Annotated in this window: 94 protein-coding genes (2 of these 94 running past the window's edge); 73 read left to right on the top strand and 21 right to left on the bottom strand. The window is 27.6% G+C overall.

Annotated elements, in window-relative coordinates:
* From AACH12_RS00720 to AACH12_RS00745, 6 genes are all read left to right on the top strand, one after another.
* Positions 1-1,622, top strand: partial view of an ABC transporter ATP-binding protein gene (locus AACH12_RS00720; RefSeq protein ID WP_338536175.1) — the 3' portion only. 154 nt of this gene lie to the left of the window's left edge; the window shows 1,622 of its 1,776 coding nt (coding positions 155-1,776); the start codon falls outside the window, past its left edge; it ends in the stop codon at positions 1,620-1,622.
* Between the two features lie 28 nt (positions 1,623-1,650).
* Positions 1,651-3,468 carry an ABC transporter ATP-binding protein gene (locus AACH12_RS00725; RefSeq protein WP_338536176.1) on the top strand — a complete coding sequence of 606 codons (1,818 nt, stop codon included), beginning with the start codon at positions 1,651-1,653 and terminating at the stop codon, positions 3,466-3,468.
* 344 nt (positions 3,469-3,812) lie between these two features.
* On the top strand, positions 3,813-4,232 hold the full coding sequence (locus AACH12_RS00730; protein WP_338536177.1) for a DUF4143 domain-containing protein: 420 nt from the start codon (positions 3,813-3,815) through the stop codon (positions 4,230-4,232).
* A 1,110-nt stretch (positions 4,233-5,342) separates the two neighbouring features.
* Positions 5,343-6,368 carry a LacI family DNA-binding transcriptional regulator gene (locus tag AACH12_RS00735; RefSeq protein ID WP_338536178.1) on the top strand — a complete coding sequence of 342 codons (1,026 nt, stop codon included), beginning with the start codon at positions 5,343-5,345 and terminating at the stop codon, positions 6,366-6,368.
* 60 nt (positions 6,369-6,428) lie between these two features.
* A complete protein-coding gene (gene malQ, locus AACH12_RS00740; RefSeq protein ID WP_338536179.1) occupies positions 6,429-7,928 on the top strand; it encodes a 4-alpha-glucanotransferase in 1,500 nt (499 codons plus the stop codon).
* Positions 7,918-10,266, top strand: coding sequence for a glycogen/starch/alpha-glucan phosphorylase (locus AACH12_RS00745; protein WP_338536180.1), 2,349 nt, complete (start codon positions 7,918-7,920; stop codon positions 10,264-10,266). Before malQ ends, AACH12_RS00745 begins: the two co-directional genes overlap by 11 nt.
* Before the next feature lie 85 nt (positions 10,267-10,351).
* Here AACH12_RS00745 and AACH12_RS00750 read toward each other — a convergent pair whose 3' ends face one another.
* From AACH12_RS00750 to AACH12_RS00765, 4 genes are all read right to left on the bottom strand, one after another.
* A complete protein-coding gene (locus tag AACH12_RS00750) occupies positions 10,352-11,116 on the bottom strand; it encodes a hypothetical protein (protein WP_338536181.1) in 765 nt (254 codons plus the stop codon).
* 229 nt (positions 11,117-11,345) lie between these two features.
* Entirely contained in the window at positions 11,346-12,044 is a 699-nt protein-coding gene (locus AACH12_RS00755) for a response regulator transcription factor (protein WP_338536182.1), read from the bottom strand.
* A complete protein-coding gene (locus AACH12_RS00760) occupies positions 12,037-13,257 on the bottom strand; it encodes a sensor histidine kinase (RefSeq protein ID WP_338536183.1) in 1,221 nt (406 codons plus the stop codon). The genes AACH12_RS00755 and AACH12_RS00760 overlap by 8 nt, the downstream gene beginning before the upstream one ends.
* Before the next feature lie 65 nt (positions 13,258-13,322).
* Positions 13,323-14,087: a hypothetical protein gene (locus AACH12_RS00765; RefSeq protein WP_338536184.1), complete on the bottom strand. Its 765-nt coding sequence runs from the start codon at positions 14,085-14,087 to the stop codon at positions 13,323-13,325.
* 225 nt (positions 14,088-14,312) lie between these two features.
* On the opposite strand from AACH12_RS00765, the gene AACH12_RS00770 reads away from it, so the two are divergent.
* The 23 genes from AACH12_RS00770 (at position 14,313) to AACH12_RS00880 (ending at position 44,187) form a co-directional block, all read left to right on the top strand.
* The gene (locus AACH12_RS00770) at positions 14,313-19,334 is read left to right on the top strand and encodes a diguanylate cyclase (RefSeq protein ID WP_338536185.1); all 5,022 of its coding nucleotides are present in this window, start codon (positions 14,313-14,315) and stop codon (positions 19,332-19,334) included.
* A 194-nt stretch (positions 19,335-19,528) separates the two neighbouring features.
* A complete protein-coding gene (locus tag AACH12_RS00775) occupies positions 19,529-20,836 on the top strand; it encodes an ATP-binding protein (protein ID WP_338536186.1) in 1,308 nt (435 codons plus the stop codon).
* 294 nt (positions 20,837-21,130) lie between these two features.
* A complete protein-coding gene (locus tag AACH12_RS00780; RefSeq protein WP_338536187.1) occupies positions 21,131-22,153 on the top strand; it encodes a tyrosine-type recombinase/integrase in 1,023 nt (340 codons plus the stop codon).
* Between the two features lie 108 nt (positions 22,154-22,261).
* Positions 22,262-24,031, top strand: a complete 1,770-nt coding sequence (locus AACH12_RS00785) for a hypothetical protein (protein WP_338536188.1) — start codon at positions 22,262-22,264, stop codon at positions 24,029-24,031.
* 810 nt (positions 24,032-24,841) lie between these two features.
* Entirely contained in the window at positions 24,842-25,627 is a 786-nt protein-coding gene (locus AACH12_RS00790; protein WP_338536189.1) for a DUF4393 domain-containing protein, read from the top strand.
* A gap of 295 nt (positions 25,628-25,922) precedes the next feature.
* The gene (locus tag AACH12_RS00795) at positions 25,923-26,153 is read left to right on the top strand and encodes a hypothetical protein (protein ID WP_338536190.1); all 231 of its coding nucleotides are present in this window, start codon (positions 25,923-25,925) and stop codon (positions 26,151-26,153) included.
* A 476-nt stretch (positions 26,154-26,629) separates the two neighbouring features.
* Positions 26,630-27,169, top strand: coding sequence for an STM3941 family protein (locus AACH12_RS00800; protein WP_338536191.1), 540 nt, complete (start codon positions 26,630-26,632; stop codon positions 27,167-27,169).
* Positions 27,170-27,358: 189 nt separating this feature from the next.
* Positions 27,359-28,144, top strand: coding sequence for an endonuclease/exonuclease/phosphatase family protein (locus AACH12_RS00805; RefSeq protein WP_338536192.1), 786 nt, complete (start codon positions 27,359-27,361; stop codon positions 28,142-28,144).
* Positions 28,145-28,304: 160 nt separating this feature from the next.
* Positions 28,305-29,255: a type 1 periplasmic-binding domain-containing protein gene (locus AACH12_RS00810; protein WP_338536193.1), complete on the top strand. Its 951-nt coding sequence runs from the start codon at positions 28,305-28,307 to the stop codon at positions 29,253-29,255.
* Positions 29,256-29,443: 188 nt separating this feature from the next.
* The gene (locus AACH12_RS00815) at positions 29,444-29,998 is read left to right on the top strand and encodes a GNAT family N-acetyltransferase (protein WP_338534865.1); all 555 of its coding nucleotides are present in this window, start codon (positions 29,444-29,446) and stop codon (positions 29,996-29,998) included.
* 722 nt (positions 29,999-30,720) lie between these two features.
* On the top strand, positions 30,721-32,187 hold the full coding sequence (ltrA, locus tag AACH12_RS00820; protein WP_338536194.1) for a group II intron reverse transcriptase/maturase: 1,467 nt from the start codon (positions 30,721-30,723) through the stop codon (positions 32,185-32,187).
* A 138-nt stretch (positions 32,188-32,325) separates the two neighbouring features.
* Complete coding sequence (locus AACH12_RS00825) at positions 32,326-33,891, top strand: HNH endonuclease family protein (RefSeq protein ID WP_338536195.1); 1,566 nt, start codon at positions 32,326-32,328, stop codon at positions 33,889-33,891.
* 218 nt (positions 33,892-34,109) lie between these two features.
* Positions 34,110-35,753, top strand: coding sequence for a restriction endonuclease (locus tag AACH12_RS00830; protein WP_338536196.1), 1,644 nt, complete (start codon positions 34,110-34,112; stop codon positions 35,751-35,753).
* Positions 35,754-35,921: 168 nt separating this feature from the next.
* Positions 35,922-36,695, top strand: coding sequence for a hypothetical protein (locus AACH12_RS00835; RefSeq protein WP_338534864.1), 774 nt, complete (start codon positions 35,922-35,924; stop codon positions 36,693-36,695).
* Between the two features lie 1,927 nt (positions 36,696-38,622).
* Entirely contained in the window at positions 38,623-39,060 is a 438-nt protein-coding gene (locus AACH12_RS00840; RefSeq protein ID WP_338536197.1) for a VOC family protein, read from the top strand.
* A 276-nt stretch (positions 39,061-39,336) separates the two neighbouring features.
* Positions 39,337-39,903, top strand: a complete 567-nt coding sequence (locus AACH12_RS00845; RefSeq protein ID WP_338534860.1) for an alpha/beta hydrolase family protein — start codon at positions 39,337-39,339, stop codon at positions 39,901-39,903.
* A 202-nt stretch (positions 39,904-40,105) separates the two neighbouring features.
* Complete coding sequence (locus AACH12_RS00850) at positions 40,106-40,855, top strand: hypothetical protein (protein ID WP_338536198.1); 750 nt, start codon at positions 40,106-40,108, stop codon at positions 40,853-40,855.
* Positions 40,856-41,056: 201 nt separating this feature from the next.
* Complete coding sequence (locus tag AACH12_RS00855) at positions 41,057-41,224, top strand: hypothetical protein (RefSeq protein WP_338536199.1); 168 nt, start codon at positions 41,057-41,059, stop codon at positions 41,222-41,224.
* Between the two features lie 63 nt (positions 41,225-41,287).
* On the top strand, positions 41,288-41,788 hold the full coding sequence (locus tag AACH12_RS00860) for a hypothetical protein (RefSeq protein ID WP_338536200.1): 501 nt from the start codon (positions 41,288-41,290) through the stop codon (positions 41,786-41,788).
* Between the two features lie 241 nt (positions 41,789-42,029).
* The gene (locus tag AACH12_RS00865) at positions 42,030-42,392 is read left to right on the top strand and encodes a hypothetical protein (protein WP_338536201.1); all 363 of its coding nucleotides are present in this window, start codon (positions 42,030-42,032) and stop codon (positions 42,390-42,392) included.
* A 301-nt stretch (positions 42,393-42,693) separates the two neighbouring features.
* Positions 42,694-43,401, top strand: coding sequence for a 5'-methylthioadenosine/adenosylhomocysteine nucleosidase (locus AACH12_RS00870; protein ID WP_338536202.1), 708 nt, complete (start codon positions 42,694-42,696; stop codon positions 43,399-43,401).
* A gap of 53 nt (positions 43,402-43,454) precedes the next feature.
* Positions 43,455-43,805, top strand: coding sequence for a MazG nucleotide pyrophosphohydrolase domain-containing protein (locus AACH12_RS00875; RefSeq protein ID WP_338536203.1), 351 nt, complete (start codon positions 43,455-43,457; stop codon positions 43,803-43,805).
* On the top strand, positions 43,780-44,187 hold the full coding sequence (locus AACH12_RS00880) for a P-loop NTPase family protein (protein ID WP_338536204.1): 408 nt from the start codon (positions 43,780-43,782) through the stop codon (positions 44,185-44,187). The genes AACH12_RS00875 and AACH12_RS00880 overlap by 26 nt, the downstream gene beginning before the upstream one ends.
* A 106-nt stretch (positions 44,188-44,293) precedes the next feature.
* Here the strand turns inward: AACH12_RS00880 and AACH12_RS00885 are convergent, their stop codons facing one another.
* On the bottom strand, positions 44,294-45,598 hold the full coding sequence (locus AACH12_RS00885; RefSeq protein ID WP_338534762.1) for an IS110 family RNA-guided transposase: 1,305 nt from the start codon (positions 45,596-45,598) through the stop codon (positions 44,294-44,296).
* A gap of 351 nt (positions 45,599-45,949) precedes the next feature.
* Between AACH12_RS00885 and AACH12_RS00890 the strand changes: the two genes are divergently transcribed.
* From AACH12_RS00890 to AACH12_RS00910, 5 genes are all read left to right on the top strand, one after another.
* Positions 45,950-46,792: an MBL fold metallo-hydrolase gene (locus tag AACH12_RS00890; RefSeq protein WP_338536205.1), complete on the top strand. Its 843-nt coding sequence runs from the start codon at positions 45,950-45,952 to the stop codon at positions 46,790-46,792.
* Positions 46,793-46,911: 119 nt separating this feature from the next.
* Positions 46,912-47,463, top strand: a complete 552-nt coding sequence (locus tag AACH12_RS00895; protein WP_338536206.1) for a GNAT family N-acetyltransferase — start codon at positions 46,912-46,914, stop codon at positions 47,461-47,463.
* A gap of 89 nt (positions 47,464-47,552) precedes the next feature.
* A complete protein-coding gene (locus AACH12_RS00900; RefSeq protein WP_338536207.1) occupies positions 47,553-49,286 on the top strand; it encodes an SWIM zinc finger family protein in 1,734 nt (577 codons plus the stop codon).
* A 15-nt stretch (positions 49,287-49,301) separates the two neighbouring features.
* On the top strand, positions 49,302-50,438 hold the full coding sequence (locus tag AACH12_RS00905) for a plasmid pRiA4b ORF-3 family protein (RefSeq protein WP_338536208.1): 1,137 nt from the start codon (positions 49,302-49,304) through the stop codon (positions 50,436-50,438).
* A gap of 241 nt (positions 50,439-50,679) precedes the next feature.
* Positions 50,680-51,099 (top strand): membrane dipeptidase, encoded by a 420-nt coding sequence (locus AACH12_RS00910; RefSeq protein WP_338537322.1) that lies wholly within the window; start codon positions 50,680-50,682, stop codon positions 51,097-51,099.
* Positions 51,100-51,283: 184 nt separating this feature from the next.
* Here AACH12_RS00910 and hgcB read toward each other — a convergent pair whose 3' ends face one another.
* Together hgcB and hgcA are read right to left on the bottom strand one after the other, a co-directional pair.
* Positions 51,284-51,571, bottom strand: a complete 288-nt coding sequence (hgcB, locus tag AACH12_RS00915; RefSeq protein WP_338536209.1) for a mercury methylation ferredoxin HgcB — start codon at positions 51,569-51,571, stop codon at positions 51,284-51,286.
* Positions 51,571-52,653, bottom strand: a complete 1,083-nt coding sequence (gene hgcA, locus AACH12_RS00920) for a mercury methylation corrinoid protein HgcA (RefSeq protein WP_338537323.1) — start codon at positions 52,651-52,653, stop codon at positions 51,571-51,573. Before hgcA ends, hgcB begins: the two co-directional genes overlap by 1 nt.
* Before the next feature lie 640 nt (positions 52,654-53,293).
* Between hgcA and AACH12_RS00925 the strand changes: the two genes are divergently transcribed.
* The 4 genes from AACH12_RS00925 to AACH12_RS00940 are packed head-to-tail and all read left to right on the top strand — an operon-like array spanning position 53,294 to position 58,924.
* Positions 53,294-53,707: a (deoxy)nucleoside triphosphate pyrophosphohydrolase gene (locus AACH12_RS00925; RefSeq protein WP_338536210.1), complete on the top strand. Its 414-nt coding sequence runs from the start codon at positions 53,294-53,296 to the stop codon at positions 53,705-53,707.
* Positions 53,698-56,634 (top strand): DEAD/DEAH box helicase, encoded by a 2,937-nt coding sequence (locus AACH12_RS00930; RefSeq protein ID WP_338536211.1) that lies wholly within the window; start codon positions 53,698-53,700, stop codon positions 56,632-56,634. The genes AACH12_RS00925 and AACH12_RS00930 overlap by 10 nt, the downstream gene beginning before the upstream one ends.
* A 52-nt stretch (positions 56,635-56,686) precedes the next feature.
* A complete protein-coding gene (locus AACH12_RS00935) occupies positions 56,687-57,016 on the top strand; it encodes a nucleotide pyrophosphohydrolase (protein WP_338536212.1) in 330 nt (109 codons plus the stop codon).
* Positions 57,017-58,924 carry a DUF2075 domain-containing protein gene (locus AACH12_RS00940; RefSeq protein WP_338536213.1) on the top strand — a complete coding sequence of 636 codons (1,908 nt, stop codon included), beginning with the start codon at positions 57,017-57,019 and terminating at the stop codon, positions 58,922-58,924.
* Between the two features lie 111 nt (positions 58,925-59,035).
* Here AACH12_RS00940 and AACH12_RS00945 read toward each other — a convergent pair whose 3' ends face one another.
* Positions 59,036-59,398: an HIT family protein gene (locus AACH12_RS00945; RefSeq protein ID WP_338536214.1), complete on the bottom strand. Its 363-nt coding sequence runs from the start codon at positions 59,396-59,398 to the stop codon at positions 59,036-59,038.
* Between the two features lie 46 nt (positions 59,399-59,444).
* Entirely contained in the window at positions 59,445-61,934 is a 2,490-nt protein-coding gene (locus AACH12_RS00950) for a DEAD/DEAH box helicase family protein (protein ID WP_338536215.1), read from the bottom strand.
* A gap of 90 nt (positions 61,935-62,024) precedes the next feature.
* Here AACH12_RS00950 and AACH12_RS00955 point away from each other — a divergent pair, with 90 nt between their 5' ends.
* The 5 genes from AACH12_RS00955 (at position 62,025) to AACH12_RS00975 (ending at position 65,343) form a co-directional block, all read left to right on the top strand.
* Positions 62,025-62,333, top strand: coding sequence for a nucleoside triphosphate pyrophosphohydrolase (locus AACH12_RS00955; protein WP_338536216.1), 309 nt, complete (start codon positions 62,025-62,027; stop codon positions 62,331-62,333).
* A gap of 45 nt (positions 62,334-62,378) precedes the next feature.
* Positions 62,379-62,924: a BMC domain-containing protein gene (locus tag AACH12_RS00960; protein WP_338536217.1), complete on the top strand. Its 546-nt coding sequence runs from the start codon at positions 62,379-62,381 to the stop codon at positions 62,922-62,924.
* A gap of 578 nt (positions 62,925-63,502) precedes the next feature.
* The gene (locus tag AACH12_RS00965; RefSeq protein ID WP_338536218.1) at positions 63,503-63,820 is read left to right on the top strand and encodes a PadR family transcriptional regulator; all 318 of its coding nucleotides are present in this window, start codon (positions 63,503-63,505) and stop codon (positions 63,818-63,820) included.
* Complete coding sequence (locus AACH12_RS00970; RefSeq protein ID WP_338536219.1) at positions 63,801-64,718, top strand: hypothetical protein; 918 nt, start codon at positions 63,801-63,803, stop codon at positions 64,716-64,718. The genes AACH12_RS00965 and AACH12_RS00970 overlap by 20 nt, the downstream gene beginning before the upstream one ends.
* A 4-nt stretch (positions 64,719-64,722) precedes the next feature.
* Positions 64,723-65,343: a hypothetical protein gene (locus AACH12_RS00975; protein WP_338536220.1), complete on the top strand. Its 621-nt coding sequence runs from the start codon at positions 64,723-64,725 to the stop codon at positions 65,341-65,343.
* 66 nt (positions 65,344-65,409) lie between these two features.
* Here AACH12_RS00975 and AACH12_RS00980 read toward each other — a convergent pair whose 3' ends face one another.
* Positions 65,410-65,631 carry a hypothetical protein gene (locus AACH12_RS00980; protein ID WP_338536221.1) on the bottom strand — a complete coding sequence of 74 codons (222 nt, stop codon included), beginning with the start codon at positions 65,629-65,631 and terminating at the stop codon, positions 65,410-65,412.
* Positions 65,632-65,654: 23 nt separating this feature from the next.
* Here AACH12_RS00980 and AACH12_RS00985 point away from each other — a divergent pair, with 23 nt between their 5' ends.
* The gene (locus AACH12_RS00985) at positions 65,655-66,584 is read left to right on the top strand and encodes a TRM11 family SAM-dependent methyltransferase (protein ID WP_338536222.1); all 930 of its coding nucleotides are present in this window, start codon (positions 65,655-65,657) and stop codon (positions 66,582-66,584) included.
* A 104-nt stretch (positions 66,585-66,688) separates the two neighbouring features.
* Here the strand turns inward: AACH12_RS00985 and AACH12_RS00990 are convergent, their stop codons facing one another.
* The 5 genes from AACH12_RS00990 to AACH12_RS01010 all read right to left on the bottom strand — a co-directional run bounded on the left by AACH12_RS00990 (position 66,689) and on the right by AACH12_RS01010 (position 72,124).
* Positions 66,689-67,966, bottom strand: a complete 1,278-nt coding sequence (locus AACH12_RS00990; RefSeq protein WP_338536223.1) for an alpha-amylase family glycosyl hydrolase — start codon at positions 67,964-67,966, stop codon at positions 66,689-66,691.
* A gap of 45 nt (positions 67,967-68,011) precedes the next feature.
* Positions 68,012-69,010 carry a LacI family DNA-binding transcriptional regulator gene (locus AACH12_RS00995; protein WP_338536224.1) on the bottom strand — a complete coding sequence of 333 codons (999 nt, stop codon included), beginning with the start codon at positions 69,008-69,010 and terminating at the stop codon, positions 68,012-68,014.
* Positions 69,011-69,035: 25 nt separating this feature from the next.
* On the bottom strand, positions 69,036-69,896 hold the full coding sequence (locus tag AACH12_RS01000; protein WP_338536225.1) for a sugar ABC transporter permease: 861 nt from the start codon (positions 69,894-69,896) through the stop codon (positions 69,036-69,038).
* Positions 69,896-70,816, bottom strand: coding sequence for a carbohydrate ABC transporter permease (locus tag AACH12_RS01005; RefSeq protein WP_338536226.1), 921 nt, complete (start codon positions 70,814-70,816; stop codon positions 69,896-69,898). The genes AACH12_RS01000 and AACH12_RS01005 overlap by 1 nt, the downstream gene beginning before the upstream one ends.
* Positions 70,817-70,891: 75 nt before the next feature.
* Positions 70,892-72,124 (bottom strand): maltose ABC transporter substrate-binding protein, encoded by a 1,233-nt coding sequence (locus tag AACH12_RS01010; RefSeq protein WP_338536227.1) that lies wholly within the window; start codon positions 72,122-72,124, stop codon positions 70,892-70,894.
* 144 nt (positions 72,125-72,268) lie between these two features.
* Here AACH12_RS01010 and AACH12_RS01015 point away from each other — a divergent pair, with 144 nt between their 5' ends.
* The gene (locus AACH12_RS01015) at positions 72,269-73,708 is read left to right on the top strand and encodes an alpha-amylase family glycosyl hydrolase (protein ID WP_338536228.1); all 1,440 of its coding nucleotides are present in this window, start codon (positions 72,269-72,271) and stop codon (positions 73,706-73,708) included.
* Positions 73,709-73,841: 133 nt separating this feature from the next.
* Here the strand turns inward: AACH12_RS01015 and AACH12_RS01020 are convergent, their stop codons facing one another.
* From AACH12_RS01020 to AACH12_RS01030, 3 genes are all read right to left on the bottom strand, one after another.
* Positions 73,842-74,753, bottom strand: coding sequence for a PucR family transcriptional regulator (locus AACH12_RS01020; RefSeq protein ID WP_338536229.1), 912 nt, complete (start codon positions 74,751-74,753; stop codon positions 73,842-73,844).
* A gap of 4 nt (positions 74,754-74,757) precedes the next feature.
* Positions 74,758-75,849, bottom strand: coding sequence for an ABC transporter ATP-binding protein (locus tag AACH12_RS01025; protein ID WP_338536230.1), 1,092 nt, complete (start codon positions 75,847-75,849; stop codon positions 74,758-74,760).
* A 95-nt stretch (positions 75,850-75,944) separates the two neighbouring features.
* On the bottom strand, positions 75,945-77,888 hold the full coding sequence (locus AACH12_RS01030; protein WP_338536231.1) for a sensor histidine kinase: 1,944 nt from the start codon (positions 77,886-77,888) through the stop codon (positions 75,945-75,947).
* 214 nt (positions 77,889-78,102) lie between these two features.
* Between AACH12_RS01030 and AACH12_RS01035 the strand changes: the two genes are divergently transcribed.
* The 6 genes from AACH12_RS01035 (at position 78,103) to AACH12_RS01060 (ending at position 84,301) form a co-directional block, all read left to right on the top strand.
* On the top strand, positions 78,103-78,786 hold the full coding sequence (locus AACH12_RS01035; protein ID WP_338536232.1) for an RluA family pseudouridine synthase: 684 nt from the start codon (positions 78,103-78,105) through the stop codon (positions 78,784-78,786).
* 228 nt (positions 78,787-79,014) lie between these two features.
* Positions 79,015-79,173, top strand: a complete 159-nt coding sequence (locus AACH12_RS01040) for a hypothetical protein (protein WP_338536233.1) — start codon at positions 79,015-79,017, stop codon at positions 79,171-79,173.
* A gap of 336 nt (positions 79,174-79,509) precedes the next feature.
* A complete protein-coding gene (arcA, locus tag AACH12_RS01045) occupies positions 79,510-80,739 on the top strand; it encodes an arginine deiminase (RefSeq protein ID WP_338536234.1) in 1,230 nt (409 codons plus the stop codon).
* A 68-nt stretch (positions 80,740-80,807) separates the two neighbouring features.
* A complete protein-coding gene (gene argF / locus AACH12_RS01050) occupies positions 80,808-81,800 on the top strand; it encodes an ornithine carbamoyltransferase (protein ID WP_338536235.1) in 993 nt (330 codons plus the stop codon).
* Positions 81,801-81,811: 11 nt separating this feature from the next.
* Entirely contained in the window at positions 81,812-82,747 is a 936-nt protein-coding gene (gene arcC, locus AACH12_RS01055; RefSeq protein WP_338536236.1) for a carbamate kinase, read from the top strand.
* Positions 82,748-82,885: 138 nt separating this feature from the next.
* Positions 82,886-84,301 carry a YfcC family protein gene (locus tag AACH12_RS01060; RefSeq protein WP_338536237.1) on the top strand — a complete coding sequence of 472 codons (1,416 nt, stop codon included), beginning with the start codon at positions 82,886-82,888 and terminating at the stop codon, positions 84,299-84,301.
* Between the two features lie 127 nt (positions 84,302-84,428).
* Here AACH12_RS01060 and AACH12_RS01065 read toward each other — a convergent pair whose 3' ends face one another.
* Both AACH12_RS01065 and AACH12_RS01070 read right to left on the bottom strand, forming a co-directional pair.
* Positions 84,429-85,097 carry a uracil-DNA glycosylase gene (locus AACH12_RS01065; RefSeq protein WP_422388909.1) on the bottom strand — a complete coding sequence of 223 codons (669 nt, stop codon included), beginning with the start codon at positions 85,095-85,097 and terminating at the stop codon, positions 84,429-84,431.
* 180 nt (positions 85,098-85,277) lie between these two features.
* Positions 85,278-85,826: an NADH peroxidase gene (locus AACH12_RS01070; protein WP_338536239.1), complete on the bottom strand. Its 549-nt coding sequence runs from the start codon at positions 85,824-85,826 to the stop codon at positions 85,278-85,280.
* A gap of 148 nt (positions 85,827-85,974) precedes the next feature.
* Here AACH12_RS01070 and AACH12_RS01075 point away from each other — a divergent pair, with 148 nt between their 5' ends.
* From AACH12_RS01075 to AACH12_RS01110, 8 genes are all read left to right on the top strand, one after another.
* Positions 85,975-86,838 carry a DegV family protein gene (locus tag AACH12_RS01075; RefSeq protein WP_338536240.1) on the top strand — a complete coding sequence of 288 codons (864 nt, stop codon included), beginning with the start codon at positions 85,975-85,977 and terminating at the stop codon, positions 86,836-86,838.
* A 195-nt stretch (positions 86,839-87,033) separates the two neighbouring features.
* A complete protein-coding gene (locus AACH12_RS01080) occupies positions 87,034-87,357 on the top strand; it encodes a hypothetical protein (RefSeq protein ID WP_338536241.1) in 324 nt (107 codons plus the stop codon).
* Between the two features lie 42 nt (positions 87,358-87,399).
* Positions 87,400-88,614: an HD-GYP domain-containing protein gene (locus AACH12_RS01085; RefSeq protein ID WP_338536242.1), complete on the top strand. Its 1,215-nt coding sequence runs from the start codon at positions 87,400-87,402 to the stop codon at positions 88,612-88,614.
* A gap of 344 nt (positions 88,615-88,958) precedes the next feature.
* The gene (gene tyrS / locus AACH12_RS01090) at positions 88,959-90,185 is read left to right on the top strand and encodes a tyrosine--tRNA ligase (RefSeq protein WP_338536243.1); all 1,227 of its coding nucleotides are present in this window, start codon (positions 88,959-88,961) and stop codon (positions 90,183-90,185) included.
* A complete protein-coding gene (locus AACH12_RS01095) occupies positions 90,185-90,610 on the top strand; it encodes an MOSC domain-containing protein (protein WP_338536244.1) in 426 nt (141 codons plus the stop codon). The genes tyrS and AACH12_RS01095 overlap by 1 nt, the downstream gene beginning before the upstream one ends.
* 86 nt (positions 90,611-90,696) lie before the next feature.
* Positions 90,697-91,479 carry an ABC transporter ATP-binding protein gene (locus AACH12_RS01100; protein WP_338536245.1) on the top strand — a complete coding sequence of 261 codons (783 nt, stop codon included), beginning with the start codon at positions 90,697-90,699 and terminating at the stop codon, positions 91,477-91,479.
* The gene (locus AACH12_RS01105) at positions 91,472-92,707 is read left to right on the top strand and encodes an ABC transporter permease (protein ID WP_338536246.1); all 1,236 of its coding nucleotides are present in this window, start codon (positions 91,472-91,474) and stop codon (positions 92,705-92,707) included. The genes AACH12_RS01100 and AACH12_RS01105 overlap by 8 nt, the downstream gene beginning before the upstream one ends.
* Positions 92,708-92,716: 9 nt before the next feature.
* Positions 92,717-93,529 carry a hypothetical protein gene (locus tag AACH12_RS01110; RefSeq protein ID WP_338536247.1) on the top strand — a complete coding sequence of 271 codons (813 nt, stop codon included), beginning with the start codon at positions 92,717-92,719 and terminating at the stop codon, positions 93,527-93,529.
* A 53-nt stretch (positions 93,530-93,582) separates the two neighbouring features.
* Here the strand turns inward: AACH12_RS01110 and AACH12_RS01115 are convergent, their stop codons facing one another.
* The gene (locus tag AACH12_RS01115; RefSeq protein WP_338536248.1) at positions 93,583-95,259 is read right to left on the bottom strand and encodes a hypothetical protein; all 1,677 of its coding nucleotides are present in this window, start codon (positions 95,257-95,259) and stop codon (positions 93,583-93,585) included.
* A gap of 249 nt (positions 95,260-95,508) precedes the next feature.
* On the opposite strand from AACH12_RS01115, the gene AACH12_RS01120 reads away from it, so the two are divergent.
* The 14 genes from AACH12_RS01120 to AACH12_RS01185 form a co-directional block, all read left to right on the top strand.
* Complete coding sequence (locus AACH12_RS01120; protein ID WP_338536249.1) at positions 95,509-97,089, top strand: methyl-accepting chemotaxis protein; 1,581 nt, start codon at positions 95,509-95,511, stop codon at positions 97,087-97,089.
* A 38-nt stretch (positions 97,090-97,127) separates the two neighbouring features.
* The gene (locus AACH12_RS01125) at positions 97,128-99,053 is read left to right on the top strand and encodes a sensor histidine kinase (protein ID WP_338536250.1); all 1,926 of its coding nucleotides are present in this window, start codon (positions 97,128-97,130) and stop codon (positions 99,051-99,053) included.
* Entirely contained in the window at positions 99,050-100,423 is a 1,374-nt protein-coding gene (glmU, locus tag AACH12_RS01130; RefSeq protein WP_338536251.1) for a bifunctional UDP-N-acetylglucosamine diphosphorylase/glucosamine-1-phosphate N-acetyltransferase GlmU, read from the top strand. Before AACH12_RS01125 ends, glmU begins: the two co-directional genes overlap by 4 nt.
* A 24-nt stretch (positions 100,424-100,447) precedes the next feature.
* Positions 100,448-101,398: a ribose-phosphate diphosphokinase gene (locus tag AACH12_RS01135; protein ID WP_338536252.1), complete on the top strand. Its 951-nt coding sequence runs from the start codon at positions 100,448-100,450 to the stop codon at positions 101,396-101,398.
* Between the two features lie 162 nt (positions 101,399-101,560).
* A complete protein-coding gene (locus AACH12_RS01140; protein ID WP_338536253.1) occupies positions 101,561-103,591 on the top strand; it encodes a HAMP domain-containing methyl-accepting chemotaxis protein in 2,031 nt (676 codons plus the stop codon).
* 219 nt (positions 103,592-103,810) lie between these two features.
* Complete coding sequence (locus tag AACH12_RS01145; protein ID WP_338536254.1) at positions 103,811-105,844, top strand: methyl-accepting chemotaxis protein; 2,034 nt, start codon at positions 103,811-103,813, stop codon at positions 105,842-105,844.
* A 202-nt stretch (positions 105,845-106,046) separates the two neighbouring features.
* Entirely contained in the window at positions 106,047-106,604 is a 558-nt protein-coding gene (gene pth / locus AACH12_RS01150) for an aminoacyl-tRNA hydrolase (RefSeq protein ID WP_338536255.1), read from the top strand.
* Between the two features lie 2 nt (positions 106,605-106,606).
* Positions 106,607-110,098 carry a transcription-repair coupling factor gene (gene mfd / locus AACH12_RS01155; RefSeq protein WP_338536256.1) on the top strand — a complete coding sequence of 1,164 codons (3,492 nt, stop codon included), beginning with the start codon at positions 106,607-106,609 and terminating at the stop codon, positions 110,096-110,098.
* A 34-nt stretch (positions 110,099-110,132) separates the two neighbouring features.
* Positions 110,133-111,143, top strand: coding sequence for a peptidylprolyl isomerase (locus AACH12_RS01160; protein ID WP_338536257.1), 1,011 nt, complete (start codon positions 110,133-110,135; stop codon positions 111,141-111,143).
* Between the two features lie 209 nt (positions 111,144-111,352).
* Entirely contained in the window at positions 111,353-112,960 is a 1,608-nt protein-coding gene (locus AACH12_RS01165) for a putative polysaccharide biosynthesis protein (RefSeq protein ID WP_338536258.1), read from the top strand.
* 1 nt (position 112,961) lies between these two features.
* On the top strand, positions 112,962-114,431 hold the full coding sequence (gene yabN, locus AACH12_RS01170) for a bifunctional methyltransferase/pyrophosphohydrolase YabN (RefSeq protein WP_338536259.1): 1,470 nt from the start codon (positions 112,962-112,964) through the stop codon (positions 114,429-114,431).
* Positions 114,432-114,507: 76 nt separating this feature from the next.
* Positions 114,508-114,807 carry an HU family DNA-binding protein gene (locus AACH12_RS01175; RefSeq protein WP_422388910.1) on the top strand — a complete coding sequence of 100 codons (300 nt, stop codon included), beginning with the start codon at positions 114,508-114,510 and terminating at the stop codon, positions 114,805-114,807.
* 122 nt (positions 114,808-114,929) lie between these two features.
* Positions 114,930-115,172 (top strand): RNA-binding S4 domain-containing protein, encoded by a 243-nt coding sequence (locus AACH12_RS01180; RefSeq protein ID WP_338536261.1) that lies wholly within the window; start codon positions 114,930-114,932, stop codon positions 115,170-115,172.
* A gap of 56 nt (positions 115,173-115,228) precedes the next feature.
* Positions 115,229-115,343 carry the beginning of an FtsB family cell division protein gene (locus AACH12_RS01185; protein WP_338536262.1) on the top strand. It continues 197 nt past the right edge of the window, so the window shows 115 of its 312 coding nt (coding positions 1-115); it begins with the start codon at positions 115,229-115,231; its stop codon lies beyond the right edge, outside the window.

Raw genomic sequence — 115,343 nt, forward strand, 5'->3', positions numbered from 1 at the left:
CTAAAAACGGTATTATAACCTCTTTTCTGAGGCAAATAATAAATAGAGAAAACTTTTTAGAATCACTTCTGATATCTAGTGTACTTATTGTTACATTAACTATTATCAGAGGTGTTTTTACTTTTTTGAGATCTATTCATTCAAATGTAGCTGCAGAAGGTATTGCAAAATCATTAAGAGATAAGTTATATGGTCATATTTCAAAATTAAATTATGAATATCATATTAAAGCTTCAACTGGTGACACAATTCAAAGGTGCACTTCTGATATAAATACGGTAAGACGGTTCTTGGCTTTACAGTCAACAGAATTATTTAACTCTATATTTATGTTTATACTAGTTGTAATATTAATGTTTAATATGAACGTAAAAATGACATTTATAGGTATTGTTTTAATGCCAATTATAGTTATTTATTCTTATTACTTTTCTAAAAAAGTTCATTTTTTATTTACAGAAGTAGATGAAAGTGAAGCTAATTTATCAACTGCATTAGAGGAGAATATAAGTGGCGTTAGAGTTGTTAGAGCCTTTGGTATGCAGGCCTATGAAATTGAAAAATTTGATTTGAAAAATAAGGACTTAAAGGAAAAAATTTTTAAATTAATAAATTATATAGGAAATTATTGGTCTATTTCTAGCTTAATAGCTTTAACGCAAAATGCTGTTGTTTTAATATTTGGTGCATTTATGGTTGTAGATGGTAAATTAACTTTAGGAACTTTAGTTGCCTTTACTTTACTAGTTAATCAAATGCTATTTCCAATAAGGCAAGTAGGAAGAATCTTAGGTGATATGTCAAAAGCAAAGGTTTCAATAGGTAGGATAGAAGAAATACTTGATGAAGAGGCCGAGAATTATGATGAGGGAATCACAGATCATGAATTTAAAGGTTATATAGAATTTAAGAATGTAAATTTTTCATATGATAAAAGACCAATACTAAAAAATATTTCTTTTACCATAAAGCCTAATGAAAAAATAGCTATACTTGGAACCACAGGTTCAGGAAAGTCAACTCTTATGTATCTTTTAACTAGACTTTATAGTAATTACACTGGCACAATAACCTTAGATGGTATAGATATTAAAAAATTTAATAAACACTATATTAGAAAGAATATAGGATTAATTTTGCAAGAACCTTTCTTATTTGCTAAAACGATTCAAGAAAATATTTCAGTAGCTAGACCAGATGCAGACTTTAAAGAAATAGAACTTGCAGCAGATATTTCAAGCGTACACTCTGGAATATTAGAATTTGATAAAGGCTATGAAACACTAGTTGGTGAAAAAGGTGTGTCGCTTTCAGGCGGACAAAAACAAAGAATTTCTATAGCTAGAAAAGTTCTAACTGATGCAAAAGTAATTATTTTTGATGATTCACTAAGTGCTGTTGATATTGAAACGGATATGAATATAAGAAATAACCTTAAAAATTTTAAAAAAGACGCTACTACTATTTTAATTTCACATAGAATTTCAACATTAAAAGAAGCTGATAAGATATTAGTTCTTGAAAATGGCGAAATTACTGCTATGGGAGATCATAATGATTTATTAAAAATTTCATCACTATATAAAAAAATAAACGACATACAGAAAAATCAATCAGCATAATATTTAAAGAAAAATAAAGGAGGTTTTTATGTCTAATAAAAGCTCTAATACAAAAAAATCAAAAAATACTTGGAAAAATATATTTAAATTTTTATCCCCATTTTATAAAAATTTTATATTTTTAATGTTATTAATGAGTTCAATGGCATTTATAGAAGCTAAATTTCCATTAATGACTCGAAGACTAATTGATGATTATATAGAAACAAAAGATTTATCTAATATAAATATGTATATATTAGGATACAGTGTACTTATATTTTTAAGTACAATAGTTACAAAACTATTTTTTATGGTAAGTGGGCGCCTTGAAGTTGAAACTTCCTACTTATTTAGGCATAAAGGATTTGAAAAACTTCAAAAGCTATCATTTTCTTACTATGATAAAACAGCATTAGGATGGATTATGTCGAGAATAACATCCGATGTAAATAGAATATCTGAAACTATATCATGGGGACTTTTGGATTTATTTTGGGGAGCTTTTATGATGATAATTATTACTTTTAATATGTTTAGAATAAATGTTAAATTATCACTATTAACTCTATCAGTAGTTCCACTGCTTGTTATATCAAGTTTATATTTTCAAAGAAAAATGATAAAAACTTCTAGAAATGTGAGAAAAATTAATTCACAAATTACAGCTGCATATAGTGAAGGCATTAATGGTGCAATAACTTCAAAAACGTTGGTTTTAGAAGAATACAATCTAAATGCATTTAAAATATTAACAAGAAATATGAAAAACAAATCTATAAATTCTGCCATGCTTTCAGCCATATATTTGCCTATAGTATTAACACTTTCAAGCCTAGGAATGGCATTTGCATTATATTACGGTGGATATAGTGTTTCTAAAAATATAATTTCAATAGGAACGATTGTACTTTTTATAAATTATTCAGTACTGTTTTTTGAACCTGTTAGAGAAATAGCTAGAGTATTTGCGGAATTACAAGTGGCTACGGCGTCCGCTGAAAGAATTTTAGAACTTATAAATGAACCGCTTGAAATAAAAGATACAAAAAACATAATAGATATTTATGGTGATAATTTTAATCCCAAAAAAGAAAATTGGGAAAAAATTAAAGGCGATATTGAATTTGAAAATGTTAGTTTTTATTATAATAAAGAAGAAAGCATACTAGAAAATTTTAATTTAAAAATTAAAAGCGGTCAAAAAATAGCTTTAGTTGGAGAAACTGGATCTGGAAAAAGCACAATAGTAAACTTAGCATGTAGGTTCTATGAACCAACTAAAGGAAAGGTACTAATTGATGATGTTGATTATAAGAAAAGAAGTCAACTTTGGCTTCATTCAAATATAGGTTATGTACTGCAAACACCACATCTATTTAGTGGAACAATTAGAGAAAATATAAGGTATGGTAATTTAAATGCTAGTGAAGATGAAATGATAAATGCAGCAAAACTAGCTAATGCATATAATTTTATTCAGAAATTAGAGAAAAAATGGGATACAGAAGTAGGAGAGGGTGGAAATCTACTCTCAACGGGTGAAAAACAACTTATATCGTTTGCTAGAGCGATAATAGCAAACCCTAAAATTTTCATTTTAGATGAAGCTACTTCATCAATAGATGCTGAAACTGAAGAGATTATACAAAATGCTATACAAAAAATACTAAAAGGAAGAACCAGCTTTATAGTTGCACATAGATTATCGACAATAAAAAATGCAGATAGAATATTAGTTCTTAAAAAAGGAAAAGTTATAGAAGATGGAACACACACAGAGCTAATGGACTACAAAGGTCATTATTATAATCTATATACTAATCAATTTATAGAAGAAAAGAGAAGTATAGTTTTATCAAGTTAGGTGAAGGTGTAAATGGGTGTACGACATTTTAAGATCCTATGGTATGACATGTTCCAATCATTCTAATACAAGGCGAAGAATCTAATAATTCAACTCTAAGATTATTTGCTGGTTCCTTTAAAAATATTAAGGTAGTAGCTACTGCGCCTGATTCATGGGAAGTAGATAAGACTAGTAACCTTGATAGTTAAAGAAGTTTCATACTTGGAATTCTTTTTTAGTGAAAGATAGCTATTCTAAAGAAATAAAAGTGTAAAATCCAACTTTGTTTTGTTTAAACAAAATAAAGTTGGATTAATAGAAAATATTTTGTTAATATAGAATACATATCTTCATCCTTGATAATGAATAAGGCGCTTAGATATGATATAAGAGGAAAGAGAATACTAACAAGGTCAGACAAATATTATTTAACTGATCTTGGTCTTGCAAAAATTAATAATACAGGCTTTAAAACCGAGATAGGTTCTTTAATCGAAAATGTAATCTATAATGAATTGATTCATAGGGGATATGAAGTTTATGTTGGGAAAACAGTAAAAAGTGAAATAGATTTTATTGTTATGGATGGTGATAAACGAAGCTATTATCAAGTTGCTTACTTATTAGCTGACCAAGAAGTTATAAAGCGTGAATTTGGTGCATTTGACAGCGTAGATGATAATTACCCTAAGTTTGTTCTGTCGATGGATAAATATGATTTTTCAAGAGATGGAATTATACACAAGAATATCATTGATTTTTTACTTGATAGTGATAAATAAATATAAGCAGTGCACGCCTGTCTAATCTTCGATTAGCCTAGCCTGGGGGCTTTTAGCCCTATATAAATGAATTTCTTAGCTTCTGTGAGTGAACTGTTCTCACGGAAGGTTAGAAAACATAATCCAGGGCCGTTAGGCATCGGATAAAAAAATGCAAATAACGTCTCTTTTAAGCCTTTGGCTTAAGAGTCGTTATAAATTAATGGTTTAATTTTATGAAAAAATATAAGCAGTGCACGACGCGCCTAATCTTCGATTAGCCTAGCCTGAGGGCTTTTAGCCCTATATAAGTAAATTTCTTAGCTTCTGTGAGTGAATTGTTCTCACGGAAGGTTAGAAAATACAATCCAGGGCCGTTAGGCATCGGATAAAAAAATGCAAATAACGTCTCTTTTAAGCCTTTGGCTTAAGAGTTGTTATAAATTAATGGTTTAATTTTATGAAAAAATATAAGCAGTGCACGCCCTGTCTAATCTTCGATTAGCCTAGTCGTGGGCTTTCAGCCCTATATAAAAAAATGCAAATAACGTCTCTTTTAAGCCTTTGGCTTAAGAGTTGTTATAAATTAATGGTTTAATTTTATGAAAAAATATAAGCAGTGCACGCCCTGTCTAATCTTCGATTAGCCTAGTCGTGGGCTTTCAGCCCTATATAAAAAAATGCAAATAACGTCTCTTTTAAGCCTTTGGCTTAAGAGTTGTTATAAATTAATGGTTTAATTTTATGAAAAAATATAAGCAGTGCACGCCCTGTCTAATCTTCGATTAGCCTAGTCGTGGGCTTTCAGCCCTATATAAAAAAATGCAAATAACGTCTCTTTTAAGCCTTTGGCTTAAGAGTTGTTATAAATTAATGGTTTAATTTTATGAAAAAATATAAGCAGTGCACGCCCTGTCTAATCTTCGATTAGCCTAGTCGTGGGCTTTCAGCCCTATATAAAAAAATGCAAATAACGTCTCTTTTAAGCCTTTGGCTTAAGAGTCGTTATTTGCATTTTTTTATGCACTGCTTTTTTTGTTCACGGATTTTGTAGACTTTGACAATTGTTTTGTGGTTTGGGCGTTGGTATAATGGTACCGTTACCGAAAACGTTTTCAAAGGCGGTGAATAATGAGTAGTATTAATATTAAAGATATTGCTAAGTTAGCTGGAGTAGGTGTTTCTACTGTTTCAAGGGTTATTAATAATCATCCTGATGTTAAGAAGGAAACTAGGGTGAAAATTCAGGATATTATTGAAAAGAACAATTATATTCCTAATAATAGTGCTAGAAATTTAAAAATGCTTGCTTCTAATAATATTGGCATTATTGTAAAGGGGTCCTTTAACCCGTTTTTCTCGAAGATTGTTGAAAGGATTGAGAGGTCTATTTCAAATGAAAATTATCTTTTAACTCTTCACTATAATTCTTCTTGTGAAAAGGATGATTCTGAAATTTTGATTGAGCAAATTAAAGAGAAGAGGTTAAACGGTGTTATTTATTTGGGTGGAAATTTTGATAATAAATCTAATAATTATTTAAAATTATTAAATATTCCACTTGTTATTGCATCAGCTAATATTTCTGATGATGTTGATAAAAGCGGATTTTCAAGTGTAGGTATTGATAATATCGATTCTGCATTTAAGGCAGTAGATTATTTATGTAAAATGGGTCATAAAAATATCGGTCTTCTTTCATCTGGTTTTTCTGATAGCAATAATAGGAATTTAAGAACCTTTGGCTATGAAAAAGCATTACTTAAGAATGGAATTAGTATCAATATTGATTATTATAGAGATGGTTATTATACATTTGAATCAGGCTATGAAATGGCAAAAGATTTGTTAAATAAAAATTCTGAGATTACAGCTATTTTTTCAACTTCAGATATTATTGCTGTGGGTGCTGCAAAATATATTTTATCAACAAATCGTCAGATACCTAATGATGTTTCCATTATTGGTTTTGATGGTCTAGAGTATGGAGAATTTTTTCATCCTTCTATTTCAACTGTTGCCCAGCCTATTGAAGAAATTGCAGATAATGCGGTTGAACTATTATTTAGGCAAATTAATGATATGGAAAGTTTAAATGAACATATAAAATTAAAAACTAATTTAATTATTAGAGATTCTATAGCTAGTGTTAACTAGTATTAAAATTGAAAGGAGAGTTATGCTAAAGTAATTTTATTTTTAGTATACAAAAATAATATGGATAAAAGAAGTAGTGGAATTTTACTACATATATCTTCACTTCCTAGTAATTATGGAATTGGAGCATTTGGAAAAGAGGCATATAAATTTGTAGATTTTTTAGTTGAGTCTGGTCAATCATTTTGGCAAATACTTCCCCTTGGAATAACTGGATTTGGAGATTCTCCATATCAATCAGTATCTGCTTTTGCGGGAAATTACTATTTTATTGATTTGGATAAATTAGTTGAAGAGGGCTTTATAAAGAAAGAAGATTTAATTGGACTTGATTTTAAAGATAGTGATGATTTTGTTAATTATGACAAAATATATGATACAAGGTTGCCACTTCTTAGAAAGGCATATAAAAATAAATTTTCGAAAGTAAAAAAAGATGTTTATAAGTTTGTTAAGTTGGAAAAAATATGGCTAGAAGATTTTGCCCTTTATATGGCACTTAAAACAAAATTTAATAGAAAAACATGGCAAGAATGGGATCTAGCCTATAGAGATAGAGATGAAGAAGCTCTTGAAGCATTTAAAATAGAGCATAAAGAAGAAGTTGAGTTTTGGTATTTTGTTCAGTATTTATTTTTTAAACAATGGGATGAATTAAAGAATTATGCCAATAGTAGTGGTGTTGAATTTATTGGAGATTTACCAATTTATGTTGCTGAAGATTCTAGTGATGTTTGGGCGTCTCCAGAACTTTATAAACTTAATAATATGAAAAAGCCAATATTTGTATCTGGATGTCCTCCAGATGATTTTGCTATAACTGGTCAACTTTGGGGCAATCCTATTTATGATTGGAAAGCTATGAAAAAAAATGGATACAAGTGGTGGATTGAGAGAATGGATGCATCTTCAAGATTATTTGATATTGTTAGAATTGATCATTTTAGAGGTTTTGAAGCATACTGGGAAATTCCGTCTGGTGATAAAACTGCTGAAAATGGTGAATGGGTTAAAGGTCCAGGAGTAGAACTTTTCGATGCTATAAAAAAAGCTCTTGGAAGCCTTAGGATTATAGCTGAAGATCTTGGTTATTTAACTAAAGAATTTCATGAATTTAAAGACGCAACAGGCTTTCCTGGTATGAATCTCCTTCAATTTGCTTTTGATGCTAGAGATGAGAATAACTATTTGCCTCATGCATATATTAAAAATTCAGTTGTATACACTGGAACGCATGATAATAATACAACTTTTGGTTGGTTTACTAATGATGCAAAAGATGAAGAAGTTGAGTATGCAAAGGAGTATTTAAGATTAACAGAGGAAGAAGGATATGCCTTTGGTTTTATAAGAGCTTGTTTTAGTTCAGTATCTAATTTAGCAATTATTCCTATGCAGGACTATTTAGAGCTTGATGAAAAAGCTAGATTTAATATTCCATCTACCATAGGAGGTAACTGGATATGGAGAATGAAAAAAGATGCTATAACTAAGAAACTTACTCAAAAGATTTATAAATTAACTAAAACTTATTGGAGGTTAAATAAAAATGTTAAATAAAAATGAAATTAAGGAGAGTATTTCTAATATTTTGTTACTAGATAAGGGCGTAACGATTAAAACTGCAACAGATAGTGAGCTATATTATGCACTTTCAAAATCAATGATGTTGCTTATATTAGAAAAATGGAAAAATCAAAAGACTGATGTGAAAAAAGTTTCTTATTTTAGTGCAGAATTTTTGATGGGAAGAGCCTTTAGTAATAATTTAATTAATTTTGGCATATATGATGAAGTAAAAGAGATTTTGGAAGAACTTAATTTAAATATTAATATTATAGAAGATGAAGAAATGGATGCAGGACTTGGAAATGGAGGTCTTGGAAGACTAGCTGCTTGTTTTTTAGATTCGGGTGCAACTTTAGATATTCCTCTAAATGGATATGGAATCAGATATGAATATGGACTTTTTAAACAGTATTTTGAAAATGGTTTTCAAATGGAAACTGCTGATGATTGGTTAAGGAATGAAGATCCTTGGTCTATAAGAAGAGAAAGCGAAAAAGTTGATGTTGTGTTTAATGATTTTACAGTTGAGGCAATTCCTTATGATATGCCGATTATTGGATATAATTCAAATACTATTAATACATTAAGACTTTGGAGTTCTAAGTCAAAAGAAAGTTTTGATTTTAAAGAATTTAATGATCAAAATTATCTTGATGCACAAAAAAATAAAATAATTGCTGAGGATATTTCGAGAGTTTTATATCCAAATGATACTAAAGAAGAAGGAAAATATTTAAGAATAAGACAACAATATTTTTTCTCATCTGCTTCGCTTCAAGATTTAGTAAGAAAGCATAAAGAAAATCATGGATCTTTAGATAATTTTTATGAATTTAATAAAATTCAGTTGAATGATACTCACCCGGCAGTATCTATTCCAGAGCTTATTAGAATATTAATTGATGAAGAAAATTACACTTTTGAAAAAGCTCTTGAAATTGCAAAGGAAACGTTCTCTTATACAAATCATACTATTTTAGCAGAAGCACTTGAAATGTGGCCTAAAGAATATTTTAAAAATATTTTACCTAGAATTTATGAAATCATTAAATTGATTGATGAAAGTTTAATGGAAGAATTAAAGTCGAAAGGATTAGAAAAATCAAAATGCAGTTTATATAGAATTGTTCATGGTGGAAAAATCAAAATGGCTTGGTTAAGTATATATGGATCAAAATATATAAATGGTGTTGCCAGGCTTCATACAAATTTACTTATGAGCACAGAACTTAAGCATTGGTATGAAATATATCCTGAAAAATTTCAAAATAAGACAAATGGAATTACTCAAAGAAGATGGCTATTAAAATCAAATCCAGAATTATCTAAGCTTATTACTGAACTACTTGGATCAGATGAATGGATTAAAAATCTTTCGAAATTAAAAGATTTAGAAAAATACGTAGATGATGATTCGGTAATTGAAAGATTTATGAATATTAAAAAAGAAAAGAAAAAACAGTTAGCAGACTTTATATTTAAAGAAGAAGGTATTAAAATAGATGAAGATTCACTTTTCGATGTTCAAATAAAAAGACTTCATGAATATAAAAGACAACTATTAAATGCATTTCATATTTTAGATTTATATTATAAGATTAAAGAAAATCCAAATATTCAGATTGAAAAAAGAACATTTATTTTTGGAGCAAAAGCTGCACCAGGCTACGATAGAGCAAAAGCTATTATAAAATTTATTAATGATATAGCTTCTTTAGTAAATAACGATAAAGACGTAAATGGAAAGATAAAAGTAGTCTTTGTTCACAATTATAGAGTTACTTATGGAGAATATTTATTCCCAGCTGCTGAACTTTCTGAACAAATTTCTACTGCTGGTAAAGAAGCTTCTGGAACAGGTAATATGAAATTTATGCTTAATGGTGCTCCTACAATAGGAACTTATGATGGAGCTAATATAGAAATCGTTGAAGAAGCTGGAGAAGATAATAATTTCATCTTTGGAGCTAAAGTTGAAGAATTAGATGAAATTATGGAATCGTATGACCCTAAAGAATATTATGAAAAAGTTGAGGGATTAAAAAAAGTTGTTGATACTTTGATTGATGGAACTTTTTCAGATGGCGGAAGTGGTGCTTTTGAAGAGCTATATGATGCGCTTTTACAAGGATACGATTGGCATAGAGCTGATAATTACTTTATATTAAAAGATTTTGAATCATATAGAGAAGCTCAGAAAAAAGTTGATAAGGCATATAAAAATAAAAAAGAATATGCTAAAAAAAGCTGGATGAATATAGCAAACGCAGGTAAATTTAGTAGTGATAGAACAATAAGAGAATATAGCAAAGATATTTGGGAAGTTTAACTAATAAAAAATCGTAGGCATATATGTGATATGCTTACGATTTTTTTTAGTTTTTAAAAGTTATTAATTTTAAAAAATATGCTTATTAAATAAGTTCTTTAGGGACAAAATTATTGATTTCTTCACGTTTATCTTCTTTATTTGCAATAAAATATTGTAAATTAATACTGCAAATATTAGTATATAAAATGCTGAAAAGGTATATAGATAAAGATAGTAATATAAGACCTATGTTAAAATGTGTTAATGAAAATTTAAAAATCCAGTATGGAACCATCAGTACAAAACTTATAGAAAGAAATGGAATAATTAGACTCATTTTTTCACCTTTTGTTTTTTCATAGCTAAGTTTAAGGGACTCAATAATCCCCTTATCTCTAGTAGCAACATAATAAGTTGATAAAAATAATGCTATAGAAATTATTATACCAGGTATGATTAATAAAATTAATCCTATAGTTGTTAATAAACTGCAAATAAGAGAAACTATTATAAATGGTATACATACCTTTAAAGAAGATGAGAATAAGGGTTTAATATTGTCTTTTGTTATAGTCTGCCCATCTAAAATTTTGACTGTTCCTTGAATTAACATAATTGATAATATAAAATACATTAGAACCGCAATGGACGTAATGATAATAACACTTAGCGAATGATTAGTTTGCGGAATATATTTATGTAATACTAACAAGCTATATAATTTATAAAGCTGGTTAAAATTACCAACAAAAAATAAAGAGTATATTCCTCCTAATAATAAAGCTAATACTGAAAAACTTAAATAGAAAAAACTATTTTTTTTAAGTATTTCCCATGAATTTTTGAAAATAAAACCAATACTTAACATTTTTTTGCTCCTTTAAAAATTATTTGTCTAATAAATAACAAGTTGTTTCAGTAAAATATTACCACAATTAATCAAAGAATACAAGAAAAAAATTACAGTTCTTGATTTAATTTAGAAAAAAGTATATTAAAAGTTAGTTGCAAAGTATTGCTATATATAAAAAGAAAAATACCGTGAAAAGAACTTTATATGAAAAATAAAGCGTAATTATATGGAACTTTTTTATTTATTAGTGGCGTTTGTTCATTCTGTATCCAGCGCCCCATACAGTTTCGATAAAAACTGGATTTGTAGGATCTTTTTCAATTTTTTTTCTTAATTTTTGAATATGAACTGCAACAGTTCCAATGTCACCGTAATTATCCATACCCCATATTTTTTCGAAAAGTTGATTTCTGCTAAATATTATATCAATATTTGTTGCCATAAAAAGTAATAGCTCGAATTCTTTTGTAGTTAATGTTATTTCTTTATTATCAACATAAACTCGGTGAGATTTAGTATGGATTAACATATTTGCAATAGCTATTTCATCAAGAACATGTTGTTTATCAGAAAGTCTTTTATATCTTTTCAAATGAGATTTAACCCTAGCTACCATTTCACTTGGACTAAATGGTTTGGTAATATAATCATCTGCGCCAAGTCCTAAAGCGCGAATTTTATCAATGTCTTCAGATCTAGCCGATATCATAATCATAGGAATATCAAATTTTTCTCTTATTTCTTTAAGAATTTCAAATCCATCAACACTAGGAAGCATTAAGTCGATAATAATTAAATCAAATGATTTCTGTTTTGCGAGTTCTAATCCTTTCATGCCATCTACTTCATGAGTAATATTCATACCTTCAATTTCAAGATAATCTATTTCTAGTCTAGCAATATTTACATCGTCTTCAATAATTAAAATTTGAGTTTTATTCAATAGATGCCTCCTTAATTAATGGTAATCTAATTATCATTGTTGTGCCTCTACCAAGCTCACTAATTAGCTCTATTGTTCCTTTATGATTAACTATAATTTCCTTGGTTATTGCAAGTCCAAGTCCACTACTGCCCGAATCCATTGTTCTTGCATTATCTCCTCGGTAGAATTGTTCAAATACTCTTTTAACTAATTCTTGATTCATGCCTGGTCCATTGTCTTTAATTTTTATAACAATTGATTTATCTTCTTTGGCAAGTATAAAATTTATTTCTAATTGATCTTTGTTATTATAGGTAATTGCATTATTTACTATATTACGAATTGCCCTTGTTAATTGTTTTGGATCAATTGTTAATATGATTTTTTTAGATAAGTCATCAGTTAATTTCATGATTACACCATTTTCTTCATTTTCAAGGAGTAATTCATTAAATATTTCTCTTATATAATCAGAAATTGAAATACTCTGCCAAGTGAAAGGCAATTTTTGTAGATCTAATTTTGAATATAGTAGTAAGTCATCAATTAATCTATTCATATACCTTGCATTTTGCTGTATCACTTTTATATATGCATCTTTTTTTTCCTCAGTATTAGCAACACCATCTAATATACCATCTACAAATCCATTAATTGATGTAATAGGAGTCTTTAAATCATGAGATATATTTGTAATAAGTAATTTTCTATTTTCTTCATATTTTTGTTTTTCTATTTCCGCTGATTCTAATTCTTTGCTCATATCATTAAATGCATTTATAAGTTCTCTAATTTCTGGCGCATGACCTTGTTTAATTTGAACGCCATAATTACCATTTGATACGTCATAAAATCCTTTTTTTAAATCTTCGATCGGTCTAAGAATTTGATTATAGATTCGTCTTGAAATACTAACGCTCACTATTTCTTTAACTATTATAAAAGCTAAAAATAAAAAAATATATGGATATGCCCTTTCAGAAATTAATCCGCCATTAGCAAGTATTATTATAATTAAACTTACTAAAACAAACATAGGTGAAATTAGAAAAAACCTATGATACCTAGCATATTTTTTTCTCATATGTAGATTTCTATTGCAATCACCAGTTTTGCATTCAAGTTTATCTACGTGTTTTTTCATATGCATAACAATAGAAAAATGAAATATTTCTTTAATTGATTTTAGTTTATTCATAAGCATTTTTATATTCTCTTTTATTTTTTTCATCTTATTCTCCTACCTTAATGTTTAAAGGGAAGCATATAAGCTTCCCTAACAAATCAATTGCTTAATTATAACATTTTTGCAGAAATACTAATAGTGATCTTCTTTTCCTTACCAGAATTTAATTTGGACTTAACTAATGCATTTACTTTAACAAGATCAGCTTGGTTATTTTCGTTTATTTCAACAATAAGATTTACTTTTTCAGGCATTACAGTCTTTGTATCTATTTGATCAAGACCACTAGTCTTTAAAAATTTAGTCATTTTTTCGTGGTGAGCCTCACAGCCATGTTCTTTCATCATAGCTAAATGTTCGTGTTTATAAGCTAAATGGTCTTTCATATGTGCTTGTAATTTTTCAGGTAAATCAGTAGTTTTTAGTTCAAGTGATAAAATTTTTCTATTATCTTCAGTTTCTTTAAAATTGATTTTGTCGAGTAGTTTTATCATCATCATTCCTCGATCGAACTTACTAATATACTTATTACTATGACCTTTCATTTCACTATAATTCATACCATGATTACACATTCCTTGTTTCATACCATGACTAAATATTCCGTGGTGCATTCCTTTGTGATGATTTTCATGATTAAGTTCAAAGCTACTATTTACGCTAGTCGAATTTTCAAATTCAACAAATTCATCTCCAAATTTAATTGTTGCTTTTTTATTATGTTTTCCTTTAGATACTTCTTTGTAAGCTTCTAATGTGGCAATAATATCTTCTGCAAATTTAACTTCAGCATCAATTGATACTTTAAAATCATCAGCACCTTTCATTTTTTTCACATTTTTCATTACTTCGTATAAAGCAGTTAATTTATTCATTTTATCCTCCTTGGATTACAATTGTTAAGGGATTCTTTTGTTTTCCCTGACTATGAATCAAGTATAGAACAAAGATGTAAAACTCAAATTAATTGAGTATTAACTGTTTATTAACTTTTGGGGTATAATTTCATATGATTGTTTTCAAGATTAAGTTTTTATTCATTTAAATATAATGATATAATTTAAGGAAGTTATTAAAGTATTTAAAAGGGAGATGATTACTTGAAGCTGAATGGTTATACAAATTTTGAACTAATATATGAGGGCAACTCTAATATATATATAGCAAATCGTGAGCAAGACCATCAACAGGTTATTATCAAATCTGTAGTGGATGAATTCCACTGTAAAACTGCAAATTGTAATCTGGCTTTTGAATACTCAATTTTAAAAGAATTAAATGATATAGATGGTGTTATTAAAGCGTATGGTTTTTTAAAGTCCAATGGACATCAGTATTTATTTTTAGAAGCTGTAGACAGTGTTTCTCTTGAACAATATTTAGATGAGAATACGCTTGAATATGATGAAAAGTTAGATATTCTTAAACAAATTCTTTTAATCATTGGTAAAATACATGAAAATGGAATTATTCATAAAGATATTAATCCGTCAAATATTATTGTTAGTAATACAGATAGAAAAGTTAGAATAATAGATTTTGGTATTGCTTCTCTTATAAAAAATGAGCATATTAGACATGAAGAAATTAAGAATATAGAAGGAACAATTGAATATTTGTCACCTGAACAAACAGGAAGAATTAATAGAGATGTTGACTATAGAACGGATTATTACTCTTTTGGGATTACAGCCTACAAAGTGTTAACAGGTATGCTACCATTTTATTCTTCGGATAAATTAGCTTTTATACATCTTCATTTAGCAAATAACTTAAAGGAACTTAATGAATCAATTGATATGCCAAAATATATGCTTGCAATTATAAAAAAACTTATAGCAAAAGATAAAGAAGATAGATATCAAAGTGTTTTTGGCATATTGTCCGACATTGAAACGTTTGAAATAAAACAAAATGATAAGAATACAGATACATTTGTGTTAGGACAAAATGATTATATTAGTCGATTAATAATACCTGATAAATTATATGGTAGAGAAAATGAATTAAGTGAAATAGGTAGCGGTTTAAGAAAATCAATTAAAGATCAAAGTGAGATTTGTTTAGTCACTGGAAAACCGGGAATCGGAAAATCTACTTTAGTATATGAAGTAATAAGAAATACTCTTGATTATAATTATTATTTGATTTCAGCCAAAGCAGATCAATATAAAACAGATGTTCCATATACGGTACTTATTAAAGCTTTTGAGAATTTTTTAGATCTTATTTTTACTGAATCTGAGGAAGAAATTCAATATTGGAAGGAAAAGTTTTTAAATGCTCTTGGGTCTAATGGACAATTAATAATTGATATGATACCAGCATTCGAACGTATTATTGGACCACAAGAACCAGTTGTAGAACTTGGATACAATGAAGAAAAAAATAGATTTAAAGAAACCTATTTTGAACTACTAAGAGTAGTAAGCAATAAAACTAAACCTATTGTGATATTTTTAGATAATTTACAGTGGTGTGATAGCAATACTTTAGAGCTAATAAAAGAAATAATTACTAATAAAATTATTTCGCATACTTATCTTATTGTTTCTTATAGAGATAATGAATTAAATGATAATCCTGAATTAGTTCGTTTTATAAATGAGATTAAATCATTAAAAAATATACGTAAAATTTTATTGGAGCCACTTAAAAAACACGCTATATTAGAACTTTTAGAAGGAATTCTTGGTAAAAATTTAGAGCATATTAATGAATTAGTTGAACTTATATTTTTAAAAACAAGAGGGAATCCATTTTTTATAAATGAGTTTATTAGAAATATATATTCAAATAACGATTTATATTTTGATCAAAAGTTAAAGAAATGGTCTTGGAATCTTAATAATATTGAAGCAATGTATGTTTCTGATAATGTTGTTGATCTAGTACTTAACCGTATAAGCACATATAATCCAATTACTCAAAATGCATTACAAGTAGCCGCTAGTTTAGGTAGCAGATTCTTATTTTCAGAACTTATAGAGTGTCTTGAAGTAAGTCATGAAAATCTTGTAAAAATATTATTATTTTTAATAAAAGAAGACCTTATAAGACCAGTAGATAATTCTTATAGGTTATTATTAGAATCACAATCTAAAGTTGATATAGCAATCGGATTTATTTTTATGCACGATAGACTACAACAAGCATCTTATAATCTTGTTGATAAAAGAGCACAAAAAAATAATCATTTTATAATTGCCAATACTCTTAAAAATTATTACAGAAATAGTTTAACAAATGAAAATAAGAGAAAGCTTATAAGTCATTATCTTAAATCAATAGATTTAATTCACGATAACTCAGATATAGTATTTGTTTTGAAATTAGCTTATGAAGTTGCGCTTATATATAGAAAAACTTCAGCTTATAAAAGTGCATATAATATTTTGCACCAATTCAGCATTTTTATCAAAAAACAGCAATGGATGAACGAATATACGATTGTTAAACTTTTTATGATGGAATACGCTTCAGTAGCTTATTTAGTAAATGAACATGAAATCGCTGACGCTACTATGAGTGAAGTTTTATCCCATACAAAGACTAATTTCGAAAAAGTTGAAGCATATATTCAAAAAGTATCTCAATATATCACGATTGGTAAAATGGAAGAATCAATTGTAGCAGGTATTAAAGGTTTAAAATTACTTGATGTTAAAGTACCGAAAAATGTATCAAAACTTATGATATTTGAAAAATATATAAAATTGAATTATAGGCTTAAAGGTTTATCTATTGATGACCTTTATAACAAGCCCGAAATAACTAATGAACATGTGAAATTAGAAATTAAACTATGGTCAAATATATTGCCAATATATTATATTATGGGTAGAACAAATACATTTGCATGGATTGGATTACATCTAGTCGATTTAACAGTAAAGTATGGAAACTTTGAAGAGTCACCTTTCATTTTTGCTTTATATGGTATGCTTTTGTGTTCTGTATTTGGTAAGTATGAAAAAGGTGCAGAGCTTGGAAAATTGGCTATGGATTTAAATGAAGTTTATCGTGATATTAAAAAAGAGTGTAGAATATATCACGGTTATGCTACATTTATTTTACCTTGGACAACACATCCTATAAAGTTAAATTCCTTATATAAAAAAGGCATTGAGATAGGCTATAATACTGGTGATTATATGTATATGTCTCATATTGCATTAAGCCTATATATTTGGGATCCAACAATTACTTTAGAAGAACTTTCTATTGAAAAAAATAAACAACGTGAGATTGTCAAAAAAGCAAAATATCAAGATCTTTTGGATGGACTAAGTATTATTTATGGTCAATGCATGAATTTTAGAGGTCTTACAGATGATAAATTTAGTTTAAATATAAATGGATTTGATGAAAAAAAATGTGTTGCTGGTATGTTTGAAAGAGAGTTTAAGACTGGGATTACAGTATACAATTTAAGAAAGGCAGAAATATATTATTTATATGGTGAATTCTCAAAAGCTAATGAATATATTCTTAAAACAGAAGCGGATATTCAAAGTATAATGGGTCTTCAATATACAGTACGATTCACTATGCTTAAAGCATTAATAAATGCGAAACTAGGTTTGAGTATTAAACCATATATGAAAAAAATGAAAATGTGGTCTGAGGTAAATGCTGATAACTATTTGCATTTATATACTATTATGGAAGGGCTACAATTAGATCAAAAGAATAATTTGAAAATGAGTTTAAACAAATATAACCAAGCTATAGAATTCGCTAAAGAAAATTTATGGTATAGGGATCAAGCCTTAGCTAATGAGCTTGCCTGCAATCTATTAATTAAAAATAATATGAATGTAGCAGCATTAGGGTATTTTAATGAATCCATTAGGCTATATAGTTACTGGGGTGCAAATGCAAAAATCAATGATATGAATGAAAAATATTCTAATCTTATTGAAATAAGAGAAAAAAATCGTACGAAAGACTTAGATAACAGATCCCTTTCAAAGACTACTGATAATAATCAGCTAGATATTATTAGTATATTAAAATCTTCTCACACAATTTCAAGCGAGATTAATTTTGAGGAATTGGTTAAAAATATACTTAAAATTACAATGGAGAATGCAGGAGCCGTAAAAACAATTTTTTTAACAGCTGAAGATAATGAGCTTACCATATTTGCTGAGGCTAATTTTAATCAAACAAAAGTGACATTTTATAAAGATCAAGAAATAAATCTTTCAAAAACGGTGCCTATGACATTGATTAATTATGCAAAAATAACTTTAGAAGCGATTATTATATTTAATGCAGCCGAAGATAATGATTTTATGAAAGATGAATATATTATTAAAAATAGGGTAAAATCAATTTTAGTATTGCCACTAGTTAGAAATAAAAAATTGGTAGCAATATTATATCTTGAAAATAATTTAGTAAAAGGTGCATTTAGTCAGGAAAGATTAGATGTATTAAAGTTACTATCTACTGAAATGGTTATATCCATTGAAAATGCAAAACTGTATAGAGATTTAGAAGTTTATAATAATGAACTGGAATTTGAAGTGAAAAAAAGAACAAAAGAAATCGAAAAAGTAAATATTAATTTAGTAGTAAAAAATGAAAAATTAGTAAAAACTCAAAAACAATTAAGCGTTATGGCTATGACTGATCCACTAACAGGTGCATATAATAGAAGATGTATGCAAAGTAAGTTAGAGAAAGGAAAAAGTGATTTTGAATACAATGAATCAGAATTTACTTTAATGTTAATAGATATTGATGATTTTAAAAAAGTTAATGATAACTATGGTCATGACTGTGGTGATTTTGTTTTAGTAGAACTCACTAATTTGATTAAACAAAGCATTAGAGAACAGGATGAATTATCTAGATGGGGTGGAGAAGAATTTTTATTAATGCTATCTAATACTAAGTTAAATAGTGGCTTTTTAGTGGCTGAAAAAGTAAGGAAAAATATAAGTAGTCACTTTTTTAATTATAAAGATATTGAAATTAGAGTAACAATTACGATTGGCCTAAGTTCATACAGAGATTCTGCAATGTCATTAGATGAAGTTGTGAAAAAATGTGATAACGGCTTGTATTTAGGTAAAGATAAAGGCAAGAACCGAGTTGAAATAGTTGAATGATATTAACTAAAGAGAAATTCAAAAAAATTTAAAATGAAAAAAATTATAAAATAACGTCATATAAGGTGATTTTTTTGCTTAATATTTGATGTTTTTCTAGAATTTTAATATATTACAAATATTCGTTCGTAAAAATGTGTTTTATATACACGATTACGTTGCAAAAAGTGTATAATGTACTTAGAGGTGATTTAATGTACAGAAATGCTATGAATAATTTATATAAATGGAAGAATAACGAAAACAGAAAACTGATGATTATAAGAGGTGCTAGACAAGTCGGAAAAACTTGGCTTATGAAGAAGTTTGGTGAAATTGCTTATAAGAAAACTGTTTATATAAACTTTGATAATAATTTGCAAATGAAAAAACTCTTTGAAACAGATATGAATATAGATCGAATTATTATGGGAATTGAACTATATTGTGGTTTTAAAATTAATTCAGTAAATACACTGTTAATTTTTGATGAAATACAAGAAGTTTCAAAAGCATTGACAGCCTTGAAATATTTTAACGAAAATGCACCAGAATATCAAATCATTTGTGCAGGTTCATTGCTTGGTGTAGCCTTACATCAAGGTACATCATTTCCAGTTGGAAAAGTTGAATTTATGGATTTATATCCTTTATCTTTTAGTGAATTTATGAGAGCGATGGGAAAAGAGCAATTTGTAGAAGTTATGCAACAAAGTAAATATGATTTGTTGAATACTTTTAAGCAAGAATATATAGAGTTATTAAAATATTATTATTATGTTGGTGGTATGCCAGAAGTTGTTTCAAATTTTGCAAAAAATAAAAATTTTAATGAAGTTAGAGAGATTCAAAAGTTAATATTAATGGCATATGAACAGGGTTTTTCTAAACATGCACCAAATGACGTGATACCAAGAATTAGAATGTTGTGGAATAGTATCCCATCCCAATTGACAAAAGAAAATAAGAAGTTTGTATATGGTCTTATAAAAGAAGGTTCAAGAGCTAAAGAATACGAAATGGCAATGCTTTGGTTAATTGACTATGGACTTATTCATAAAGTACATCGAGTTTCGACTCCAAATTTACCGTTAAAAGCTTATGAAGATTTAAAAGCCTTTAAATTGTTTACGTTAGATGTTGGCTTATTATCGTGTATGGTAAGACTTAATCAGAATGTTTTATTAGATGGAAATGAATTATTTAAAGAATTTAAAGGCGCTTTAACAGAGCAATATGTATTACAGCAGTTTAAGACTTCTTCTCATATAGAAACTTATTATTGGATTAATAATAGAGGACGTGCTGAAATAGATTTTGTAGTGGATACAGGTGAAAAAATTATACCGGTTGAAGTTAAAGCTGAAACAAATCTTAAATCTAAAAGTTTAAAAAGTTATTATGATAAATTTAATCCTTCTATTTCTATAAGAACTGCAATGACAGATTATAAAAGAGAAGATTGGATACTAAACATACCTCTTTGGGCAATAGAAATATTAGAAAATGAAGTTATAAAATAATTGTAAAATCTTACATGCTTATGAATAAAGTATGTAGGATTTTTATATTTATTGCTATAAATTTATACATATATTCTTTGAATTGGTAAATGGTATGTGAGAAAATATATAAATTTGCTGGCTTGAGTCCTATAAATAAAATAAAAAATCAATTAGAGGGAAAAAAAGTAAAAAAAAATAAAAAAGTTTGTATCATAGGTCAAATTATTACAACAATTATGGTACAATTAAATAGTTGGATTATAATTGTAGTGGAACTATTCTAAAAAAAAATTACCTGTAGGAGTAACAATTATGAATATTTGGAAAGATAAAGAATGTGTGAAAATTTATTTTCAATATAATGCAGAATTACTTAAAATAATTAAGCAAATCAGCGGTGGTAAATATAATGAAAGTGAAAACATTTGGATCTTTCCAATAAAAAAATATGATGAAATAATTTCAAGATTTAACTATAAAAAAGTAGAGAACGGAATTATTCCATCAATTAACGAAAGAAAAGAAAAACTAAGAGAGTATATGGTACGAAAAGGCTATAGTCCAAAATCAATTAAAAATTATGTGAATCATTTAAATAGATTTCTAATATTTTCTAATAATAAAACAGATATTGAAAGCGTTAATAAATATTTGCTTAATCTATTAGAAATTAAAGAATCAAGTCATTCATATTGCAATCAAGCAATCAATGCAATAAAAACATATCTTAGGGAAGCGAATATTGCCTCTGAAATTGATTTAATTAAAATAGTTAGACCCAAAAAGGAAAAAGTACTTCCAAAAGTCTTAAGTATGTCAGAAGTAAAATCTATAATTGATGTAACTGAAAATACAAAACATAAAACTCAACTTATGATTGCATATTCTTGTGGATTAAGGGTTAGCGAAGTTGCTAATTTAAAAGTTACAGATATAGATAGCAAAAGAATGGTAGTTATCATAAAGCAAGGAAAAGGAAGAAAAGATAGAATAGGAACATTGTCTGTAAAGATGCTTGAACAATTACGGGATTATTATAAAGAGTATAAACCTACAAATTGGTTATTTGAAAATCAAATGAAGAATGGACCAATAGGTACAAGAACACTTCAGAGAATTTTTAATGCAGCAGCGAAGAAATCTAAAATTAATAAACCTGCTACATTTCATAGCCTAAGACATTCATTTGCAACACATCTTTTAGAAAGTGGAGTAGATATTAGATATATACAAGAATTCTTAGGACATTCAAGCACAAAGACGACAGAAATATATACACATGTGTCTAGAAAGTCGTTGATGGGAATAGTTAATCCTTTAGACCGCTTAGGGTAGTATTCCGGGCATACGGGAAGCACGCTATTTGGACAGTGTTCTTAGGGGGAGTTCGGGAAGTAGGGAGTTATCCGAAATACTTTTTACTAAACAAAAGGAGAATATCATATGATTGATAAATTAGTTTTGATAGAGGGAGCTTATTTTTATAATTATGTTAAAAAAATTAGTAAATCAGCAATTAGTAACGCGTTTAAAGAAATATCAAAGAATAAGAAAGGTAATTATATTGAAAATAAAGTTAAGGAAAAAGTTATGGTTAGTGGTGAAGAGATTATTTTCTCGATTTGCATTTTTAAGTATGAACAGTTACCAACTTTTTTACATAAAGTAAGGGACAGAGAGTTAAAGTATGCATATACGCTAATTGTAGAATATGATGATTATATTATTATTTCAAAAAAAAATGTTAGTGGGCTTGAGAAATTATTTAAAAATAAAATTGATGGCTTAGATTATAATGTTATTTCAAAATTATTTGTAGATGAAGAAACTAAGTTTGAAAAAATAACTATGAATAATATGGATATATCAGATAACGTTATTAGACGAACAAATATAGAAGCATTAAATTTGAAAGATAGTTATTCTACTTTAAGTTCAAGAAAAGCAATAATAAATAATATGCGTATTAAGGAAGCTAATGAAAGATATACTTTGTCATTAAATACTTCGCGGATTAACAAAATAAGCAAAAAATCGAATTTTAATGGCTTTTGTGAATGGATTATAACTATTGTTGCTAAATTGAAATTGTTTGTTAATCAAGAGAATTATTTAGATCATTTTGCAAGACCATTAAATTTTGAAGAGAGTATAAAAAATTTGGAACCAAGTAATATACTATTGCTCGTTTCAGAATTAAAAACAGATGGTGCAATTGATGAGTTGTATTACAAAAATGGCAATAAAAAAAGATCTATATCACTTGACAGACTTGTTGATTTGTTAGAAACTGTAAAATCAATAAAAAAAATTGTTAAAGGCGAAAAAACAGAATACTACATAGAGAATGGGTTAGATAAGACATTAAGATTAAAAATTAATACGAAATCAATTTCACTTCATTCTAAAAAACTATCTAATATTATTATGCTAATGAGTGATGGCGAGGAAATGAATTTATTGTCTTATTTAAATAAAAAACATGAGTATATAATTTGCTTTGAAAATATTGAAATAGTATATAAAAATAGGAAGTTATTTGAAGATAGTCAGCTTCTAGGAAGTTTGGATTACTTCATGAGTGTTTTTATTGAATACCCAGAATTATCAGATATAACTTCTGAAAAAGGGAAAGTAAAAAAAGATTCTATAAAATTCGATTCAGAATGTCTTTTTGGATTTGTTGAAGAAAAATTGACTGTTAATGACGATTATGTTATATGCGATGACCTAGGAAATGAATGGGCTGATCATATAAGTGTGAGTATTGGAAAATCAATAAATTATTTTCATAGTAAGCATTCTAATTTAACATCAGGAGCTTCAAGTTTTCATGATGTTGTGTCTCAAGCTCAAAAAAATATTGGAAATCTATTTACGACTAAACAAGAACTAGTACGTAAGGAAGATAAATGGAAAAAAAAATATAATAAAGATAATGTTAAATCTAATATTGAACGTATGAGAAAAGGTGACTTAACAAAATTAACCAACGATTTTTTGATGACTAGTAAAACTCCTAATACAAGTAAGTGTATTTATTTAGTTGTAGATTTTATATCGAAGAGTGCTCTTTTATCAGAGCTATCAACGTTAAAGAGTGGAATAGGAAACCCCAAAAATGAAACAATACAAATTCTTTGGTTATTATCATCTTTAATTTCAAGTTGTCAAAATTCTAATGTTAATGTATACATTACATGTCAACCATAAAAAGAACTTCGGATAACACGCAAGTTCCTTCATATCTCTAGATAATAAAGAGATTACGATTTACACAGATATGAACTTAAATTATAAAATGAATCAAAGATAGAGATACGACGGAAATTGCGGGAACGTTATCGGAAAGAACTACATTAGATTATGCATCAAAAAATATAGTTGCTTTATATTGATATAGAAGTAAAGAATAATTCAGATGCGACGCGCTATTTTGCATTTAAGAAAGTGGATTAAATGTTCGCGAAAGATATTCTAATTTGAGTTGAAGGTTTTAAATGCGACGCGCCACTTTGTAATTAAGAAAGTAGAGTAATTGTTCGCGAAAGATGTTTTGGTGTGAGTTGAAGGTTTTAAATACGACGCGCCATTTTGCATTTAAGAAAGTGGAGCAAATGCTCACGAAAGATATTTTGGTTTGGGCTGAAGGTTTTAAATGCGACGCGCCACTTAGTATTTAGAAGGTAGAGCAAATGTTCGCGAAAGATGTTTTGATTTGAGTTGGAGGTTTTAAATGCGACGCGTCAACTTTGTATCAAGTAAGTGAAGTAATTGCTCGCGAAAAATATCTTATTAGAGCGAATGTTTTAAATGATTGAAAAAATTAATGTGTTGTCAAAACATGCAGTACCTACCGATAACACGCCAGTTCCCTTCATATCCCTTGTGATTAAAGAGATGTTGAGTTACTAGGATAGGAACTTTAAAAGATAAAACGAAGCAAAGATTGGATACGACGGTAACTGCGGGAACGTTAGCATACATTAAATCTCAAATTTTTATTTGATGAAAGGAATATATATGAATACAATAATAACAAAAAAAGCAATTGATGAATCAGTAAAATTACTTCCACAAGTATATGAAGATATTGCACAACCAGCTTTTAAAGAAGTTGGAACAGTTGTAGGAAAATCAGTTAAGAGCTTGTTAGCTCCAGTACGTGGGTTACTTTGGGGTTGGGAAAAAATAGAAGAATTTATAGTAAATGATGTTGAAAAGAAATTGGAAAAAATATCATTAGAGAATAGAAAAAGTCCTGATCCTGAGATTGCTGTGCCTGCAATGCAAGCACTTACTTATACTGCTGACAACAAATATCTTAGAGAGATGTTTGTAAATTTACTTGCAAATTCAATGGATTTATCAAAAAATAAATTGGTACATCCATCATTCACAGAAATTATAAAGCAAATGAGTAGTTTGGATGCAAAAGTTTTAGAAAGAATTTCAAAAAATAAAGGAAATATTAGAGCAACAAATCCTGAAATTAGAATAGTAGGTTCAAATCAAGTATTTATTGATGCTACACCAAATTGGTTCTTAGGATGGACTTTTGAAGGATTTGATATTTTCGATATTTCAGCTAGTTTGGTTAGGCTAAGTAAATATGGATTAATTGAACTTATGTTTGATAGGACAGCAGGTAAAGATGGATATGAACAATTTACAGCAAATCATCTGATTTTAGATATATTAGATAAATATCAAACAGAGAACTTGGATAGAGAATTAGAAATATATGAAACTAAGAGTGTATTTTATATTAATGATTATGGAAAACAGTTTGTTAAAGTGTGTTTATAGTAATGAGAATTAACATCTGCTAACACGCCAATTTCCTTCATATCCTTGTGATTAAAGGAATTGACATTTGCTTGGAAATGAATTTTTAAATAATATATTGAAGCAAAGATGAGGATACGACGGAAACTGCGGGAACGTTAGCAGACACTAAAAACTAAGTCATTTAAAATCTTATTTATTAAATTGAGTTAATTTTTAATAAATAATAAATGATTTTTCGTTATAGTAGTAGAATTATTTATAATCCTAAAATTGCTAATTGGTCCTAGGGTTAAAATTAAAAGGAGTATTTTTTATGCCTAAGTTTTTAAGCAGAGAAGAAATTGATAAAATACTTGGAATAGATCCTAATGAAAGAAAGTTATCACAGGATGAAATAAAACTGTTGATAGAAGAATTAAAAAAAGTAGAAAAAGAATATGGAGTACCTCATGGTGGTCTAAGTGAAGAAATAATTAAAACCATAATGAAAAAAATGGGCTTTGAGGATGTAAAATTTTATGATTATAATGGAAATCCAATATAAAAAAGAACAAAATTTGTATCTAGATACTTACATTAAAAAAATACTATTTTAATTATATTAAAAAATGATTTTGATAAGAAAATTAATTTAAGTATTTGATATTTCATATAAACAAAAAAAGTAACAAATGGTAGCAAAAGTATACACCTTCCCTTTGAAATGTCGAAAAATTAAATTTATTTAATAGATATTTAAAATCAAAATCATTAAGAAGTTGTAATTGGAGTGCATTTATAAAAAAGCATTTAGTTGTTATCAACGTTTTAAGCATCTTCTAACACGCCAGTTCCCTTCATATCCTCGTGTTTAATGTGATTGTGATTTGCATAGATATAAGATAAAGAATAAATCGAAACAAATATAGGGATACGACGGAAACTGCGGGAACGTTAGCTGACATAAATTCTTTTAGTGCTTGTTCTAGTTTATTTGTATTAGAAATATAAAATTTTATAATAATTAGTGAGGTATTTGTTATGAACACGATTAGTATCAAGGAAAATAAAGATAAATTAATAGGTTTAGTATTTTCGGGAATTATAGGGACCTGTTTTAGTGTATTCAGTCTAATTATGGGAGTAGTTGGGAAAAACATATTACTTATTATAATTGGGATTATTGCAACATTATTTTTGGGAATTTGTGCGACCTATATTATTAGACGAAGTATTAAAACGATTTCGTCAGAACCTGCTGTGGAACTAATTAGGATAAGTGATGAAGGTATTTTTGATTTATCAAGTATGATAAGTACGGGACTAATAAGTTGGAGTGAAGTCAAATCGATAAGAATAGTAAGATGTTTTACTCAAAAATTTATTGGAATAGAAGTAAATAATGTTGAAAAATATTTAATGAGAATTTCATCAACAAAGCGAATGGTAGCGAAGTTGAATATGATGATGAAATTTCCACCAATTAATATATCAGTAAATACTTTTGATGTAAATATTGAAGAGCTTGCTAATACAATGAAAGACAGGCTGTTGAAGTATAATGACAAAAGTATATTATAGCTTAAATGGTTCAAGAATTAACGCCAGCTAACACGTCAATTCCCTTCATATCCCATTGTTTAAAGGGCTTGAGATTTGCTTGTATATGAATTTGAAGGAAAAATCGATATAAAAGTTAGGGATACGACGGTAACTGCGGGAACGTTAGCTAAAAGATTAATCCTGATTATGTAATAAAAAGAGGTCTTTATGAAAATAGCAACATATAATATTTGGAATAGTGAAAAAAATTATAGTGACAGAATGAAGCTACTAGTTGATTTGATAAAGAAAGAAAATATTGACCTGATTGCATTACAAGAAGTTAAAGATGAAGAGATAATAAAAAAGATAAAATATGAATGTAATTTTGAATACTCATATTGGAAAAAGTATTTTGATTGTGATGAAGGTTTAGCGATATTAAGTAAGTTTCCAATGAGTAACTTATGGACTAATTGGGATGATAGTGAAGATGTACATAATAGTGGGTTAATGTATGCCACTATTATTATTAAGCAATACAAAATAGGAATAATGAATGTTCATTTAGATTGGAAGAAAGTAAGGAATAGAGAAATTGAGATTGCTAAAGCTGTTAAGCATTTTGATTCGCAAGAAACGGATTATGCTATTTTACTTGGTGACTTTAATAGTAGTGACAATTCTTCAATATACAATTTTTTGAAAGGTGAATATTCATTAGACGAATTAAGTACTGATTGGACTGATTTAGCTAAAGCTTATTCATATAGGAAAGGTAAAGAAGTAGATTATACTTTGGATTTTTGTAACAACCCAAGATGGGAAGATGAATATACTTTTTCAATACCTGAAAGAGTTGACTGGATATTAATGAAGGAACCATATCCAAAGATATCTCCAAAATTAGAGGAGTATCAATTGTTAGGTAAAGAAAGAATAAATAAAATGACACCAAGTGATCATTATGGAGTATTGGTTGAATTGAAGTTTGATGTAGAGCGACCGGATTAATCCATCAGCTAACACGCCAATTCCCTTCATATCCCTCGAATTTAAAGTGATTGAGATTTACATATATATGAACTTGAAAAATAAAAAGAAACAAAAATAGGGATACGACGGAAATTGCGGGAACGTTATATGAAAAAATCATTGAAATATTGGAGGTAATATGAAGAATACAAGTTTATTGGAGACGTGGATAAAAGATTTTACAAAGGGCCAAAAATATCCTACTTATACAAACCATTGTGAAAAATTTTTATATTATATTAAAACTCTTGGAAAAGAAAATAGACCAAATGAAATAGATAAAAATGATATCATAGGATCGGTAGTATTTTATAATAACTTGGGCAAAATAAACACGACAAATACAATGGCAATACATTTGGAAGCAATAAAAGCTTTTTATGACAAAATACATAGAGAGGGAAAAACAGATAATATATTTAATGATATTGCAGGATATGAATTGTTTAAAGATGAAATATCAGAAAAATTAAATTTGAATAATTCAACGGAACGTGAATATTTGCCAGAACATATTATTATAAAACTATTAGAATATTTTGAAAAAAATTATAATAGTAATGATATTGATTTACATATGATAAAACTATATACAAAAATTACACTTCTAGCACCAGCTAAAAGAAAAGTTATAGCGGAATTAAAATTTGCTGATTTTGATAATGATTTCCGAAGTGTAACGATAAACGAAGTTAAAATATTAATTTCAAATTCATTAAGAAGAGATATTTTATCTGCACTTAAATTATCAGAAAAAAAATATTTGGATAGTACAAGATTTTTCGAACACATATATGACAGGAAGTATAATCATAATGTATTTAACAAACCATTGTATAAAGTTTTAAAAGAAATTGAATATGATATTTCAGAAAAAAAAAGTAAAACATTTTCAGTCGAAAAATTGATGAATACAGCAATTGTTACTATGATAATAAATAATACTAATCCTATACTAATAGCTAAAATTAACGATTCAACATTGGGAACCATAGAAGAAAAAATAAAAAAATATGGGATTGAAGTTGGTAATTACAGTCATTTAATAAATGAATCAACTGCACAAGCATATTATTATAAATACATTTAATTGCTACAACCATGATTTCATCATATAACACACCAGTTCCCTTCATATCCTTTGCGACTAAAGAGATATCGAGTTACTTGGATAAGAATTTTAAAGAATAAAATGAAGCAAAGATAGGATACGACGGTAACTGTGGGAACGTTAAGCGCAAGCATGTCACTGTATTATGAATAAAAGAAGGTGAGTTTATGTTTAAAGTATTAAATTACAAAGATTTTAATCAAGAATTAGTTGAACAACTAATGGAATTTACTTATAAAGAATCTACATATGAAATATTTGAAGATTCCTATTTAAGTAAAATTGATAAAGAAAATGAATATGAGAAAAAGAAAGCGCATGAAAAATTTAAATCTGATTATTATAATTTCATTGAATCGTTTATGTCATCTCCAAATGACTCACAGTTTATTGCAGTTATAGATAAAGATAATAAATATGTAAGTGGAGTAAGAGCAATAAAGATGAGTGAATTAATATGGTTTGAAGAAGCTTTAGAAACAGCAGTTGATTATAGAAATTGTGGTTACAGTACAACTTTAATTAAAGGATTGATTAGACATCTTGAAGGTGAAAAATGTGAGATTATAATTGCTCATGTAAGCAAATTTAATATTGAGTCTATAAATTTACATAAAAAACTTGGATTTGAGTTGACATCAAAAAAAGTGATTGATGAAAATAACAAATATTGTCCAAATCAGCTTCAATTCGAGTATAAAATAAAAAGGAAATTAAGTTGAAGTCGTGAAATGCCAGCGCATAACACGTCAGTATCCTTCATATCCTTGAGGTTGAGAAGATTGTGATTTGCTTAGATATGAATTTAAAAGATAAAATGAAGTAAATGTAGGATACGACGGAAACTGCGGGAACGTTAGGTAACAGTGCGACCAGGGTCTGAAATAAAGACCAAAAGTTACATCTTAAGCTGCTTAAGTTGAAAGACTTTTTAGCTACTCTATCCATTTGGAGTAATCCTACCTATAGGTGCGCCATCAGTAATGAAGGGGTTCTAAGCTATGGGAACAATGTGAGAAATCTGCTAGCCTAAAGTGGATTAATTGCTAGGATAAATATATATCTATGATTAAATTAAATGAATTATTGTAAGCCTCGTTAAACGTGCTCAGAGAAATAAGGCTGAAACTCTGTAACCAAAAGGTATGAGCTGTAGTTGAGTAAGTTGTTGTATTGCTTAACAAATGGATAAAAGCTCCGGGGTAAAGATAGAATCTAAGGATATATGAATTGGTTAAGGTGTAGAACTGAGTAAGGCCACTAATTCCTTAAATAATTAAGGTAGGTTTTCTGCAAAGAAAACACAATATTACTGGTTATGGGAAAGCTAAAGGAAGCGAATGTTACTTTGTAATGAAGTAGATAGAGGTTCAAAATTTGCCTTAATTCGAGAGAATGCAGACTTTTAGTAGGTTGTTTATAGCGATGAAAGGAAAGAAACTTTATGAATATAGGAAAGCCAAAAAGAGCTTGTACTCGGGCATCTATAGATTACACAAATCAATGGAAAAGTATAGACTGGAACATTGTAAAAACTGTAATTAATAAACTTCAATCAAGGATAGCTAAAGCAGTATCGGAGAATAGAATAAACCTAGTAAAGAAATTACAGTATCTTTTAGCAAAATCATATTATGCAAAACTACTAGCAGTAAAGAGGGTTACCAGCAATAAAGGTAAACGAACATTTGGAATTGATAAGAAACTGTGGTCAACAGAATCACTTAAGTACGAAAATGCATTAAAGTTGACAAATAAAGGTTATAAATCAAAACCACTTAGACGAATTTATATTGATAAAGATAAAGGGAAAAAGAAAAGACCGCTAGGAATTCCTACAATGTATGATAGAGCAATGCAAGCATTATATTTACAAACACTTGATCCCGTATCAGAAACTATTTTAGATAAAAGAAGTTTTGGATTCAGACTATATAGAAGTACAAAAGATGCATATGCATATTTATTTAAATGTTTAGGAACTAAGCATTCGGTAGAGTGGGTACTTGAAGGTGATATAAAAGGATGTTTTGATAATATATCACATGAATGGATAAAAAGAAATATCTTAATGGATAAAAGAGTATTAAAACAATTTATAAAAGCTGGATATGTACTAAATAATAAGCTTTATAAAACAAAATCAGGAACACCACAAGGCGGTATAATATCACCAACACTAGCAAATTTAACACTTAATAGAATGAGTAAAATGTTGCAAGAAAAGTATTGGAAAAATAGTGTTGGAACAATAGACCGACAATATAATAAGTTGAAGGTAAATATAGTAATATATGCAGATGATTTTGTAGTAACAGCAAGAGATAAAGAAACACTTGTTGAAATAAAAGAACTTATATCAAATTTCTTACAAAAACGAGGTTTAGAGTTATCAAAAGAGAAAACAATAATAACACATATAAAAGAAGGATTCGATTTTTTAGGATGGAACTTCAGAAAGTTTAAAGATAAATTGATAATAAAACCATCAAATAAATCATTAAGAAAAGTGCTAAAAAACATAAAAAATACAATAAAGAAAAATCTAATGCAAAAGCAGGATATATTGATAAGTCGCCTAAATCAAATAATAACAGGATGGTGCAATTATCATAAACATGCATGTTCAAAGAAAATATTTCAAACATTAGATAAGGAAATATTTGAAAGCTTATGGAATTGGTGCAAAAGAAGACATCCAACGAAATCGAAGAACTGGCGAAAGAAGAAATATTTTTCAGAAATCAAATCAAGAGATTGGATATTTAAAACTGAAAATAAAATTCTAAAATTTGCAACAGACTTCAAAATAAAAAGACATGTGTTAATAAAGTTTGATGCAAATCCTTATTTAAATGAATATAAGGATTATTATTTGAAGAGAAACTTGCTAAACAGTAGACTTGTTTAGTTATAAATAGCTTGAGCCGTATGACGTGAAAGTGTCACGTACGGTTCTTAGGGGAGAACGGGAGAGTAATCTCCCTGACTTACCTGACTTAAAATACTAGTTAGAGGTAATTAATTAAAAAGTATATAGGAGGAAAATATGAAAACAGTAACATTAGATGCTTTAATATTAAGAGAAGATTTTGAAATCACATCATCTGTAGGGAGCAGTGGAAACACAAGAAATAAAGCAACACTTTCAATTGAGGATATTAAATATGATTCTTTCTTTTTTGCAGCCTTAAGAAAACCAATATTTCAAAGAGAAACAAATGAATGGGATAAAAATAAAGTTTTTTCTATGATAGAAAGTTTCATTAATAGCGATTTAATACCAGCATTAATATTATGGAGAAATTCAGGAGGGTACATATTTGTAATTGATGGTGCACATAGACTTAGTAGTCTTGGTGCTTGGATTAATGATGATTATGGTGATGGAGAAATTTCATTAAAATATTATGGAAATGTAATATCACCTGAGCAGAAAAAGGTCGCTGAAACTACTCGTGAAATTGTTAATGAAAAAATTGGTTCTTTTAAAGAAATTTGGGCAATAAGCCGTGATATAACTTCTACAAAAGACGTTAAAAAACAAGAAATGGCTAAAAATTTAGGAGCATTAGCCGTTCAATTACAATGGGTAGAAGGAGATGCAATAAAAGCTGAAGATTCGTTTTTGAAAATTAATCAATCAGCAACTAAAATAAGTGATGCAGAATTAGATTTGATAATGAATAGAGAAAAAGCATATGCAATTTCTGCAAGAGCGATAGTAAGAGCTGGCAAAGGATATCAGTATTGGTCTAATTTTAATGAAGATGTTCAAATGGAAATTGTAAATTACTCAAAAAAAATTCATAATATTATGTTTGGAGAAAATAAATATAATAGAGATGATATAAATTCATATACCATTGCAGGAATTCAGTCATCAAGTATGACACTAGATGTTGTTACTCAAACTGTAAAAATATGCAATGGTGTTTATAATAAACAAGGAGCAACAGAAGGTAATGAAAAGAACGTTGTAAATAGCCTTAAAAACACTTTGAAAATATTGGAATATATCAATTCTAATAAGCCATTTTCATTAGGAATACATCCTTATGTATTTTTCTATTCTGATATAGGAAAACATAAAGTTGGATCGTATTATGGATTCTTAATGTTTACGAAAGAATTAGTTGAAAAAAAGAAATTAGATAAATTTACAAGAAATAGAGAGAAATTTGAACAAACAATATATAAATATAGTTTTTTGATTCAACAAATAATTCGAAAAAAGAGACAATCAAAGAAAGCTTATTCTACTATAAGAGATTATTTTAATGAATTACTGGATATTATAGATAAAAATGAGAATATAAGTATAGATGAAATAGTTACAAATATAAAAAACCATACAGACTTTAATTATCTTCAAATGGATATAATAGATACACAAAGAGTATCCGTTAAAAGTAATTTTTCAAGAGGCAAAAAACAACAAATAAAATTACAATCATATATAAAATCGTTACCAAAATGTTCTATTTGTGGTGGTTACTTGAGTACTACATCAATGTCAGTTGACCATATCATTAGAAAAGAAGATGGTGGTAATAACTCGCGAGAAAATGCTCAATTAACCCATTTATATTGTAATACAACATATAAGAATTAATCACCATATTTTAAAGACGTATAACACGACAATTTCCTTCATATCCCTAGTATTTAAAGAGATTGAGATTTACATATATATATATGAACTTAAAAAAATAAATCGAAACAAAGATAGAGATACGACGGAAATTGCGGGAACGTTATATGAAAAAAATTAAAAAGGTTCATGTGTGTTTAAAATGAATAAAATTATAAAAGTAGAAATGAGGTAAAAAAATGAGTAAAAATTATATAAAGATTGAAAGTACAAAAGAATATTATAAAAACGGAAATATTAAAGCGTATCAATCTTTAATGACGCATGTAAAACTTGGTAAAACGGTTAAAGTAAGAAATAAAGATCATTCAATATATATTGAGAAATATAATTTAGCAATAAGTCAACTTACCGAAGAGTGGAGAGCTCAAAAGCAGAATGAAGATGTAGAGGAGTTTATTGCATCATCAAGTAAATTACATATTAAAGTAAGTGAAAATGAAAAATTTGATTATAAAAAAATATATGAACGTAAAGTGTTAAAAGAGATTGGAAGTCGCCCGAGTAGACCAAGTTTTATAAAAGTTCCTAAATTATTAGAAAAACCAAATAAAGAGTCGGAGAAATATATTGTAAATATCAAATGGTATCATAAGCTTTTTGGTTTGACAAACCAAGTGATAAATAAAATTGAAAAAATATATGAAAATGATTTGGAATTATATAATAGTTCACATTCAGAAAAACAGAAAATTGAAAATATAAATAAATATAAGTTAAAAGAATATAATGACTTGTTAGATGAATATAATAAAGAAATTGAATCTGATATGAATTACTATAATAAATTATTTGAAGATTATTCTAATTTAGATGACAATTTAAAAATAAAAGCATATTTTGAAAAAGTTATAAAGAATTTTTCTTTATGTTTTTCAATAATTGAATTTAAACATTTGAATTTAGAATATAATTTTGAAGATAGATCTTTAGTTGTCGATTTTCTACTACCACAAGAATCATATTTTCCTAAGGCTAAAGCATATAAATACGTTAAATCTAGAAATGAAATAAATGAAATACAATTTAAAGAAAAAGAACGCAATGAATTAATTAAAGATACTTATTACAGTATGTACTTAGCGATTGCATATGAAATATATAATTTTGATATTAGTAATAAAGTTAGTGATATCATACTAAATGGATTTTATAAAGGTATAGATAAAAGAACGGGTAAAGAATTTGAAGTATGTATAATGTCATCTAAGATACCTTATGAAGAATTCAAGGATATAGATTTTAAAAATATTAATCCTAGAGATACGTTTAAGTATTTTAAAGGAAGAGGTACACCTGATGTTAATAACATAACTCAAATTGAACCTATAAGATTTTCTGACAAAAGTAAATTTAAAATTATTAATAGTGATTCAGTATTAGATAGTTTGTCAGCAGAATCTAATTTAGCTGCTATGGATTGGCAAGATTTCGAGGTGATAATTAGAGATGTGTTTGAATTAGAATTTAGGGAACAAGATATTGAAATTAAAAATACTCAACAATCAAATGATGGAGGAATTGACGTAGTAGCGTTCAATAAAAACCCTTATACAGGTGGTGTAATATTATTACAAGCGAAAAGATATACTAATATAGTTACTCCTGAACCAGTAAGGGCATTAAAGGGTTCAATGGATGAACATAAAGCTATTAGAGGAATACTAGTAACGACTTCAGATTTTGGTAATAGTTCAAGGGAATTTGCTAATGCACATAATATTACATTGATTAATGGAGATCAATTAGTCGATTTATTCAGTAGCCACGGATTTAATTTTCATATAAATCTGGAACAAGCTAAAATATTGAATTGTAAATAATTTTCATCATATAACACGCAATTTTCTTCATATCCCTCGTGTATAAAGAGATTTCGATTAAAATATATATAAACATAAAAAATAAAACGAAACAAATGTAGGGATACGACGGAAATTGCGGGAACGTTATGTGAAATTAATTACTTGATATGATAGGAGAAAATATAAATGGACGATAAAGGTACAAACTTTGAAGTTATAAAATCTAAAAATATTTTTGATGCAATGAATGATAGAATAGCATCATTTATGGAAAGCAAAGATAGCTTGATAGATGAAGATTTATTAGAAGGATTTAGTGATGCCTTTAAAATTGTTAAATTACTAAATAATGGTCGTAATTATATAGTAAAAAAGAGATTAGCACATTTTTTGAAGGGATTTAATGCATGTAATGAGCCAACTGAGAAACAACTTAATAGGTTATATGATTACATAAAAGATGAGAAAAGAGCAGAATATGTGACTGATAGTGTGAATAAAGCAATAAATTCCAATTCAACTAAATCATCGTTTTTAATTGGTTTGATATTTAATAGGAGAATAAACTCTGACGAAGAGTTTGATTATAAGGATTTGATATGTATAAATGCACTACAATCATTTAATGATTTTGACATTGATAACTTAATAATTATTAAGAATTATTTTTACTATTATAGGGATATTAGAAGACGTAATAGTAAAATAGTTTGGTTTGATTTGTATAGAGGTTTTAAGAATTATTGCAAAGAGAAAGAAATTAATGTGGATAATAGTTTAGAGCTAACAGCAGAAAAATGTATTGCGTATCAAATTGTAATTCGTAGTATAGAAGCTGAAATCGATATTGATGATGATAGTCCAGGTGATGCTAGCGTAAATACTGATGAAAGTATAAAATTCAGCGGTGCTGGGATTTATTTATTGGAGCATTTGAATTATTTAGAATCAATTCAGTAATTCGTAATTAACTGCACATAACACGACAATTTCCTTCATATCCCTTGTGTTTAAAGTGATTACGCTTTACATATATATGAACTTAAAGAATAAAACGAAGCAAAGATAGGGATACGACGGAAATTGCGGGAACGTTATCGGAAAGAACTACATTATATTATGCATCAAAAAATATAGTTGTTTTATATTGATATAGAAGTAAAGAATAATTCAGATGCGACGCGCCATTTTGCATTTAAGAAAGTGGAGCAAATGTTCGCGAAAGATATTCTGGTTTTAGTTGAAGGTTTTAAATGCGACGCGCCACTTAGTAATTAAGAAAGTAGAGTAATTGTTCGCGAAAGATGTTTTGATTTGAGTTTAAAGTTTTAAATGCGACGCGCTATTTTGCATTTAAGAAAGTGGATCAAATGCTCACGAAAGATATTTTGATTTGGGCTTAAGGTTTTAAATGCGACGCGCTAACTTTGTATCAAGAAAGTGAAATAATTGCTCGCGAAAAATATCTTGTTAGAGCGAATGTTTTAAATGATTGAAAAAATTAATGTGTTGTCAAAACATGCAGTACCTACCGATAACACGCCAGTTCCCTTCATATCCTTTGTGATTAAAGAGATGTTGAGTTACTAGGATAGGAACTTTAAAAAATAAAACGAAGCAAAGATTGGATACGACGGTAACTGCGGGAACGTTATCGGAAAGAACTACATTAGATTATGCATCAAAAAATATAATTGTTTTATATTGATATAGAAGTAAAGAATAATTCAGATGCGACGCGCCACTTAGTAATTAAGAAAGTAGAGTAATTGTTCGCGAAAGATGTTTAGGTTTTAGTTGAAGGTTTTAAATGCGACGCGCCATTTTGTATTTAAGAAAGTGGAGCAAATGCTCACGAAAGATATTTTGGTTTGGGTTGAAGGTTTTAAATGCGACGCGCCACTTAGTATTTAAGAAAGTAGAGCAAATGTTCGCGAAAGTTGTTTTGATTTGAGTTGAAGGTTTTAGATGCGACGCGTCAACTTTGTATTTAGAAAGTGAAGTAATTGCTCGCGAAAAATATCTTGTTAGAGCGAATGTTTTAAATGATTGAAAAATTAATGTGTTGTCAAAACATGCAGTACCTACCGATAACACGCTAGTTCCCTTCATATCCCTAGTGATTAAAGAGATATCAAATTGCTTGGATATTGATTTTAAAAAACGAATCGAAGCAAAGAGGGGACACGACGGAAACTGCGGGAACGTTATGTGACAGAACTACATTAGAGTATGCATCAAAAAATATAATTGTTTTATATTGATATAGAAGTAAAGAATAATTCAGATGCGACGCGCCATTTTGCATTTTAGAAAGTGGAGCAAATGTTCGCGAAAAATATTCTGGTTTGAGTTGAAGGTTTTAAATGCGACGCGCTACTTTGTAATTAGGAAAGTAGAGTAATTGTTCGCGAAAGATGTTTTGGTTTTAATTGAAGGTTTTAAATGCGACGCGCTAACTTTGTATTTAGAAAGCGGAGCAATTGTTCGCGAAAGACAATTTGGTTTTGGTTGAAGGTTTTAAATGCGACGCGTAACTTTTGCAGTTAGAAAGTGGAGTAAATGTTCACGAAAGATATTTAGTCTTGAGCTGAGGGTTTTAGATGCGACGCGTCAACTTTGTATTTAGAAAGTGAAGTAATTGCTCGCGAAAAATATCTTATTAGAGCGAATGTTTATAAAGAATTGAAAAAAATAAATTGTTGTTAAAACATGTAGTACCGGCACATAACACGCCAGTTCCCTTCATATCCTCGTGTTTAATGTGATTGTGATTTGCATAGATATAAGATTAAAGAATAAAACAAAACAAATGTAGGGATACGACGGAAACTGCGGGAACGTTATGTGACAGAATATACTTGATAAATATGTAAGGAGAGGTAAAATGTTGAAATTAGGTTCTACTTATTTAAAAACGAAAAACATGGAAAAATCAATTAAGTTTTATAGTACGTTATTAAATATGAAGCCGTCATCGCAAAATTATGATAGATGGGCTCAATTCGATTTTGGCGGACAATGTATTGCATTATTTAATCCTGATTATGACGATAGGAGAATTTCAAGTGATGAAAATCTTGAAGGTGTTTATAGTCAAAATTATATAGAATATATAAGGCATGAGAATATTAAATATGGAAATAATATGGTCTTGAATTTCTACATAGAAGATTTAAAAGAAGAATATGAACGATTACAGACGTTAAATATTGGGGAAATTACACAAATAATGTATATGAATATTGCTATGCCATATTACTCATTTGTATTAATAGATCCAGATGGTAATGAGATAGAAATAGCAGGAGAATATAAGGAATAATCGTAGATTCCCTCACATAACACACCAGTTCCCTTCATATCCTCGTGTTTAAAGAGAATGAGGTTTGTAGAGATAAGAATTTTTAAAAATAAAACGAAGCAAAGATAGGGATACGACGGAAACTGTGGGAACGTTAGCTTACAGTCTAACAAAGTAGAATATAATTCAAAAACTTTGTGTGGATTTATATTTATATTAGGCATCAAAGGAGTAAAATATATATGGAATTTATAGAGATAAAATCAAATTGGGGGTGTAAAAATAAAAAATGAATTGATGATACAAGATAAAGATACCTTGGTGGTTTTATTACCTGGTGGCACTTATACAACATTTGCTCCACTTTTATATTATTCATATAACGTATCAGTTCAATCTGGATATGATGTTTTAGCTATTGAATACGGTTTTCAAAGAATTGATAAAAAAGTTGAATTTAATAATGATACATATTTGCTTTTAATAAAAGAAGTTAAAGAAGCTGTAAGAAAAGCTTTAGATAAAAAAGAGTATAAGCATCTAATCTTTATTGGAAAATGTCTTGGGACTTATATTCAAAATGTAATTAGAAAAGAGTTTGAAAAATATAATCAAAAACATATTTTTTTGACTCCGTGGGCTGAATGTGTAGAAGGTATAAATAAGACGGATAGTATGGTTATAGTTGGAACTAATGATGAAGGTTTTAAACAAGAGCATATTGATATGATTTCTAATAATAAAAATGTGAATTTAAAAATTATTGAAGGTGCTAATCACGATTTAGAAAAGGACGATTATGTTGATAGCCTAGAGCTACTTTTAAATATTAGTAATTATATATACAAGTTTATTAATAAGTAGTTTGGTTTAATTATAATTAAAAGTGAATGCTCACGACCATCAGCTAACACGCCAATTCCCTTCATATCCCAGTGTTTAAAGAGATTGTGATTAAATTGGATTTGAATTTAAAGAGTAAATCGAAACAAAGATAGGGATACGACGGAAATTGCGGGAACGTTAGGCAAACTAGATTTGAAAAAATTGGAGGTGAAATGGAAATATGATTTCTTCAAATGAAAGTGAAAAGAAACCAACATTAACAAATAAAAAATTGGAATTACAAAATGGAATAGAATTTAATAATAATAATAAAGAAAGAATTATAGATACTATAAATCCAAAGTTAATTGCGTTATCGTTAGCATTATCAACAATTGGTATTTACTTGTTTTTTATAAGTACTTTTTTTAATGAGATAGCTTTTACATTTATTGGTCCTTTTATAATTACAATAATTCTTATTATAATAGGATTAATTGGTATGTTGATTACGGATAAAATAGCAACGTTTAATGATTATAAAAATAGAGAACTATTAGTAACTATTTATTTGGATATTGTACTAGTTTTAGGCTTATCAATAATTATTGTGTCTTTTTATTTTGCTTATATAGTTACAATTAGAAGTATTGGAGAAAATGAAATTATTAATAGAGCTTTTTTCATTTCTATATTAGGATATCGATTTGCAAGTAAAATAATGAAGAGATTGTATAGTAAGTTTAATATTAAAACTAATAGATCGCCATTATCGTTAGAGAAAAATATAAAATTTGAGAAAGTTGCTTTATATTTTGTTGCATTAGTAATTCTTATAATATCTTATGTACCATCTATTGTTATAGGAATTGATGAATTTGAATTTAATGGTGTATCGATATCGTTGTCAGCTATAGAATCAGTGGTACTACCTGCAGTATTAATTAATTTAAGCATCGATCAATTTAAAGATACAGTATTAAAATTATGATTTTGTTGAAAATCAAATCTAAATCGCCTAACACGATGATTAGTGACATTCAGTTCTATGATTAGAGTATGGATGAAGATTTGCATAAGTAAGAGATTTATAGAGAGTTAAGAATTAACAGGAATGTCGCGAATCATTGGAACGTTATATGAAATTCAAAATCGGAGTTAAAAGTAGTTTAGGCGTTAGGAGGGATTACCAATGTACGAAGAAAAATGGCGAGAAACGATTATTGATCCTAATGCTATTGAGTTGCCAGATTTCATTCAGGTGAAAGAGGTATTAGGTTATCCGTACGCTGCTAATGATGTATTTAATATAAGATGCATAGTTGATGGTATAGGTAAAGACTGCGTACTTAAGTATTAGCGACATGTAGAAGCCGATTTCGAAAGGGAACTTTACATTATTGAGAAAATAAAAAATACTGAAGTGAAAGTCCCGCATATCATTTATTCAGGAAATTATGAAGGAAAAAAATTTTTAATTACAGAATATAATGATGGTTTACGCTTATCGAAGTTACTTAGAGCCCTTGATAAACAACATTCGATAGTTGTATCAAAGAAGTATCTTCGGGAATTTGGCATTACATTAGGTAAGATACATAAATTGAAGGTAGATGGAATAATCACTAGAGAAAGAAGGTTTCATAAACCACTTGAAGATTATGAGTGCGAATTTGATATAGCATGGGCGATCATTGTACGACCAAGTCAAGAATTCTTAAAGACCGATGAAGAGAGAACTTCATTTCTTGATGGATATATGAGTCAAAATAACTATAGTGTTGAGAGTGTAAGGTACTGCATGATTATGATTTATCAGCATTTCAGGAAGTTAGGGAATGCGATTGCTGATTTTGATTATGTAAACTTTGTTGAAAAAGAGATTTACAGATTAATCAATATAGGGATAACGCATCTCGGTTGAAGAAACATCATCTGTAGTGAGAAACTAACATTTTATTATTAACTATGTTTATAAATGACGCTTTAATATCAAGAACTGTTATTTGTCTTGTATTTAGTTCAATAGTAAAACCTAAAAACTAGTTAGGGGGTAATTTGAAGAATAAAAATAAAATTGAAATCAGAGAAATGAGAAGTGAATATCAAAAGTTCATAAGAGAGATGCTATATCAGGCTATTTATGTAAAAAAAAGGTGAGATTAATGTTAGATTTTATATCAATGATAGTTGGTGTTATTAGTATTGGAATAACTATAGGTAGTGATATTAAAGCATACACTGTTGGAGTTTATAATCCGTATCTTTTTAGAATGAGAATGGACTATGAATGGAAGAAGCTTAATGTAATCAGTTATTTTGGTTTTTCTATTCCTATATTTATTATCCAAGATATTTTCTATAAATTTGTATATATTGCCATACTATCTTTCTCAATGATTGTAAGTAGGATTATATTGAATTATAAGTGCTACAAATTAGATCTAGATAGGAGAATATTGTTTGAAACCTTTATATTTAGCGTTATTTTTATTACAATTATTATGATATTTTATACTCTAATATAAAGTTTGTATGAGGTGAAGTTAATGGAGAATTTTCAAATTATAGTTAATATACTATTTACAATTGTTGTAAGTTTGTTATTTGTTGGAATCTGGATGCGCGTTGCTAATAAAATTGGAAAAGTACTAGGAATCAGCAAATTTATAATGTGGATTGCCAGTAAATTAAAAACTTTCATCAGCTAACATGTCCCTTATAAAAAGACGCCTTTGAGGCATCTGGAATTTTAATTAGAGGTCGCCTATCGGGAACGTTAAAAGAAACGGTTTTATAGAAATATTTAATATTCACAAGGAGTAAATTATGGTTACTGTTGGAATAATTGGAGCAATGCAACTAGAAATTGATGCATTGATAAGTAAGTTAGAGTACGTGGAAGAAAAAATATCTGCTAGGAACAAATACTATGTTGGGAAATTGAATGATATTAATGTGGTGATAACAAGTAGTGGAGTAGGAAAAGTTAATGCTGCATCTTGCACTCAAATACTTATAAGTGAGTATAAAGCTGGATATATTATTAATACTGGAATTGCTGGAAGTATGAATGATAAAGTTCGAATTAGTGATATTGTAATTTCAAGTGATGTTGTTCATCATGATGTTAGACAGGAACAACTATTGAGATGTCATCCATATGAAGAAGTGTTTAAGTCTGATGAATTATTGATGAAATTAGCTATTGAAACAGTGAAAGAGCAAAAAGGATTTAAACAGAATTATCATATTGGAAGAATTGCTAGTGGTGAGGGATTCATAAGCTCAAATGTTGAAAAGGAAACAATACAGAATTTATTAAATCCTTTATGTGTCGAAATGGAAGGTTCTGCAATTGGTCATGTGTCATTTATGAATGATATTCCATTTGTAGTTATCAGATCTATATCAGATAATGCAGACGATAAATCAACAATAAACTATGAAGAGTATGAACTACAGACTGCAAAACAATCTGCAGAAAGTGTGTATAAAATGATTGCAAAAATAAGGATATATCGGGAATTGCAGTAACATTATATAAAAGTATTTTATTCGGAATTGGTATCACAATAAGGAGGGATATTATGAAGGATTTGACGATACAAGAAACTTTGGAAATGTCAAAGAAATTATGGGAGCAAAACAAAGAGACATGGTCACCTATGACTCCAGAGTATGGACGTGATTTCATATTATATATGGTTGAAGAGATTGGTGAAGTAATTTCAATTGTTAAGAAAAAAGGTGAAGATAAAATAATGAATGATGATCTAGTACGTGAGCATTTTGTAGAAGAGATGTGTGACGTTTTAATGTATTACTCAGATGTTTTAAATAGATTTAATATAAGTAGCGAAGAAGTAGCAAAAAAATATTGTGAAAAATTTGAAAGTAATATGTATAGAGACTATGCTAAAGATCACAGTGAAAGTTGAGAAAAGGATAGAAGGATTAAGAAATGAGTTTGATAAATTTGATAATTGGATATTATCAGGATCTTTATGTGGTTGGGGAAATCCACTAATACCTTGTTTTGATTTAGTAATATTTTTGAAATTGCCACCTGAAGTAAGGATGAAAAGATTAAGAAATCGTGAAAAAGGAAGATATGGAGACGAAATTAAAATAGGCAAAAGCAGATATCAAAAATATGTAGAATTTATGGATTGGGCATCTAAATATGATGAAGGTGATGAAAATATCAGAAGTCTCGTTTTACATAATAAATGGTTAGAAGAAATTAATTGCCAAATGCTTAGAATAGAAGAAGACATAGATTTAGATGAGAAAGTAAAAAAAATAAATAAGACCAGCTAGTAATAGTCAAGTAATTTAATAAAAAAAGTTCTTATTAAAAATGAGCATACTAAATAATGCTCGAGTAAAAATGAACATTCAATATTATTTACTGTAAAAATATTTATTAAGCAGCAACAGGATTATGAAGTTTAGATTCTAAAAACATCCTTTTGTGGACGAGTGGATTTCTAACTTCATATGGTTTTTGATTTTTTAGTATTGAAAAAATATAGCGAAGTAGTTTATTCATAACAGCTACAAGTTTAACTTTTTTCTTTTTCTTATCAAGGGCTATGTGATAATATTCATACAAAACAAGATTTATTGGCTTTTTATTTTTACTTGTACGTATTGAAGCAAGAGCGACTGTGTACAAAGCTCTTCTACCTATAGCAGTACCACGTTTGGACATTTTATTGCGATCACCGCTAAAATTGCCAGATTGATTAACGCTAGGATCTACACCGAAAAAAGCTACAAGTTGTTGAGGCTTAGAAAAATTATTAATATCACCCATTTCAACTAACAAAGTAATTGCAGTTATATCACCAAGACCTTTGAAACTTTTAAGAAGATTAATATTTTGTTTAAATACTTCTCCAAAAGAGGCATTGTCAATATATTGGTGAATTTCATCTACAATATTTCTAAGTTGATTTGTATAAAAATCAAAACTTTCGCTAAAACGTATTACTTTAGATTCAAAAAGCAAGGGAGTAATACCAATGATATTGGCACTATTAGCGATTTTTATAAGTTTGTTATATTTATTATTAGCCCAACTAGAACCACGTCTTGATGACTTTGTTAGAAGTTCAATAACAACTTTGGGCTCAGCGTTAAGAAGATGTTTAGGTGTTGGATATTTTCTAATAAATATTAAAGGTGTCTTACCTGTTATATTAGCAAATGCATTTTGAAGTCCTGGATAGTTAATATAAATATTATTTGAGAAAGTTTTTTTCAAATTTGCCTTTAAATCAACAACTTTGTAATACTCACGAACTAGGAGTTTAAGGTGTAAAAACTCCTCACTAGTGAATGTTGAAGTCTTTACATTATCAAATTTACAAATTTTTGCGATGGAAAGAGAATCTAATTTATCAGTTTTTACTTTTCTTATGTTCGAATTCTTGTTAGAATTAGTTATCAGAGGATTTATTACATGTATATCAATCTGATTTTTAACAAGAAAATGAAGAAGAGTAAGATGATATATTCCCGTGGATTCGCAAAATACTTTGGGACTATCGTTAAACTCTTCTTCAATTTTTTGTAGAAAAAGAAGAAGTTTATTGAAGCCCCCAAGTGTATGGCTAATTTTAAGGTTCTTACGGAATACGTCGCCATTAGGTTTTAAAGCAGTAACTACTGAAAAATTAGCAGCAACATCAATGCCTACAACAGGCAAATGGTAATAGTTAGACATAAAATAACCCCCATTTAAAATAATAAAGAGTAACAATAATTAGTGAGTCAATTAACCTTGTAAGTGACACGAATAATTCTCTAATAATATTTATGATCAAAGAGAAATTCAACCAGCTAAATCAAAGAATCTCACAATAATGCAAGCTTTGTTACGAATATAAACTCAAGAAATGAGTCATTCAAGGAGAAGACGCATATACTCTTTATGAGATAACTATAATAGAAAAATTACAGTATGTTAAGTGGTTGAACTTATTTTTAATCACAAACAATATAAATGAATTAGGTAAGAATATTCGCAAGAAACTTAAGCAATATTTCTAACCTAATTATACAAGAGGTGAATATTATGAAATTTGAAATTATAGGCAGCGGCGGATGTGTATCACTACCAAAGCCACTTTGTGAATGTAAAATTTGTAGAGAAGCAAGACTTAAAGGTAGACCATATTCAAGGTTTGGTTGCTCTCTATTTTTGCATGATATAAATTTACTAGTAGATACGCCAGAAGATATTTGCCATGCAATAAATATGAGCACTATTAAAGAAATCGAAAATGTGCTTTTTAGTCATACTGATCCAGACCACGTTTTGGGTTTTAGAGTTTTTGAGCAGTTACGTTTAAACTGGTTTGGTATTTCAGAAGGAAAAGAGTGTGAAAATCCAATTAGTGTTTTTGCAATGGATCATGTACTAGAAGATCTTAATGAAATTAAATCAAAGCACGGTAGATATTTTGATTACTACGAGTTAGTTAGAAATTTAATAAAATGTGAATCAGTAAGTGAAAGTATAAATATTGATAATATAAAAATTTCATTTGTAAGAATTGAGAGTGCAACTGTATTTGTATTTGAAGAGGGTCATAAAAAAGTGATTTATGCGCCTTGTGATGTGAAACCATTTCCTAAAAGTGATCTATTTAATAATGCAGATATATTAATTATAGGAAATACAATAGTTGGAGAAACATTAAAAAATGGGTATATTCTTTCTGATGATAGTTTTCTAAAAAAAGATTTATTTAGTATGGATGAAATTGTTGGACTGAAGAAAAAATTTAATATTGATAAAGTTATTGTAACTCATCTTGAAGAAGACTGGGGAAAATCATTTGATGATTATAAAGAGTTAGAAAGTAAATATGAAAACATTGAGTTTGCCTTTGATGGAATGAAAATACTTGTATAAAATGACTATTTGAATCTAGATCAATTACTACTACCCTTAAAGATGTTATTTAGAATTTATTTTATAATTATTTGCACAGCATAATCAGATAAAATATTATTAATAGAAAAGAGGCAAAAATGATTGATATAAAAGTTGAAAGATTAATTGAATCAAATATTTCAGAATTACATAATTTTTTTCAAGTTACACTACTAGACACTTTTAAGAGAGAAGTTGATTCGGGATATGAAGAGGATGTAAAAGAAGAAGTTGAAACAAAAATGAAATATCTTAAAGAAGATTTAGATTCTAATGGAGAACTTTGTCATTTTATTTTAGCAAAATTAAACAATAAAATCATAGGAACAGTATGTTATCGTCCTTATGACAATTTAATTACTAAGTGTTCAAATGGAAAATATAAAGATGAAGGTGCAGTTGGAACAGTCTACATTCTTCCAGAGTATCAAAATATGGGAGTTGGAAGTAAATTAATGCATGCTATTTTAGATTATATCAAAAGTATTAATATTGAAACTTTTTGCTTGGATAGTGGTTTTAAAATAGCACAAAAATTTTGGATAAAAAAACTAGGTGAACCTCAACTTATAGTGAAAGATTTTTGGGATATTGGTTATGATCACTATATTTGGAGAGTTGAAGTAAAGAAAGTAATTAATAACTTTTAGTCTTTATGGTGTAGGAATATATGATATATGTGAAATAGATAATAAAGAAGTTGATTTTTTCTTATAAAAAGCACAAAAAAGAGGTGAATATGAGTATAAATTTATATGAATATTTTAGTGATGTGATAATTGATAGAGCATATACTTATTATATGATGGATAGAATTGTTGAACTTGAAAACAATAATAATAACTTTTTAGCTAAAGTAATAGGAAATGATATATATAAGGTAAATGTGATCCTAGATAAGTCTAATTTGATAACTGATATGACGTGTAATTGTCCTTATGCAAAAAATGGATATAATTGCAAACATATGGCTGCGGTTATTTTTAAAATTCATTATGATATAATGAACATTTTAAGTAGCAAAATTAATGAAATAAATCTTAAAGAAAATGACGAATTAAAATTAGATGAAAAAGAAAATATACTTAATATTTTAAATGATATTAATCAAGAAGAACTAAAAAAAATTTTACTAGAAATATTAGCTTCTAATGATGGAATTTACAAAAAATTTGAAAGTCGGTATATAAATAAATATAAAGGCGATAAATATATAAATTATAAAAGAAAAATAGATGATATTTTTGTATATCAAGAAACAGAGTTAGAAGATGATGAATATGATACTTGGAATTCATATCTTGGAGGATACAATAATAATGATTATTATGTAGAATACAGTGAAAAATTTGTTGAAAACATAAAAATAGTTTTAAATTCAATAAATGAGTTGATTGAAGAGGATATATTTTTAACGCTTAATATTATTAAATATTTGGTAAGTAAATTTTATCAAAATGATTCAGTCGGTAGTGACGTGGTATACGAAAAAATAGCACTAATATTACATACTACATTAAACAAATGCGAAAATGATAAAAAAGTAAAAGTGTTAAAGGAATTAATAGAGATAATTGATATTTGTGATAATAGTTCATTATTATTAGAATTAGTTGAAGTTTTTACGATTTCTTTTTTAGAAATTGAATATTCAAAAATTAAATTAGATTATTTAGAGAATAGAATATTAATATCAATTAATGAGTATGGAATTGAAGAAAATTTAGATTTATTTGTATGGGTTAGAGCGAAAATCAATATATATTATCAATTAAATTATAGCAATGAAATGATAATAGAAGAGTATAAAAAATATTTAGCTAATTTTAATATAGGAATGGAACTAATAAAATACTGTAAAAATCAAGAAAATTATTTAGATGCAATTACGAACCTTAAAATTTTAAGAAATAAAGCAAAAAAATTTTATAATAAAAAGATTGCTACTTTTAATTTAGTTGATCTATATGAGAAATCAAATAATATTCATAAAACAAAAGAAGAATTAAAAAGTATATTATTTACTTATGATATTGGAAATATAGAAAGCTATAAAAAATTAAAAAGTATGCATTCTAAGGAAGACTGGAAAATAGAAAGTGGAAATATTATATATATAATAAAGGGAAAAAACCATATTAAAGCATTAGATTTATACGTATATGAGAAAATGTATAAAGACTTATTTGATAGTATTACTCAAATTGATGATATCGAAATACTTATTAAATATGAAATATATCTAAAAAAATTATATCCAATAGAAATACTCAATATTTATGAGAAAAAAGTATTGAAAATGGCTACTTTTACAGATGGAAGAAATCATTATAAAAGAATGGCTAATTTAATAAGTAGAATGGGAAAATATCCAAATGGAAATGAAAAAATAAAACAATTAGTAGATACTCTTATCGGTAAATATTCAAGGCGAAGGGCAATGAAGGAGGAATTATTAAAAGTACTAAAATAAAAAATGGAGGATTAGATGTTAATACAATGTACAAAGAAATTATTAGATCAAATGAAAATAAAACCAGAAATAAAATTGCCAGTTGAAGAAAATGAATTATTTTCATGGCATGCAAATTTAATTAAATTCAATAGAAAAAACACTGTAGTTCTTGTAAATGATAAAAATAGATACATTATTGTACTATACGCTTTAAAAGCAAAAGATTTTAAAAATTTAGATAAATTAATAATAAATGCTATAAAAGAAACATTTTTAGATGAATGTATAAAAGAAGCAATAATAGACTCATTATTAGAAAGTTCAGGTAGTATTATATATACTAAAACAAAAAATAGAATTTCGATAGCTAGAATGAATCAATCTATAGGAATCGTAAATCATTTTGAAGATTTAGTTAATGAAAATAGTAAAAATCAAAGCGAAATAAATAAACAATTAGGTTATTTTATTGTTGGAAAAGGTAATGATGATTATTTACATCCTAAAGAAGAACTTATTAAAAATTTAGAAGAATTTTCTAAACAATCTATCTTTGAAACAAAAGCATTTGTGGTAAAAATAAAACTAGATTTAGACAATCATAATGTATGGAGAAAGTTAGTTATTCCATATAATACTACTTTCTCTAAATTGCATGAAATACTACAAATTGTTTTTGATTGGCAGGATTATCATTTACATGAGTTTTGGGTTTTTGGTGAAGATAAGGATAAAAATATGAATACAAAACCTAATAATTCTGCACATACTTTAGAATCTTATAAACCAATAGTAAATCTGGTTTATAATGAGGAATCACTTGATTATGGAGATGAAAATTTAACAAAACTTGACATAGGATATAAACTATCAGAGTATAACTGGGTAAAAATTAAGTATATATATGATTTTGGAGATAATTGGGTACACTTTATAGATATTGAAGAAAAATTAGAAAAATACGATAAGAATTATCCGATTTGTTTAGATGGCGAAGGATCTGCACCACCAGAAGATGTGGGTGGTAGCTATGGATACGACGAATTCCTTGAAATTACAAATGATAATAATAACCCTAAGCAAGAAGGTATGTTAGAGTGGGGCAAAAGTTTAGGATATGGAGAGTTTAACATAGAAGATATTAATAGTAAACTGAAAAGGATTAGGTAGAAGATGAAGTTAGAGAACTCTCATTTATTTAAATTGAAACAGTTTTAGAATTGTTTAAGAAATGTTTAATGGATATGAAAAATATTATGTGAACTGGATAGGAGGGGGCATTTAGAAATAGATTAATAGCTATTTCTAAATGCCCTTATGTTTATTATGTTCTTTAAATTGAATAAAAAATATTGCTATATTAATTGGCGAAAATTGTTATAGCAGGATTAAAGGTATCAATCAATTTAGAATTTCCTATGCATATTCAAGTGCAACTATTATTGCTTCTCATTCAAATGCAAGAAATATTAATAATATAAGAAGAAATTTAACTGATAAACAGATCATTGCAATATACAAGAGAAATGGAATTATTGGAATCAATGCAAATAAATCCATTATTATGAAAGATAAAACTAAACAAACAGTCAATACATTATGCGATCATATTGATTATATAGTAAGTAAAAGTTCAGATAAAAATGTAGGATTTGGGTTTGATTTATGTAATAAATTTTATGATAACTTAGATAATATAGATTTACTAAAAGACCATAGTGAAGCTTACTTAATAGTAGTGGAGCTAATTAATAGAGGCTACTCTGATGCAAGTATTAAAAGAATTGTTGGACTTAATTTTTATGAATTGCTTTTGGAAAATTTAAAGTAGAAACTATACCTTAGCGTCAGAAAGGGATGTGATGCTAGATATATTACAAGTTATATTAAATTAAATAGAAAAAATTAAGCTATATAAAAATGTAAATTTAAAAAATAGTATTTTAGTTTTAAAAACCAGCTCAAAATCAATAATAGGAGAAACGCTTCCAATAATGATTTAGAGCTGTTTTTAATCAACAGCAAGAATCTTTTTTAATAAATTTTGATAGAAATTTGTTTCTTTTTATAAATCCACTAATAATAGCACTCGCACATCCTACACCTTGGTCTACTTCAATGGCATTACTAGGACAATTCATCATACATGCTCCACATTCAATACAAGAATCTATTTTATCAAGAACAGCTTTATTATTTTTTATTATAAATACTCTATGTGGACAGACTTCATAACATTTTTTACAACCAATACATTTATTTGCATCATATTTTAAGCTTACAACATTATCTAAGTATTTCATTAAAACACCTCCAATAATAAAGCGATAACTATGACAAATATGCTAAGTATTCCCAAAATGCTTAAAATTGGTACAGCCTCATTCATTTCTTTTTTTACACCTGAAAGAGATGTAAAGGTAGATGAACCAGTAAAATTAAGACCTATATAGGATATTAAGACAACTGAAATTATGCTATTACCTATAGAAAAAAGGCTACAGCTATTATAAGAAACTAAAAATATAATATTAAATAAAACACCTAATATAAAAGCTCTTTTATAAAACATTCTAAAGGGAAGGTATGGTAATAATGCTGGAAATAGAATTGTTGCAGTTATAAGAGTTAAAAAATAATGATTAATTAATTTTAGCGACCTACTTAAATTAAAACTAGGTATTATAAAAGTTAATATTAATAAGCTTATCATAGCGATTAAAAAATATTTCATACCAATAACTAGTTCTAAAGTAGAAACTTTTAATCTATCAAAAAGATTAAATGTAACTTTCCTTATGTTTTCATCAGTTTTATATCCATTATTGATGTAATTTTTTAAGTCTTTAATATGAATAGGACCATATTTAATAGTAAAACCTGTAATTTCTTTTACAAGATGACTTTGTATACCTGGTGCACCTAGTTGAGGAACAATAATATTTTTGTGGTTAATATGCCTTTCAACATTAAACTTTTCAAGTGAATATATTAGCTCTGCTGAACCAAAAGAACCTTTACCGGCAGCACACCATACATTTACTCCATCAGTATCTAGTAGTAAAAGCCATATATTTATGCCTTCTAGAGAATTCCTTACAATATCAAAAGTTAATTTATAATTGCAAGTAACAATTAAATTATCATTTTCACTAGGACTACCGATGGCGTATAAGCCTGGTTTCACCTTATGGTCTTCTCTGTGAAAACCAAGTCTAACACCAATATTCCCTATTTTATCTTTTGCACTTAAATATGTATCAATGATTTTTATATCATCAATAACACCTTTATAAAGATGTTTTATATTTACATCGCTGATATCTTGATGTTTTAAATTTTCTACAGCTTTTTTAATAGTTTTTACATCATACCTTGATGCTATATCATTAACATCTCAACAGGGTGCTTTTTTTACCATATCAAATTCCATTGTAGTCCTCCATTTGTTTACATATTTTAAGATAAAAAATTCATTCTAAAAACATTTACTTTGTTTGGTTTCTAATTGATTATGTTTTATAAGCTTCGGTGGGAGTAAAAACTCCCTCTGAAGCTAAGAAATTTATTTATTATTAGGAGTTTAAGTATCTCAAATACATTGTAATATATAAAGCGCTATATAGATATCAAATTTTGCTTTTTATTAACTTTCGATTTGGATTATGCAGATAAATCGATGGTATATAAAAAGAATGTTATATGAAGATGCAGATAGATTAGTAGCATATAAAAAGAAGATACTAAAACAATGAATAGGGATTTAAAATTTACACTTCAATGATGTTGATGAATTAAAGTTAATAAAAATAAATTATTTTTAATTATAGAAAAATTAGAACAAAATAAATATTGAATTTATTAAAACCGGACACTATTTCCAAATTATTACAAATTGCAATATATTATTCAAAGGGGTATAATTAAATTGTTGTATTTAGGTATTTAATGACAAAATAGTGGAATTGAATTCTGAAAATAATGGTATAAAATTTTTATAGAGGTCTGAGTAAAGGAGAAAATAATTGAAGCATTTAACCGTAACGGCTGCAATATTAGTAAATAACAATGAAATATTATGTATGCAAAGATCATTTAATAAATATGATTATATTTCATATAAATTTGAATTTCCTGGTGGAAAAGTAGAAAAAAATGAAACTTTCGAAAATTCTTTATCAAGAGAATTAAAAGAAGAAATGAATTTAGATATTGATGTAAAAAAGGATCAATTTTATGAGACTATTAATCATAAGTATCCTGATTTTTCAATTACAATGCATTCTTATATGATTTATATAGATAAGAGAGAATTTGAATTAAAAGAGCATAAATCTTTTGTTTGGTTAAAAAAAGAAGAGTTATTAACACTTGATTGGGCAGAGGCTGATATACCAATTGTAAATATGTTAATAAGAGGAGAGAAACAATGGCAATAAGAGATGAAATTAGTAGAAGTCTCACTACGGGATTTATTGATAATGGTGAAGTTTCTCTAGAGAAATATAGACCAAAACTATTAGTTAATAATCATATAAAAGGTCAGAAAGTATTAACAAGCATAATTAGGGAACTTAATTTATGTGATGAGTTCTTTTTTTCTGTAGCTTTTATTACATATAGTGGATTACTAGTTCTACTAAATACTTTAAAAGAACTTGAATCAAAAAATATAAAAGGTAAAATAATTGCATCTCAATACTTGAATTTTACAGAACCTAAAGCATTAAAAAAATTACTATCATTTAAAAATATTGAACTTCGAATGGTAGTAGATGAGGCCTTACATGCTAAGGGATACATATTTAGAAAAAACGATCATTATGATTTGATTATAGGAAGTAGTAATTTAACACAAAGTGCATTAAGTACAAATAAAGAATGGAATATAAAAATATCATCAATGGATAAAGGTTCTTTAATAATGGAAACTGTTTCTGAATTTAATAAGACTTTTGAAAATGGAGTTAAAGTTGATGATTTATGGATTGAAGAATACAGTAAAATATATAAGTTTACTAAGGCAAGGAAAACATCAGATGAAAAATCTTTACTAAATGTTAGTGAGGAAAATCCTGCCTATAATATAAATAAAAATCTAATTCCTAAAATAAGTCCTAATGCAATGCAAGTTGAGGCACTTAAAGGTATAGAGAAAATCAGAGAACTTGGAGAAAAAAAAGCACTTCTTATCTCTGCAACTGGTACTGGTAAAACATATCTTGCTTGTTTTGATGTAGCAAAAGTGAATCCTAAAAGATTACTTTTTTTAGCTCATAGAGAGCAGATATTAAATCAATCTATTGAAAGTTTTAAGAGAGTTTTAGGAAATAATATAAGCGTAGGTAAGGTAGGTGGTGGAAAAAAAGAATTAGATAAAAGATTTATTTTTTCTACTATACAAACTATGTCTAAGAAATATTTACTTAAAGATTTAAAAGAAGATTATTTTGATTATATTGTAGTTGATGAATCCCATAGAGCAGGAGCTAAAAGCTATCAAAGGATACTAAGTCGTTTTGATGCTGAGTTTTTATTAGGTATGACAGCTACTCCAGAAAGAACAGATGACTATAATATTTGTAAAGATTTTAATTACAATATAGCCTATGAAATTAGATTAGAAGAAGCTATGAGAGAAAATATGCTTTCTCCATTTCATTATTTTGGAATTACAGAGTTATTTATAGATGGAAATGAAATAAGAGATCAAAGTGAATTTAAATACTTAATTAATGAAGATAGAGTTAATAATATAGTTGAAAAAATAGAATTCTATGGTTTTCAAGGTGACTATGTAAAAGGATTAATATTTTGTAGTAGAAATGATGAGGCGCAAGAATTATCAAATATGTTTAATAGAAGAGGATACAAAACAACCTCTCTTAGTGGATCTAATACTCAGGAAAAAAGATTGAGTGCTATAGCGTGTTTAGAAGATGAAAACGACGAGAATCACTTAGACTATATATTTACGGTTGATATTTTTAATGAAGGTGTAGATATTCCCAAAATTAATCAAGTTGTTATGCTTAGACCAACGAGTTCAGCCATTATATTTGTTCAGCAACTAGGTAGAGGACTAAGAAAAGCACATAATAAAGATTATGTAGTAGTATTAGATTTTATTGGTAATTATAAAAATAATTTTATGATTCCAATTGCCTTGTCAGATGATAGAAGTTTTAATAAAGATACAATAAGAAGATTTGTGGCAGAAGGAAATCGTATTATTCCAGGAGCTAGCACTGTAAATTTTGATGCAATATCTAAAAAGAAAATTTATGATTCTATTGATAAAACAAATTTTTCAAGTGTAAATTTCATAAAAGAAAGCTATAAAAATTTAAAATATAGGCTTGGAAGAATACCTTCACTAATGGATTTTGAAGAGCATGATTCATTAGATGTTGCTAGAATATTTGAAAACAAATCATTAGGTTCTTATTATAAGTTTTTAAGCAAATATGAAGCAGAGTATTTAATTAAGCTAAATGATTTGCAAATAAAATATATAGAATTTATCTCAGTTAAATTAGCGGTAGGTAAAAGGCCACATGAACTTATTGTTATAAATGAAATATTAAACAATGAAAAAGATATTTTAAATAGTTTAAAACATAAATTAATTGAAGAATATAAAATAGATGTAAAAGAAAAAACCATAGTAAATGTAAGAAACGTCTTAACAAATGAATTTGCTACTGGAAGCTCAAGAAAAACATATGAAAAATGTATGATTTTAGAAAATAACAAAGAAACTTATATTGCCTCAAAAGAATTTTTAAAGCAATTAGAAGATACAAACTTTAAAAATATTGTTAAAGAATTAGTTGATTTTGGACTATATAGAAATAAGAAATATTACGGCAAGCCTTATAAGTCAACTAGTTTACAATTATATAATAAGTATTCATATGAAGATGTATGTAGACTACTTGAGTGGGAGAAAAATGTAGTTTCTTTAAATATAGGTGGATATAAATACGATGAAAAATCTAAAACTTATCCTGTATTTATAAACTATCATAAAGAAAATACTATAAATGATTCTATAAAATACGAAGATAGATTTGAAACAAGTTCAAGATTAGTTGCAATTTCTAAGTCAAAACGAACACCAGAATCTAACGATGTTAAAACTGCATATAATGCTGAAAAGCTAGGCGTTTCAATGGAATTATTTGTACGTAAGAATAAAGAGGATAAGGGTTCAAAAGAATTTTATTATCTAGGTAGAATGAATACTGCTGGAGAACCTAAACCAATTAAAATGAATGGTAGTGGGTTAAATGCTGTGGAGATTGTGTATGGTTTAGAGACTGGGGTTAGGGAAGATATTTTTGAGTATATTTGTGAGGGGTAGGATACAATTAATTTGTAAAAAAATATATATTAGATATGAAAGGAAAATATAAATGGATAAATTGGCGGAAATCACAAAAAAAATAATAGATTTTAGGAATAAAAGGAATTGGAAAAAATTCCATACAACTGAAAATTTATCAAAATCTATATCAATAGAAGCAGGAGAATTATTAGAGCATTTTCAGTGGGGAGATGATTACAATAATGAAGAAATTTCAGAGGAACTTGCTGATATTTTGATTTACTCAATACTCATGGCAGAATCAATTGATGTAAATATTTTTGATATAATTGAAAAAAAATTAATTAAAAATGAAAAGAGATTTCCTGTAGATAGGGTATATGGAACTAGTGGTAAAAATACTAAGGTGATAGAATAAATGATAAAATTTTTTAAATCTGAATTAAATAAATCGTCACTAAATAGTATTAAGGAATATGAATATGGTGTTAATTGGCCAGTCGTGTATATATTACAAGGGAAAAAAGAAGCGTATGTGGGCGAATCAACAAATGTATTAAGAAGAACCAAAAATCATTTGGATAATGAGGATAGAAAAAATTTAAATCTTATTCATATTATATCTGATAATGAATTTAATAAATCTGCAGCATTAGATATTGAATCAAAATTAATTGAATATATTTCTGCAGATGGCAAATATAAACTTCAAAATAATAATAGAGGATTAAGAGAACATAACTATTATCAAAAAAGCAAATATGAAGATAAATTTAAAGTTATATGGGATGAATTAATTTCTATGAAATTTGCCAATAATAAAATTATTGATATTGAAAATAGTGATTTATTTAAATTGTCACCATTTAAAGTTTTAACAGAAGATCAAGTAGATATTGTTGATTCTATAGAAAACTCTATTAAGAATAATTATACTTCAAATCATATTGTACAGGGAGAACCAGGTTCAGGAAAAACTATTTTAGCGGTTTATTTAGCAAAATATCTACTTTCAAATGGTGATAATAGCATTGAAAAAATTGGTTTAGTTGTACCTATGGTATCGTTGAGAGGTACTGTTAAAAGAGTTTTTAAAAAAATTAAAGGTCTAAATACATCAATGGTTATAGGACCTTATGATGTAGCAAAAACAACAGATAAATATGATTTGCTGATAGTAGATGAAGCTCATAGGTTGACACAGCGAAAAAAATTAAGTAATTATAGAGCGTTTGATTTAGTTAACGAAAAACTAGGCTTTGATAAAAATATAGGTTCACAACTTGATTGGATACTCAAAATGTCTAAACATGTAGTTCTTTTTTATGATAGAAATCAATCAGTAAAGCCTTCAGATATTAATATTGATAAATTCAGTAATATGAATGCTAATAGGTATTATTTAAAATCTCAGTTTAGAGTTAAAGCTGGTATAGAGTATACAAAGTATATTGAGAGTATATTAAAAAATACTGTAAAAAATAAAATTGAATTTATAAATTACGATTTACGATTATTTTATGATGTTAATGAGATGATAGAATTAATTAAATCAAAGAATTCTGAAGTTGGTTTATGTAGAAATATTGCTGGATATGCATGGAAGTGGGTTTCAAAAAAAGATAAAACTAAATATGATATTTTTATTGAAAATTATAAATATCGATGGAATAGTACTAATTTAGATTGGATAAACACTGAGAATGCGATTGATGAAATTGGTTGTATTCACACAGTTCAAGGTTATGATTTAAATTATGCTGGTGTAATTATTGGTCCTGAATTAGCAATGGTTAATGGAGAAATAAACTATATTGAAAAGAATTTTAGAGATTTAAATACAAAAACTTCTACATTAACTGTTTCAGAAATGAAAAACTATATAATTAATATCTATAAAACGTTAATGACTAGAGGGATAAGTGGTACTTATATTTATGTTTGTGATAATAATCTAAGAGAATATTTTAGTAAATATATAAACAAATATTCTATAAATATCAATGATAGTAATATATTGAATATCGAAATTTTGAATAAATATAATTTTGTTGTAAAAGAAATTTTGTTTCCAAATAATAAATATATTTCTTTTGTTGCTGAATCAAAAGAAGCATATTTACATAATCATTATAATCAAATAGTAAAATTGATTGCTGAAAAATTGATTAAACTATTTAATAATTTTGATTTGAAAGAAATAAATAATAATAAAATAGTAGATGTTAAAAATCAAGTTGAGATTATTCTAAAAAGTAAAAATATTAAATATAAATCGGATGCACCTTACAGATTGATAAATGAGTATATTTTAATAATTAATTGATTTAATATTTTATAAAATGAAATTAAAAGAGTCATCCTTCAATAATCAAATAAAATTATTGAATAATGACTCTTTTTTATTTTTATAAAAAAAAACTCTAATCCTCACCCTTCAATACCCCATCCTACTAGGAATAACCCCTCTAACTCCACCTTTTGGATTTTCTAAATCACCCTTATACCTTGGAATTAGATGTATATGTAAATGCATAATACTTTGACCAGCTACTATTCCATCGTTTATTCCAATATTATAGGCATCGGGTTTAAAAGCCTTGTCTAGTAAAAGTTTCATTTCATCTAGCAATTCAAATAGATCATCTTTTTCTTCTTTTTGTAATTCAAAGAATGAAGATATATGTCGCTTAGGTATTATTAAAATATGACCTTTATTTACTGGAAATTTATCATATATTGCATATGATAAATTTGTTTCTTTAATTTTATTTAAATTAGAACAAAATATACAATTCATAGCTAAACTCCTTAGTATAACTTGATTTAAAATAGTTTGTGTTCATTTATTGTAAAAGTTTTAATATAGCTTCTTCTTTTTTTAGAAGATTATCTTTAAGAAATTTAAGTCTTCTATATTCGATAACATCCTTAAATTGATTAATAAATTCTTCGTTCTTAATAAATTCTGCTAGTTTTTTATTGAGAATAAATTCATTATCTACTAAAGTAAAGAATTTGCTTTCTGTTTTACTTAAAAATTTTATTGGATTTCTATATGCTAATTTAATGTAATCGTAATTAGTCCAATTTTTATAATTTCTAGTACTACTATCTTTTATCATATCTAGTCTATGTTGACCAATAGAATAAAAATGTTTGAAATTCTTTGATATATCGTTATCTGTTATTGTCATTTGTATGTTTCCATCATTATAAAAAGAAAGAAGTATAGGTAACTTATATAATTTATTCATTGATGTTAATTCTAACATATTAATAAATTTATGAGAAAATGTATTATATATGGTTGATTCTTTATTTTTTTCAAGACGGTTGATTGACTCTATATAGTCTCTAAATAAATTGTTTTTACTTTTCTTTCTCATTGTTTGGTATAAGTCTTCATTAAAATAAGTAAATAGTTCTACTCTTGTAGGAACTTTGCCTAAGTCTTCTTTAATTCTAAAATATTCTTCATCAATTTTTTCTTGTATCGTTCTAGAATCGTTATTATATTTTTCAAATAAATCTATAATTTGCATATCAAAATTTATTTTACATCCATCTGGAAGAAAATCATTATTTAGAAGTTTGTTTATATTAATTTTACTATTACTTAGTATTTTGTGTTTTCCAGAAAGTAATATAGGAGCGAGGTTAATTTTTTTATAGTTGCCTATAAAATCTAGTACAGTTAGGAACTTTTTATTTTTTTCTAGTCGTAGCCCTCTTCCTAGTTGTTGCAAAAATACTATTGAAGATTCTGTTGGTCTAAGCATGAGTACTGTGTCAAGAGACCTTATATCAATACCCTCGTTAAATATATCTACTGCAAATATTATTTTTATATTTCCTTCTTTTAAATCTGTTAATGCTTTATCCCGATTATTTGATTTACTATGAACTGCAATGGAAGGTATATTCATTTTATTAAAAAATTTTGCCATATTTTCTGCATGATTAATATTAACACAAAATCCAAGTGCTTGTTTTGAATGATGTCTTTTGTAATGTTTTAGTATTAAATTATATCTCTCTTTATTAATAAGTGATTTTTCTAATTCTTTTTCTATATATTTTCCATTTATAAATGAAATATTATTATAATTTATAGTTTCATCATATATTCCATAGTAATGGAAGTTTGATAGCCATCCTTTATTAATTGCTGAAAATAAATCTACTTCATATGCAACATTATAATCACAATATGCATAGATATCTTTATTATCCATTCTATCGGGTGTTGCTGTTAAGCCAAGTAAAAATTTTGGATTAAAATAATTAAGTAATTTTTGATAAGAATTAGCAGCGCTGTGATGGAATTCATCTATTACTATATAGTCAAAGTAATCACTAGAAAAATCTAATAGGTTTTTATTTAATGTTTGTATTGAAGCTATTATTATATTTGAATTAGTATTTTTTTCTATAGCATTATAGTAACTTATACTTTGATTAGGTCTTATTTTAGCAAATGTATTATAAGCTTGTTTAAGAATTTCATTTCTATGGGCAATAAATAAAACTCTTTTAAAATTTTTCGAGTCAAATGCTGCTAAAAAAGTTTTTCCAACACCGGTAGCTGCAACTACGAGTGCTTTATTATTTCCTTCATTTCGTGTTCTATTAAGTTCATAGAGTGCTTCAATTTGGATATCTTTGGGTGATGCAATAGGGGTTATATTATACTCTAAATTTGATTCTGCAATTTTATATTGACTATCATAGGAACCTTCTTTAGCTAAATGACCTATCGTCTTATTATTTAGTGAATAAGTGTGAATTTTTGGAGTTTTTCTTAACATAGAATAACTTTTTAAAATTTCATCTGTTACATAATAGCTTTCACTATTAAATATTTTTTCAAATTCATTTTCATAACCAGTATATGATTTTATATCATTACTTTTTTTTATTCTATAGTTCCATTCAACACCAATCATTAAAGCTGTCTTTGATAAATTTGATGAACCAATATATAAATAATCTTCATTTTCGGTATTAAAAAAATATGCTTTAGGATGAAAACTTCTTTTTTCATCTGAATAGAATTTAATTTCGCCATGACCATTTAAGAGGGTTTTTAATTTATAAATAGCTGTAGGATCAGTAATACCTAAGTACGTTCCTGTAATAAGTCTAAATGGAATTTTATTATCTCTAATATATTCAAATTCATTTTTTAAAGCATCTATTCCAGACGTTTTTATAAATGCTACAATTACATCAATTTTCTTTGATTTATATATCATTTCTTTGATATAATTTATTAGTAGATGATCTGAATTTGTGCAGTAGTTAATATTAGTATCTAAATTTGTTTTATACATAATAGCACCTCAATAATAATATTTCGACGGTAATATTATTTTACCTTTATTATATATCAAGTACCATTAATCAATCATAAGGAGACTAAAATGAAAACTTACAATAAACTCGTAAGAGATAAAATTCCACAAATAATAGAAGAATCGGGTAAAGAGTGTTCTATAAAGTATGCTGATAAAGATGAAACTCTAAAATATTTAATTAGTAAATTTGATGAGGAAATTAAAGAGTTTAAAGAAGAATATAGTGTAGAAGAATTAGCTGATATTTTAGAAATTATATATGGTATTACTAATAATATGGGTATTGATTTTAGTGAACTTGAAATGATTCGAAAGAAAAAATATGAGGAACGTGGTGGTTTTAATGAGGGAATTATTTTAGAAAAAGTTTGGTAATGATGATAACTCTTATTAAGTAATCTATTTACGGAGGTAAAAAAATTGGGTAAAGCAATTGGAGTAATGGAATTTAGGAGTATAGGTAAAGGGATTGAATCGTTAGATGCAATGTTAAAATGTGCTAGTGTATCAGTTATTTTAAGTAGGATTATTTGCATTGGTAAGTATTTTGTTATTATAACTGGTGATGTGGCAGCAGTTGAAAATGCTATTAATACTGGAAATATTATAGGTACAAACGAAGTAAAGGGAAGTTTAATTATACCAAGTGTTGCTGAAGGTGTATTAGAAAAAATAAATGTAAAAATCGATAAATCGGATATTAAAGCTCTGGGAATAGTTGAAACTAAGAGTTTGGCTTATGGTATACTTGCAGCAAATAGTGTAAAAAAATCATCAAATGTAGAATTATTAAAAGTTTCAATTATGCTTGGATTGGGTGGGAAATGCCTTGTTTTATTTACAGGAGATGTTGCTTCGGTAGAAAGTGCACTTGAATATACTAAAAATAAGATTAATGATAATCCTAAAATTGTTTCTGCTATATCAATACCTTCACCATCTAAGGAATTGATTGACGCCTTATAGTTATTAATTTAAACAATAATCATCATAAAAATCGGAGAAATCATGGAAATAAATAAATATCTGTACCAAGTATAAATAGTAGAAACAACTAAAAAACCAATTTCAAAACTTAATTATTGTAGTGTGTTGGTTGATTATAAAAAAGTTGTTTCATGAAAGTGTACTTGATACAAAAATGAACAAATAATGTTACATTCTACCTAAAAAACTACAATTTTTATACTCAATACTCAATACCACATTCTACTAGGAGTAAACCCTCTAACTTCGCCTTTTAGATTTTCCAAATCACCCTTATATCTTGGAATTAGATGGATATGTAGATATACGTCTTTTATAGTGTTTAAGTATTAAATTAATCTTTCTTTTAAAAAATCTAGAAGATATAAAAAAATATGTAGAAAAAGTTATCCGTTAATGTAAGAAGGCTGTTAAATGAAGAAAACTAGGACAATTTACATATAACAAATTTATAGAATAATTTAGTTTAAATCTAAATTCAAAACATTGACAATAAGATAACAATGTGTTATACATAGAATAGCAAGGCATAGTAATTCTATGTATAGGAGGTTATTTTGAATAGAGAACTTTTAAAAGGTACTACAGAAGTAATGATATTAAAGATGATTGAAACGGAACCTATGTACGGTTATGGAATGATAAAAAATTTTGAAATTATGTCAAAGGGAACTTTTAAATTTAAAGAGGGGACTTTGTATCCAATTTTACATTCTCTTGAGAAAAAAAAGTACATAGAATCATTTTGGAATGTAGTTGAAGGTAGAAAAAGAAAATATTATCGTATCACAACTTTAGGAACTAGACAATTAGAAGAAAAAGAAAATGAGTGGCTTGTATTTAGCAAAGCTCTTAATGAAATCTTGGGGTGTTGATATGAAAAGAGAGCTGCTTAAAAATAAGAAAATTATTGCATTTATTGAAAGTGTTGAAAAAATGCTTTATATAGAAGAAAATTCAAGTGATATAAAGAGTGAACTGCTTGATCATATTGAATGTTTAGTTAGTGATTATATGGATTCAGGATTTGATCTTGATACGTCAATTTCTAAAAGTCTATATGATATGGGTGATCCAAAAGAAATAGGATATTCTTTTGCTGATTTTGATTATATGAAGAAAAGAAAATACATACGTTTAGCATTAAAATATAGTAGTATTTTACTAATAGTACTTTTACTAATATTTGATTACACTGAAAAAATAAGAAATGGTTCTGATAATATATTATTAATTATAAATATAATAAATATATTTTTTGCCTATTCATCGAAAAATTTTATTTATCATAAAGTAAAAATGTTGGATTTAAATACTTCGCCAAATTTAATTCTCTGGTCATCTAAAAAAAGGTTTCCTTGGGAGTATTTTATATTAGGAATGTTTTTTGCTCCAATAATTTTAATGTTTATAGGACTTTACTTTATGGATGAAGGAATTAACTTAGTATCTATATTAAATATGTGGCCACTGGCAATCATATTTTACAGCACATGGGCATTTTTTTATAGTGAAAAATTTCGAATACCAAAATATATAGTAAGTGAAAATGGTCTTATAGTTAAAGGGGTATTAATATCGTGGATATATATTAAATCATATAGTTGGAGCAGTGATTATATGTCAAAAGATAATAAAGATTATAGTTTAGATTTAAAATTATTTAATAATAAAGATAATAAAAAAGTGTCGATTTATTACCTTAACAAACGTTTGTATGTCAATAGAAAGCAGAAAAACTATATGGATCAAATATTAAGAGAAAGGATTTAAATTTATGAAATATAGTGATATTAAAATAAAAGAAAAAAGAATGATAGATTGGGTAAAAAAACTAATCATTATTTTAGGAATAGTTTTAACCTTACTTTGGAGTTTGGATAGTTTTTTTAAAGCTTTAATTATGGCTATGATAAATATTAGTATTCTATTAATTTTTAACTCTACAATGAAAAAGAATAAAAAAAAGCTAGTGAAAAATCATCAAAGTGATGATGATGAAGTTTTAGAAATAATTGATCATGATTTTTTTTATGATATGAGTATTTTGCCTATTAGTTATATTTTTTTTATTAGTATTTCTTATATAATAATTATTGTTTCTGTATTTGGAAATTCGCAATTCATATTTATAACATATATTATAATTTCTATATTTTTTATTATTTTATATAAAAAGAAAAGTTGTTTTACATATGTTAATGAATATTTTACAAATAGTGGAGTTGTAGTTCGTGGCGTTTTACATCCGTTTGACAAAATAAAGAAATTTAATTTTATAAAATTTAGAAAAGGTGGTTACTTATTTGAAGCAAATGATGGTGAAAATTATATAAAATTTAGAATTAATGAAAATCAAAAAGAAGAACTTTCTAATCTTCTAAGTAAAGAAGCCTAAAATAGAGTTAAGTTACTACTTAACTCGTAATTTAAACAATAACAAATCATTAAAAAATCGGAGCAATTATGAAATCAAATAAATCAGAAAAACCACATCAAAATAAAAAAAATGCATTAGATTTAAATGAAAATCTAAATGAAAATCTAAATCTAAATCTAAATGAAAATCTAAATCTAAATGAAAATCTAAATCTAAATCTAAATCTAAATCTAAATCTAAATCTAAATCTAAATCTAAATCTAAATCTAAATCTAAATCTAAATCTAAATCTAAATCTAAATGCAAATGCAAATGCAAATTCAATATATATGTATAATGTAAATTATTCAGAGTATGAAGAAGACCTTTGCAATATAGAAGTAAGGTCATTATTTAATATGGAATTAAAAGATAAAATATTTTATTCTAAAGTAAAAATTGATCCTTCTATAAGTCCCTTTATAAAAAATAGATTTAAGATTATTTATAAGACATTAAATTTTGAAGATTTACTTATTTTTGTAGAGAATGATAAAACTTTGAAAGAAGATTTTATTGTTAAGTATTTAAAATTACTTAGTGGTGATCCATACGCTGCTAATAGAAATTCATTTTGTAAAAAAGTAGCTAGTAAGTTTAGAATGGATCCTAATTATAGGTCTCCTAAAATTATGTATGCAATAACATTTTATAAAGGGTTTTGGTATTTTGGTGAACTTACTAAAAATAATTACAAGTGGCGTAATCATAACAATAGGCCTTATACTTATTCTAATTCTTTAAAGATAAATATGGCAAAAGTACTAATCAATATTGCAGGTAAAGGTGATTTATCAAAGACGATTGTTGATCCACTTTGCGGTGCAGGTACGGTTTTACTTGAAGGGTGTTTTGCAGGATATGATATTAGTGGATATGATATTGGTGAAAAAATATCAAATAGTGCTAAAGAAAATGTTAAGTTTTTTTCCTATAAGGCCAAAGTAACTAATAAAGCCATTCAGGATGTAAATGCTCACTACGATGTATCGATTGTAGATTTGCCTTATGGTTTGCGTAGTCAAATTACACCTGAAGGACAAAGGGTGATAATAGAAAATGCTAAAAGAATATCAGATAGAATTATTGTAGTATCGTCAAAAGATATTTCACTTATGATAGAAAATGAAAATCTTAAAATAGTTGATAAATGTAAGTTTATAAAAAGTGTAAAGAGAGATTTTGCAAGATATGTTTGGGTCTGTGAGCATGATGCTTAGTTAAATAGAAATAGATCATATCAAAAAAAACGCTTATTTTAATAGTAATTAGTCAATCAAAAAAACTGTCTACTATTATGATAAGCGTTTTAAATATGTGTGCATTATTTTATTTTTTTAAAAATTAGTGGTTTATTAATTTTTGTTGGTTTCGCACTATTAATAACGGTATTCTCTAAAATATTGATGTAATTTCCAATTAAATTTAAATCACATGATATAGGTTTTTCGCTGAAATTAATAAGTGCAAGGAGTTGGTCACGGTCATATCTTATAACTAACAAGTCTTCATTTATTACTTCATATTTTACCTTATCTGTCTTAAAAATTTCATCTTTAGTAAGTGTGTTTAATGTATTTATTAAGTTTACATACTCTGGCATAGTGCCATCAAAATTCACTGGATCTTTTTCAAATAAACTTGGTGTAAAGGTATCTTTTGTTTCTTGGCCAGCATATACTAGAGTAGCTCCTTTTAAAAGATATGAAAGTATAGTAAAATTGATTTTTTCATCCATAGTTTTAACAAGTGAGCTCATTCTCTTTTGATCATGATTTTCAATGAACCTTAATTTCACATAATTTTTAGGATATATTTTATCTTGATTTTTAACTGAATCTATATACTTTGTAAGTGATATTTTACCACCAATAAAATCCATATATTCAGGATGAATATCGTAGTCGTAAAGTATATCGAATGCTTGGTAGAGCTCGCTGTCGCTATATGCCTTATAGCCTAGGACACTTAATTCTTTTATAAAAGATTTGTGTACAGATTCAGCTAGCCATATAGTATTTGGATTAATTTTTGCAATTTTTTCTCTTGCTTCTTTCCAAAATTCAACAGGAACTAGAGAAGCTACGTCACATCTAAATCCATCTACTCCAAGGTCTGAGTACTCTTTTAAATAATCTATTAATAGTTTCCATAAATCTCTGTTTGAATAGTCCAAATCAATTACATCTGTCCAATCATCGGCTTTACAAATAGGTTCTCCTTTATTATTTTTAATAAAATATTTTGGATGAGTTTTGTAAAGAAGCGAATCATATGATGTGTGATTATATACAACATCGATTATAACTTTTAAATTTTCTTTATGAGATGCATCTATAAAATCTTTAAAAGATTCTTTTGTTCCGTAGTTTGGATTGATTTCTCCGTAGTCTTTTATAGAATAAGGGCAGCCAAGGGTTCCTTTTTTATTTACTGTGCCTATAGGATGGACTGGCAATAACCAAATTGCATCAAAGTTCATTGATTTAATTCTTTTAAGATCGTTTTTTAGACCATCAAAAGTATTGATTTTACCGTGATTTCTTAAATAAATAGAGTATATTGAAAGATTTCTTAAATCTTTACTTGTATTTTTTGCCATAAAGCACCTCTTTTATTTGTTATTTGTTATTTGCTATTCATTTATTTATTTACTTGTTCTATCAATTAATTTTGTCTCAACAATTATATGGTTATTAATCATTTCTTGGTTATTTAGTTTTGCTATAAGTAATTTCGCTACAGAATATCCAAGACCCTCTGAATCTATGTCGATTGACGTTATGGAGTGTGACTGAAATTCGTAGGTAGGTACATTGTTAAACCCTGTGATTTCAACTTCCTTAATATTTTCTTCTTTAAGAAATTTGTTTGCTCCAAATGCAAGTAAATCATCAGTTGTTACTATAGCTGTAGGTGAAAAGTTTTTAAATATTTTCTTGCAGGCTCTGTAACCTGAATTAACATCAAAGCCACTTTCATGAATTATTTTATCATCATTTACTATATAGCCTTTTGCTGAAAGAGCCATTTTATAGCCTTTAAGTCTGTCTTTTGAGAACATAAATTCACTTGGACCACCTATAAATGCTATATCTTTATGACCTTGTGCAATTAAGTGGTTCACTAATTCATACATTGCTTTAAAATTGTCATTATCTACCCAAAGAATGCTATCAGTATTTTCAGGTCTTCCAATTACGGCAAATGGAAAATCTTCTTTCTTCAAATGTTTAATAATAGGGTCGTTTTCAAGTGCGGTTAGTAAGATTATACCATCTACCAAATTACTATAAATATATTCTTGAATATACTCTTTTTCTTCTTTTTCGTTCTTTGAATATGTGTACATAATATGATAACCGTGTTTTTGGGCATATATACTTATTCCTCTTAGAACATCAATAAAAAAAGGGTTTTTAAATAAATTTTCATTCGAATTGGGAATAATTAACCCTAAAATATTGGTTTTATTGCTTACCAAACTCCTTGCGATAACATTAGGTCTATAGTGGAGTTCTTTTAAAGTTTTATGAACTTTTTCCTTAGTTTTATCTGAAATTCTTGGATTATTAGCAATCACCCTCGACACTGTAGAGGGTGATACATTTGCTTTTTTTGCGACGTCTTTAATTGTAACTTTCATAAAATCACTTCCTAGATAAAAAATATTATCCTTTTACTCCGCCAAGAGTAAGTCCGCCAACAAGGTATTTGGATAAGCTTACAAACAATATTACTACTGGTATAGTGGTAATAATGGCAGCAGCCGAGTATACACCCCACTCTGCAGTAAAATCCATTTGAAGTTGAACTAATCCTACTGGTAAAGTTATTAAATCGGGTTTTCTTAGTATAATTTGCGCTACGATATATTCTGACCAAGCACTCATAAATGCAAATAATGCTGATATTGCAAGTGCAGGAGTCGCTAAAGGTAATATAACTTTATAAAATGCTGTAAATGAGTTGCATCCATCAATATATGCGCTTTCTTCAAGTGATTTTGGAATGGTATCAAAATAGCCTTTCATAAGCCAAACCGTAAATGGTACAGCTGTAGCAGTATAAGGTATTAACAGTCCAAAAAAGTTGTTTATTAAGTGTAGTTTAGTAATCATAATAAACATTGGAAGAAGTAACATTGGTGCTGGAAACATCTGCGTTACTAGAAATAACATCATAGATGTTTTTTTGCCGTAAAAATTAAATCTTGAAAAAGCGTAGCCAGCACTTGCTGAAAGTGTGAGTCCGGTAATAGCTGTCATGGTTGATACGGCTAGACTGTTTCTTATCCATATTAGTAAGTCTTTTTCAAATAGAGCTTTTCTATAATTGTCTAAAGACCAGTTGTCTGGTATTATTTTTAAATCTGTTAAAAATAATGAGTCATTTGATCTAAGAGAAACTGAAAAAACATTTAGTAGTGGATAAACTGAGATAATAACAAACACTATAAGTATTAAATATATTAATATAGTTTTTAATTTTGAATCATTTTTTTCAAAATGTGATGATAAATTTTTTTTCATTAGTCTACCTCCTTCATAATACCAGTTTTTCTTACATAAAATAGTGAGAAAACTAATAACATTAAAAATATTACTACGGAGTAGGCAGCAGCATAGCCATATCTATAGAAATTAAATGCAAGTCTATAAACTTCAGTTACAAGAATTTGAGTCTTTTCATTTCCAAATCCACCTGCTATTAAAATTATTACATTTATTTGATTAAATGTCCATACAGTACCAAGAATAATTGCGGGAGTCATAACTGGTTTTAAAAGTGGAAGTGTAATATTCTTAAATTTTTGAAAATTTGATGCTCCGTCAATTTCTGCAGCTTCGTAAAGAGATGCATCAATTGATTGAAGTCCACCAAGTGCTATCATCATCATAAAAGGTACACCAAGCCATATGTTAGTTATTATTGCTCCCACAAAAGTCATGGTAGGATCTGATAGCCAGTTGATGGGTGTAAATCCAAGTGTTTTCAAAGCAATATTAATAGCACCATATGAATAATTAAACATAGATTTCCAAGTTAATGCTGAAATATATTGTGGAACTGCCCATGGTATTATTAATAATACTCTTAAAATACTTTTCCCGGGCAATTTTCTATTTAGTAATATTGCTAAGAAAAGACCGATTGAAACATGAAAAAATACATTTACAAATGTCCAAATTATTGTTCTATTGAATGTTGAAAAAATAACACCATCTTGAAATAATCTAATATAGTTTCTTAGTCCAATAAAATCTGGATTAAAAAATTTAGTTAAACTCATATTAGTAAAAGAAAGCCACACACCATACATAAAGGGATACAAAACCATACCAAGCATAATAATCATTGCAGGCATCATATATAGATAGGGTGTAGATTTATTTATTAATTGAGAACTAGGTTTCCTTTTAGTTTTAAATTTACCAATTAATGTTGACATGTGATCCTCCTGAAAAATAAAGGGAGGTAAACCTCCCTCTAGATTAATGCATTTACTTAATGTAAATAGTTTTAATTATTCACCTTTAATAGTGTTTATTCCATCAATTGCTTTCTTTTGCATTTCTTTAGCAGCGTCTTTAGGAGTAGTGTCACCTGAAATCACAGCTTCAAGTTCAGGTCTAATTGCATCCCATATTGCTCTCATTTCTGGAATAATAGGCATTGGAGTTGTATAGTCGATTGTTGCTAAAGACGATTTTTGAAGCTCATCATTTTTAACAGAATCAAGTTCTCTTGCTTTTAAGTTTGTTGGAGCTTCCGCTTTTTGAAGAGCGATTTTAGCATCGTTTTCTGAGCTTAAGAAAAATTCAAAGAATTTATTTAAGGCTTCTTTTTTCTCTTCAGGCATAAATTTAGAGATCATATATCCTTTTGTAGAAGAGAAAGGCATACCATTAGTTCCACCAGGAACTGTTGGAAGTGGTGCGATACCAAGGTTAATTCCAGCATCTTTGTATGAAGACCAAGACCAAGCACCGTTTAGTATAATTGCAGCATTACCATCTTTAAACATTGCATCAGCCATATCATAATTCATATCAACTTCTCCAAGTTTATATTTACTTCTAATATCTGATGTAAATTGAAGTGCTTTTACCATTGCGTCAGAATCAAGCATAGGATTTCTTTTTTCATCAAATACTTGTCCGCCGTAAGCTCCAAACCATGCAACAAACCAGAATGGCTCTTTTTCGTTATATAAGAATCCGTATTTTCCATTTGCAGGATCTTGGTATTTTGAAGCTACTTTAACTAAATCATTCCAAGTTTTAGGAGCCTCTTTAATCATATCTTTATTATAAAGCATTGCAATTTGATTACCAACTACATCAGGAAGTTCCCAGTACTCTCCATCAACTTTACCGTCACTAAGAGCATTAGGAGCAAATTTCTTAAGGAAATCTTCTGATACAACATTTGTAATAGGTTGAATTAAAGTTGATGCAGTAAAAATCCCTACATTATCACTTGGACCGTATACTAAGTCTGGACCTTCACCAGCAAGAGCAGCACTTTGGAAATTTGTTCTAAGTTGCTCTGTTTCATAGTGAGTTCTAGTTACAGTTATATTTGGGTTAGCTTCCATAAATTTTGCCGCAATTTCATCAAAATTTTGACCAGAATCGTTAGGCATTTGTTCCCAAATAGTTAATTCAATATTTTGATTAACAGGTGCTTTTTTAGAGCAAGCAGTTAATGAAAATATTAGGACTAATACAAGTGATAAACTAATAATTTTTTTCATGATATCCCCCCGTATATTGTGCATTCGTTTGCACAAATTGAATAAAAAAATATTTTCTTGCATAAAAAGTATATCATTTTTATATAAATTATGCAATAATTGAATAAATAAATCATATAAAAAATTTTATAGAGGGGGAGTAATATGAAAAAACTATTGAATTTAGTAATAATGACAACCGTTTGCACAATTTTATTTACGGGGTGTACTCTAGAAAAAAAGCCAGTATCAAAGACAAACATTAAGTATCCGGTTATAAATAATGAGAGTAAATTTTCTCTAAATGATAAAATTTATTTTTTAATGGTGGATAGATTTAATGATGCTAGCGTAGAAAATAATATTGAAACTAATAAAAATGTTAAAACAACTTTTCATGGTGGAGATATTTTGGGTGTAAAGGAAAAGCTTGATTATATTAAGAGTATGGGATTTACTGCAATATGGATAACGCCAGTTGTTGATAATGATTTGGGTGGATATCATGGTTATTGGGCAAAAGATTTTTATAATGTTGATGAAAATTTTGGAACAATTGAAGATTTAAAAGAATTAACACAAGAAGCTCATAAAAAAGGAATCAAGATTATTCTTGATTATGTAGTTAATCATACTGGACCTAAAAGTGATTTGTTAACTGATGGAAAACATGAAAATTGGTTTCACTACAAAAAAATTATTAATGATTATACTAATAAAGAGGAAGTTGAAGATGGCTGGCTTGCCGGTCTTCCTGATTTAAATACGGAAAATCCAGATGTAAGAAAATATTTAATAGATAATGCTATTTGGTGGATAAAGGAAACTAATGTAGATGGTTTTAGACTTGATACAGTTAGGCACGTTCCAGAAAGCTTTTGGAATGAGTTCTCTTATAAAATCAAAGAACAATATCCTGATTTCTATATGATTGGTGAAGTTTGGGATAGTAATGTAGATACTCTTGAAAAATATCATGAACTTGGGCTCGATGGTCTTCTCGATTATTCTTTGTATTATGGTATTAAAGATACTTTTAAAGATGGAGGTTTTGTTACTAAATTACTTAAAGCAATTGAAAATGATAAGAAATTTAAAGATCCATCATTAAATGGAATATTTATTGATAACCACGATAATGCTAGATATTTTTCATTGGTTAGATATAATGTTAATTATTTAAAAGAAGCTCTAACATTTATGTATTCATATCCGGAAATTCCAATTGTATATTACGGAACTGAAATTCCAATGAAGGGCGGAAATGACCCAGATAATAGAAAAGATATGCAGTGGAACAAAGTTAAAGATTCAAAAATTATCCCTTATATTAAAATGTTAAATAGTTTTAGAGATAAATATGTTAGTAATTTTAAAGTAGTAGCAAATGATAATAAATTTATTGCCTATGAAGTCAGTAAAGGAAATAGTAAAGCTCTAGTAATATCAAATGTATACAATGGTGAAAAAAATATTTCTTTTGAATATAAAGCAAAAAGCTTAATAAATTATGAGACTAAAGAAGATTTAAGCAAGTATCTTGTAAATGGTAAAATTACAATGACTTTAAAAGAAAGTGAAAATATAATTTTAATAGTAAAATAAAAAATGTATTAATTAAACTAAGATAGGATTATATAATTCAATTTTTACTAATTTGGCAATGTATAAAACAAAGGATAAAGCCACAAATTTATATGAAATTTGTGGCTTTATCTTATTTGGAGGGAACGTGTCTTTATTTTTCAATTAAATTATCATATAGATAATTTAGATAAAAATTAATGGCTTCATGAAATTTTCTTATATCATAACCAGTTATGATAAGTATTTTTTTAAGTCTATAAACTAAAGTGTTTCTATGAATATATAGTTTGTTAGCAGCTTCAGTAATATTTAAATTGCTTTCGAAAAATATAAGGGCTGAATTAAGTAATTCTTCATCTAATGTATATCTATTGTTCTTTTGAAATATATCTTTTAAATAATTGAGATTATCTTCATTTTTAATATTTAGGAAAATATTTGGTAATAGTAGCTTATTAAATTCATAAACATTGTTTTTAGAGCGTACTATTTTTGAAAATTCTTTTAAGGTATCTAGATTTAAATGTGCATCATAGATATCTTTACCGCATGTAACTTCATAGCTTACATACAAAGAAATATCTGAAAGAATTTCTGATTCTAAGTCACAATAAACATCTTCAATAGAGTTTTCTTCTTCTATTGGAATTTGCTTAAATACAATAATAGAATTTTCGTTTTTTTCAAAAACAATATCTTTTGGATATATTGATTTAATAATTTTCATAATATCTTTTGAATTACCTGAAGATGCTATTTCCCAAATATAAAATGGATAAGTAATATCAAGACTCATATTCTTATATGAATTTTTATTATTTAATATATCTATAAAAGTATTGTTAGTCTCTAAAAATTCTTCTAAAAGGTATTTTAATAGAGCTTTTTCTCTTTTTTCAAGAATTTTATCCTTAATATAAACACCTTTATTTATTCCAACAGGAATATAATCTTTAAAAGTTTCTTTAATTAAATTATTTGGAATATAGGTGTTTGCATTAGTTTTTAAAATAACTTCAGTGTTAAAAAGAGTGTTAAGTTTTTCGATTAATTCAATATACATATTATCACCAATTTATAATTTTATTTCCGCTCTCTTTATCAAATAAATGAATTTTACTTTCATCAAATGATACAGTTATCTTATCGCCAATTTTAAAGTTCATATTATGAGTTTCTTTAGCGATAAATTGTTCACCATTTATACTATAGTAAATGTAGATTTCGCTTCCAAGAAGTTCAGTAACATCGACAGTTACTTCAAATCCGCCTTTATCGATTAGTATATTTTCTGATCTAATTCCCATAAGTACTTCTTTACCAATATATCCGCCATCTTTTACAGAAGAAGCCATTTCTTTAGTTAATGGTAATTTAAGTCCATTATATTCTATAAGAACGTTACCATTTTCTTCTTTTATTACAGAGTTCATAAAATTCATTTGAGGTGAACCAATAAATCCAGCTACAAAAGTATTTGTAGGATTTTGGTAAATGTTTTTTGGTGTATCTACTTGTTGAATTTCACCTTTATTCATAACGCAAATTCTTGTTCCCATTGTCATGGCTTCAGTTTGATCATGAGTAACGTATACAAAAGTGGTATCTAGTCTATTATGAAGCTTGATTAATTCAGATCTTGTTTGAACTCTAAGTTTTGCGTCAAGATTTGAAAGTGGTTCATCCATTAAGAATACTTCTGGTTCTCTTACAATAGCACGTCCAAGTGCAACTCTTTGTCTTTGACCACCTGAAAGTTGCTTTGGTTTTCTTTTAAGTAAATCTTCTATTCCTAGTATAGATGCTGCATTTTCAACTTTTGATTTTATTTTGTCTTTTGGATATTTTCTTAGTTTAAGACCAAATGCCATATTATCATAAATAGTCATATGAGGATATAGGGCATAATTTTGGAATACCATTGCTATATTTCTGTCTTTTGGAGCTACTTCATTTACAGTTTTTTCTCCAATTAGTAGTTCGCCATCAGATATTTCCTCAAGTCCTGCAATCATTCTAAGAGTAGTTGTTTTTCCACAACCAGATGGTCCAACTAGAACCATGAATTCTTTGTCTTTGATTTCTAAATCAATATTTTTAACTGCGTTAAAACCATTTGGATACACTTTGTTGATTTTTTTAAGAATTACATTTGACATATTATCACTCCGATTTTTTTATTATAAATTAATTATACTCTAAAAAATCAATTCTTGTTATTGGAATAACGTACAAACATTGTTTGGATTTATGTTCAATTAATACAATCAACATCATTAATTTTGAATGTGATAATGAAAGTAACGCCCGAATTTACTTTACTTATGCACTTTATTTCTCCCAATAGTAGTTGGCGAACAATATTGAATACAATATGCATTCCGAGTCCAGAATTGCCTTCTATTCTATTGGTTGTGTAAAAAGGTTCATACATTTTTTCTTGAGTATCTTCAGAGATACCTTTCCCGTTGTCTGAATAGATTATTGAAATATTTTCTTTGTCTATTTTACAATCGATTGTAATAATACCTTCGTTTTTATTTGCAAATCCATGTGTTAGTGAATTTATAATTAAATTATTGAATAACTGAGTAAAGGCACTTGGGTAGTTTTTGATTATAACTTCTTCACTAATGTTATTTGTAATTATAATGTTCTTTTTTTTATATAAAGGTTTTAGACTGAGAATAGTCATATCAGTAATATCTTTTAGATTTATTAGTATTTTTTCATCTGTTGCTTGATGAACTGCAAGTTTTTTAAAGTTATTTACTAAATTAGCAGCATGGTTTAAATTGGTGTTTAGTATATTAGAAGATTCATTTACTGAGTGAATGAAATTTAGTAAATCACTTTTTTTCAATTTGTCACTCATAATGTTTTTTTCTAAAGAATGATTAAGTTTTTCAATATAACTCGCAGTTGTAACACTCACACCAAGTGGAGTATTTATTTCATGAGCTACTCCTGCAACTAAATTACCAAGGGATGCTGCTTTTTCAGTTTCTAAAATATATTTGTATTGAGACTCAAGTTCTTCGTTTTTCATAGTAATTGTGTTTTCTAGAAGTTTTTTCTCGTTTCTAAAATAATTTATTAGCACTTGAAATGAATTTGAAATTTCGCCTATTTCATCATTTCGAATAAGATAATCATTAGGTATATTTTTATTAAGTTTTCTATTATTAATATCAGTCGCAAATACTACTAACGATTTAAGTGGTAATGTAAAATGATTAGCAATAAAATATATAACTAATAATATCAAAACTAAGGTAATAAATATTACAGTAAATATTTTGTATTTAAGTATTTTTAAAAAAGCAAGCGCATTATCTTTATCAATTAGTGATACTATTCTCCAATCGTTTGCTACTTTATATGAATAGAGAAAGTAGGATTTTCTGTTATAATTTATTAAATTTAAGTTGTTGTTTGGATTGATTATTAAATTTTTATAATTACTTAGTTTATCATAGTTATTATTTAGATTTGAATCAAGGAATTTAGAGGTATCATCGTTGTAAATATATGTTCCATCTTTTGCAATCAAAAAAACTTTATCCAAATTATTTGATTTTGAATTTTTAAGTATTAAAGGTATGCTATCAAGTTTTATATCTACTGCAACAAATCCTAAAATATTTTTTTTAGTGTTTTTAATTGCTTTAATAGATGATAGTACATATTTTTTTGTTTTCCATTCTACGTAAGGTTTTGTGTATGCGACTTCATTAGAATTTAGCGCATACTTGTACCAAGGTCTTTTTTTTACTTCATATGTATTGTCGGGTATAACGTTTAAGTTATCCAAGTAAAAATTGGCTTTCTCATTCGCAACCCATGCCAAGAAAAATAAAGGGTTACTATTTTTAATATTCTGAAGTGTTTTTAGTACAGGCAAATAGTATCTATTATTTAATATAGTGTCTTTCGTGGTAGCAGTTTTTAAGTAATTAACAATATCTGAATTGAATTCCATTTGAGTTACTACTATTTTGGTTTCATCGAATATTTTATTTATATTTTTTGCAGCAAGTTTTGAGTTAAGTGCTATTTCAGTTTCTATAGATGAAAAAACTCTATTATAGGCCAAATTGTATACAAATAAATTTGTGATAATTAATGCTAAAATAACAACAGAAGAAATATATATAGCAAGTGAAGTTGAAAGTTTTTTTGTAGATTTTATTAGCATAGTGTCCTCCTTTATCTAATATGTTTTTACCCTACTATTAAATCAATCAATCAGAATAATGATTTTTAAATTTATAGTCAAACAGAATTATAGTTAAAATAAAATAGAAAAAAATATATGATATATTATTATTGTAGAATTAATTATTAAAAAATAATTTGTAAAAAAGGAGAGTTATACTAATTAAATTCATATATTTAGTATACAAAAAGAAATGAAAATAGAAAATTTAGTAATATATAAGGATAAAGATGTGGTTGCTTTGGTTAAGCCGTATGGACTTGCAAGTCAGGGTGCTAAAAAAGAAGAAAGATATTTTTTAGAAATGGTTCAAAATGAATTTAATAAAGATGATATTGGTTTGCTTCATAGAATTGATAAACCTGTAGGCGGAGTAATTTTATTTTCAAAAAATAAAAATGCATTAATTAAGCTCAATGAGGATATCAAAAATAAGAAGATAAGAAAATTTTATTATGTTGTTATTTACGGAGAACTTGAGAATGAAGAAGGTGTATTTGAAGATTATCTATTAAAAATGAAAACTACAAATATGTCAGCTGTAAGTTCGAAAGAAAAAAAATCCTCAAAGAAATCTTCATTAAAGTATAGAGTTTTAGATGTTAAAATGGATTTAAATGATAATAAGATTTCTTTAGTTGAAGTTGAACTTATTACAGGAAGACATCATCAAATTAGAGTTCAATTTTCATCACGAGGATATTATATTCTTGGAGATAAAAAGTATAAAAACAATAGAATGAGAAATGACGTTTATGAAAATATTGCGCTTTGGTCGTATAAAATCATATTTAATCATCCTAGAAATGGAAAATCAATAACAGTTAAAAAACTCCCAGAAGCTAAGGATGGATTTGCTTATTTTGATTGTTACTAAGTAACTTGTTATATATTGATAGTAAAGAATAAATAATGATAAAAAATTTGTTTGTTTAGAATAATAAAGTTCTAAGAAGGAAGTGGTAAAATGAATATAAAGATTGATAAAAAAGTAATTGAGTACTTAAATAAGAAAAAATCAAATATTATTACATTAAAAGTTTTAAAAACTGGTGGAGGCTGATGTGGATCTATAGAAATTCCTGAAATAGGAATTAAAGCTCCGGTGGAGCTTAATAAGTTTATTAATTATAAGGTTGATGGGGTAAATGTGTATATCCAAAAGAATGTTAAAATAAATACGAATGTATTAAAATTTAAACTTTCTTCTACTTTTTTTGTTAAATCAATTGTTGCGATTGGTTTAAAAATAAATTCTCTATAGTGTAGTTTGATTGAAAATGCGAGCTGATAGTGCAAAAAAATATGATTTTATTAGTGAAAAAAAAATTTTTTTTATGAATAAAAATACTTTCTTTTGATAGACCGAAGTATATTTATTAGTTTGTTTGTCTTAATATTCCTTGTTTTGTTGAGTTACGAGTGAATTGTTTAAAAAAAAATACAAAATGTGAAAATTTAATAGTCTAGTTTTATTTGGATAGTGTATTTTTATAAATAACCTTAGAATTCTCCAATTTGACAAATTTTATACATAGCTTATATTAAAAGAGTAGGACTAATGTATAAGTCGATGAAATCGAAAGGAGAGTCAAATTATATGAGCGATATTTTAAACGTTTATTCTGAAATTGGTAGACTTAAAAAAGTTATGCTTCATAGACCAGGAAATGAAATTGAAAATCTTACTCCAGATTTAATGGATAGATTGCTTTTTGATGATATTCCTTATCTTAAAGTTGCAAGAGAGGAACATGATTTTTTTGCTAAAACACTTAGAGAAAATGGAGTTGAGGTAGTTTATCTTGAAGACTTAGTTGCTGAGGCAATTGAAGACGAAAAGGTTAAAGAAAAATTTGTTGACGAGTTTATTGCTGAAACAAGTATTGAAAGTCATAGACTTCGTGAACTAGTAAAAAAATACTTATTAGAGTTTAAATCAAATAAAGCTATGGTTGATAAAATGATGGAAGGAATTAGAAAAGAAGACATTCAGACTTATGAAAGAGTTCATTTGTCAGATATGGTTGGAACTTTGTATCCTTTTGTAGTTGATCCAATGCCTAATTTATATTTTACAAGAGATCCTTTCTCAACAATTGGTTCAGGTATCTCGTTAAATCATATGAGAACAGTAACAAGAAATAGAGAAACACTTTTTTCTAAATATGTATTTTCATATCATCCAGACTATAAAAATGAAAATATTCCATTCTGGTATGATAGAGATGATACTACTTCAATTGAAGGTGGAGATCAATTAGTACTTAGTAAAAAAGTTCTTGCAATTGGTATTTCTGAAAGAACAGATGCTTCTTCAGTAGAAAAAATTGCTAAGAGAATTTTTGAACACAATGAAAAATTTGAAACTATTCTTGCTTTTGATATTCCAAAGAAAAGAGCATTTATGCATTTAGATACAGTATTTACTATGGTTGATTATGATAAATTCACTATTCACCCTGAAATTGAAGGACCACTAACAGTGTATTCAATTAAAAAAGCGCAAAATAATGAAGGCATTGTAATTGAAAAAGAACAAATGATTCTTGAAGAAATTCTTGCTAAGTATTTAGAACTTGAAAAAGTTACGCTTATTAGATGTGGCGGTGGAAACATGGTTGATGCTGGGAGAGAACAGTGGAATGATGGATCCAATACACTTGCAATTGCACCAGGTGAAGTTGTAGTATATTCTAGAAATCATGTAACTAATAAATTACTTGTAGAGCATGGAATTAAACTTCACGTTATTCCATCATCAGAATTATCACGTGGTAGAGGTGGTCCAAGATGTATGTCGATGCCACTAATTAGAGAAGAACTTTAATAAAAATAGGTTAATAATGGATAATCCATTTAATAAATAATATTATATAATACTAAGGAGGAAATAAGATGGCTGTTAATTTAAGAGGAAGACATTTTATTACATTGAAAGATTTTACTACTGACGAGATTAAGTACTTACTTAATTTAGCAAAAGATTTAAAAAGTAAAAAAAGAGCTGGTATTAGAGGAAATTTATTAGATAGAAAAAATGTTGTTCTTTTATTTGAAAAATCTTCAACTAGAACTAGATGTGCTTTTGAAGTTGGTGCTTTAGATGAGGGTGGTCAAGTTACATTCTTAACTAATTCACAAATGGGTAAAAAAGAGACTATCGAAGATACTGCTAAAGTATTAGGTAGATTTTATGATGGTATTGAATTTAGAGGATTTAAACAAGAAACTGTTGAAGCACTAGCTGAACATGCTGGAGTTCCTGTATGGAATGGTTTAACAGATCTTTATCATCCAACTCAAATTTTAGCTGACTTTTTAACTGTAATGGAAAATGTTGATAAGCCGCTTAATAAAGTTAAATTTGTATATGTTGGTGATGCTAGAAATAACATGGGTAACTCACTTATGATTGGTGCTGCAAAAGTTGGAATGGACTTTGTTGCATTAGCTCCAAAATCACTTTGGCCTTCTGATGAATTAGTAGCTGAAATGAATGAAGTTGCTAAAGAAACAGGCGCTACAATTACTTTAACTGAAAACATTGATGACGTTAAAGGTGCAGATGCTATCTATACTGACGTATGGGTATCTATGGGTGAAGAAGATCAATTTGCTGAAAGAATTGAATTATTAAAATCATATCAAGTAAATATGGAAATGCTTAAGAAAACTGAAAATGATGATGTAATGTTCTTACATTGTTTACCAGCATTCCATGACGATAAAACTGTTGTAGGAGCTGAAATCAAAGCTAAATTTGGTTTAGATTCTATGGAAGTAAGTGATGAAGTATTCAGATCTAAACATTCAAAAGTATTTGATGAAGCTGAAAATAGAATGCATACTATTAAAGCAATTATGGTAGCTACAATCGGAAACTTATAGGAGGCGTTTAAATGAAAGATAAAATTGTTGTTGCCTTAGGTGGTAACGCACTTGGAAAAACTCCAAAAGAGCAACATGAATTAGTTAAAGGTACTGCAGTTCCAATTGTAGACTTAATTGCAGCAGGACACGAAGTAGTTCTTGCTCACGGTAATGGACCACAAGTTGGTATGATTAATTTAGCTATGGAAACAGCTTCTGTTTCTGATGCTGGTACTCCAGAAATGCCATTCCCAGAATGTGGAGCAATGAGCCAAGGTTATATTGGATATCATCTTCAAAATGCAATTAGAGAAGAACTTTTAAATAGAGGTATGGATGTGCCTGTTGCTACTGTAGTAACACAAGTTATTGTAGACAAAAATGATCCTGCATTTACTAACCCAACTAAGCCAATTGGTTCTTTCTATTCGAAAGAAGAAGCTGATGAATTATCTGCTAAAAAAGGTTATAATATGGTAGAGGATGCTGGTAGAGGTTATAGAAGAGTAGTACCTTCTCCTCGTCCAATTGACGTTGCTGAAAAAGCAACTGTTAAAGCATTAGTTGATAATAACCATGTTGTTATTACTGTTGGTGGTGGAGGAATTCCAGTTGTCAAAGAAGGTAATAAATTAGTTGGTGTTCCAGCTGTAATTGATAAAGATTTTGCTAGTGCAAAAATAGCTGAAATTTTAGATGCTGATTATTTAATTATATTAACAGCAGTTGAAAAAGTTGCAATTAACTTTGGAAAAGAAAATGAAAAATGGCTTTCTAAATTAGATTTTGCAGAAACTGAGCAGTATATTAAAGAGGGACATTTTGCTCCTGGATCAATGCTTCCAAAGATTGAAGCTGCACTTGGATTTGCTAAATCAAAATCAGGTAGAAAATCATTAATTACTTCTTTAGAAAAAGCTAAAGAGGGAATTGAAGGAATTACAGGTACACTTATTACACAATAAGTTTATAATATATACGTATTGTAAGAAGATAGAGTTTTAACGTTCAAATACTTGTATTTGGAGGTTGAAACTCTATTTATTGGTTTAATGCGTTAATATTTTGACAATTTAGAATATTATGAAGGAGAAAATATAATAATGAAAAAATTTAAAATGCCTACGGCATATACAATATTAATTGGAATTATAATTGTAGTTGCATTACTTACTTGGATTGTACCTGCTGGAAGATATGACTATGTTGATCCATCAGCTTCAAAACTTGAGCCTATTCCAGGAACTTATCACAGTGTAGAAGCAAACCCTCAGGGAGTTTTTGACGTTGTAATGGCTCCAATAAACGGTTTTATGGACGCTGTTGACGTTGCATTATTTGTAATTGTTATTGGTGGATTCTTAGGTGTTGTAATGAAAACTGGTGCAATTGATGCTGGTATTGCAAATGTAACAAAAAACCTTAAGGGTAGAGAAAAGTGGATGATTCCAATTCTAATGCTTCTATTTGGACTTGGAGGAACTACATTTGGTATGGCTGAAGAAACAATTGCCTTTTATCCTTTACTAATTCCAGTATTTTTAGCAGCTGGCTATGATACTTTAACAGCAGTTTCAGTTATTATGCTTGGAGCTGGAGTTGGAGTTCTTGGATCTACTGTAAATCCATTTGCAACAGGTATTGCATCAGGATTCGCTGGTATTTCACTTGGTGATGGTATTGGACTTAGACTTTTAATTTTATTGGTTAGTGAAATTGTTACAATTTTATTTGTAATGAAATATGCTGAAAAAGTTAGAAAAAATCCTGAAAAATCATTGGTTTTTTCTAATCTTGAAGAGAGCAGAAAACATTTTCTTCATAGTAAAGCAAATGGAGAGTTTCCAGAACTTACTGGTAAAAGAAAATTAGTTTTAGCATTATTTGGATTAACTTTCTTAACAATGATTTACGGGGTAATTCCATTTGAAGATCTTGGTATTACTGCTATACCAACACTTTACTGGTGGTTTGGAGAATTGACTGCATTGTTCTTTGTTTCTTCAGTTATAATCGGACTAGTTTTCGGATTAAATGAAGAAGGTTTAGTTGGTGCATTTGTTGATGGTGCTAAAGATTTACTTGGAGTTGCATTGATTATTGGTATTTCAAGAGGTATTACTGTTGTTATGAATGCAGGAGCAATGACGGATTCTGTTCTTAACTTTGGTGAAAATGCTTTAGGTGGATCTAGTTCGGTAGGATTTGCTTTGTTCTCTTATATTTTCTATATTCCTCTTTCATTCTTAATTCCTTCAACTTCAGGACTTGCAACACTTTCAATGCCAATTATGGCACCACTTGGAGATTTTGCAGGAGTGTCAAGAGCTCTTGTTATTACTGCTTATCAGTCAGCTTCTGGTATAGTAAATCTTATTACACCAACAAGTGCAGTTGTAATGGGTGGACTTGCAATTGGTAGAGTTTCATTTAATAAATGGTTAAGACATGTTTGGAAACTTATGCTTGTATTATTTGTTATAACATGCCTTGCTTTAGCTATTGGAGTAATGATGTAATATAATTTTAAAAAAACAAAGGATTCTAAGTTAGTAAAGAAAGATAATTTCTTTAAAATTTAGAATCCTTTTTTATTTTATTCGGTGCCTTAGAGTTCTAATACCCCTATTACGATAAGAATTTCAATTATAGTTTCCAGTCTATTTCTTTAAGCGAATTTAGCTTTAAAAATTCATTTGTTTTTGAAAATGGTTTGCTTTTAAAAAATCCTCTGTAAGATGAAAGTGGACTTGGATGTGGAGCCTTTAATACTAAATGCATATTCGAAGTTATTAATTTTTCCTTTTTCTGAGAAGGTTTTCCCCAAAGTATAAATACAATAGGAGACTCTTTTTCGTTTAGGAGAGAAATTATTTTATCGGTAAATATCTCCCAACCTTTATTTTTATGTGAATGAGCTTGACCTTTTCTAACTGAAAATACATTGTTAATCATAAGAACACCTTGTTTTGCCCAGTTTTCTAAAAAACCATCCCTAGGAATTTCAATATTTAAATCATCGTTTAACTCTTTAAAAATATTGCGAAGAGAAGGAGGAATTTTTACTCCTTTTGCTACTGAAAAACTAAGTCCGTGTGCTTGATTGGGCTCATGATAAGGGTCTTGTCCAAGTATTACTACTTTAGTATCTTTAAATGGGCAAAGATCGAGTGCGCTAAAGAGCATATCTCTTGGTGGATAAATAGTATTAGTCCTATATTCGTCGTCTAAAAATTTCATTAGTTTTGTAAAGTAGTCTTTACTAAATTCTTCTTTTAATAAATCTTTCCAGTCATTTGTTATTGTATTCATTATTATTCCTTTTTTATTTATTAATTTATAATAATATTATATCTATAATATTATTATAAATTAATAAATTTGTCTTTATTTGCTTATGAATTTCAACACAATTTATTATATGATATATGATTGATAAAAAAAAACGACTATCAGAAAAAATCTAATAGTCGTAATTATTTATAAAGTTAGTTATTATTTAGAAAAATATCTTTTTAATAAGCCATTAAAAGCACTTCCGTGTCTTGCTTCGTCTTTACACATTTCATGAACTGTATCGTGAATTGCATCTAAGTTAAAAGCTTTAGCTTTTTTAGCTAGTTCTAATTTACCAATACAAGCTCCGTGCTCTGCATCAACTCTCATTTCTAAATTCTTTTTAGTAGAATCTGTTACTACTTCGCCAAGTAATTCAGCAAATTTTGAAGCATGATCTGCTTCTTCAAAAGCGATTCTTTTATAAGCTTCTGCAATTTCAGGATAGCCTTCTCTATCAGCTTGTCTACTCATAGCTAAGTACATACCTACTTCAGTACATTCACCCATAAAGTTTTGTCTTAAACCTTCTACAATTTCAGGATCAACGCCCTTTGCAGTTCCAACATGATGCTCATCTGCCCAAGTTAAAACATCGTCATTTTTTTCTATAAATTGCTCTTTTGGTGCGCCACATTGTGGGCATTTATCTGGAGCTGAGTCGCCTTCGTGAACATAACCGCATACTTTACAAACGAATTTCTTCATAATTCCTCCTAGTGATATGTATTAGTTGTTAAATTGTAATCAATACATTACTATTATAATGATTTATTTATGAAATGTCAATATTAAATTTTATTGTTTATGATATAATAATAGTATATAAAAAAGAACCTTTTGAAAGGCGGATATAATGGGGATAAAGATAATAACTGATAGTGCTTCTGATATTCCAAAAGAATTAGCTCTAAAATATAATATTGAAGTATTACCACTACTCGTTTACAAAGACGGTGACACCACCGAATATAGAGATAATGTTGATATTTTTCCAGATGATATGTATGAATTTATGATTGAAGGTGGAACTGTAAAAACAGCTCAAGTATCTTATGAAAGTTTTTATAGAAAATTCGAAGAATGTATTAATACGGATGATGAGTATATATATATCGCTTTTTCATCGGAATTATCTGGTACATATCAAACATCTAAAATGGTTGAAATTGAGCTTAAAGAAAAATACGGCGATATTAATATAGAAATTATTGATACAAAAGCAGCTTCTCTTGGATTTGGATTAATTGTAATTGAAGCGGCGAAAGTTGCTAAACAAACTAATGATAAATCTAAAGTTTTAGAAACAATTAAATATATGATGAAAAATATTGAGCATATATTTACAGTTGATAACTTGGAATATCTATATAGAGGTGGAAGAGTTTCTAAAGCATCTGCAGTTATTGGTGGCGTTTTAAATATTAAGCCAATACTTGATGTAGAAGATGGAAAGCTTATTCCTTTTGAAAAAGTTAGAGGACGAAAAAAAGCAATAAAGAGAATTGCAGAGCTTGTTTCAAAGCGTAATATAGATCTAGAAAAATTAATTGTTGGTATAAATTATTCTTATAATAAAAAAGATGCGCTGTTGCTTGCAGATATGCTTAAGAAAATGTATGGCATAGAGAATTATATTTTAGGAGAAATTGGATGTTCGATAGGTGCTCATACAGGACCAGGTACGTTAAGTGTTTATTTTTTAAAACAAAATAATTAAAAAAAGTGTTATTAAATTATTTATGGGTATTAGTTTATTAAGTTAAACTTTTTTAAGAATTTGTCGATATTATAGATGAAGTATATCCAAGCATTGCGTGTGATTATAGATATTTTTAGTAAAGATAAATACTATATTAAATACGTGCATTGTGTCGATATTAGGTTTAGTCATAGTCATAAAGGATGTGATATCATGACAAAATTTAATGGATTTAATAACAAAAATGAAGTTGATAACAAATATTTCTTCTACAATGGTGCGTTGATGAATTTTGAGATGCCTTTTGAAATTAATTTAGAGAAAATATTTGAGAACATTGTCAGTATTAAAACAAAATCATTCTATAAGGTAGGTACGTTCTTAGGTATTGATGTAAGGTTGAATGGTAAAATGTTTAGTATTATTGGAAGTGTTTTTAAAGTGAAAGTAACAAGCAATTTTTATGAATTGAAACTAAACATTGAATACTTTCCGGATGAATTAATGTTTGAACTTGAAGATATTTTTGATAAATAGAAAAAGTTATAAGAAATAAGAATAAATGTGTGGGTGATTATTTTGAAATATGTTGAAATAAGTAAATTAACGTCGGGCATGGTCATTGCTGAATCGGTAATGAATCAGGATGGTACGATTGAGCTTTTAAGTAAAAATAGCGTCTTAAACGAAAGGCATATTAATTTACTTAGAAAATTAGGTGTATTATCTGTAAAAATTGATGATGGAACTATATCTAAGAAAGCTGTAGCTCCACAAACTCCTTCGCTTCAAGCTGATACGATTGAGAAAGCTGCACTTGATGCAAATAAAAGCTTTGATGTAGAAAGTTTTAAAACAGAATTAGAAGAATTAGATAATATAAGATATAAAGATGTTGAACTTAAAAGTGTTGTTAATAAGAAAATGAATATTAGCGTTTTGACTGGTGAAGGTAATATTCCAATTGATAAGAGACATGAAGAAATGATCAAAGACACTAAAAAAGTATTTGAAAGTCTTAAAGATGGTGATTCAGTTGATTATGATTTAGTTAGGAAGAATGTTGAAGAGGCACTTCCTGATATGATTAGAAATAATGATGTATTAATGAGACTTAATCAATTGAAAGAAACTGATGATTATACATTTGAGCATTCTTTTAGAGTCTCAATTTTAGCAGTTATGATTGGAAAATGGATAAATTATACTAAACGCGAACTAGAAGAATTGGCTTCAGCTGCTCTTATGTTTGATATTGGTAAGATGAAAATACCGAATTTTATTCTTCAAAAAGAGGGCATAACAGAAGATGAGTTTGAAGTTATTAAAAGACATTCTCAGTTTGGATACAGTGTATTAATGAAAACTAAAGGGATAACATCAAATATTAAATATAGTGCACTTCAGCACCACGAAAGAATTGACGGATCTGGATATCCTTTAAGACTTAAAGAAGGACAAATTCATGAGTTTGCAAAGATAATTATGATTTGTGATATATTTGATGCAATGACACATGATAGACCATATAAAAACAAAGTATCTCCATTTAAAGCAGCTGAATATATTTCTTGGCAAAGTGGGGTTACACTAGACTCAAGATTATGCTATGTGTTTTTAACAAATCTTGCTGAATTTTATACTGGAAAGGATGTTGTTCTTTCAAATGGACAACGTGGAAGGATAATATTCGTAGATGTTAATTTTCCAACTAGACCAATAATAAAATCCGGTGATGAAATAGTTGATTTAATTAGAAATAAAGAAATAGAAGTAATGGAATTAATTTCTTAGTATTTTTGACAATGTTAATTACATGTGCTAAGATTACCCTAATACAAATTAATAAACATGCTAAGAAGAATATAGTAGCTCATATAAATAATGTAGAGAGTTAATCGTATGCTGAAAGATTAAATGATTATATGTAGTGAATTACAGTTTGGAGCATCTGCAAATGCAGCGGATAATTACCGTTATAAATATTAAGGTGAAATATAAAGAATAAAACATTTCATAAATTAAGGTGGTACCACGAGTTTTTCGTCCTTAGCGAAAGGCTCGTGGTACCATTTTTTATTAAGTTAATATATAAAAATATAATTGTTTTATAAGTAAAAAGAAAAACGGAGGACAATATGAGAAATGTATTTGATGTACTGAGCGAAAGAGGATTTATTGAACAAATTACACATGAAGATGAAGTAAAAGAATTATTTCAAAATGAGAGAGTGAATTTCTATATTGGATTTGATCCAACTGCGGATAGTTTGCACGTTGGTCACTTTATTCAAGTAATGGTTATGATGCATATGCAAAAAGCGGGTCATAGACCAATTGCTCTAGTTGGTGGAGGAACTGCAAAGGTAGGAGATCCTACTGGAAAAACAGATATGAGAAAAATGCTAACTCCAGAAAAAATAAAAGAAAATGGTCATAAAATTGGTAAACAATTAGAGAAATACCTAAATCTTAATAATGAAGATGGATTTATTGCTAATAATGCAACTTGGCTGGATAATCTAAATTATATTGAATTTTTAAGAGAAATAGGAAGTAGATTTTCTGTTAATAGAATGCTTGCTGCTGAATGTTTTAAGCAAAGACTTGAAAAAGGATTATCTTTCTTAGAATTTAACTATATGATTATGCAAGGTTATGATTTTTTAGAATTAAACAGAAGATATAATTGTAAAATGCAATTAGGTGGAAATGATCAATGGTCAAATATAATCGCGGGTGTTGAGCTTATTAGAAAGAAAGATCAAAAACAGGTTTATGGATTGACATTTAAATTATTAACTACATCTGAAGGTAAAAAAATGGGTAAAACAGAAAAAGGTGCGCTTTGGATTGATCCAGAGAAAACTTCTCCATATGAGTTTTTCCAGTATTTTAGAAATGTAGAAGATGCTGATGTTATTAACTGTACAAAACTCCTTACATTTATTCCAATGGAGGAAATTAGAGAAATGGAAAAACTTGAAGGTGCTGATCTTAACCCTATTAAAGAAAGAATGGCATTTGAAGTTACAAAAATTGTTCACGGAGAAGAAGAAGCAAGGAAATCACTCGAAGCTGCAAAAGCATTATTTGCTGGAAATGGTGATGAATCAAGCATGCCAAAAGTTGAAATAGCAAAAGAAGAGTTTAATGAGGGAATGCCTTTACTTGACTTACTTTTAAAAGCGGATTTAATTGCGTCAAAAGGTGAAGGAAAAAGATTAATTAAGCAAAATGGAATTTCTTTAGATGGAGAAAAAGTTAAAGACTTTGCAATAAATATTACTAGAGAAGATTTTAAAGGTGATTCATTAAAAATTCGTAAAGGAAAAAAAGTTTTTAAGAAGATCATTTTAATATAATGAAACTTAATAAATTTTATCTTTCACTTAGTGTTAAAAATAAAAAAAGTGTTAATATACTTGAATTAACTACAACTTGCGGAATAAAAAATGATATAAAATCAAAAAAAGGTAGTAGAGAAATTGCAATTCTTGATAAAAAAAGTAGATTGATTGTTGATAATATAAAAGATGGATTATGCATAAATAGATTTAGAGAAAATATTACTATTGAAGAAATAGAAATGGATAAGCTCAGAGATGGTCAAAATATAGCAATAGGTAGTTCGTTGATAGAAATAACTAATGTAAGAAAAAAATGTTTTGATAATTGTATTTTGCTAGAGCAAGGAAAATATTGCCCATTAATTAAGAATGTACGGTACGCAAAAATAATTAATGGCGGAAAAATAACATTAAGCGATGATATTAAAATTATCGTTTAATATTAAAACATGATTCTTTAAAAGGAATCATGTTTTTGTTATACTATTAACTAAAAGCAATAAATGAATTTCTTGTGAGGTGTAATATGATAAATGTTAATAATCTTGAAAAGGTGTATAAATTATCTAAGAAACAGATGAAAAAAGAAAAGCTAAATCTAAATATAAAAAAAGCAGTTAATGGAATTTCATTCAATGTAGGAAAAGGTGAAATTTATGGACTTCTTGGTCCAAATGGTGCTGGTAAAACTACAACGTTAAGATGTATTTCTACTTTAATAAAACCAACTAATGGAAATATTAAAATAAGAGACTTTGATGTAATTGATGATTCAAGAGATGTTAGAAAGAATATATCTTTTTTAACAAATGAGCTTAAACTTGATGGATTTTTTACTCCTAATTATACTTTTGAATACTTTGGAAAACTTTATGGAATGGATGATAAACAAATTAATGATAGAAAAATAAAACTTTTTCATTATTTTGGAATTACGGAATTTAAAGATGTAAAAATATCAGATCTTTCAACTGGTATGAAGCAAAAATTGTCAATTGCCGTCAGTTTAGTTCATGATCCGGAGATTATTATATTTGATGAACCTACAAATGGTCTTGATATTGTAACCGCAAAAGTTGTTGTAGATTATCTAAAATATTTAAAAAAGCAAGGTAAAACAATTATTGTTTCAACGCATATTATGAGCGTTGCATCAAAACTTTGCGATAGAATGGGAATAATCATTGATGGTAGAATTGTAATAGATGGAACTTTAAAGGAAATACTTTTAAAGACAAATACAGAAGATTTAGAAGATGCATTTTTTAGTTTGTATTTAAAGAGCAAGGAAGGTGAAAAAAATGAGTAAAGAACTTATAGTAGTATTAAAAAAAGAGCTTAAAAGAGTATTCTCTGATAAGAGAATGGTTTTTACAACTTTTATTTTGCCAGCTGTTAGTATTGCACTAATATATTCTGTAATGGGTATTATGCTTTCAAAGTATATTGATGACGTAGATACTCATATTCCAAATGTTTATGTACAATATGCTAGTGATAATTTTGAGAATATAGTAAAAAATAATGAAAGTAAAATTAATTTAGTTGAAATTAAAAATGACAATGAAATCAGCCATATTAAAAATGGAATATTAGAAGGCAAAAAAGAACTTCTGATAATTTTTGATAAGGACTTTGAAAATAAGATTGAAAATTATAAGAAATTTGAAAGACCAAATATTTTAACATTCTATAATCCGAGTGAAGAATATTCAAGTAAAATCATGAGAGTTTTTAATAAAGATATTTTTCCAAAATATGAAGATTCAATTATGATAAGAAGACTTGGAAATGAAAAATACATTAAACCATTTGATATAAACAAAGAAAATGAAGAAAATAAATTGGTAGATTCTAAAAAAGCTACAGGAAAAGATTTAGGAAATTTATTTCCAATACTTATATCTATTTTCTTATTTTCTGGGGCAATGGGAGTTGGTATGGAGAGTATTGCTGGAGAAAAAGAAAGGGGCACTATGGCAACTTTGCTTGTAACTCCAGTTAAAAGAGAAGTAATTGCTCTTGGAAAGATTATAAGTCTTGGCATAATTGCCTTTCTTAGCACTTTTTCGGCATTTGTAGGAATAGTAGCTTCAATGCCGTTTTCGTCTAGAATTTTTAGTGGTGGTTCATCTTCTAGCGAGGTACTATCGGTAGCTTCATTAGGATTTGGAATTAAGGAACTTGCAGCATTAATGTTAATTATGATAACATTAGTAGGTGTATTTGTTGCATTAATAAGCTTAATTTCAGTAAATGCAAAATCAGTTAAAGAAGCTGGAACTTATATTTCACCAGTGTATATGATAATTATGGTAGCTGGATTTAGCACAATGTTTTCAAATTCAGCTGTAAAAGTTTGGCAATATATGATTCCTGTTTATGGCAGTGTTCTTAGCATGAAGAGTTTACTTAATTATGATATATCTTTTCTTGAAATCTCGATAAATTTAAGCTCAAATATAATATTCACTGCAATATTGATTTATATAATTAAAAATTTATTTAATAACGAGAGAGTAATGTTTAATTCCTAGGAGTCTATAATGAATGAAAAAAATTGGTTCGTAGTCACTAATCAAGTTGTGGATAGAGAAGATCTTTCAATTTATGAAAAAATGTGTCTAGTTGTATTATCTAGATATGCAGGAAAAGAAGAATTCGAAGATTTACTTACAAGTGAGATAATAGCACTTAAAATGGGAACAACAATTATCGAAGCGAAAAAAGCAATCTTTAAATTAGTAGAGAAAAAACTTATTAATTTTGAAGGAAAACACGGAGAAATATCAAAAGTTTCAATGGACAAGAGTACAGTAAAAGAGAACATTATAAAAAAAGAAGATGATGGAAGTCATATAAGCGAAATTAATTTTGATAGTCTAGATGAAAATGATAGTAGCATTGAAACTGATTATAATGAAAACAATCAAAATTATTATAAAGATGTAGAAGAAAAAAAAGATGAAAAAGAAGAAAAAAATAAAAAAAATCCAAGTACTAAAAAAGAAGATTTTCATAAATTGATTGATAAGTTGTATGATTTACTAGATGAAAATATTAGCGAGAGAGAAGCTAGAATTATACTTAGTTTTTCTGATAATGATTTCGAGAGAATTAAGGAAAAATATGAACTTGTAAAAATGCATGGCTATTCGGATGTTATTGATGAATTAATAACGGAGTTACAAAGAAAAGAAACAAAAAAAATGAAGAATAGTGGGAAAAATATACATGAAAAAATATCTGCTAATAATGATACAGATGTAAATGAAGAAATAAAACGGAATAATTCGCAAGTAAATTTCGCAAATATAAATAAATTAAAGGCATATTCGAAATTTAAAAAGAAAAAATAATATAAAAATGCACCTCAAATTTTTTTGAAGGTGCATTTTTTATACTATAAGTATTATTTATTAAAAAATATTGGAAGTGCTAAATAAGTGTAGAAGTAAGGAATTACTAATAGTGAGAACATAATTAAATCTGTAATTCCAAAAAACATATATGACATCCAAAATTCGTTGTGCTGTTCACTAGTGTATTTGATTTTATAAAGATAATATGAAAGTGAAGTAGTTATAAAAATGGTAAGTACTAGCAGAGGAAAATTTGTTAAAAATACTGGTAACTGATCTTTAATATTAAGTATTGCTTTATTTAAAAATATCATATTATATAAAAATAACATTTTTAATGATGTATGAATAAGGACTGAAAAATTAAAGGTTTTTTTAAAATTTTGTTCCATATAATTCAAAAATTTTATTGATAAAATCACAAGTATTATTGCAGTTGTACCAGCAATAGTTATTATTGGTATCATAGTACCTAGTAAAGTTGGAAATATTGTTATAATCCAAGTAATTAAAGAATCAATTTTTTCGTTTGTTGTTAGTTTTCTAGAGGTTTTAATAAAGTCTTTATTGTTGCTTAAAAGCATTAATTCTCTTGAATTTTGGTCGATATCACTCCAAGTTATATACTTTGAATTTTTTAATTTGAATAAAGTTGGAGAAATTGATTTTTTATTTGTTTTAGTAAGTGTAGTTTTATTATCAATTTTCTCGTTAATCAAACTAATTATATTAAGATTATAAACAATTTTTGTAGCTCCCATAGTAGTTGGAATCGAAATAATAAAATCAATATCATTACCTTTACTACTAATTAACTTAGGGTATATAGAATATTTTAGTTTTGTTAGTTCGGATTTGTTTATATTTGTAAGGTTTTTATCTAAGTAATAATGCTTTAATGTAGTTTTACCTGTTTTAAACTCCTCTGATTCTTCAAGAATGTTTACTTTAGATTTATTTACATTTATTGATAAATATTTCGAACTTATAAAAGTTGAATTTGGTAGTTTATCAATTATAGCTGTTGCGATATTTTTAGTTTTTATATTTATTTTTGAAAGTTTTAAGTATTTATTGTTATCTGAGAATTTACCTGAATAAACGATATAAATATAGTTTGAATCAGTGAACAAGTCATATTCCTTTAATTTTGAAAAAGAAATATTTTTATATACATATTCATTTTTATTTGAATTAAGGTCAAGTATATTCAAAGAATCCAGTTTTTCAATTGCTAAAAAACCATTCTTATATTTTGCAGACTTAACAAAGTCATCGATTAAAATAGAACTTCCTAATTCGTATGATTTTAAATCTAGCAAGTTAGAATACAATTTATTGTTAGATATAAAATATAATGTTAATTTTCCATTAATTATTTTCCCAGAAAAAATTTCTTGAATATTAGAAGTATTATTTAATTGAAGGTTGCTTATAGTTTTATTTAGTATGATATTTCCATCTGCTTTAGTTAATAGAATATTAACTTTATTATCAACAAAAATTGATAAAATAGAATTTTCATTTTCAAGCGGGATGGTAAAAGTTAACTTTTCTTTTTTTGCATTAACAATGGAGAGGTTGTTTTGAACATTCAACTCGATTTCTCTACTCCACTTAGGCGAAGGTAGTCTCTTTTTTTCTTTAACTATTGTAGCGAAAAACAGACTATAAATAAGTACAACAAAGACTAGGAACATTATTTTCCAATTTTTAAATATTTTCATAAAACACCTCAACAATTTATTAGTATAATAATTATAGCATACATAGAGAGAATACTATGTGTATAATTATTAACAACTTGTAATGACATTACATCTACTGTAATATAGTAGTGTGCAGAAGTCTTATTATTATTTTTTTACTGTAAATCTAAGTAATAATGCATAATTACGACTTTTTTAGGTATAAATGAAGTATAGTATTTTTAAAAAAATTACAGTTAAAAACAACAAATCTGAGTTGGTGATAATATGAAGTTTAAAAAATTAAGAACTACTATAAATTACATTATGCTTATTAGTATTATTACAATTATTGTGATAGTTTTTGTTCCAACTTTACTTATTAGCTCCAAAAACATAAAAGAAACAAAAATTAAGGAGTATGAAACTCTTAACGAACTAAGTGCAAAAAAGATTGATATTTCACTTAATAACATTAGTCAAAGTGTAATTAATATTTCAAATTATATTGAATCGACCATTAATATGGATGTACTTCAAAGTAATGATAAAGATAGAATTAATATTTATATGAAAGACTATATAAAAAAACTAAATGGTTTTATGGTTAAAAGTACAAAAACGGTAAATGATAATATTGATGTATATATAACTTTTAATTTTGATTTAATAAACAATGAGGAATATCCATATCAATCTTTGCTTACATATGATATTTATAATGATAGTTATTCCGAACTAAAAGAACTTGCCAAAATAAGCGATTTTGATTCTTCAAGTAGTAACTTTGCATGGTATTTTGATCCAATATATAGTTCAAGTGGTATTTGGTCTAATCCTTATGATGACTCTTATGTAGGAAAAAAAATATTTACTTTTTCATATCCGGTATACGTAGATGATATTTTTGTTGGGATAGTAGGAATAGATAGCACTTTTGATCAAATTAAAGAACTTATCAACAAATATAATGTAAAAAATACTTATTCAATTTTAATGAATAAAAAGTATTATCATCTTGTGCATCCGGTCTATGGTCTCAAAGATAATTTAAGAAAAATAGAAAATGGAAATTTAGCTTTTATAGCAGATTTTATGGATAAAAATAAACAGGGTTATTTAAAATATAGGTATAAAGGAAAAACTAAATATGTTGTATTTACTAGATTAAGCAATGACTGGATAATTACAACAAACATTACTGAATGGAGCTTACTAAAATCTATTAGGAATCAATATGTAATATTATTAGTAGCGGTTTTATTAGGAATTATAATTAGTATTATCGCTTCGTACAGGGTTGGCAATTATATATCTAAACCTATTGAAGATTTAACAAAATTATTTGATAAGATTTCAAGATTTGATCTTAGGGATTCAGGTGAAAATATTTTATATACACTTTATCCAAATGAAATCGGAAAACTTTCAAGTTCGATATATGATATGCTAATTGATCAAAGAAAAATAGTAGGTACAATAGTTGGATCAACTGAAGAATTCAATATTAAGTTTTCTGAAACTAACAGTAAACTTTTAAGTATAAATAGATCAACCGAAGACCAATATTTTTCTACGAAAGAATTAAATAAGGCGCTTGAAGAAATTTCAGTTACAATGAATGATATTTATAATAGTATTTATGAATACTCCAAAATTAATAATGAAAAATCTGAATTTATGAATGGATTATTTATTATGATAAGCGAAGTGAATTCGAATTTAGAAGAGTCTATTGCAACTCTTGAAATCATTGAGAATAATTCAAAAAATATAACTGAAGAGGCAAAAGATGTATATATTTCTTTAAAAGATTCATTAAGACTATCAAATATGCTTTATGATCTTGTTTCAAAATTCAAAATATAGATATAAAATTTTGCTGATTGCTGATTAAGGGTGATTTTATGAAGAAAAAACTTCAATCTAATATGATATATGTTTATATATTAAGTCTTATAATAATTATCATAGGGGCATATATATTAAATGTTTATTTTACTTATGAAAAATATGATAGATACGTAAATGATATAATACTTAATGATCTAGAAAATAGTCCGATAAATTTAGAAAAATATATTGACGGCATTATTGGTAAATATTTTGAGGATGAAATGATTCAAAATATTAGAGGTGAATCTTTTATAAATGAAGTATTTATAAAAAAAGAATTTGATGAACACGTAATTTCAGAGAGAGATCATTATAAATATATTGAAGTTTTTGCTTTTGATATATCAAAATATCCGACAGAGATTAGTAAAGTTTATGCTACGACTATGGATTTTTTTAATAAAAATATAAACAAAAATTCCATAGTTCAAAGCGCTATTAGAAAAAAAAATGGTTTCGTTAGTGATGAAAATTTTGTATTTTCATTTAGCGAAATTGGCAACTTTGAAGTAATAACGATGGTTGATAAAAGTAAACTGATTGATTCAAATACTTATTTAGAAAAAAAAGTAATTAATTTGTATAAAATTTTTAGTAAATTTTATAATGATAAAAAATTAATTTTAATGAATTTAAAAAATGGAAAAATAATCTATAAAAGTTCAAATGCATTTTTGCAAATATCTGAAGTAAATTTAAAAAACGAAAAATTTATTGATGATAAGGGTATTTTATATAGAGATATTAGTTTAGATACTTCTTCTGGAAAAATCGATGGTCTAAATAATAAGTATAAAATGTTTTTCTCTAAAAATAAAAGTTATAATTTATTATTTTTAAGAGTTGAAAAACAGACCAATCCATTAGATATATTTAGTGGAAAGGTGTCTATTTATAATTTTATAATAATAATGATGATACTTTTATTGTTTTTTTTAATTATTAGTGAAAGTAGAAAGCTAGTAGATTTAGCTGAATTCAATTCCATCTTAGAAAAAAAAATAAATGAAAGAACACTTGAACTTACAGTAATAAACAGATATCAAAAACATTCATTAAAGGAAGCTAGGATAGCTAAAAAAGAATTATCTAGTAAAAATATGGAACTTTTGGATAGTATGCGCTCTCTAAAAGAAACTCAAACTAAGCTGATAGAATCAGAAAAAATGGCTTCACTTGGTTCACTTGTTGCTGGAGTAGCTCATGAAATAAATACTCCTATAGGAAATAGCGTTACTGCATCTTCCTTTATTGAAAATGAAACTGCTAAAATAAAGAAGAAACTTGATAGTGGTAATATAAAAAAATCTGAGCTTATTTCTTACTTTGAAGAAGTCAAAAATAGCACGAATATATTATCAAGTAGTCTAAATAGAGCATCAGATTTAATAACGAGTTTTAAGAAAATTGCTGTTGATCAGTCGAGTGAAATTTTAGAGACATTTAATATTAAAAATTATATAAAACTTGTAATTACAAGTTTAAATCACCAAATAAAACATACTAATACTAAAATTTTAGTTTTTGGAGATGAAGATATAATTATAAATAGTTTTCCAGGTGCTTATGCACAGATATTTAGTAATTTAATTATGAATTCATTAATTCATGGTTTAGAAAAAAAAGAAAATGGCATTATTCAAATTAAAATTGTTAAATATGATGTAGATAAGCTTAAAATAATATATACTGATAATGGTACGGGAATTGATAAATATTTAATAAAAAAAGTCTTTGATCCTTTTTTTACAACAAAACGTGGAAATGGTGGTAGTGGGCTTGGTTTAAATGTTATTTATAATCTTGTTACTCAAACTTTAAAGGGAGAAATTAATCTTATTTCTGAAAAGAATGCAGGAGTTGAATTTACAATTATCGTTCCAATGAATTATAATAGTAATGTTAAAAAAAGTAAAAAAATAGAGGTGGAAAAGTGAAAGGAATAACTTCGATAATACTTGCAGCAGGTAAAGGTACAAGAATGAAATCAAAACATCCAAAGGTACTTCACAAAGTACTTGGAAAATCAATGATTGATCATGTAATCGATGTTGTTGATGATAGTGGAATAGAAAAGAAAGTAATAGTTGTTGGATATGATAAAGAAAAAGTCATAGCTGCAACAAAAAAAAGAAATGTGGAAATTGCACTGCAAGAAGAAACCCTTGGAACTGCTCATGCCGTTATGATGGCAAAAGATTTTATAGATAATGAAGATGTATTAATATTATGCGGTGATACACCTTTATTACGTCAAGAAACAATAAAAGATTTTATTAAATTTCATAGAGAAAATAAATTAGATTGTTCTGTTATGACAGCAAATTTTGATAATTCTTTTGGATATGGAAGAATTGTAAGAGATGACAAAAACAATGTTGTAAAAATTGTTGAAGAAAAAGACTCAAATGAAGATGAAAAAAAAATAAAGGAAGTAAATTCTGGAATTTATCTTTTAAATGGAAAGCTTTTAAAAGAATCATTTGATGAATTTAAAAGTAATAATAGTCAAAGTGAATATTATTTAACAGATATTATTGATATTTTTAATACTAAAGGTTATAATGTCGGAGGATATTCAATAATTGATAATGAAGAAATTTTAGGAATTAATTCTAGAATTCAACTAAATATGGCAAACGACATTATGAAAAATAGAATTTTAGATTTTCATATGAACAGTGGTGTTACCATTATTGATCGAAACAGTACAATTATCGAAAAAGGTGTATCTATAGGGATTGATACAATTATTTATTCTGGAACATTTATATCAGAAAATACAGAAATTGGTGAGGACTGTGAAGTTGGTCCTGACACAAAAATATATAATTCAAAAATAAAGAATTTAGTAACTATTAAATCATCTACGATAATAGATAGTATAGTTGATAGCGGTACGAGTATTGGACCTTATGCTTATTTAAGACCAAATTCTTCTATTGGCAAAAATGCCAAAATAGGTGATTTTGTAGAAGTAAAAAACTCGAAAATAGGAAATAATTCAAAAGTTTCGCATTTGTCCTATATAGGAGACGGCCAAGTAGGGCATAATGTGAATATTGGCTGTGGGGTTGTTTTTGTAAATTATAACGGAAAAGAAAAAAATAAAACCGTTGTAAAAGATAATTCTTTTGTGGGTTGTAATGTTAATTTAGTTGCACCAGTCGTAGTTGAAGAAGGAGCTTATGTAGCTGCAGGGTCGACAATTACAAATAACGTTGAAGAAAACTCACTTTCGATAGCAAGAGCAAGACAAGTAAATAAAAAAGATTGGGTGAAAAAAAGCGGTTTATTAAAAAAATAGGATTATTTTGTCTAGGAGGAAAAGATGCATAGTAAGGGTAAAAAAATTAAGATTTTTTCAGGTAATTCCAATTTGGATTTAGCAAAAAAAATATGTGGAGAATTGGGACTTCCGCTTGGTGACGCTACAGTGTCTTCGTTTAGTGATGGTGAAATATCAATTAATATAAACGAAACCGTAAGAGGAGTAGATGTATATGTAATTCAATCTACTAGTATACCACTTGTAAATAAGTATTTGATGGAAATGTTAATTATGGTAGATGCTTTAAAAAGAGCTTCAGCGGGAAGAATTACAGTAGTAATGCCATACTATGGATATGCAAGGCAAGATAGAAAAGCAAAAGCTAGAGATCCAATTTCTGCAAAACTAGTTGCAGACCTTATTACAGCTTCAGGAGCGGATAGAGTTCTTACTATGGATTTACATGCTGCTCAAATACAAGGATATTTTAATATACCACTCGATCATTTAGTTGGTGGACCAATTTTAGCAGAGTATTTTAAGGAAAAAGATATAGAAAACCTTGTAGTCGTTTCTCCTGATCTTGGAAGTGTTGCGCGTTCAAGAAATTTTGCAGATAGATTAAATGCACCTATTGCTATAATAGATAAAAGAAGACCAAAAGCAAATGTAAGTGAAGTAATGAACATAATAGGTGATATTAAGGGTAAAAATGTTATTCTTATTGATGATATGATTGATACTGCGGGAACTATTACGAATGGAGCAAATGCCTTAAGAGATTTAGGCGCTAAAGAAATATATGCATGTTGTACTCATGCAGTTCTTTCAGGTCCTGCAATTGAGAGAATTGATAATTCGGTAATAAAAGAATTAATTGTTCTTGATACTATATATTTGCCAGATGAAAGAAAATCAGAAAAAATAAAAACTCTTTCAGTAGCTCCATTATTTGCAGAATCAATTAGAAGAATTTTTAACAATGATTCAGTAAGCAAATTATTTGATTAAATAATAAAAAGAAAAACAATTTATTGTTTTTCTTTTTATTTGTGAATATGTATAGAAAAAGTAATACGTAAAAATTAATTACTACTATATTTTTGATTAATTTTATTAAAAAAGAGTATATATATAGTATTCGTAATATATATGATTATTAGGAGGAATAATATGAGTAAAAAAAAGAAAGATAAAAAAATTAAAAAAAAATCTAAGCAAGGATTTGGAATTGGTATAAGAATTTTAAGTGTATTTTTATCAATAATGATTGTAAGTATTTTTGCAATTGGATTTACTGTGTATCATAAAACAAATACTATATTAGAAGAAAATTTGGTAGATACTTCTAAGTCTTTGAATTCTAGTATTGATAGAGATATCACTCATTATTTAAGTACATTTTCTTTTGTATCAAATTACTTAGCTGGTGATACGACAGTTCAGCAGGTACTAGAGAATCAATTTTCAAAAACAGCAATGTTTAGAATTTTTAATGAAATGACTAAAAATAATAAAGATATTATGAATCTTTATTTAGGTACAGCTGATGGACAAATGCTACTTTATCCTAAACAGAAATTACCAGATGGTTTTGATCCTAGAAAAAGAGGCTGGTACGAAGAAGCAGTAAATGCTGGTAAATTAATTTGGACAGACCCATATGTTGATGCAACTTCAGGGGAACTTGTAGTAACAGTTGCGAATCCTGTTTATAATAAATATAATAAAAACAAACTTGTAGGTGTACTTGGAATAGACATTAATTTATCAACACTAGATAAAGCTATAAGTGGAGTTAAGATAGGAAAAAATGGTTATATTGTATTAGTTGATTCAAAAAATAATACAATGATTCATAAATCAAAAGATTTGATTGGCAAGCCTATTCCCGTTAAAGCGCTAAATGATTCACTTGCAAAAAACTCTGAAGATGTAGTTTCTTACAATTATAATGGTGAAAATAAAATGCTTATTTATAATACTATTGAAGGCGTTAATTGGAAAGTTATGTCAAGCTTTAGTATGAATGAAATTAATGAAGATGCATCAAAAAATCTTACAAATATCATAACAGTTGGTCTAGTGTCTTTATTAATTGGACTAATTTTGTTCCTATTATTTTCAAGACGTTTAACAAATAATATTAAAAAGCTTTTAGTAAATATGGAAGAGGTTAAAAAAGGTGATTTAACAAAGTTATTTAATGTAACTTCAACTGATGAATTAGGTTCACTTGCAGGATTTTTTGAAGATACTCTAAAAGAACTTAGTTCGCTTATGAGAAATATTAAAAATGTATCACATGAACTTACTTCAAATGCAGAGAACTTAGCCGGAACGTCCGAGGAAGCAAGTGCTGCTTCAGACGAAGTTTCAAGAGCGTCAGAAGATATTGCAAAAGGAGCTCAGTCTCAAGCTGAAGATGCTGGAAATGGAGCTGAAATTGCAAGAGAACTAGCTGACAAATTAAATGTTCTTGGTGACAATATTAATACAGTATTTGATGGTCTTAAAGAGGTAACAAATGCAAATTCTCTAGGATTTGAAAAGATAAATGAATTAACTGAAAAAAGTAATATAAGTAAAGAAACAAGTGAAGAAACTCAGAAAGTGGTTAAAGAACTTGAAGTAAAAACAAACGATATTGGTACTATTCTTGATGCAATCAGTGCAATCGCTGTTCAAACTAATTTACTTGCACTTAACGCTTCTATTGAAGCTGCTAGAGCTGGGGAACACGGAAGAGGTTTTGCGGTAGTAGCAGAAGAAATAAGAAAACTTGCAGAAGAGTCATCAACTGCTGCTGATCAAGTAAGAGAAATAGTTACAAATATTCAAACTGATAGTAAAAATGCTGTTGAAAGTGTAAGTCAAATGAAAGAAATTTCAGATGAACAATTAAGTGCGGTTAAAGGAGTAAATGATGCATTTGATATGATTACAGTAAGTGTTTCTGAAATTAGTGGGTCGGTAAACCAAATAGTAGAATACAAAGATATGATAGAAGAAAACAAAAATGGTTTGCTTGAAGCTATTGAAAACATCTCGGCAGTATCAGAGGAAACAGCAGCAGCTTCGGAAGAGGTAAATGCTTCTATGGAGCAGCAAACATTTGCAGTAGAGGAAGTAGCAAAAGCTGCTGAAAAACTTAATGAAATTGCTGTAGAATTAAATACAGAAATAGATAAATTTAAGATTTAAGTTTAAATACTATCATTTATTGTATTTTAAAACGTAAAGTCTTGTTTTGTAATGAAAATTATAAAGCAAGGCTTTTTTATTTAATAAGCTTATGTAATCAGAAAATAATTAGGCCTTTAATAAAAAACAAAATAGAATTATTTAGAAAAGTTGATTATTATTTATTATTATGTGTATATATATAATACGATTTTAATTAATAATGCGGGAGGGAAGTTTATGTCAAAAGATAAAGTGAAGCAAAAGAAAAGTCATAAGAGCAATATAAAGGGAAGAGGACTTGGTTTTAGAATTATTAGTGTATTTATTATTATTATGGTAGTAGGAATATCTGCTATTGGTTTTACAGTTTATAATAAAACTAATAAAATACTTAAAGAGAATTTAATTGATACTTCAAAAGCTACAACAAAAAGCATTGACGATTCTATTAAAAATTACTTGAATGAATTTAGTTTTATTACTGGGTTTATGAGTGATGATGCTAATGTTCAGCAAGTTTTATCGTATCCTGATTCTAAGAAGTGGATGTTAAAGTCATTTGAATCTATTGCAAAAAATGAACCAGATTTAATGAATGTATATATAGGGACTAGAGATGGTCAAATGCTTCTTTATCCACAAGTAGATTTACCTGCTGACTATGATCCAAGAAAAAGAGGTTGGTATGAAGCGGCTGTAAAAGCAGATAAGCTTATTTGGACGGATCCATATGTGGATGCATTTACGGGCGATATGGTAGTTACAGTTGCAAAACCTGTGTATAATAAATTTAATAACAATAAATTTGTTGGGGTTGCAGCACTTGATATAAGTCTTAAAACTCTTGCAGAAAATATGAATAAAATAACAGTAGGGGAGAATGGTTATGCAATTTTAGTTGATGGTAATGGCATAACTATGACTCATAAAGATTCTAAAGTTATTGGAAAACCCATACCTGTAAAAGAACTTGCTGAAGCAATGAAAAAATCAAATGAAGACACTGTAGAATACACTTATAATGGCGTTGAAAAGATAGGTATATTTGATACAGTAGTTGGCCCTAGATGGAAAATTTTAGTTGGACTCGATGTAGCAGAAATAAACGACGACTCTGCTAAAAATTTAAATAACATAATAACAGTAGGTATTATTACTCTTATTATTGGATTAATCATTTTCTTATTATTTGCTAAGAGAATTACAAATAATATTAAAAAACTTTTAGATAATATGGAAGATGTTAAAAAAGGAGATTTAACAAAATTATTTAATGTAAGTTCTACTGATGAACTTGGAGCTCTCGCTGGATTTTTTGAAGACACTTTAAAAGAACTTGGAAATTTAGTTAAAAACATTAAAAATGTATCACATGAACTTACTTCAAATGCAGAAAATTTAGCTGGAACATCAGAGGAAGCAAGTGCTGCAGCAGACGAAGTTTCAAGAGCGTCAGAGGATATTGCAAAAGGTGCTCAGTCTCAGGCAGAGGACGCTGAAAGAGGCGCTGAAATTGCAAGAGAATTAGCTGATAAGTTAAATGTACTTGGTGATAATATTAATGCGGTATATGAAGGTATAAAAGAAGTTACAAATGCAAATACTAAAGGATTTGAAACTATAAATGAATTGACTGAGAAGAGTAATATAAGTAAAGCAACAAGTGACAAAACGGAGAAAGTTGTTAAAGAACTTGAAGAAAAAACCAATGATATAGGTACTATTCTTGATGCAATTAGCGCAATTGCCGTTCAAACTAATTTGCTTGCACTTAATGCTTCTATTGAAGCTGCAAGAGCTGGAGAACATGGAAGAGGTTTTGCAGTAGTAGCAGAAGAGATAAGAAAGCTTGCAGAAGAGTCATCAACTGCTGCTGATCAAGTAAGAGAAATTGTTACAAATATTCAAGCTGATAGTAAAAATGCGGTTGAGAGTGTAAGTCAAATGAAAGAAATTTCAGATGAACAATTAACTGCAGTTAAAGGAGTAAATGATGCATTTGATATGATTACAGTAAGTGTTACTGAAATTAGTGGATCGGTAAACCAAATAGTAGAATACAAAGATATGATAGAAGAAAACAAAAATGGTTTGCTTGAAGCTATTGAAAACATATCAGCCGTATCAGAAGAAACTGCGGCAGCTTCAGAAGAAGTAAATGCTTCTATGGAGCAACAAACATTTGCAGTAGAAGAAGTAGCAAAAGCTGCTGAAAAATTAAATGAAATTGCTTTAGAATTAAATACAGAAATTGATAAATTTAAAATTTAGTGCGATTGATTTTTAGCTTTAGATAGATTCAAAGTCATTGGATAAAGAAACTAAAAGAACTGGTTTGTAAGAAAAATTACAAGCCAGTTTTTACATTTTTATAATACCTAATTAGAAAGATTGTTTTTACTTTTGATATAAATTTTACTATAATGAATATGATTATTTTAATAGTAATGCTGACCTTAAGTTGGAGGAAAATATGTATATTGTAGTTGGACTAGGAAATCCTGGAAAAAAATATTCCGGAACAAAGCATAATATAGGTTTTGAAACTATTGATTATATGGCTAGAAAATATGACATTAAAGTCATTAAATCAAAGCACAAAGCGCTTATAGGTGAGGGTATAATAGAAAATGAAAAAGTAATATTTGTAAAACCACAGACTTTTATGAATTTAAGTGGTGAATCAGTTATGAAAATAGTAAATTACTATGATATTCCACTTGATAAGTTAATATTAATATATGATGATATTGATACAGAACTTGGTAAAATTAGAATTAGAAAAAAGGGAAGTGCTGGAACACATAATGGTATGAAAAATATTATATATTTACTTAATGATGATAACTTTACGCGCATTAGAATTGGTATTGGAAAACCAAGTAGAGACTTAGTTGACTATGTACTAAGTGGGTTTAAAAAAGAAGAAATTCCCTTGATTGAAGAAAGTGTAATTACGGCATCAAATGCTGTTGCTTCGATTCTTAAAGATGATGTTGATAAGGCGATGAATTTGTACAATAAGAGGTAAAGATGAAAAAAACATTTTATAATTCAATTAGTAAATCAAAAGAATTTTTAGAAATAAATAAGAGTTTAAAAGAAGGAATTTCACCGATATATTTACACGGTCTTTGGAGTTCTGTTTCAGCACATCTAATTTCAGCGATTACTAATAAGGGCAAGAAAAACACTGTAATTATTGTTAGCGACGAAATAGAGGCGAAATTAATAGAAGATGATTTGAAAATGTTTTATAAAGACGTTTATCGTTTCCCGCATCGTGAGATTACTTTTTTTGATTCATTTGCTCATTCAAGACAAATTGAAAATAAAAGAATTGAAACAATTAACAATATAGTTATAGGAAGTAAGGGTATTTTCATTTTAACTATAGATTCAATAATGCAAAATGTTTCATCAATAGAAAAATATAAAAATAGTATACTTTTTGATTTTTCATCTACTTATGATTTGGAAAAATTACTAATAAAACTTATTGAATTTGGTTATGAAAGAACAGAGTTAGTTGAAAGCTTAGGACAATTTTCTATAAGAGGTGGAATTCTAGATATTTATTCACCAATGCACGAATTTCCTATAAGAATTGAATTTTTTGATGATGAAATTGACTCAATAAGATATTTTGATCTAACTAATCAACTTTCTATTGATAAAATAGATGAGGCCATTATTTATGTTGCAAGAGAAGACATTCTTTTGGAAAAAGAGAAAATTAAATTAATTTGTGCTTTAGAAAAGATAAGTTCAAAAGAAAAAACAAATGCTAAAGTTAATGAATTACTCGATAATTTGAAAAACAATATAGTAATTAATAATTTAATTAATTATATAGGTTTAATAGATGATGAAAAAAATACAATTTTAGATTATTTTGATAATGATTCAATTGTATTTTTTGTAAATCCACTAAAAATAAAAGAAAAAGCAAAATTTATAAGAGAAGATTTCGTAGAAAATTTCAAAAATAATTTAGAAAATAAAAAAGCTTTTAAAGAGCAATCAGAAATTATCATGAATTTTGAATTCATAGTAAAAAAAATATTAAAACATAAAGTTGTTGCTCTAGATACAATTAAAAAACAAATTAATTTCTTGAAATTTGAGGAAATACTAAAATTTAATACAATTGAAGCGCCGCTCTACCACAGTAAAATGGATAATTTTTGTAAAGATATTGAGAGCTTTAAATATAGAGGCTACAAAATAATAATAGTTTTAAATGGAAATGAAAAATGTGAACGATTTAAGGTAGAATTAGAAGATAGAGGAATTACGGCTAATGTTGATTATGAATTCTTTAATGAAATTTTAACATCTCAAATCACAATAGGATCAGGCGAATTACGAGAAGGATATATTTTAAGTACTTTTAAGTTAATAGTATTAACCGAAAAGGAAATTTTTGGTTTAGATAATTCAAGAAGAATACGAAAGAAGAGAAGCAAAGATAGAATTATTAAAAGTTTTAATGAACTTACTGTTGGAAGCTATGTTGTTCATGAAAATCATGGTATTGGTAAATATATAGGTATAGACCAGCTTTCGGTTGATGGAATGAAAAAAGATTATCTTAAAATTAAATATTCTGGAGAAGATTTTTTATATATACCAGTTGAGCAAATGGATTCTCTGCAAAAATATATTGGATCAAATGAAGATAAAACAAAGCTCAGTAAAATGGGTGGAAGCGAATGGAAAAAAAGCAAAACTAAAGTAAAAAAAGCAATTGAAGATATTACTGAAGAGTTAATGAAACTTTACTCTGCAAGAAGTAAACAAAAGGGTTTTGTTTTTAGTAAAGATACAGAGTGGCAAAATCAATTTGAAAGCATTTTTCCGTATCAAGAAACTGAGGATCAACTTAAATGCATAGAAGAAATTAAAAGTGATATGGAAAAAGAACTTCCAATGGAAAGATTACTCTGCGGAGATGTTGGTTATGGAAAAACAGAAGTTGCTATCAGAGCTGTTTTTAAAGCAGTAATGGATTCAAAACAAGTTGCTATTTTAGTACCTACAACAATTCTTGCCCAGCAACATTATACAAACTTAGTAGAAAGATTTTCTAAGTTTCCTGTAAGAGTGGATATGCTTAGTAGATTTAGAACAAAAAAACAACAAGATGTAATAATTGAAAATGTAAGAACTGGTGTTGTTGATGTAATAATTGGTACTCATAGAATTCTTTCGAAGGATATGGAATTTAAGGATCTTGGATTATTAATTATTGATGAAGAACAACGATTTGGAGTTAAACATAAAGAAAAAATTAAACATTTAAAAAAATCGGTTGATGTGCTTTCTTTAACAGCAACTCCTATTCCAAGAACTCTCCACATGTCTTTAATTGGAATAAGGGATATGAGTGTTATTGAAGATCCACCGTTGGATAGATATCCAATACAAACCTATGTTGTTGAATTCGATGATAATTTAATTGCTGAAGCTATTAGTAGAGAAGTTTCAAGAGGTGGACAAGTTTATTTTGTACACAATAGAGTAAACGATATTGATAAAATCACTCTTAAACTTCAAAGTATGGTTCAGGGAGTGGATATTAGGTATGCTCATGGTCAAATGAGTGAGAGAAAGTTAGAAAAAATTATGATAGATTTTACCAATAAGGAATTTGATGTTTTGGTTTGTACTACTATTATTGAAACAGGACTCGATATTGCAAATACCAATACTATAATAATAAATAATGCAGATAAAATGGGACTTTCTCAGCTATATCAACTTAGAGGGAGAGTGGGAAGAAGTAACAGAATTGCCTATGCTTACCTTATGTATCAAAAGGATAAGGTTCTTACTGAGGTAGCTGAAAAAAGGTTAAAAGCTTTAAAAGAATTTACTGAACTTGGAGCGGGTTTTAAAATATCTATGAAGGATCTTGAAATTAGAGGTACTGGTAATATACTAGGTTCTCAGCAACATGGGCACCTTGCATCAATAGGGTATGAAATGTACTGCAAAATGCTCGAAGAATCGGTTAGCGCAGCAAAGGGAGAGATTGTAGTAAAACCAATTGAGACACTTGTTGAATTTAATATTAACGCCTATATACCAGATGATTTTGTAACAGTTGAAGAACATAAACTGGATTTATATAAAAAAATATCTTCAGTAAGAGGTAGGGAAGATTGCAATAAAATTGAAGAAGAAATAGAAGATAGATTTGGAACGTTGCCGCAGTCAGTTTATAATCTAATAGAAATTTCCTATGCGAAATCACTTGGTCAAACTTTGAGAATTTTAGTAATAAGAGAAAGTGATGATGGATTTAGCTTAAAACTTGATCAATCAACTCCTATTGACCCTAGAACTATAGAAAAATGCTTTGATGAATTCAAGTATAGAATGAAGTTTAATGTTGGCGGAAAACCATACATTAAATATAGATATATAATTCAAAAACAGACAAAAGTTCAAAAGTTAAAAGAGCTAATTAATGTACTTGAAAAAATCAATGGTTTTCAGTTTGATGATTTTGTACTATAATAGGATTTGACCAAAAAAATAAGGAGTGGATTAAATGAGTTTTAAAAAGAGTAGCATTATGCTACTAGTGATAGTTTTGTTACTAGGAGTAGCTTTAGTAGGATGTCAATCAAATACATCAAAAGACGAAAGTAATGTAAGTAAAACAGAAAATGTTGCAATTGATGATAATACAGTTGCAATTGTAAATGGAGAAGCAATTTCAAAAGAAAAATTCAATAAGAGTTTTGCTTTGATTGAAAAAAATTACAATGATTTGTACGGAGATACTATATGGACTACAGAAGTACAAGGAAAAACTGTAAAACAAATTGTAAAAGGTGAAATTTTAGATAATTTAATTACAGAAAAAATAATTGTTGACTTCACAAAAGATACTGGTTTTGTTCCAAGTGAGGAAGATGTTAATACTTCATATGGTAAATTTGAAGATTCAATTAAAGAAAAAGATGATATGAAATTATTTTATGAAAATAATGGCATTGATGAAACTTTTATAAAAAATGAAATAAAAGCACAACTCTTTAACAATGAATTTAAAAGATTAATTTCTGAAGATACTAAATTAAATAGTGATGAACTAGAAAAATTATATAAAACTTATCCAGTTCAGGTTGAAGCAGCTCATATTTTAGTTGACACAGAGGAAACTGCTAAAGAAGTTATGACTAAGCTAAAAGCAGGAGAAGATTTTGCTGCTCTTGCAAAAGAGTATTCAAAAGATCCAGGTTCGGCAGAAAAAGGCGGAGAACTTGGATATTTTCCAAGAGGGGTAATGGTTCCAGAATTTGAAAATGTTGCTTTTTCAACACCTGTAGGTGAAACTAGTGATATTGTAAAATCTAAATTTGGATATCATATAATTAAAGTTGAAGGTTTAAAAACTGTTCAAGATATGATTGATGGTGGTAGTAGTGATGCAGAAATTCAAACTTATAAAACTTCAATTGAGTCAAATGTTGTAAAAGAAGCATATGATAAAAAAGTAGAGTCTTTAAAAACTCTTGCTAAAATACAAAAAAACGATAAAGTAGTAAATGAATAAATTAAATTTATTGAATTTTAGGGCAAACTCAACTAATTATTTTATTAGTTGAGTTTGCTTTTTTCTGTTATTAACTAATATATAAAATTAGATTACAATAGTGAAATCTAACTATTAAAAACAGAAAAATTCTGATAAAATCAATTTGTGATAATAAATATTATGATTACATATAAATAGAGATATAAACTATGCATTTGGGGGATTTAATGAGTAAGAAAAAATCAAATTCTTTTGTAAAAGGGGCTGCAATACTTGGAATTGCAGCAGTTGTAATAAAATTAATGGGAGCATTTTTTAGAATACCACTTGGTAATATGATTGGTGATATGGGTATGAGTTATTATCAAAGTGCTTATCCTATATATAATTATTTGCTAGTTATTTCTACAGCAGGTATACCAACTGCTATAGCAAAAATAATTTCAGAAAAAATTGCACTTGGTGATCATTTAGGAGCAGACAAAGTTTTGAAAACTTCTTTGTCTATGATGTTAATAGTAGGATCTATTTTTGCATTATCTCTAGTAATATTTTCAGGAAATATTGTTTCTTATGTTAAAAATCCTAATGCCATATATTCAATTTTAGCTATAACCCCTGCAATATTTTTTGTTTCTCTAATGTCAGTTTATAGAGGATATTTTCAGGGATATCAACATATGGAGATGTATGCATGGTCTCAAGTAGTTGAACAGTTTGTAAGAGTTAGTGTTGGTTTTTTTCTTGCCTATATACTTCTTTCAAAGGGTGTTGAATTCTCAGCTGCGGGTGCAACATTTGGAGCAACAATAGGTGCTATTTTCGGAAGTATAGTTATTATATATATGTTTAGAAATTTTAAAAAGAAAACTAATTTTGATATAACAGATAAATTCCGCGAAGAGACGAGTGGCGAAATTTTAAAAAACCTATTTAAAATTGCAATTCCTATAACTCTTGGAGCATCGATTTTACCTATTATGACAATTTTTGATCTTGCTATAGTTATGAGAAGATTAACATCAGTTGGCTACACAGTAGTTGAAGCAAATAGATTATATGGACAATTAACTGGATATGCGCAGACTGTAGTTAATTTACCACAAGTAGTTACTTCTGCTGTTCAAATTAGTATAGTTCCAGCAATATCGAGATTTGCTGCATTAAAAGACGATTTTAAAAGGAATCAAACAATAGAAGTTGGCTTAAGACTGGCTGTTATTATTGGTCTTCCAAGTTCTGTTGGACTTGCACTACTTTCAGGTGGAATTATGAGACTTTTATATCCATATCAAATAGAGATAGCTTCAAATATTGGAGCTATTTTAGGGATACTTGGTTTTGGCGTTGTATTTTTATCAATTTTTCAAATAACAACAGGTATACTTCAAGGACTTGGAAGACAAAAACTTCCTGCCTTAAATCTTTTTTATGGAGCAATTTTAAAATTAATTCTTAGTTATACATTGGTAGGAATAAGAGTACTCAATATAAAAGGAGCTGCAATAGCAACAGTTAGTGCATATGGATTAGCTGCATTATTAAACTTTGTTTCAATGGCAAAAGTTTCGAAGTTAAAAATTAATTATGAAAAATTGTTTTTTAGGCCTCTTGTAGATGTATTTGCTATGAGCGTTGTAATTGAAATAATAAAATTTATAGTATCGCCATTTTCTGATAGACTTGCAACACTTCTTGCAGTTTTTCTTGGAGGATTTACATACTTAGTTATGCTTTTTGTTACAAAGACTATTTCTGATGAAGAACTAAAAATAGTTCCAGGTGGACTTAAACTAAAAGAAATTGGAAATTTTGTAAACAGTTGGAGGAAATAAAATGTCACAAATTACAGTTGTAGGAATAGGACCAGGTGGAGATCAGTATTTAACGATTGAAGCCTTTAAAATTTTGAAAAATAAAGATAAAAATTACTTTAGGACTATTAAGCATCCCATTGTTGAAACTTTAGAAAAGGATGGTATTACTTTTGAAAGTTTTGATGAATACTACGATAAATATGAAGAATTTGATCAAGTATATGAATCTATTGCAAATAAATTAATAAGTTTAGCAAAATCTGATGATATAGTTTATGCAGTGCCTGGAAATCCTTTTGTTGCAGAAAAAACAGTTGAGTTATTGATTGAAAAAGCAGAAAAATTAGATGAAATAACTTTGGAATTTGTGCATGGAACAAGTTTTATAGATGCGATTATTACATCTATAAAAAAAGATCCTGTTCATGGACTTAAAATTTTAAATGGACTTGAGCTTGATAAATACAAAATTGATGTTGATGTTGATAGCATTATTATTCAAACTTACGATAATATAGTTGCATCAAATGTTAAATTAAAACTAATGGAATATTACAGTGATGATCATATAGTTACTGTAATTAGAGGTGCTGGTATACCAGGTGTTGAAAAAATAGTTAACGTTCCTCTTTTTGAGATGGATAGGCTAGATATTATGGATCATTTAACTTCTGTTTTTGTTCCAAAAGAAAGTAAAGAAGTAAATAGAAAATATTTCTTTGAAGATTTGATTAGTATTATGAAACGTTTAAGGTCTATTGATGGATGTCCTTGGGATAGAGAGCAAACACATAAGTCGCTAAGAGATAGTTTGCTAGAAGAATCATATGAGGTTATTGAAGCTATTGAAGATGACGACTTATATCTACTAGAAGAAGAACTAGGAGATTTACTTCTTCAAATAGTATTTCATTCGGTTATAGCAAATGAAAATGGATACTTTAATATTCATGACGTAACTACAGGGATATCAAAAAAATTAATAAATAGACATCCTCATGTCTTTGGAGATATTGATGTTAAAGATTCAGATGAAGTTCTTAAAAACTGGGAAATAATAAAAAAAGAAGAAAAAAACGAAAAGACTACAACAGATTCTATGAAAAGAATAGCTAAAACACTTCCTTCATTAGTGAGAGCAACAAAAGTTCAAAAAAAAGCAAAAGAAGTTGGATTTGACTGGGATAAAGTTGAGGATGCAATTTTAAAAATTACAGAAGAACTTGATGAATTTAATGAGATAAGAAATCGTGGTAATCATAATAGAATAGGTGAAGAATTAGGAGATTTATTGTTTTCTGTTGTAAATGTTTGTAGATTTTATAAAGTAAATCCTGAATTTGCACTAAAAGAAACTACTGAGAAGTTTATTAGAAGATTTAACTTTGTAGAAGATAGTATTTTAGCGAAAGATGGAAAAATGGAGGAAATATCTCTTAAGGAACTTGATAATTTGTGGAATAAGGCAAAAAAACAAGAAAATTTATAAGAAATTTCAAAAAAAGCTTGAAAAATGGGGTCATTTCAATATAAGATAGAAATAGCTAAACAAAAGCTATTATATTATTTATCGAGGAGGTTATACTGTGAACAAAGCTGAATTAGTTACTAGTATGGCAGAAAAGACAGGTTTAACAAAAAAGGATGCTGAGGCTTCTTTAAACGCATTTATGAAAAGTGTTGAAGAAACTTTAGTAAGTGGAGAAAAAGTTCAATTAGTTGGATTTGGTACTTTTGATGTTAGAGATAGAAAAGCTAGAAAAGGTAGAAATCCTAGAAATCCTGAGCAAGTAATTGATATACCTGCTTCAAAAGCACCTGTATTTAAAGCTGGAAAGGCTCTTAAAGAGTTAGTTAACGCTTAATAAATACATATACAGCTAGGTTCCTAAAGTTTGCGTATGCTACTATTCGCTGCTATGGTGGGGATTTAGCTGTTTTTCTTTATTTATTGACGATTATTAATTTTAGAGGCATTGGAGGTACTATGAGAATTGATAAGTATTTAAAAATTTCAAGATTGATTAAAAGAAGATCAATTGCTAAAGATGCTTGTGATGCAGGAAAGATAGCAATTAATGGTAAAAAAGCTAAAGCTGGTAGTGAAGTAAAGGTTGGGGACAAGGTAACGATGACATTTGGAGAAAAAAGCATAGAAGTTGAAATTTTAATTATTAAAGAACATGTAAAAAAAGAAGAAACTAAAGATTTGTATAGACAAATTGGATAAGTTATAGACTTGCAGTTTAAAATAATAGAACTGTATAATACTTAAGGGATGATGCTATGAATAATAGAAAAAAATTTATTATAAGAAATAAATTAATAATAATATTTTTTGTTTTGTTTACTGTTTATATTTCTTATACTTTATACAATCAAAATATAAAATTTGATGAAT

Source organism: Helicovermis profundi (genome assembly GCF_033097505.1).
GTDB classification, from domain to species: domain Bacteria; phylum Bacillota; class Clostridia; order Peptostreptococcales; family Acidaminobacteraceae; genus Helicovermis; species Helicovermis profundi.

Coding starts and splice junctions, on each gene's coding strand:
- AACH12_RS00725 (WP_338536176.1), top strand. CDS start 1,651: ATGTCTAATAAAAGCTCTAATACAAAAAAATCAAAAAATACTTGGAAA.
- AACH12_RS00730 (WP_338536177.1), top strand. CDS start 3,813: ATGAATAAGGCGCTTAGATATGATATAAGAGGAAAGAGAATACTAACA.
- AACH12_RS00735 (WP_338536178.1), top strand. CDS start 5,343: ATGAGTAGTATTAATATTAAAGATATTGCTAAGTTAGCTGGAGTAGGT.
- malQ (WP_338536179.1), top strand. CDS start 6,429: ATGGATAAAAGAAGTAGTGGAATTTTACTACATATATCTTCACTTCCT.
- AACH12_RS00745 (WP_338536180.1), top strand. CDS start 7,918: ATGTTAAATAAAAATGAAATTAAGGAGAGTATTTCTAATATTTTGTTA.
- AACH12_RS00750 (WP_338536181.1), bottom strand. CDS start 11,116: ATGTTAAGTATTGGTTTTATTTTCAAAAATTCATGGGAAATACTTAAA.
- AACH12_RS00760 (WP_338536183.1), bottom strand. CDS start 13,257: ATGAAAAAAATAAAAGAGAATATAAAAATGCTTATGAATAAACTAAAA.
- AACH12_RS00765 (WP_338536184.1), bottom strand. CDS start 14,087: ATGAATAAATTAACTGCTTTATACGAAGTAATGAAAAATGTGAAAAAA.
- AACH12_RS00775 (WP_338536186.1), top strand. CDS start 19,529: ATGTACAGAAATGCTATGAATAATTTATATAAATGGAAGAATAACGAA.
- AACH12_RS00780 (WP_338536187.1), top strand. CDS start 21,131: ATGAATATTTGGAAAGATAAAGAATGTGTGAAAATTTATTTTCAATAT.
- AACH12_RS00785 (WP_338536188.1), top strand. CDS start 22,262: ATGATTGATAAATTAGTTTTGATAGAGGGAGCTTATTTTTATAATTAT.
- AACH12_RS00790 (WP_338536189.1), top strand. CDS start 24,842: ATGAATACAATAATAACAAAAAAAGCAATTGATGAATCAGTAAAATTA.
- AACH12_RS00795 (WP_338536190.1), top strand. CDS start 25,923: ATGCCTAAGTTTTTAAGCAGAGAAGAAATTGATAAAATACTTGGAATA.
- AACH12_RS00800 (WP_338536191.1), top strand. CDS start 26,630: ATGAACACGATTAGTATCAAGGAAAATAAAGATAAATTAATAGGTTTA.
- AACH12_RS00805 (WP_338536192.1), top strand. CDS start 27,359: ATGAAAATAGCAACATATAATATTTGGAATAGTGAAAAAAATTATAGT.
- AACH12_RS00810 (WP_338536193.1), top strand. CDS start 28,305: ATGAAGAATACAAGTTTATTGGAGACGTGGATAAAAGATTTTACAAAG.
- AACH12_RS00815 (WP_338534865.1), top strand. CDS start 29,444: ATGTTTAAAGTATTAAATTACAAAGATTTTAATCAAGAATTAGTTGAA.
- ltrA (WP_338536194.1), top strand. CDS start 30,721: ATGAATATAGGAAAGCCAAAAAGAGCTTGTACTCGGGCATCTATAGAT.
- AACH12_RS00825 (WP_338536195.1), top strand. CDS start 32,326: ATGAAAACAGTAACATTAGATGCTTTAATATTAAGAGAAGATTTTGAA.
- AACH12_RS00830 (WP_338536196.1), top strand. CDS start 34,110: ATGAGTAAAAATTATATAAAGATTGAAAGTACAAAAGAATATTATAAA.
- AACH12_RS00835 (WP_338534864.1), top strand. CDS start 35,922: ATGGACGATAAAGGTACAAACTTTGAAGTTATAAAATCTAAAAATATT.
- AACH12_RS00840 (WP_338536197.1), top strand. CDS start 38,623: ATGTTGAAATTAGGTTCTACTTATTTAAAAACGAAAAACATGGAAAAA.
- AACH12_RS00845 (WP_338534860.1), top strand. CDS start 39,337: ATGATACAAGATAAAGATACCTTGGTGGTTTTATTACCTGGTGGCACT.
- AACH12_RS00850 (WP_338536198.1), top strand. CDS start 40,106: ATGATTTCTTCAAATGAAAGTGAAAAGAAACCAACATTAACAAATAAA.
- AACH12_RS00855 (WP_338536199.1), top strand. CDS start 41,057: ATGTACGAAGAAAAATGGCGAGAAACGATTATTGATCCTAATGCTATT.
- AACH12_RS00865 (WP_338536201.1), top strand. CDS start 42,030: ATGTTAGATTTTATATCAATGATAGTTGGTGTTATTAGTATTGGAATA.
- AACH12_RS00870 (WP_338536202.1), top strand. CDS start 42,694: ATGGTTACTGTTGGAATAATTGGAGCAATGCAACTAGAAATTGATGCA.
- AACH12_RS00875 (WP_338536203.1), top strand. CDS start 43,455: ATGAAGGATTTGACGATACAAGAAACTTTGGAAATGTCAAAGAAATTA.
- AACH12_RS00880 (WP_338536204.1), top strand. CDS start 43,780: ATGCTAAAGATCACAGTGAAAGTTGAGAAAAGGATAGAAGGATTAAGA.
- AACH12_RS00885 (WP_338534762.1), bottom strand. CDS start 45,598: ATGTCTAACTATTACCATTTGCCTGTTGTAGGCATTGATGTTGCTGCT.
- AACH12_RS00890 (WP_338536205.1), top strand. CDS start 45,950: ATGAAATTTGAAATTATAGGCAGCGGCGGATGTGTATCACTACCAAAG.
- AACH12_RS00895 (WP_338536206.1), top strand. CDS start 46,912: ATGATTGATATAAAAGTTGAAAGATTAATTGAATCAAATATTTCAGAA.
- AACH12_RS00900 (WP_338536207.1), top strand. CDS start 47,553: ATGAGTATAAATTTATATGAATATTTTAGTGATGTGATAATTGATAGA.
- AACH12_RS00905 (WP_338536208.1), top strand. CDS start 49,302: ATGTTAATACAATGTACAAAGAAATTATTAGATCAAATGAAAATAAAA.
- hgcB (WP_338536209.1), bottom strand. CDS start 51,571: ATGAAATACTTAGATAATGTTGTAAGCTTAAAATATGATGCAAATAAA.
- AACH12_RS00930 (WP_338536211.1), top strand. CDS start 53,698: ATGGCAATAAGAGATGAAATTAGTAGAAGTCTCACTACGGGATTTATT.
- AACH12_RS00935 (WP_338536212.1), top strand. CDS start 56,687: ATGGATAAATTGGCGGAAATCACAAAAAAAATAATAGATTTTAGGAAT.
- AACH12_RS00940 (WP_338536213.1), top strand. CDS start 57,017: ATGATAAAATTTTTTAAATCTGAATTAAATAAATCGTCACTAAATAGT.
- AACH12_RS00945 (WP_338536214.1), bottom strand. CDS start 59,398: ATGAATTGTATATTTTGTTCTAATTTAAATAAAATTAAAGAAACAAAT.
- AACH12_RS00950 (WP_338536215.1), bottom strand. CDS start 61,934: ATGTATAAAACAAATTTAGATACTAATATTAACTACTGCACAAATTCA.
- AACH12_RS00955 (WP_338536216.1), top strand. CDS start 62,025: ATGAAAACTTACAATAAACTCGTAAGAGATAAAATTCCACAAATAATA.
- AACH12_RS00970 (WP_338536219.1), top strand. CDS start 63,801: ATGAAATCTTGGGGTGTTGATATGAAAAGAGAGCTGCTTAAAAATAAG.
- AACH12_RS00975 (WP_338536220.1), top strand. CDS start 64,723: ATGAAATATAGTGATATTAAAATAAAAGAAAAAAGAATGATAGATTGG.
- AACH12_RS00985 (WP_338536222.1), top strand. CDS start 65,655: ATGTATAATGTAAATTATTCAGAGTATGAAGAAGACCTTTGCAATATA.
- AACH12_RS00990 (WP_338536223.1), bottom strand. CDS start 67,966: ATGGCAAAAAATACAAGTAAAGATTTAAGAAATCTTTCAATATACTCT.
- AACH12_RS00995 (WP_338536224.1), bottom strand. CDS start 69,010: ATGAAAGTTACAATTAAAGACGTCGCAAAAAAAGCAAATGTATCACCC.
- AACH12_RS01000 (WP_338536225.1), bottom strand. CDS start 69,896: ATGAAAAAAAATTTATCATCACATTTTGAAAAAAATGATTCAAAATTA.
- AACH12_RS01005 (WP_338536226.1), bottom strand. CDS start 70,816: ATGTCAACATTAATTGGTAAATTTAAAACTAAAAGGAAACCTAGTTCT.
- AACH12_RS01010 (WP_338536227.1), bottom strand. CDS start 72,124: ATGAAAAAAATTATTAGTTTATCACTTGTATTAGTCCTAATATTTTCA.
- AACH12_RS01015 (WP_338536228.1), top strand. CDS start 72,269: ATGAAAAAACTATTGAATTTAGTAATAATGACAACCGTTTGCACAATT.
- AACH12_RS01020 (WP_338536229.1), bottom strand. CDS start 74,753: ATGTATATTGAATTAATCGAAAAACTTAACACTCTTTTTAACACTGAA.
- AACH12_RS01025 (WP_338536230.1), bottom strand. CDS start 75,849: ATGTCAAATGTAATTCTTAAAAAAATCAACAAAGTGTATCCAAATGGT.
- AACH12_RS01030 (WP_338536231.1), bottom strand. CDS start 77,888: ATGCTAATAAAATCTACAAAAAAACTTTCAACTTCACTTGCTATATAT.
- AACH12_RS01035 (WP_338536232.1), top strand. CDS start 78,103: ATGAAAATAGAAAATTTAGTAATATATAAGGATAAAGATGTGGTTGCT.
- arcA (WP_338536234.1), top strand. CDS start 79,510: ATGAGCGATATTTTAAACGTTTATTCTGAAATTGGTAGACTTAAAAAA.
- argF (WP_338536235.1), top strand. CDS start 80,808: ATGGCTGTTAATTTAAGAGGAAGACATTTTATTACATTGAAAGATTTT.
- arcC (WP_338536236.1), top strand. CDS start 81,812: ATGAAAGATAAAATTGTTGTTGCCTTAGGTGGTAACGCACTTGGAAAA.
- AACH12_RS01060 (WP_338536237.1), top strand. CDS start 82,886: ATGAAAAAATTTAAAATGCCTACGGCATATACAATATTAATTGGAATT.
- AACH12_RS01070 (WP_338536239.1), bottom strand. CDS start 85,826: ATGAAGAAATTCGTTTGTAAAGTATGCGGTTATGTTCACGAAGGCGAC.
- AACH12_RS01075 (WP_338536240.1), top strand. CDS start 85,975: ATGGGGATAAAGATAATAACTGATAGTGCTTCTGATATTCCAAAAGAA.
- AACH12_RS01080 (WP_338536241.1), top strand. CDS start 87,034: ATGACAAAATTTAATGGATTTAATAACAAAAATGAAGTTGATAACAAA.
- tyrS (WP_338536243.1), top strand. CDS start 88,959: ATGAGAAATGTATTTGATGTACTGAGCGAAAGAGGATTTATTGAACAA.
- AACH12_RS01095 (WP_338536244.1), top strand. CDS start 90,185: ATGAAACTTAATAAATTTTATCTTTCACTTAGTGTTAAAAATAAAAAA.
- AACH12_RS01100 (WP_338536245.1), top strand. CDS start 90,697: ATGATAAATGTTAATAATCTTGAAAAGGTGTATAAATTATCTAAGAAA.
- AACH12_RS01105 (WP_338536246.1), top strand. CDS start 91,472: ATGAGTAAAGAACTTATAGTAGTATTAAAAAAAGAGCTTAAAAGAGTA.
- AACH12_RS01110 (WP_338536247.1), top strand. CDS start 92,717: ATGAATGAAAAAAATTGGTTCGTAGTCACTAATCAAGTTGTGGATAGA.
- AACH12_RS01115 (WP_338536248.1), bottom strand. CDS start 95,259: ATGAAAATATTTAAAAATTGGAAAATAATGTTCCTAGTCTTTGTTGTA.
- AACH12_RS01120 (WP_338536249.1), top strand. CDS start 95,509: ATGAAGTTTAAAAAATTAAGAACTACTATAAATTACATTATGCTTATT.
- AACH12_RS01125 (WP_338536250.1), top strand. CDS start 97,128: ATGAAGAAAAAACTTCAATCTAATATGATATATGTTTATATATTAAGT.
- AACH12_RS01135 (WP_338536252.1), top strand. CDS start 100,448: ATGCATAGTAAGGGTAAAAAAATTAAGATTTTTTCAGGTAATTCCAAT.
- AACH12_RS01140 (WP_338536253.1), top strand. CDS start 101,561: ATGAGTAAAAAAAAGAAAGATAAAAAAATTAAAAAAAAATCTAAGCAA.
- AACH12_RS01145 (WP_338536254.1), top strand. CDS start 103,811: ATGTCAAAAGATAAAGTGAAGCAAAAGAAAAGTCATAAGAGCAATATA.
- pth (WP_338536255.1), top strand. CDS start 106,047: ATGTATATTGTAGTTGGACTAGGAAATCCTGGAAAAAAATATTCCGGA.
- mfd (WP_338536256.1), top strand. CDS start 106,607: ATGAAAAAAACATTTTATAATTCAATTAGTAAATCAAAAGAATTTTTA.
- AACH12_RS01160 (WP_338536257.1), top strand. CDS start 110,133: ATGAGTTTTAAAAAGAGTAGCATTATGCTACTAGTGATAGTTTTGTTA.
- AACH12_RS01165 (WP_338536258.1), top strand. CDS start 111,353: ATGAGTAAGAAAAAATCAAATTCTTTTGTAAAAGGGGCTGCAATACTT.
- yabN (WP_338536259.1), top strand. CDS start 112,962: ATGTCACAAATTACAGTTGTAGGAATAGGACCAGGTGGAGATCAGTAT.
- AACH12_RS01180 (WP_338536261.1), top strand. CDS start 114,930: ATGAGAATTGATAAGTATTTAAAAATTTCAAGATTGATTAAAAGAAGA.